Here is a 115,343-nt window from a genome sequence, read left to right as displayed (position 1 = left end):
GATGCCCAGCCACTTCAGCGCGTCGAGCAGCTGGTGGTAGCTTTCCTCGCTGTCGCGTGCCGCGTCCGTGTCCTCGATCCGGAAGACCAGCGTGCCCTTGGTGTGGCGCGCGTAGGCCCAGTTGAACAGCGCCGTCCGGATCAGTCCGACGTGCGGGGTGCCCGTCGGCGACGGGCAGAAACGGACCCGGACGGGAGTTTCGGCGGTGACGGGCGGGATGGAGGCGGCAGGTGACGAAGAAGCGATACTCATAGTGGCTTCAACTTTACCCGCCCCGCCGGGCCCCGATTTCCGCCCTCGGGCAGGGTGCTAGCGGCGGACGATCGGGTTGGACAGCCGGCCGATGCCCTCGATTTCCACCTCGAAGCGGTCGCCCTCCTTGACCAGCCCCACGCCGGCCGGCGTGCCGGTCATGATCACGTCGCCGGGCAGCAGGGTGAAGGCCTGCGACACTACGGAGACCAGTTCCCGCACGCCACGGATCATCTGGCTGGTGCTGCCGTCCTGGCGCACCTCGCCGTTGAGCCGGCCCTGGATCTGCAGGTCCTCCGTGTCCAGGTCGGTCTCGATCCAGGGACCCAGCGGGGCGGAGGTGTCGAAGCCCTTGGCGCGGGTCCACTGCAGGTCGGTTTTCTGCACGTCACGGGCAGTGAGGTCGTTGCCGCAGGTGTAGCCGAAGATGACGTCGTCCACGCGGTCTTCCGGCACATCCTTGCAGATGCGGCCGATCACCACGCACAGCTCAGCTTCGAAGGAGACTTCCTCGGAGAACTCCGGCAGCACTACGGGATCATTGGGACCAACGACTGCGGTGTTCGGCTTCAGGAACAGCAACGGCTGGGCAGGTACCTCATTGCCGAGCTCATGGGCGTGCTCCACGAAGTTCCGGCCCACGCCGATCACCTTGCTGCGCGGAATGATGGGTGCAAGCAGCCGGACGTCCTCCAGCTTGTGGCGCACGGACGTGCGCTCCACACCGTTGAAGAAGGGGTCGCCGTGGATGACAGTGATTTCCTCACTGCCTGGCTCACCTTCCACAACGCCGTACAGGGGATCGGAATCGACGACAAACCTGGCAATACGCATGGCTCCTACCCTACCGTCCCCGCAGGGCGGGCTGCCCTTCGCTTCCGCCGCCGCGCAGGTAGGAAAGCTGCGCTGCCACGGACAGTTCGGCCGCACGCCGGACGGAAGGGCCGACGTCGGCATAGACGGCGTCAGCCACCTCCCCTATGGACGCGTCCCGGCCCAGCCGGTCAAGCACGGCACGGATCTGCGCCAGCCGCTCCTCCCGGTGCGCCCGATAGCCGCGGGCCGCAGACTCCAGGGACGCCAGCACCGGGCCGTGCGCAGGAAGTACCGTGGCAGGCCCCAGGGACTCCAGCAGTTCCAGGGAGGCGAGGTAATCGCCCAGCGTCCCGTCCGGATAGTCCAGCACGGTGGTCCCCCGGCCAAGGATGGTGTCTCCCGTGAGCACCGACCCGTGCTGCCCGTCCGCCGGCAGGTGGAAACAGGCGGAGTCCGAGGTGTGGCCCGGCGTGGCTGCCACCAATATCTCCAGCCCTGCCGCCCGGATAACTTCCCCCGACGCCAGGGGTTCTCCCCCGCCATGGCAGTGGTTGGCATCCATTGCGCGGACTGGTGCGCCGGTGAGCCCGTGCAGACGCGCGGACCCCGCGGTGTGGTCCGCATGCCGGTGAGTGACCAGGACCAATTCGACGACGCCGGCACCGGCCAGTGCCTGCAGGTGCGGTTCATCGTCGGGTCCTGGGTCAACCACCACGACGGCGGACTGGCCGGGGGCGCGCAGGAGATAGGAGTTGGTGCCGTCCAAACTCATGGGGCCCGGATTGGGGGCAAGGAAGAATTGCGTAAGCGCGCTGCTCCGCTGCAGGACCGGGCCGGGATGGAAAGTCACTGACCCATCCTTGCATCAACGGCTGGTCCTCCCCAGCCCCTCACATCCCCGGCAGCGGAATAGAACGGCACGAGCTTCGGGTTGGCACCAAGGACAGCACCACGATCCCCAGCAGGAAGCCGGACACCACCCATGAGCACAGCATCACTGACAGACCTTCTCGCCCAGGCGGACGCCGACGGCCACGACCATTCGGTCACCGAAAAGGCCACGGGGCTGCTGCACATCCACAACCACGCCACGGGCAGCATCATCTGGTTCCCCACATGGAAGAAGTTCCGGGAAACCCGGGACTGGACCGATGCCGTCAGCAGCGTCGCCGCGGAACTGGCCGATGCCTCCGCTCCCGCGGACCAGGCCGGCTCGGCGCTGCTGGCGGCGGATCTGGAGACGCTGCTTGAAGAGGCTTCCCGGTCCAGCGATGCCAGCGCGTTCGTGCAGGAGAACCTCACCAGCCACCTGACCCGGACCTGGGCCATTGGCGACGCCGTCGCCAATGCCAACGGGAAGGACCTGTTTAACGGCGGCACCACTCCCTCCGTGTACGCCGGCTACCCCTACGACGTCTACGCCCAGGACGGCGGCGTCTTCGCCACCACGCTCTGGAACGACCTCATCGACGCCCGGCGCAACAGGGCCTTGGCGGAAGAGGCGGCCCGGAAGGCACTCAAGCCCGTGTCCCGCAAAGCCATGAAGAACGCTGCGCGGAAAGCCGCGCGCCGCTGACATCCTGCCGCCGGCAGGAACACGAAACGGCGCCTGCCGGACCAAAGTCCGGCAGGCGCCGTCGTGCGTTGAAGCTTGAAACTAGGCCAGCCGGGTGAGCCAGCCGTGGGTATCCGGCTCTGCGCCGGTCTGGATGCCCAGGAGCTTTCCGCGGATGGCCATGGTGACCTCGCCGGCCCTGGCGTCCTCGGAACCGATGAACTCGGTGGCGTCCTTCAGGACCCCGATGGGGGTGATCACCGCGGCCGTGCCGCAGGCGAAGACCTCGGTGATGTCCCCGGAGGCCACGCCGTCGCGCCATTCGTCCAGGGTGATCTTCCGCTCAGCCACCTCGCGGCCCATGTCCTTGGCCACCTGGATCACTGACATCCGGGTAACGCCTTCGAGGATGGTGCCGGTGAGGGCGGGCGTGGCCAGGGAGCCGTCCTTCATGACGAAGAACACATTCATGCCGCCCAGCTCTTCCACGGCGTTGTCGTTGGCCTGGTCCAGGAACAGCACCTGCTTGCAGCCGTTGGCCTCCGCCTCCTGCTGGGCGATCAGCGAGGCCGCGTAGTTGCCGCCGCACTTGGCGTCGCCGGTGCCGCCGCGGCCTGCACGGGCGTATTGGCGCGAGATCCAGATGGAGACGGGCTTGAGCTCGCCGCCGAAGTAGTTGCCGGCCGGCGAGGCGATCACCCGGAAGGACACTTCACGGGCGGCCCGGACCCCCAGGAAGGCCTCGGTGGCGATCATGAAGGGCCGCAGGTACAGGGCTTCGCCGTCACCGGAGGGCACCCATTCCTTGTCCACGGCAACCAGTTCACGGATGGCGCCAAGGAAGTATTCGGCCGGCAGTTCGGGCAGGGCAAGGCGGCGGGCAGACTTGTTCAGCCGCGCCGCGTTGGCCTCGGGGCGGAAGGTCCAGACGGAGCCGTCGGCGTGCCGGTAGGCCTTGAGTCCTTCGAAGATCTCCTGGCCGTAGTGGAATACGGCAGCCGAAGGGTCGAGGACGATCGGGCCGTACGGTTCGATCCGGGCATCGTGCCAGCCGCCGTTGCCGTCCGCGTCCACGCTGTAGTCGACGATGGCGGTGTGGTCGGTGAAGTAGTTGCCGAATCCCGGGTTTGCCAGGATGGCTGCACGCTCTTCGGCGGACTTCGGGTTCTCCGAGGGCTGCCGGGTGAATTCGACGCCATGGGCGGTCTGAGTCATGGTTCCTCCACGATCGGCCGCCCCGGGGTTCAGCGCTGAACGGCGAGGCGGCATTTGGTGATTCGAGTAAAGCTTACGCCCGAAGCCGGGGCCCCCGGCGTGGGCTAGAGTCCCGCGGCGATGGCGTCGCCGACGGCGCTGGTGCTGCGGGCCGTGCCATCGCGCTTTTCGACGTCCTGAACCACAGCGGCTTCGATCCGGCGTGCGGCTTCTGCGTACCCCAGGTGGTCCAGCAGGAGTGCCGCGGAGAGGATCGCGGCCGTGGGGTCGGCCTTGCCCTGGCCGGCGATGTCCGGCGCCGAACCGTGGACCGGCTCGAACATGGACGGCGCGGTCCGGTCCATGTTGATGTTGCCGGAGGCCGCCAGGCCGATGCCGCCGGTGATGGCGGCAGCGAGGTCCGTGATGATGTCGCCGAACAGGTTGTCGGTGACGATGACGTCGAAGCGGGACGGGTCCGTGACCATGAAGATGGTGGCGGCATCCACGTGGAGGTAGTCGTGGGTGACCTCAGGGAATTCCTGGGCCACGGCTTCGACGGTGCGCTTCCACAGGTGCCCTGCGAAGACCAGGACGTTGTGCTTGTGCACCAGGGTGACGTGCTTGCGTTCCCGCAGGCTGGCACGGCGGAACGCGTCGCGGACCACGCGCTCCACGCCGTGGGCGGTGTTCAAGGAAACTTCCGTGGCTACTTCATGCGGGGTGCCCGCCCGGAGCGTGCCGCCGTTGCCCACGTACGGCCCTTCGGTTCCTTCGCGGACCACGATGAAGTCGATGGTGCCGGGGTTGGCCAGGGGGCTGCCGACGGTTCCGTAAAGCCGGGAAGGCCTCAGGTTGACGTAGTGGTCCAGGCTGAACCGGAGCTTGAGGAGCAGTTCGCGCTCGATGATGCCGGACGGAATGCGGGTATCGCCGGGGGCGGCACCCACCGCGCCGAAGAGGATGGCATCGCGTGTCCTAAGGTCTGCGAGGACCCCGTCCGGCAGGGTCTCGCCCGTGGCAAGCCAGTGCTCGGCGCCGAGTTCGTAGTGGGTCGGCTGGAGCTCCACGCCCTCCGCCGCCACAGCCTTTTCCAGGACTTTGAGGGCCTCGGCGATGACTTCGGGGCCGATGCCGTCGCCGGGAATAACTGCAAGATCGATGGAGGATTTGCTCATATTTTCAGGGTAGCCAAGTCATCCATATGGTGGGCAAACCGTCCCACATTTCGGACACCTCGTCCGGAGTCGCCGGTGGAACGCAGCAGACGGAGCGAGATCAGCCCCAGGTATGAGGCACCCGCCACCGCAACAGCATAGAGTTCCGGGGTGGAATTACGGCACAAGGTTTATCACTGGCTCCGGGTTAACACTTTTCGGGTGGACTTGGTCTTCATGCTGGCGCTCCTGCTTTTCTGCGGCCCGGTATACCTCATGGCAGACCGCCCCTGGCACTTCGTGCTGTCCAGCGCCCTGGTGGTGCCGCTGGCATGGCGGCGCACCAGGCCGGTGCCTGCAGCCGGCGCCACTTTACTGGCATCCCTGGCGTTGTGGGCAACCGGGCTGGAGCCCCTGGCGGGATTGGTGGCTGTTCCGCTGATCATCTATGCCGTTGCCGCCTATGGTCCTGCCTGGGCCAGCCGGTCGGTCCTGGTCCTGGGCTTGCTGGGCGGGGTCCTGCTGACCAGTCGAAACCTCAGCAGCACAGCCCAGACCGGCGTGCTGGGCCTCACCATCAGCGCCGTGTACACCGTCCTGATCTGGATGCTGGTCCTGTTCAGCTGGACCCTGGGGGACCTGACACGCGTCCGCCGCCAGCAACTGCAGACCCTCGCGGACCGTGCCCGCCGGCTCGAAATCGAACAACAGCAGGAACGCTCCCTGGCCGCCGCCGATGAACGCGCCCACATCGCCCGTGAAATGCACGACATCGTGGCGCATTCCCTGTCCGTAATCATCACCCAGTCCGACGGTGCACGGTACGCCGCGGCGGCCAACCCGGCCGTGGCCACGAAAACGCTGGCCACCGTCGCTGCCACGGCACGGACATCGCTGGCGGAAATGCGCCGTTTGCTGGGCGTGTTGCGGCACGGCGATGAATCCACCACCCGCCCATTGCCCGGGCTTGCGGACCTTGATGACCTGTTCCAGGGGTTCCGCGCGGCCGGACTGCCGCTGGACATCGAACAGCTGGGATCGCCGCGGCGCACCCTGCCGGCGGGCGCCGAACTCACGGCGTACCGGGTCCTCCAGGAATCCCTGACCAACGTCCTCAAACATGCAGGCCCGCTGGCCCGGGCCCGGGTTTCGGTCCGGTGGCAGCAGCGGGGGCTCCAGATCGACGTGCACGACGACGGCCGGGGCGCATCTGCCGATCCCGCGGCAAGTGCCGGGGACGACGGAGGTAACGGGCTGCGGGGCATGCGGGAGCGCATCAACCTTTACGATGGTTCCTTGGTGGCCCGCCCGGCCGCTGGCGGGGGCTTTCAGGTTTCGGCCTTCCTCCCCTACACAGAGGCTTGAGCATGACTTTGACAGTAGAACGCGACGCTGCGTCCCCGATCCGGGTGGCGCTGGTCGATGACCAGCAACTCGTGCGCTCGGGATTGGGCATGCTGATCAATTCCCAGCCGGACCTTGACGTCGTGGCCGAGGCGGGCAACGGCCTCGAAGCACTCCAAGCCCTCGGCGCGGCAGCCGCCGACGTTGTCCTGATGGATGTGCGCATGCCGGGGATGGATGGCATTGAAGCCACCCGCCAGCTCATGGAACGCGCTGCTGCCGCTCCTGCCGGGTCCGCCAGGGCTGACCTTCGCGTTGTCGTCCTGACAACGTTCGACCTGGACGAGTATGCGCTGGCTGCCATCCAGGCCGGAGCCAGCGGCTTCCTGCTCAAGGACGCTCCGCCGGAGGAACTGCTGGACGCCATCCGGACGGTGCACCGCGGCGACGCCGTCATCGCGCCCTCCACCACCCGCCGGCTCCTGGACCACGTCGCGCCGCTGCTGCGCGCCCAGGGCAACGAACGCCCCGAAGACTACGCGGCCGTCGCACGGCTCACGGCCCGCGAGCGCGAAGTGTTCACCCTCATGGCACACGGGCGTTCCAATCCTGAGATCGCGGCAGGCCTGTTCGTCTCCGAAGCGACCGTCAAAACCCACGTGGGGCATATCCTGGCCAAACTGGGGGCGCGGGACCGGGTCCAGGCTGTCGTGATCGCCTACGAGACCGGCGTGGTCACCCCTGGAGGGTAGTTCCCGCAGCACCAAGGTCAGACCTGGGTATGAGCCTGCCGCCGGCAGGACCAGACCACCGGGCGATCCCCCGGCACGGAGGCCCGCCATAGCGTGGAACCATGACAACTTCCATGCATGCCCACCCTGCTTTGAACAGGGGAAACGCCGCTTCCTCCCCCGCCGTCCAGGCGCTGTCCCTCACCAGGAACTACGGCCGCGGCGCTACCCGGGTCAGCGCCCTGCGCGAGGTCAGCGTCAACTTCGACGCAGGCCGCTTCACCGCCATCATGGGACCCTCCGGCTCAGGCAAGTCGACCCTGATGCACTGCCTCGCCGGCCTGGACACCGCCGACTCCGGCCAGATCCTGGTGGGTGGGACGGACATCACGGCCTTGAATGACAAGCAGCTCACCACGCTTCGCCGCGACCGGATCGGTTTCGTCTTCCAGGCCTTCAACCTCGTGCCCACCCTGACCGCTGAACAAAACATCACCCTGCCGCTGGCACTGGCAAGCAAGGCCACCGATGCCGCCTGGTTCGACACGGTGGTTGCCACGCTTGGCCTTAGGGACAGGCTCCGGCACCGGCCGCACGAGCTTTCCGGCGGCCAGCAGCAGCGGGTGGCCGTGGCCCGGGCCCTGCTGACCCGGCCCGACGTCGTGTTTGGGGATGAACCCACCGGCAACCTTGATTCAACGGCTGGTGGCGAGGTCCTGGCACTGCTGCGCCGCAGCAGCCGGGAAATGGGCCAGACGATCATCATGGTCACCCACGATCCGGTGGCGGCCAGCTACGCCGACCGGGTGGTCCTGATGAGTGACGGCGGCCTGGTAGGCGAGATCGCCGAGCCCACAGCCGGGTCCGTCCTCGCTGCGCTCGGCAAGCTGGGAGGCTGAGCATGCTGCGCGTTGCCCTCTCGCAATTCCAGTCCCACAGCCGCCGGTTCATTGCCGTCGGCCTGGCAGTGATGCTGTCAGTGGCTTTCCTGTCCACCACCCTGATGGTTGGGGCCAGCACCCGGGCGTCGCTGGGCGCCAGCCTCGGCGAGGCCTACAGCAAGGCAGGCCTCGTCGCGCTCCCGGACACGGGGACCTTCGATGATGCCGCCCTGGCAGCGGTCCGTGCCGTGCCTGGCGTGACGGAGGCCTACGGCCGGCTGCAGGCCTACGCGGAGTTCACCGCCGGCGGCCAGGAGGTGTCCGCCCAGGCCCGGAACCTTGCGCCTGCGGCCCTGGAAACCGCCGCCGTGACCGACGGCGTCCTTCCGGAACGTGCTGACGGCGTCGCCGTGGACGGGGCCACGGCCGCCCGCTACGGGCTGCAGGTCGGCGACCCACTGCTCCTCAGGGGGCCGGACGGCGCCGTAACGGTGGCGATGACCGTCACCGGGATCCTGCGCGGCAGCAACGACCCCTTCGCCTCTGCCCTCCCCCAGGTCCTCGCGGGGACACCGGCCGTCAGCGCACTGGCAGCGGGGACACCGGGCCCGGGAGCCGGGACGGGCGATGCCGCCGGATACGGGAGCATCCAGCTCGCCCTGGCCCCGGGTGCGGACGCCGCCGAAGCCGGCCGGAACGTACTGGCAGCCCTTGCGGTCTCCGGCACCGGCGCCCGGGTCAAAACCGCGGACGAGCAGGTTACCGCCCAGGTGGCGATGATGACCGGAGGCCAGGACGAACTGACAATCATCCTGCTGGCTTTCGCGGGCGTGGCCCTGCTGGTCTCCGGCCTGGTGGTGTCCAACACCTTCGCGGTGCTGGTGGCGCAGCGCACCAGGGAACTGGCGCTGCTCAGGTGCCTGGGCGCGGGCCGGAGCCAGGTGCGCAGCTCGGTCCTGGCCGAAGCCCTGGTGGTGGGCCTGGTGTCGTCCGCGGCGGGCGTGCTCGCCGCGGTTGGCCTGATGGCAGCCCTGATCGGCTGGGCCGGGACGCAGCCGGACATGGCCTTCGCCACCATGGCCGTCCCGCCGTCGTCCGTCATCGCGGGGCTGGCAGTGGGTACTTTGCTGACCGTGGGCGCCGCCTTGGTTCCGGCGAAGGCGGCCACGGCCGTGGCTCCGCTTGCTGCACTCCGGCCGGCTGACGATGCCGGAATCGGGAACCGGCGCGGCCGCGTGCGGCTGGTCCTGGGCCTTGGCGCCCTGGCCCTCGGCGTCCCGCTGCTGGCGTTCGGCGCCGCGGCAGTGATGCTGGTGGTGGCTTTTGCCGGCGGCGTGCTGTCGTTCGTCGGAGTCCTGCTCTGCGCCACCCTGTTCGTGCCCCAACTGGTGGGCCTCGCGGGACGGCTGGCTGCCCCTGCAGGCGTACCCGGGAAGCTGGCAGCGCTCAATGCCGTCCGCAACCCGGCCCGGACCTCCGTCACTGCTGCCGCCCTGCTGATCGGCGTCACGCTCGTGTCCCTGATGATGACCGGGGCCGCCACGGCCCGCCAGGCATTTGACGACGCCCTCGCCGAGACTTACCCCGTGGATATGGCCCTTACCGGGGATGCACTGACAGACGCTGGGCGTGACGCAGCAGCACGGGTGGACGGCGTCGCAGCTGCAGCCCTGCTGCCGGCAGCAGGCACCATGCGCGCCGGGGACATGGAAGGTCCCGTCTACGCCCTTGACGCGGCGGAGGCCGGCCAGTTGCTCCGTGACACGACGATCACCCTGGAGCCGGGCAGGATCTACCTGCCGGAAGGCTCCCCGGCCGGCTCCGTTGAGGTCAACGGCACTGCCGGAACGGTCACTTTGGAAGCCGTGGTGCTGCGGACCCGCAACATCCCGGCCCTGGTGTCCACCGACACCGCCCGCCGGTTTGGCCCGCTGCGGGGAGTTTCCTCAGCAGACACCGCAGGAACCGATGTCACCGGACCGGCGGCAAGCGCCATCTGGCTGCGCCTTGCGGACGCTCCGGCCAACGGGCCGCTGTCCGCGGACCGGATCAGGGACATCCAGTCCGCTGTTGCCGGGGCAGCAGGCGTGTCTGTCGGAGCCGTCAGTGGTGCCGCCATAGAACGCGTCACCTTCAATGAAGTCATCGACGTACTGCTCCTGGTGGTGACCGGCCTGCTGGGGGTGGCGGTGCTGATCGCGCTGATCGGGGTGGCAAACACCCTGTCGCTGTCCGTGCTCGAACGGACCAGGGAGAACTCCCTGCTCCGGGCGCTGGGCCTTACCAAAGGCCAGTTGCGGGGGATGCTTGCCCTTGAAGCGGCCCTGGTGGCCGGCGTCGCGGCGCTGCTCGGCGCTGCGCTGGGAACCCTGTACGGGTGGCTGGGCGCCAGGTCTGCCCTCGGCAGCCTGGCCGAGGTCACGCCTTCCGTCCCCTGGCTGCAACTGCTGGGCGTGCTGGCGGTGGCCGTCGTCGCCGGCCTGCTCGCGTCGGTCATTCCTGCCCGGCGGGCGGCACGGCTGTCACCCGTCCAGGGGATCGCCGCCGCCTAGCGGCCTCGGCGCCCAAGGCTCCCGGAACGGAAAAGGGGCAGGTGCCGCGGAAACCCGCGGCACCTGCCCCTCTGCGCGCGCCGAAACCTCAGGCTTCGGCAGGTTCCTCGAACTTCGGGAAGACGGGGGCGGGGGCGGGCAGTGCGGTGCCGGGCTCGATGGGGGTGGCGATTGCCGCGAACTGCCTGGACCCGCCGTCGGCCTGGCCCAGCGCGTCCAGCAGCTTGGCGGATGCGCCGGGCATGACCGGCTGCGCCAGGATGGCCACGATCCGCAGGACCTCCAGCGTCACGTAGAGCACGGTGTTCATGCGCTCGACGTCGGTCTTCCGCAGCACCCAGGGCGCCTGCTCGGCGAAGTAGGCGTTGGTGTGGTGCAGTACGCCCCAGATTGCCTCCAGGGCCCGGCTGAACTCCTGCTTGTCGAAGGCGGCGCGGGCGGCGTCCAGCAGGCCGTTGGCCTGGTCAAGGATTGCCTGGTCTGCAGCCGTGAGCTCCCCGGGGGTGGGTACCGCGGCGTCACAGTTCTTCGCCACCATGGACAGGGACCGCTGGGCCAGGTTGCCGAAGTTGTTCGCGAGGTCCGCGTTCATCCGGCCCACGATGGCCTCGTGGTTGTAGCTGCCGTCCGCGCCGAACGGGACCTCGCGCAGGAAGAAGAACCGCACCTGGTCCAGGCCGTAGCGGGCCACGAAGTCCGCCGGCGCCACCACGTTGCCCAGGGACTTGGACATCTTGACCCCGTTGTTGTGCAGGAAGCCGTGAATCATGACCCGCCTGGGCAGTTCCAGCCCGGCGCTCATCAGGAAGGCGGGCCAGTAGATGGCGTGGAACCGGGAGATGTCCTTGCCGATGATGTGGACATCGGCGGGCCAGTACTTCCGGAACTTCTCCGAGTCCACATCGGGGTAGCCGACGCCGGTGAGGTAGTTGGTCAGCGCATCCACCCAGACATACATGACGTGCTTGTCGTTGCCGGGCACGGGAACGCCCCAGTCGAACGTGGTGCGGCTGATGGACAGGTCCTCCAGGCCGCGCTTGACGAAGCTGATGACCTCGTTGAACCGGTACTGGGGTGCGCCGAACTCCGGGTGGGATTCATACAGTGCCAGCAGCTTGTCCTGGTAGGCGGAGAGCCGGAAGAAGTAGCTCTCCTCGGCCGTCCACGTCACCTCGGTGTCCGTCTCTTTCGAGTAGCGCACGCCGTCGTCCTTCACCACCGTCTCATCCTCGGCGTAGAAGGCCTCGTCCCGGACGGAGTACCAGCCCTCGTACTTGTCGAGGTAGATGTCGCCGTTGGCTTCCATCTTCTTCCAGATGGCCTGCGAGGCCGCGTAGTGGTCTTCGTCGGTGGTGCGGATGAAGCGGTCGTAGCTGATGCCCAGGTCGGAATGCGCAGCCTTGTAGACCTCTGCGTTCCGGTCCACCAGTTCCTTGGGCGTGATGCCTTCCTTCTCCGCGGTCTGGGCAATTTTCATGCCGTGCTCGTCGGTGCCGGTCAGGAACATCACGTCATAGCCGTCCAGCCGCTTGAAGCGCGCCATGGCGTCGGTGGCAATGTACTCGTAGGCGTGCCCGATGTGCGGTACGCCGTTGGGGTAGGTGATGGCCGTGGTGATGTAGAACGGCGTTTTCTCTGGAGCAGTCACGGTGCGGACGGTTACCTTCGGTGCGGGGTGGGCGGACTAGATCAGTTCTGTCAGGGTATCGCTCAGGCGGACCAGCTCGTGGTCGTGCGAGGCCACCAGGACGGCGATGCCGTCGGAGGTGGTGTCCTTCAGGATGCTGATGATGCGGTTGGCGGAGGCACGGTCCAGGGAAGCGGTGGGCTCATCCACCACCAGGACCCGGGTGCCGAGGATCAGGGCCCGGGCAATGGCCACGCGCTGCCGCTCACCGCCGGAGAGCTGTGCGGGACGGTGCCGCATGCGGCGGCCCAGGCCCACCAGGTCCAGCAGGTCCTTGGCCATGTCGCGGCGCTGGTCCACCTCGCCGTCGGGAACGGCAGGCAGGAGGACGTTCTCCAGGGCGCTCATGCCGTCGATCAGGGCACCGCCCTGGTCGACGTAACCGATCAGGGCACGACGGCGGTCGGCGATTTCGTCGTCGCCCATGCTTTCGAGGGAATCGCCTTCCCAGAAGACGCGGCCCGACGTCGGCAAGGTAAGGCCCGCGCCGACGGTCAGGATGCTGGTCTTGCCGGAACCGCTTCGGCCGGCGACGCAGTGCATCTCGCCGGCGTGCAGGGTCAGGTCGAAGCCTTCCACCACGCTCACGGCTTCGGCGCCGCCCTTGCCGCCGCCATAGCGGATGGTGATGTCGCGCATCTCCAGCGGGGTGGCGTGGTCAGCCGACTTGACGATGGTGTTGGCCCGGGTCTGCAGGGGGACCTCGTTGGAGCCGCTCCTGCGGCTGCGCTGGACGTTCGTCGGGTTTGTCATTGGACCACTTTCGTTGCAATCGGTATCCAGCAAATTACAGCCACCAGCCCGGCTATTGCAGCCCAGATGGCTGCGTAGGGGGCCAGCAGCAGGCCGATGCCCAGGGCGCCCAGCACGCCCAGCGGCAGGGCCACGGTTCCCACCAGCGCGTTCTCGAACAACCGAACCTGGCGGAGCATGTCCGGGTTCCAGCCCATGGCCTGGAGGATGCCCAGGTACTGGCGTTTGGCGTTGAGCTCGAACCGGCCCGTCACCAGGGTCAGGACCAGCCCCACTGCCACGCCGGAAAGTGCCAGCAGGATGCTTGGGAGCGTCACGCTGGCGGCGGCCAGGCCGCTCAATGCGCTGGCACCGGCGGCGCGGGGAATATCGATCAGCAGGGCAATCAGGCCGCCCACTGCCGCGCCGAAGACACCGACCGCGACGGCGAGCGACAAGGTGTTGAACTTGTTGGTGCTCAGCTGCCGGTTGGCGAAGGTGAGCGGGGAATCGACGGGGATGAGGCGTTCGTCGTGCTGCGGTTCCTGGTCGATCACGTCGCGGTGGCGCAGCTGCCGGGCGGCGAACAGCGCTGCAGCGCAGTAGAGCACCAGGACGGCGGCGCACACCAGTGCGGTGGCCAGGCTCCAGCTCAGCAGGCTCAGCACGATGCCCGCGGCGGCAAGCAGCACGGCCCCGACGCCGAATTCCTCGAGTACCCAGCTTCGGATCCGGCGCTGGGTCCAGCCCATGGCCCGCAGGGTTCCAGCCTCACTGCGGCGTTTGCGGATGTAGCTCACAGTCGAGGCGCCGGTGAGGAGTGCCGCCCCGCACAGCGTCAGGAACAGGAGGGTGATGTTGGTTCCCGAAAGTGCCCCTGCCACGGCCTCCGCGGCATTCTGGCGGACCCAGGACTGCTGGACCGTGCCGAGAGCCGATTCCTTTCCTGCGCCGTCCTTGGAGTAGCCGGGAACGAAGATGCTGGTGTCTTCACGGGCGGAACCCGCCACCACGGTGGCGTCAAGGCCCATGTCCCGGATCTGCGCGGCGAGCTTCTCCACCTCAGGCTGGGCGTCCTTCCAGCTGCCCGGCGCCTTGGCGCGGACGCGGACGGCATCGATGACGGCGGCGTTCTGCTTGTAGCCGCGCGCGGCGGCGAGTCCGTAGAAGTCCGTGATGGCACCGGCGGACTGGCTGGCCAGTCCGGTGGCGCTGAGCGACGGCTTCAGCTCCGCGGCTGGAACGTCCTTGCCGGAGGCGTCCTTTGTCAGGGTAAACGGGGTGGGATCGTAGCCGCCCAGCGGCAGCTTGTTGACGTCGCCGGAGGCGGCCTCCACCGCGGCGGGGTCGAACGTACCGTAGACCATGGGCAGCGGCTGCGCAGACTGCTGCTGGCCGGTGGGCAGGTTGTCGCGGTAGGACCGCTCGTCAACCGGATTGCGCTGGGTCTGGTCGACCGGCGCGCCGTTGGACGCCTTGTCGGGAAGTCGGTTGACGGTGACCCAATCCCCGGGAACTGCCGTCTTGTCCACGGCACCGTTGGACGCGGTGTCTCCGTCTGTGTACTTGGGGGCGCCAGCGAAATTGGTGCTCCACTTGGCCGGAGTGTACAGGCCCGGGTTGAAGTTGCCGGTGGCGCCCAGCAGCGAGGAGTGGTCGGTCGAACCCGGCCAGGACAACACGAAGGGGTCCTTGGAAACAAACGGCAGGTAATCCTTGCCCAGGGATTTCGAGACGGTGCCGACGTCCTTGACGACCTTGCCGGCGTCGTCAATTTCCTCGATCTTGACGTTGTACTTCAGGTCCAGCGAGGTGCCGGAGCGCACGATCAGCGGTACCGCCTGCGAACCGGTGGTCAGCTGGCCGTTGCGCTTGGCCTGCTGGTACTGGGTCATCAGGGGCGCCCAGTACTTGAGCTTAACGCCCAGGAAGTCGGGGCCTTCCTTGAGCTGGTCCATGCTGATGCCGCTCGTGAAGAGGCCTTCCAGGTAGCGGCCCACGGCGCCGGCGTCGCGGGCATCAGCCGGCGGCGCCTTCTCCAGCGGAGCCAGGAAGTCGCCGGCGGAACCGAGGAGCGCCCGCTCGGCGGCAGGGTCCACGGCCACGACGGATTCGGTGACCTCGGGGGCCATCGGGAGTGCCACGGAGAGGTTGAAGAGGTTGTGCTCGGACCCGCCGGCGGGCGCAGGGAACTTGATGCCCGTCTCCCCTGCCGGCGCGGCGATGCGGATGCTGCTGCCGCCGGCGGCCTTCTCCTCGACGAGCTTCGCCTTGCCCAGCGTGCCCTCGGCCGTGGTCTTGAACAGGGTTTGCTCGGAGTTCCCGTCGGAGCTCACGGCGCTGGCGGTGAGGCGGTACTTCTTGGCGGCATCGGTCAGGACGGACTCCGCTGCCGGCCACTTGTCCGGGGCGGTGGCGCCGGCGGCCTGGTCCGCCGTGGCGGTGCCGGCCAGTCCGGCGTTGTAGCCCAGGTAATCCATGGCGTCGAGGCGGGGCGTCTCCAGGTTCTGGGTGACGCGCGAGACCAGGCTGATGGGGGCAGCCACGGACGTGCCGGACAGCTTCCGGATGGAGTCCAGCTGGTCGAAGCCGATGCCGCCCGCGCCGTTGGCGATTTCGGGCTGCAGAAGCGCCCCGGAGGGCGCCTTGGCCTGGACCAGGATGTCGTAGAGCCCCCTCGAGTTTTCATCGACCGTCCGGTTGAGCGCAGCCTGTGACTGGCTTTGGACGACGACCGACAAGCACATGGCTGCGATCAAGATGGCCGCGGTCAACAGCAGCACCCTGCTTCTGATGAACCTCTGGACGGCGTTCATGGAACTCCCTGAAACCTGGATTGCGTGCGCGCACTTCCGTCCCCCGGGCAGGCGTGGGCAATGACGGACGGATGTGCAAAAGGTATTGGCCGGCCTGCCGGCTACGGTCCTGAATAAGGACCCAGCCATTGTAAGCAGACCGGCCAATCATACGTGGATCCGCCGGGTCATACCCCCGCGGAGGAGCGGCTACGGCGTTTCGGCCGGTGTGTCGCGCTAGTCTTCCAGGTCCACTTCCCGGACCATCTCGGCGCCGATACCTGCCTTGATGGCGTCCAGCACCTGCTGCGGAACGGAGCTGTCGATGGTCAGCAGGGCGAGGACCTTGCCGCCCTCATCGGAGCGCGCAACCTGCATGCCGGCGATGTTGATGTTGTTCATGCCCAGGATGTGGCCGATGGTTCCGATCACGCCCGGCCGGTCGGTGTAGGCAACCACCACGAGGTGCTCGCTGATGGGGATTTCCACCTCGAACCCGTTGATGCCCACCAGCTTCTCGATCTGCTTGGGGCCGGTCAGGGTGCCCGCCACGGAGATCTGGCTGCCGTCGCTGAGGGCGCCGCGCAGGGTCAGGACGTTGCGGTACGACTCAGTGTCGGGGGTGGTGATGAGGCGGACATTGATGCCGCGCTGCTCGGCGATGACGGGTGCGTTGACGTAGGAGACCTGCTCGGTCACCACATCGGCGAAGATGCCCTTCAGCGCGGCGAGTTCAAGCACCTTGACGTCGAGCGAGGAGATTTCGCCGGCCACTTCGACGTCGAACTGGGTCAGGGAGGCGTGGGTCAGGGCGGTGAAGATGCGGCCCAGCTTCTCGATCAGCGGGATGCCCGGGCGGACGTCGGGGGCGATGACGCCGCCGGCGACGTTGACGGCGTCCGGCACGAGCTCGCCCGCGAGGGCCAGGCGGACGGACTTGGCCACGGAGACGCCGGCCTTTTCCTGTGCTTCGTCCGTGGAGGCGCCCAGGTGGGGGGTGACCACGACGTTGTCGAGCTTGAAGAACGGCAGGTCGGTGCTGGGTTCCTTGGCGAAGACGTCCACGCCGGCGCCGGCGATTTCGCCGTCCTGCAGGGCCGTGAAGAGTGCTTCTTCATCAACGAGGCCGCCACGGGCGACGTTGACCACGTAGGCGGTCGACTTCATCTTCTTGAACGCGTCCGCGCCCAGCATGCCCACGGTCTCGGGGGTCTTGGGCATGTGGATGGTGATGAAGTCGGACTGTGCCAGGAGTTCGTCCAGGGTGACCAGCTGCACGCCGAGCTGCGCGGCACGGGCGGAGGTGATGTAGGGATCGTAGGCAAGAATCTTGGTGTCGAAGCCCTTGAGGCGGGCCGCCACCAGGGCGCCGATGCGGCCCAGGCCGATGATGCCGATCTTCTTTTCGAACAGTTCGATGCCGGTGTACTTGGAGCGCTTCCATTCGCCGTCTTTGAGGGCGGCGCTGGCCTGCGGGATGTGGCGGGCCAGGCTGAGGATGTGGCCCACGGTGAGTTCGGCGGCGGACACGATGTTGGACGTGGGGGCGTTGACCACCATCACGCCTGCCTGGGTTGCGGCCTTGATGTCCACATTGTCCAGGCCCACCCCGGCGCGCGCGATGACCTTCAGGTTCTTGGCCGCGGCGATCGCTTCGGCGTCCACCTGGGTGGCGGAGCGGACCAGGATGGCGTCTACGTCGCTGATCGCCGAGAGCAGCTGGGAACGGTCTGCGCCGTCGGTCTGTCGGATTTCAAAGTCCGGGCCAAGGGCCTCGACGGTGGCGGGGGAAAGTTCTTCGGCGAGCAGTACTACGGGTTTTGACACGGCTGATCCTCTGCGTTGCAGTCCTGGGGATGGAAACAAGTCTAGGCGGACGGAAAGGCCGGGCTCACATTGTTAAGTGTGAACCCGGCCTCACCATTGGGTAAAAGCGGTGGCGCGGCAGCCTTAGCGGGCCGCGGAGCCTTCCACGTAGTCCACGTCCTGCTGCTGCCAGGAGAACAGGGAGCGCAGCTCGCGGCCAACGGCCTCGATGGGGTGCTGCTCGGCCTTGGCGCGCAGTTCCTTGAACTCGACGGCGCCGTTGTCCTGGTCCTCGATGAAGCGCTTGGCAAACGCACCGGACTGGATATCGGCCAGGACGGCCTTCATGTTTTCCTTCACCTCGGGGGTGATGACGCGCGGGCCGGAGACGTAGTCGCCGTATTCTGCCGTGTCGGAGACGCTCCAGCGCTGCTTGGCGATGCCGCCTTCCCACATGAGGTCGACGATGAGCTTGAGCTCGTGCAGTACCTCGAAGTAGGCGATCTGCGGCTGGTAGCCGGCTTCGGTGAGGGTCTCGAAACCGTACTGGACCAGCTGGGAAACACCGCCGCACAGTACGGCCTGCTCACCGAAGAGGTCCGTTTCGGTCTCTTCGGTGAAGGTGGTCTTGATGACGCCGGCGCGGGTGCCGCCGATGGCCTTGGCGTACGACTTGGCCAGCTCCCAGGCGTTGCCGGATGCGTCCTGCTCCACGGCGATGATGTCCGGGATGCCGCGGCCGGCTTCGAACTCGCGGCGCACGGTGTGGCCCGGAGCCTTCGGGGCGATCAGGATGACGTCGACGCCCTCCGGAGCCTGGATGTAGCCGAAGCGGATGTTGAAGCCGTGGGCGAAGGCCAGTGCCTTGCCGGGGGTCAGCTTGTCCTTGATGGAGTCGTTGTAGATGGCGCGCTGGTGCTGGTCCGGTGCCAGGATCATGATGACGTCGGCCCATTCGGCGGCGTCGGCGACGTTCTTGACCGTGAAGCCGGCGTCCTCGGCCTTGGCGGTCGACTTGGAGCCGTCCTTCAGCGCGATGACGACCTCGACGCCGGAATCGCGCAGGTTGAGCGCGTGGGCGTGGCCCTGGGAACCGTAGCCAACGATGGCAACCTTGCGGCCCTGGATGATCGACAGGTCGGCGTCATCGTCGTAAAACATTTCAGTCACTTGCGTAACTCCTCTTGAGTGGTTGTAGATAGTGGTCTTGCGGTGCTGCGGTTACGGGCGCGTGGACCCGCCTGGAGGCAGTGCCTAGGCGGAGCGGAGCGCCCGGTCACTCATGGAGCGGGATCCCCGTCCAACGGCCAGGGTGCCGGACTGCACAATTTCGCGGATGCCGAAGGGCTCCAGCACTGAGAGCAGGGCCGTGAGCTTTTCGGGATGGCCGGTGGCCTCGATGACGACGGAGTCGGTGGATACGTCGACCACTGAGGCGCGGAACAGGTCTGCGGCCTGGGTTACCTGCAGGCGAGTTGCGGCATCCGCACGTACCTTGACCAGGATGTGGTCGCGCTGTACGGAAGATTCGGGGGTGAGCTCAACGATCTTGATGACGTTCACCAGCTTGTTGAGCTGCTTGGTGACCTGTTCGATCAGGTCGCCGTCGGCGTCGACCACCACCGTCATGCGGGACACGCCCGGCACTTCGGTGGGGCCAACAGCCAGGGAGTTGATGTTGAAGGCGCGCCGGGCAAAGAGGCTGGCCACGCGGGTCAGGACGCCGGGCTTGTCCTCAACCAGGACGGAAAGTGTGTGGCGGGTCATGCTCAGTCTTCCTCTTCCCATTCCGGGGTCATGTTGCGGGCAACCTGGATCTGGTCGTTGCTCACGCCGGCGGGCACCATTGGCCACACCATGGAGTTGGGGCTCACCACGAAGTCGATGACCACGGGGCGGTCGTTGATTTCGAGGGCCTTCTGGATGGTGGCATCGATATCTTCCTCGCGTTCAACCCGGAACGACGCGCAGCCATAGGCCTCCCCCAGCTTGACGAAATCCGGGATGCGGACCGTGTCATGGCCGGTATTGAGGTCGGTGTTGGAGTAGCGGCCCTCGTAGAAGAGGGTCTGCCACTGCCGCACCATGCCCAGCGAGGAGTTGTTGATAACAGCCACCTTGATGGGGATTTTGTTGATGGCGCACGTGGCCAGCTCCTGGTTGGTCATCTGGAAGCAGCCGTCACCGTCGATGGCCCAGACCACGCGGTCCGGGTTGCCCACCTTCGCGCCCATGGCCGCCGGGACGGCGTATCCCATGGTGCCGGCGCCGCCCGAGTTCAGCCAGGCGTGCGGGCGTTCGTACTTGATGAACTGGGCGGCCCACATCTGGTGCTGGCCGACGCCTGCCACGTACACGCCGTCGGGGCCGGTCAGCTCACCGATCCGCTTGATGACCTTCTGCGGTGCGATCAATCCGTCGTCCGGTTCCGTCCAGCCCAGCGGGTAGGTTTCCTTGAGGTTGTTCAGGAAAGCCCACCAGGTGGTGAGGTCCGGGGTTCCGGAAGCCTCGAACTGGCTGCGCACGGCCTCGGTCAGTTCCGGGATGATCTCCTTGACGGACCCAACGATGGGAACGTCAGCGGTGCGGTTCTTGGAAATTTCCGCAGGATCGATGTCGGCGTGGATGACCTTGGCGTTGGGCGCGAAGGTCTTCAGCACTCCGGTAACGCGGTCATCGAAGCGCGCGCCGAGCGTGATGAGGAGGTCGGACTGCTGCAGGGCCGTGACGGCGGAAACGCTGCCGTGCATGCCGGGCATGCCGACGTGCTGCGGGTGGGAGTCCGGGAACGCGCCCTTGGCCATCAGGGTGGTCACCACCGGCGCGCCGGTGGCTTCGGCGAGGGCGAGCAACTCGGCCGAGGCGTGCGCCTTGACCACGCCGCCGCCCACGTACAGGACAGGCTTGGCGGAGGCGGCAATGAGTTTGGCCGCTTCGCGGACCTGCTTGTTGTGGCCGCGGGTCACCGGCCGGTAGCCCGGCAGGTCGATTTTCGGGGGCCAGGAGAAAGTCATCTGGCCCACCTGGGCATCCTTGGCAACGTCCACCAGCACGGGACCGGGGCGGCCGGTGGAGGCCAGGTGGAAGGCCTCTGCCATAACGTGCGGGATGTCGTTGGGGTCTGTTACCAGGAAGGAATGCTTGGTAATGGGCATCGTGATACCCACGATGTCGGCTTCCTGGAAGGCATCGGTGCCGATCACGCCGCTGGAAACCTGGCCGGTGATGGCCACCAGGGGCACGGAGTCCATGTGGGCATCCATGATGGCGGTAACGAGGTTGGTGGCCCCGGGGCCCGAGGTGGCGATGCAGACGCCAACCCGCCCGGTGACCATGGCGTAGCCTTGCGCGGCGTGGCCGGCTCCCTGTTCGTGACGGACCAGCACGTGGTTCATGGTGGAGGCCATCAGGGGGTCGTAGGTGGGCAGGATCGCGCCACCAGGCAAACCGAAAATGTCGTCGACGCCGAGTTCTTCGAGCGAGCGGACGATTGCTTGCGAGCCGGTCATCACCGTCGGGGGTACGACGTTGTTCGGCCCAAGGACAGGAGAGGCGGCAGCAAGGTCGGCGACGACGGCGGCGTGGTCAGCCGTCCGGTCGGCGCGTTCCGGAGCCTTGGGGGCTCCAGCGGACTTGGTGGCCATCAGCGAGGGGCTGATGGGCGATCCTTTGCTCATCGGACTCTTCCTTGTGGATCTTCTCTGGTTTTGGAACTGGTTTGGAACGGTGGGAATAAAAAAACCCCTCGGCCTGGCGGCTTGGTGAGGGGTTTGCGCGTGACTGTTTCGTTACCAGGGGCTAATGTGCCACGCGCTTGGTAAGGACGACGACGATGCCGGCGGTAACGAAAGTCATGCGTTCAGTTTTCCCTCTTGGCGAGACGGGTGTCAACGAGCGGCCACCCCATCTCACCATGTGGACGTCATTGTCCACTCTTTGATCCTATCGCAGCAGCATAGGATCAAAGCCCAACCGCACAGGCGGCAGGCGGAAGCTCCTTCCCCAAGCGTACGGCGCGGACGCCGAACGCTTGGGTCCCCTCGGAGCTTCCTTATTAAGCCAAGCCACTAAGCGTAGGGCTTGCTAGCCGGTCCAGGCGCCCTGGCTGGCGCTGTGGACCAGCTTGGCGTACTTGGCGAGCACACCCTTGGTGTACCTGGCCGGCAGCGGCTCCCAGCCCACCTTGCGGGCCTCGAGCTCGGCCTCATCCACCAGCAGGTCAAAGGTGCGCGCGGCGATGTCCACCCGGATCCTGTCGCCGTCCCGCACGAAGGCGATGGGGCCGCCGTCGACCGCTTCCGGTGCCACGTGGCCGATGCACAGGCCGGTGGTGCCGCCGGAGAAGCGGCCGTCGGTGAGGAGCAGGACGTCCTTGCCGAGTCCCGCGCCCTTGATGGCACCGGTGATGGCGAGCATTTCGCGCATGCCGGGCCCGCCCTTGGGACCTTCGTAGCGGATGACGACGACGGCGCCGGCCTTGATCCCGCCGTTGTCGAGGGCATCCAGGGCGCCCTGCTCCCGTTCGAAAACACGGGCGGTCCCCTCGAAGACGTCGGCGTCGAAGCCTGCACTCTTGACCACGGCGCCTTCCGGGGCCATGGAGCCGTGCAGGATGGTGATGCCGCCGGTTTTATGGATCGGGTTGTCCAGGGCGCGCAGGATCTTGCCGTCAACGTCCGGCGGGTTGATCGCGTCGAGGTTTTCGGCGACGGTCTTGCCCGTGACGGTGAGGCAGTCGCCGTGCAGCAGGCCGGCGTCGAGCAGGGCCTTCATGATGACGGGCACGCCGCCGATCCTGTCGACATCGGTCATGACGTAGCGGCCGAAGGGCTTGAGGTCGCCCAGGTGCGGGATCCTGTCGCCGATGCGGTTGAAGTCGTCGAGGCTCAGTTCGACCTCGGCTTCGCGTGCGATGGCCAGCAGGTGGAGGACGGCGTTGGTGGAGCCGCCGAACGCCATGGTGACGGCGATGGCATTTTCGAAGGCCTTCCTGGTCATGATGTCCCGGGCGGTGATGCCCAGGCGCAGCAGGTTGACCACAGCCTCACCGGACTTGCGGGCAAATTCATCACGACGGCGGTCTGCCGAGGGCGGGGCGGCCGAGCCGGGCAGGGACATGCCCAGGGCCTCGCCGATGCAGGCCATGGTGTTGGCCGTGTACATCCCGCCGCAGGCGCCTTCGCCGGGGCAGATGGCCTTTTCGATGCGGGTGAGGTCCTCCATGCTCATCTTGCCGGCCGCGCAGGCGCCCACCGCTTCGAAAGCGTCAATGAGGGTGACTTCCTTTTCCGAGCCGTCCTCCAGCTTGACCCAGCCGGGCATGATGGACCCGGCGTAGAGGAACACGCTTGCAAGGTCAAGCCGCGCCGCTGCCATGAGCATGCCGGGCAAGGACTTGTCGCAGCCGGCCAGCAGGACGGAGCCGTCGATCCGCTCGGCCTGCAGGACGGTCTCGACGGAGTCGGCGATGACTTCGCGGGATACCAGGGAGAAGTGCATGCCCTCGTGGCCCATGGAGATCCCGTCAGACACCGATATGGTGCCGAATTGCATCGGGAAGCCGCCGCCCGCGTGGACACCCTCCTTGGCGCCCTGGGCCAACCGGTTCAGCGAGAGGTTGCAGGGGGTGATCTCGTTCCAGGAACTGGCCACGCCCACCTGCGGTTTCACGAAGTCGTCATCACCCATCCCAACGGCCCGGAACATGCCGCGGGCGGGGGCCGCATGGATGCCATCGGTGACGACGCGGCTGCGGGGCTTGATGTCCGGTTTGTTCCCGGCTGTGGTCTGGGCGTCAGTCATAGGGGAAAGTCTAGGACCCGATCGGTGGCTGGAACGACCCTCCGGCGCCCCAAGGTTCGGAAACTCCTGAAATTCCCGCCAAATAACTGGACAGGCATCCCCATCAGTGGGTTTACGGCTGCCTCATGGCGCGCGGATGCCTCCCCGTCCTGTTTCCAGCGGGTCCTCCCCCATGCGCCGCGGCATCTCTGGACAGCAGTGGCCACCCCACGTAGCGTCGGGGAAAGGACACCCATCCACCTGTATCGAAGGGCCTGCCATGGATATTGTTTTCTGGATCATCCTCATCGTCGTCATCGTCGCCGTCGTGTGGTGGCTGCTCAGACGCAACAAGTCCTCCACCGCTCCAGGAGGCCCGGCAGCCGGCGCAAGGACTGACGCTCCCCGTGCCGACGGAGCCCTGGAAGGGGGGAGCGCTGCAGCCTCCGCCGCTGCTGCGGGGACCACCGGCATCCCCACAGCGGCCGGGTTCGGCAGAGCCGCAGAGCCGGCCGCACCCGTTACTGCGGAAGAACCCGCGGAATCCTCCGCCTCGGCCGCGGCCGAGGCACCGGTTTCCGCCCCAACCCAGGATGTGTCATCCAGCTCTGTCGCCGCGGAGGACTCCCGCGTTTCCCGGACGGGCACTTCAGCCGGCACCGGCGCACACGGTGACCGCCGGGATGGGGACCAACCCGCCGACCAGGCTGAATGGGAAACCCAGTGGTCCGAAGCCGGCAACGCGGGCTCCCGGTCCGGATCGTCAATTTCCGGTGCACCGGCCGCTGCGCAGCACGAACCGTCGGAGCCGGGCGCCGGAACTGAAGCGGTGTCCGGACAGGCCGCGGCAGGTGCCCGGCCGGTCCACCATGACGAGTACACGGCAGCACACGCCCCCACGCTTCCCGGCGCAGAAACGGCGGCCGTGGAGGGCGTGGAAGATGCCGGGACGGCCGAAACCCTGGACCGGGCCCAGTCCTCCGCGCTGGTGGAAAACGGGGCGGACCACCACCAGCAGCCTTCCGGGCCGGGACAGGACTTCGCCCAGGCACAGGGCACAGTGGCCGTCGAGCCTGGCGGACACCTGGCGGCCGATGAGCCTTATGGAGAAGGATCAGCCGCACCGGGCCCCGACGGAAGTGGACCTGCGGACTACACGGTCAAGGGCGACGCTACCGCGATGGTGTACTACGAAGAAGGACATCCGGACTATGAGCAGACCCGGGCGGAAGTCTGGTTTGAATCTGCCGCGCATGCGGAGGCCGCGGGCTTCCGCGCTCCACGGCGCAAACGGCTCTGACAGGGTGAAGGCCTGCCGCATAGCGGCGGGCCTTTCCTGTCTGTCCGCGTGCCTGGTGCTGGCCGGCTGCACGGGCGCACCGCAGCCGCCCGCTCCGGGCACGGAGTCGGCGGCCGGCATGACAACCCCGGGAGCCGCCGTCGCCAGCCCTGCTCCCCCGGCCACGCAATCAGCCGGAACAACTCCCGTCCCTGCCGCGCCCGTGGTGCAGGAACGGTTGGAACTGCAGTTGGACACGCCCTGGGCAGCGGTGTTCCTCCCGGACGGCACCGCCGTCATTTCCGAGCGCGGGACCGCCCTCCTGAAAACTGTCCGTGATGGCCGGGCGGCAACCCTCGGGAAAGTGCCTGGCGTGGCACCCGCAGGAGAGGGAGGCCTGCTGGGGCTTGCACTGTCCCCGCAGTTCGACGCCGACCACTACCTCTTCGCCTACCTGACCACGCAGGATGACAACCGGGTGGTCCGGTTCACCCTCGATGCCGGCGCGGGCGGTTCCCTGTCAATGGGGCTCCCCCAAACCGTGTTTTCCGGAATTCCAAAAGCCGGCACCCACAACGGAGGAAGGATCCGGTTCGGCCCGGACGGTTTCCTCTACGTGGGCACCGGAGACGGGCAGCGACGCGAGCGGGCCCAGGACCCCACGGCCCTTGGCGGCAAGATCCTCCGACTCCGTGCTGACGGCAGCCCTGCGCCCGGCAACCCGTTCGGAAACGCGGTATACAGCCTGGGCCACCGAAATGTGCAGGGCCTGGCGTGGGACGACGCAGGCAGGCTGTGGGCCAGCGAGTTCGGCCCGGATGTGGATGATGAGCTCAACCTGATCCTTCCGGGGGCCAACTACGGCTGGCCGGAAGTCACCGGGGCACCGCACCGCGCCGGGTTCCAGGACGCGAAAGTCGTCTGGCCCTCCACGCGCGATTCCTCGCCCAGCGGGCTGGAGATAACCGGCGGAATTGCCTACCTGGGTGCGCTCCGGGGCGAACGGCTCTGGGCTGTGCCGCTCCAGGCGGAGGAAGCCGGGAATCCTGTGGCCTATTTCACAGGAGAGTACGGCAGGATCAGGGACGTCATCCGGGCACCCAGCGGGAGCCTGTGGCTGCTCACGAACGGTGAAAACCCCGATTTCGCGCTGGTTTTGCGGCCCCTGCACTGAACCAGGAACCTTCGGAACGGCCGATTTCACTTGCACCGAAAGTTCGTGTAGAGTTTCATGTCGTTGCGGAGATCAACGGGAAAGAAAAAGCCCGGGGATGGAAGCAAAAAGATGCACCTCTAGCTCAATTGGCAGAGCAATTGACTCTTAATCAATGGGTTCCGGGTTCAAGTCCCGGGGGGTGCACCACTGGGAAAACAGCCTCCGGCTTTGTGGAAACACAAGCCGGGGGCTGTTTTGTTTTCTGCCCCATTATCGGGATCATCGGGCGCGGGGCACAAAAAAGCGCGGCGCCGGCTTTCGGGAAGCCAGGCCGCGCTTTTCTTATGCGGGCTGCCGCGTGAACGATTACTTGGCGGCGTTGTCCATCAGGGCGCCGGCATTGCTGGGAGTCGTGGAGAACTGGCTGGCCAGTTCCCGGACTACTGCCTTCAGCTCCTGGCGCAGCAGATCAGGGTCAATAGAGGAGGATGCGAGGACGGAGCGCTCCATCTCCACGGCCTGGGCAACGGCTTCCTTGCCCTGCTCGGTCAGGGAAACCACGTGGCTCCTGCGGTCCGAGGTGCTGCGGACCCGGGCGATGTGGCCGTGGGACTCAAGCCGGCTGAGGGTCTTCCCCATGGTCTGGGCCTGCACGCGCACGTACTGGGCAAGCTGGGCCTGGGTCATGGGCCCTTGCGCGGCAAGGACCTCGATGGCGATAACACCGGCATGGGTGAGGCCGATGGCGCCAAGTTTTTCGTTCCAGGAGTGCTCAACGAGTCGCGCAGCAGTGGACAGAAGGCGCCCTGTGGGCCAGTGATCCATATCAGGCATAGCAGCTAGTATAGCCAAATGCCGATTAGCACTCGCCCCACCTGCTTACTAGGCTGTTGTGTCCCGCCCGCAACAAGGAGAAAAACAATGGCTGAAAGACTCGTTACCGGCGACAAGGCCCCCGCTTTCACCCTGCAGGATTCCACCGGCAAGGGCGTCAGCCTGGCTCCCCGCCCCGGCCGCTCCACCATCGTCTATTTCTACCCCGCGGCCTCCACCCCGGGCTGCACCAAGGAAGCCTGCGATTTCCGGGACAGCCTGTCATCCCTGCAGGCCGCCGGCTACGACGTCCTTGGCATCTCCCCCGACCCGGTCGAAAAACTGGCAAAGTTCGCCGCACATGAGTCGCTGACCTTCCCACTGCTCTCCGACGCTGACCACGCCGTGGCGGAGGCCTACGGCGCCTGGGGCGAAAAGAAGAACTACGGCAAGACCTACGAAGGCCTGATCCGCTCCACCATCGTGGTGGACCCGAACGGCAACGTGGCGCTGGCCCAATACAACGTCCGGGCCACCGGCCACGTGGCCAAACTCAGGCGGGACCTCAGCCTGGACTCCTGACCCGGCCACGGCCCGCCGGAGAGCCCGCCCGACGCAACGCTACAATGGACTCTGGCATCCGCCGTCGAACGCTTCGCGTTCAGCCGGCAAGCCTTGCGCGAGTGGTGAAATTGGCAGACACGCAGGATTTAGGTTCCTGTGCCTTCGGGCGTGGGGGTTCAAGTCCCCCCTTGCGCACACTGGGAATCCCCCGGCTCCGGCCGGGGGATTCCTGCGTTAAAGGACGAACGTTTGCTGCCGCCCCATTCGTGCCCCGAATAGAAAAATCCATGGATCACCCATCCGCCGCGGCCCACCCGGCGAATAGCCATTGAGACACCAGCCAAGGGCAGGTGCTTACCCCCATAGTCAGACTGCAAGCCGCGGACACGCTCCAAGGGCAGCAGGCTCAACGATCCAAGGAGTACTGAAATGCAGACCTTCAAGCGCACCACTTTCACCGTCGCAGGCGTTGCAGCGGCCGCTCTGCTCAGCCTCACCGCCTGCGGCGGCTCCGGCAGCACTTCCGGGTCGTCGGCGTCCTCGGCGCCGATGTCATCCGCCCCCAGCTCCAGCATGGCGTCCCCGTCCAGCTCCAGCATGGCTTCGCCGTCCGCAGGTTCCTCGATGGGCGCCATGAACCCGGCAGCAAACCTGGTTGGCCCCGGCTGCGCCGCCTACGCCAAGCAGGTACCCACCGGCGCAGGCTCGGTAGAGGGCATGGCGCTGGATCCGGTGGCCGTGGCAGCCTCCAACAACCCCATCCTCACCACGCTCACCGCGGCGGTGTCCGGCAAGTTGAACCCCAAGGTGAACCTGGTTGACACGCTCAACGGTGGCGAATTCACCGTCTTCGCGCCCGTGGACGACGCCTTCAAGAAGATCGACCCCGCCACCATTGAAACCCTGAAGACAGACGACGCCCTGCTGAGCAAGATCCTCACCTACCACGTGGTTCCCGGCCAGATCACCCCTGACAAGATCGCCGGTACGCACGCCACGGTAGAGGGCGGCTCCGTCACGGTCACCGGCAGCGGCGACAACCTCAAGGTGGACAACGCCAACGTGGTCTGCGGTGGCGTCAAGACCAAGAATGCCACCGTCTACCTGGTCGACTCGGTCCTCATGCCCAAGTAGGCCCCACCAGACCCCCACACAGGGCCGGGCCCGCCACGTCAACCGGCGGGCCCGGCCCTGGCGCGTCACAGGCTGGCCTGGGGCCGGCCACGGGCGCCGTCCCCTAGACTGGATTCCGGCCCGCATGCGGCGGAGCCGGCAGCATCCAGAGGTGATAAACGAGTGCCCAGCAATACATCGCGGCGGACGGTCATCAAGGCCGGCGCCGTCCTCATGGCGCTGGGCGTTACGTCGTGCACAGGGCTGCCGTCCCCCTCCCCCACCTCCGGCACTCCCAGTTCCCCGCCGGCTGAGCCGCAGGCCACCTTCAATTTCGGCACCGCGGCGCAGCCCCTGGGGCTGGACCCGGCCCTGTCCAACGATGTGGAGTCCCAGCGGATCACCCGGCAGATCCTCGAAGGCCTGGTGGGGGTTGACCAGACTACCGGCAAGCCCACTCCGCTGCTGGCGACGGAATGGAACGAATCCAACGAGGGCCGCACCTACACCTTCAAGCTCCGCACCGGGGTCACCTTCCAGGACGGCACCCCTTTCAACGCCGACGCCGTCTGCACCAACTTCAACCGTTGGTTCGCTTTCCCTGCCGAGCTGCGGAAACAGGCACCGGGCAGCTCCTTCAAGGGCGTATTCAAGGCACACTCCGACGAGCCCGGGCTGTCGATCTTCAAGAGCTGCACCGCGTTGGCCCCGGACACGGTCCAGATCGACCTCACGCAGCGATTCACCGCCTTCCTGCCGGCACTGACCCTTCCGGCCTTTGCCATGGCCTCCCCGGCAGCCCTCGCCTCCGGCAAAGCGGACGTCCTGGACCAGAACCGGGGCGGCCAGGCCATGTCAGCCTTCGCCACGAACCCCGTCGGCACCGGCCCCTTCTCCCTTGCCGCCTGGGGCACCGACAACGTCACCCTGGCCAGCAACCCGGCCTACTGGGGTGACCGCGGCCAGATCGCCACCATCAACTTCCTGGCCTACAACCACCCCCAGACCCGCCTGCAGGCACTGCTGGACGGCAAGATTGATGGCTACGACGCCGTGACCGTGGGGAACTTCGACCAGCTGGTCAAGCGCGGCAAGCAGATTGTGCAGCGCGACCCCTTCTCGGTGATGTACGTGGGCTTGAACCAGGACATCCCGATCCTCCAGAACCAGAAGATCCGGCAGGCGGTGGAGCTTGCGATCGACAAGGAGACGTTGATCCGGAAGTTCTTTATCGACAACACCGCCAAGGCCACACAGTTTGTTCCGCCCAAGATCAGCGGGTTCAACAACGACGCACCTGAACTCGGGCACGATCCTGCCAAGGCAAAGGACTACCTGAAGGAGGGCGGCTACGCCGGGGAAGAACTGAAGTTCTATTACCCCCTCAACGTCACCCGCCCGTACCTGCCCACGCCCGAAAAGGTGTACGCCGAACTCAGCCGGCAGCTCACCGCCGTCGGCTTCAACATCAGGCCCGTGCCCGTTGACTGGTCCAACGGCTACCTCCAGAAGGTCCAGTCTGCCGGCGACCATGCCCTCCACATCCTTGGCTGGAACGGGTCCTATTCGGACGCGGACAACTTCGTCGGGCCACTCTTCGGGGAGAAGAACGGCGAGTTCGGGTACCAGGATCCCCAGGTCTTCTCGAAGATCAACCGGGCACGCGGGCTTCCTGAAGGGAAGGAGCGGGATGACCTTTATCACACCATCAACACCCAGATCGCCGCGACGGTGCCGGCTGTTCCCATCGCCTTCCCCATCTCCGCACTTGCACTCTCGGACCGCGTGCTCAGCTACCCGGCGTCGCCTGTCTTAAATGAAGTTTTCACGAAGGTGCAGCTAAAGCCTTGACGGCCCGGGCCAATTTCAGTAAGAGGGCCGGGCGGGGATATTCTGTGACAGCCAGAGCCGCTGCAATCGGAGACTGATCGTGACCTTCATTTCCAAGACCCCACACGCCGACGTTGTCCTGATAGGCGGCGGCATCATGAGCGCCACGCTGGGGGCATTCCTCAAGCAGTTGGAGCCGGACTGGACCATCTCCCTGTTCGAGCGGCTGGACCAGCCCGGCCTGGAAAGCTCGGACCCCTGGAACAACGCAGGAACGGGCCACGCCGCCCTCTGCGAACTGAACTACTCGCCCGCGGCCAAAGACGGCTCGGTCAGCCCCGCCAAGGCGCTGCTCATCAACGAACAGTTCCAGCTTTCCCGCCAGTTCTGGTCCCACCTGGTGGACAACAGCCTGATTGGTTCGCCCAAGGGCTTCATCAACACCGTCCCGCACATGAGCTTCGTGATCGGCGAAGACCACACCCGCTTCCTGAAGACCCGGTACGAGGCACTGAAGCCCCACCCGTTGTTCCGGAGCATGGAGTACTCAGAGGACCACGCCCAGATCGCCAAATGGGCACCGCTGATCGTCAAGGGCCGCGACCCCCAGCAGCGCATTGCGGCCACCCGCGCGGCCGAGGGCACCGACGTCGACTTCGGCGCACTGACCCGTGAACTGACCACGTACCTTGGTAACAACGGCGTCGAAATCAACTACGGCCACGACGTTACCGGGATCTCCCGCGCGTCCGACGGCGGCTGGGACCTGGCGCTGAAGTACCCCAAGTCGGGCGAGCACGGCAAGATCCACGCCAAATTCGTCTTTGTCGGCGCCGGCGGCGGCGCCCTGCACCTGCTTCAGGCCTCCGGCATCCCCGAAAGCAAGGGCTACGGCGGGTTTCCCGTCTCCGGCCAGTTCTTCCGCTGCACGGACGAGACCATCGCCGCCCAGCACAGCGCCAAGGTCTACGGCCAGGCCTCCGTGGGTGCGCCGCCCATGTCCGTTCCGCACCTGGATACCCGCTACGTCAACGGGAAGCGCTCGCTCCTGTTCGGCCCGTATGCAGGCTTCTCCACCAACTTCCTGAAGAACGGCTCGTACCTGGACCTGCCCCTGTCCATCCGCCCCGGCAACATCATTCCGATGCTCGCCGTTGCCAAGGACAACATGGACCTCACCGCCTACCTGGTCAAGGAAGTGGTCAAGCGCCACGACCAGAAGGTGGAGGCACTGCGCGAGTACTACCCGGAGGCAAAGGGCAGCGACTGGGAACTCATCACCGCCGGCCAGCGTGTACAGATCATCAAGAAAGACCCGCAAAAGGGCGGCATCCTCCAGTTCGGCACTGAAGTGATTGCCGGCCGCGACGGCTCCATCGGTGCGCTCCTGGGCGCTTCGCCGGGGGCGTCCACCGCTGTCCCCATCATGATCGAGCTGCTCCAGAAGACGTTCCCCAAGAACTTCAAGGGCTGGCAGTCCAAGCTCAAGGACATGATGCCCGGCTATGGGGTGAAGCTGGATGAGAATCCGGACCTCGCCGCGGAACTGGAACGGGCCACGGCCAAGTCCCTCCAGCTGGAGAGCGTTTCCGCCAGCCGCTGACCCTGCCGGGGCCAGCGGCTGGCACCCCCAGGGCATGTACCAGTCACTTAGACCCCAGGAGACCACCCATGTTCCGGTTGGCGCACCTTTCCCTGGCGAACCGGGCCCTGATCGCGCTGATCACCGTCTTCGCCTCGGTGTTCGGCGTGATCACCATGTCGTCGCTGAAGCAGGAGCTCATCCCTTCGATCGAGTTCCCGCAGATCACCGTGCTCAGTTCCATGCCGGGGGCATCCCCCGAAGTGGTGGACAAACAGGTCAGCGGCCCCCTGGAAAAGGCGCTGAACGGCGTGGAGGGGCTGGAATCCACCTCCTCCACGTCGCGGACCGGCGTCAGCCAGATCACCATGGTGTTCACCTACGGATCGAACCTGGACCGGGCCCGGAACCAGATCGACCGGGCCATCTCCAACGCCAAACGGACCCTGCCCAGCGACGTCCAGCCGCAGGCCATCGCCGGCAGCATCAGCGACTTCCCCATTGTTTTCCTCGCCGTCTCGTCGGACAAGCCGCTCAGTGAACTGAACGCGGACCTGCAGCGCCTCAGCGTTCCCAGGCTGCAGAAGATCGACGGCGTCCGGAGCGCCGACGTCACGGGCGGCGCCTCCCAGCACATCGAGATCCTCCCCCGCACCGACGCCATGGCAGCGGCGGGGGTAGGCGTCACCGCCATCCGCGACGCCCTGTCCAACAACGGCGCCCTGGTTCCGGCCGGAACACTCCAGGACCAGGGCAAGACCCTCTCGCTGCAGATCGGCAGCCCGGTGGATTCACTCGACGCCATCAAGGCCCTGCCGCTGGCAGGAGCAAAGAACGCAGCGACCATCGGCTCCGTTGCCGACGTCTCCCTCAAGGACGATGAGCGCACCTCCATCACCCGGACCAACGGCGCCGAGACGCTCGCCGTCTCCGTGACCAAGAAGCCCGAGGGCGACACGGTAGGGATCTCGCACGCGGTCCGGGACTCGCTGAACAACCTGGAGGCAGAGCTGGGATCGAACGCAAAGTTCACGCCCGTCTTCGACCAGGCCCCGTTCATCGAAAAGTCCATCAAGGACCTCACCACCGAAGGCCTCCTGGGACTGGGATTCGCCGTCGCCATCATCCTGCTCTTCCTGATGTCGGCACGGTCCACGCTGGTCACGGCCATCTCGATTCCGTTGTCCCTGCTCATCACCTTCATCGGCCTGTCGGCCACCGGCTACTCGCTGAACATCCTGACGCTGGGCGCCCTCACCATCGCGATCGGGCGCGTGGTGGACGACTCGATCGTGGTCATTGAGAACATCAAGCGGCACCTCAGTTACGGCGAGGAAAAGTCGACGGCGATCCTCACCGCCATCAGGGAAGTTGCCGGGGCCATCACCGCCTCGACCCTGACCACGGTGGCGGTGTTCCTGCCCATCGCCTTCGTGGGCGAACTGGCAGGCGAACTGTTCCGGCCGTTCGCCCTGACGGTCACCATGGCGCTGCTGGCATCGCTGCTGGTCTCGCTGACCATCGTCCCGGTGCTGGCCTACTGGTTCCTGAAGAACCCCAAGGGCGGCCCCGCCGGCGCGGCCGCAGGATCCCCCGAGGCGCGGCGCATTGCCGACGAGGCCAAGGCAAGGGCCCACGACGCCGAGCAGCGCAGCCGGCTGCAGCGCGGCTACCTGCCCATCCTCCGGTCCACGCAGAAGCACCCCGTCATCACCCTGGTGGCGGCTGTCCTGGTGCTCGGAGCCACCGGTGCCATGACCCCGCTGCTGGCCACCAACCTCCTGGGAAATTCCGGGCAAAACAGCCTGACCGTGCGCCAGGTACTGCCGGCCGGAACCAGCCTGGCCGACACCAGCGCGGCGGCCATCCGCCTCGAAGGCGTGCTGCGGGGCCTCGACGGCATCAAGGATGTCCAGGTCACGTCCGGCAATGCCCAGGCCGGCTTCGCCGCACTGACCTCCACCGGCTCCTCCAACTCGACGTTCACGGTGGTGACCGACGAAAAGGCCAACCAGGAAAGGCTCCAGGACACCGTGCGGACCGAGCTGGCCAAGGTGCCTGATTCCGGAAAGATCTCCGTGGGAACCCAGCAGGGCGGCTTCGGCACCTCGTCCAGCGTGGACATTACGCTGAAGGCTGCCACCAGCGCGGACCTGCAGTCGGCCAGCGACACCATGGTTGCTGCCATGACTGGGGTGCCCGGCACCAGCGAGGTGGCCAGCAACCTGGCTGCCAGCAACCCGGTGGTGCAGGTCAAGGTGGACCGGGCCAAGGCCGCGGCGGCCGGCCTGAACGAGGAGCAGGTGGCCGGCGTGCTGGCCTCCACGATCAGCCCCATCCCGGCAGGCACGGTCCGGATCGACACCAATGACTTCCCCGTCCGCATTGGCCAGGGCACCAAGTTCACCAGCATCGACGCCGTCCGGAATATCCCGCTTCCGGCGGCCGGCCGGCCGGTCACGCTGGGAAGCATCGCCGCCGTCGAGCAGGTGGACGTCCCCGTCTCCATCACCGCCAGCAATGGCGAGCGTACCGCCAAGGTGTCCATCACGCCGTCGGGCTCCAACCTGGGCGCCGTGAACACCGAAGTCCAAAAGCGCCTCGCTGACGTCCAGCTTCCGCCGGGGGTCACTGCCACTATCGGTGGTGCCACCACCCAGCAGGCCGAATCCTTCCGGCAACTTGGCCTGGCCCTGCTGGCGGCCATCGCCATCGTGTATGTGATCATGGTGGCCACCTTCAAGTCCCTCGTGCAGCCGTTGATCCTGCTGGTCTCGGTTCCGTTCGCGGCCACCGGTGCCGTGGCCCTGCTGCTGCTCACCGGGGTTCCGCTGGGACTGCCGTCACTGATCGGCATGCTGATGCTGGTGGGAATCGTGGTTACCAACGCGATCGTGCTGATCGACCTGATCAACCAGTACCGGCAGCCCCGCGACGGCCGGCCCGGCATGAACGTGGCGGATGCCATCACGAACGGCGCCCGGCAGCGCCTCCGGCCCATCCTCATGACGGCACTGGCAACGGTCTTCGCCCTGACCCCCATGGCACTGGGCCTCACGGGCGGCGGCGGGTTCATTTCCCAGCCGTTGGCGGTGGTGGTGATTGGCGGCCTGGTGTCTTCCACGGCCCTGACCCTGGTCCTGGTTCCCGTGCTCTACCGGCTGGTGGAAGGCCGGCGGGAAAAGAAGGCGCTTCTGCGGGACCTGCAGGCCCGCCCTGAGGGTGGACCCGGTTCGGACATCGACGCCGAGTTCAGGGACTGGACCACCGGCCAGGTTCCCAAGGTCAGCGGGCGCCGGGCGGCCCCCGGCGGTGCCGAATAGGGCCTGCGTTCCTGCGATGCCCGCACCACCCCGTGGTGCGGGCATCGCTGCGTCCGGGCACGCGTTCCCCGAGATGGAATAATCCCCGGGGCGGGGTGTTACAGAAGGCAATAGATGCAAATGCATCTAAATTGGTCTACACTGGAACCAAGCCCAGCAAGTCCAGGAACGGAAAGGCACGTCATGCAGATCGGTGTTTTCAGCGTCAGCGACATCACCACGGACCCCACCACAGGCCGTACCCCCACCGAGCACGAGCGCATCAAGGCCTCGGTGGCCATCGCCAAAAAAGTCGAGGAAATCGGCATGGATGTCTACGCGATCGGCGAGCACCACAACCGGCCGTTCTTTTCCTCCTCCCCCACCACCACGCTGGCCTACATCGCGGCGCAGACCGAACGCATCATCCTCTCCACGGCCACCACGCTGATCACCACCAATGACCCGGTGAAGATCGCCGAGGACTTCGCCATGCTCCAGCACCTGGCTGACGGCCGCGTCGACCTGGTCCTGGGCCGCGGCAACACCGCGCCGGTCTACCCGTGGTTCGGCAAGAACATCCAGGACGGCGTGGAGCTGGCCATCGAGAACTACAGCCTCCTGCGCAAGCTGTGGGACGAGGACACCGTGAACTGGTCCGGCAAGTTCCGCACACCGCTGCAGAACTTCACCTCCACCCCCCGTCCGCTGGACGGCGTGGCTCCCTTCGTCTGGCACGGTTCCATCCGCACGCCGCAGATCGCCGAGGTGGCCGCGTACTTTGGTGACGGCTTCTTCGCCAACAACATCTTCTGGCCCAAGGAGCACTACCAGCAGCTGATCGGCCTCTACCGGGAGCGGTACGAGCACTACGGCCACGGCAAGGCCGACCAGGCAATTGTGGGACTCGGCGGACAGTTCTTCATGCGCAAGAACTCCCAGGATGCGGTGAAGGAATTCCGCCCCTACTTTGACAACGCCCCGGTCTACGGCCATGGCCCGTCGCTGGAGGACTTCACCTCGCAGACACCGCTGACCGTGGGCAGCCCGCAGGAAGTCATCGAGAAGACCCTGGCCTTCCGCGAGTACTTCGGTGACTACCAGCGCCAGCTGTTCCTTATTGACCACGCCGGCCTGCCGCTCAAGACCGTCCTGGAGCAGCTGGACCTGTTCGGCGAGGAAGTGCTGCCGGTCCTCCGGAAGGAGTACGCAGCGCTGAAGCCTGCGCACGTTCCGGAACCGCCCACCCACGCAGGCCGCGTGGCCGCCCTGCTGGCGTCGCAGGATGCCGGCACTTCAACCCCGGTGGCGTAATGGCTGCCGGAGGACAGGAATCGCCGGTGCGGCTGGCGGCGGAGACCTGGGAATCGCTGTTCCGGGCGCAGGTAGCCGTCATGCGGAAGCTGCAGTCAGGGCCCGCATTCCGGAAGCTTGCGGTGAACGAGTACGACGTCCTGTTCACGCTTTCCCGCTGCCCGTCCGGCTGGCTGCGGCTCAACGAGCTCAACGATAACGTCCTGTTGAGCCAGTCCAGCCTGAGCCGGCTGGTGGAGCGGCTCGAGAAGCGCGGCCTCGTGGCCCGGATGCCGGCGCCGGAGGACGGCCGCGGCGTGCTGCTCAAGCTGACGGACGAGGGCCGCGAACTCCAGAAGGAAATTGGCCGCGAGCATGTCCGGGACATCTCGGCACTGGTGGGACCGGCACTGACGGCCGCCGAGCAGAAAGAGCTCATGCGGCTTACCGACAAGCTGCGGAACTCGCTGGGGAAGCGCTAGCCCAGCTGCACCAGCCGGGCGGGGTCCTCAGCCGGAAGGTCCCCGTCCACCACTGCGGTCACGCGCAGCTGGTTCAAAACCAGGCTTCCGCCCACCGTGGAAAGGAAAGCCGTATCCGACGAATCACGGCCGGCAGTAATGCGCAGCATCGACTCCCGCGGGGCAAGCCCCGTGGGGTCGATGACGTGCCACGCACCCTCCACATGGGCTTCCGCCACGGCGTGGAAATCCATGGGACTCAGGCCGGGGGCGTAGACAGCCGCGAGGCGGGCCGGGATGTCCTTGGACCGCAGCAGGGCGATGGCCAGGTGCGCGAAGTCCCGGCAAACGCCCCGCCTGCTCAGGAGCGTCTCCACCGCGCCATCCGTGCCACGGGAGGAGCCGCTGATGTACCGCAGCTCGCCGTTGACCCAGTCGCGGACGGCATGCACCAGGTCCGCCCCGTGGACTCCGCCGAATTCCGCATAGGCCGTCGGCAGCAGCCTGTCAGACTCTGCATACCGGCTGGGGCGTACATAGCGGATGCGGTCGGCCAGGTCCGCTTCTTCGGGCACGGCGCGGCCGGCCACCGTGGCCGAATATTCCACCGTGACTTCGGTGGGTTCGGCGAATTCCATGTAGTGGAACCGGCCCCCGTGGTGGTCCGATATCTCCTTGAGGGGAACCTCCGCTCCCCCCGCCGTCACGGACAGGGACTCCGCAAAGGATGAGTAGCCGCTGTTCCTCGCCACGGCGACGGCCATGGCCACCTTGGTGTTGGCGATGGTCCTGAAGGCGAGGCGGGCGGAAACAGAGCGTTCCATGAATCTCCGGGGGTGTTGGGGGGTGGAAGGCAAGTCGGCGCCCCGTCACCTGGTGGGCCGCGGGCAGCGCGACTAGTTTTTGACCTTCAGCGACATTAGCATCCGCTGCACATTGGCGAAGTCAGGGCTCCCGTTGACGTACTGGGCCGCCTGGCCCAGGGTGTCGAACGCCTTTGCCGGGGCCACCTTTTCATCCGGAGCAAAGGCTTTGAGGGCCACGAGGTCCCCAAACGAGTAGTCGCCCTTCCCGGCCGGCCCACGCACCACGTTGCGCAGCTCGCACGCCTTCCCGTCGGTGCCACCCACCAGGTTGGTGATGCCGTAGGAACCGAAATAGCGGTAACCCTGGATCACCCGGAAGACCATGCGGGGCGGGATGGTTCCCTCCCCGTCCTGCGCGGCGAGGTCGAAGGGCACGCTGCTGATCACGGTGTACGGGTGCTGTGCGGCGTCCGGGCAGTCAACGGACGACGACGGCAGTCCCGTCCGGAGCGAAGCCATGAAGGTCCCGTCGGGCCTCTTCACGTCAACCTTCAGTCCGCCGGGAAGGACGCCTTCCTCCGTGGCCACGGACTGGGCGATCCAGTCCACCGGGAGGTCGAAGCTGACGGTTCCTGCGGGGTCGGAGAAGGTCTTCCAAGACGTTGCAGTGGGCACCGGCTGCGGCTCGCCGGAGGCGGTCGGAGACGGTGACGTGGCCCCGGCCGGCGGGGCTGTTCCGGACGTGGCTGTTCCGGATACCGGCACCGCAGAAGGGTCCGGCTGAGCCGTCCATCCTGGGCCGGCTGCCTGCGGCCCGGAACACGCTGCCAGCAGGACCGCTGCAGCCGCGAGGGAGATACCGGAAAGAACAGACTTCAGTGGCGCACCTGTCATGACGCCAGCCTAACGGCGCCTTTCCTCTCTTTCCCGCCTGCCGTGGCGGTGTTTCCGGCACCTGACGCCGTCCCCCGGCCGGACCGTCCCCCTGCCGCCGGCCGCGGTGCGGGCGCAGGCGTGTCGCCGTCGGGCATTTGCCACTCCGGGCTGGGACTAGGCTGGAGGTTATGTCGCAAGAGCAGCACGGCGCAGCCGAAGAGAACCCCGCGGACATTTCGGCCCTGGACATCGTCGATTGGCGGCTGCGGACCTTTGCGCTTTACGACAACGTCCGCCGGATCTCCGCGGATAACCCGTCCGAGGCCCACTCTTACTGGCGCCACCAGCGGGACCTGATGTTCGCCACTCATCCGGCTTCGGCGCTGACCGCAGCGGACAAGGCCCGCTTTTCCGGCCTGAAGACCGCGGACTATGACCCCATCTACCGGTTCCACGTCCCGCTCACCAAGGAAGGCGCGGGCCGGGAGCTGAGCGTGGACACCGGGACCGACGGCGTGGTGAACCTCGTGCGGCTTGGCACCTTCGACCTTCCCGAGATGGGCCAGCTGGGGGTGTGGAAAATCCACGGATACGGGGGCGGAATCTTCGTTCCGTTCCGCGATGCCACGGCGGGCCAGCCGGGCGGCAGCTACGGGGCGGGGCGCTACCTGCTGGACACGATCAAGGGCGCATTCCAAGGGGTCCAAGGGTCCGGGCCGGATGCCATGTTCGTCCTGGACTTCAACTTCGCCTACAACCCCTCCTGCGCCTATAACGAGGCATGGGCCTGTCCGCTGCCCGGGCCATCCAACCGGCTTGCAGTGGACATCCCCGTGGGCGAGCTGTATTAATGCCGGCCGTTACCGGTAATACCGCGTGAGGGAAGGCCTGTCCGCTCCCGCCGTCACGGAAACAGCGTCCCGGCAATTTCCCGCCACCAAGCACTACCGTGGTGTGCTGCGCTTTCCGGTCATCCGGCAGTTGCTGCGTTTTTCCGGCGTCGGGGTCATCTGCACCGCGGCGTCCCTGGGGCTTTACGCGCTGCTGCGCCCGTGGCTCGGCGCCCAGCTGGCCAACGCCGTGGCACTGGTCCTGACGTCGCTGCTGAACACCGCACTGAACCGCCGGCTGACGTTCAAGATCACCGGCGAACAACGCCGTTTCCGCGACCACCTCAACGGCGTCGTGGTGATTGCCGTGGCCTTGGTGATTACCGGCAGCAGCCTCGGAGTGCTGCACTGGTTCAACCCGGACGCCAGCGTGGGTGACGAACTGGTTGCCACCACGCTCTCCGGTTTCCTGGCCACCGCGGTGCGCTTCAGCATGCTGCGGCACTGGATCTTCCGCCGGGCACGGCACCGCTAGGGCACCGGACCTGGGGACTCCGGACGGCGGGAGGGCTACCGGCCCTGGCCGGCGCCCAGGTTCCTGATGCCGGCGACAGCCGCCTGGACGGCAGCTGCGGCGGCGTCGAGGTCCTCCCGCGTGACGGCAGCGTCGAAGCTGAAGCGGACCGCCGTCTGGGCCACCTCGGCCGGAACACCCATGGCTGTGAGCACGGCCGACGGCGCGTCTGAGCCGGCGGCGCATGCCGAGCCGCTGGAGCAGACCACGCCGCGGCGTTCGAGCTCCAAAAGCACCGATTCGCCGCTGGTTCCGGGGAAGCAAAACGAGGCCACTGACGGCAGCCGTTCGGACGGGTGCCCGGTGAGGACGGCGTCCGGCACTCCTGCCAGCACGGCAGCAATGAACCGGTCCCGCAGCGCGGCAACCCTTGCCTGCTCCCCTGCCTGGCGGTCCCGGGCAAGCGTAAGGGCGGTGGCCAGCCCCACCGCGCCGGCAACGTTTTCGGTCCCGGACCGGCGACCCCGCTCCTGGCCGCCGCCATGGATGACCGGTTCCAGGCGCGTACGGCTCCGGACAAACAGCAGGCCGCAGCCCTTGGGCGCCCCCAGCTTGTGCCCCGAGATGCTCATCGCATCCACCCCCAGCGGGCGGGTGTCGAGCGGCAGCCAGCCGGCGGCCTGGACGGCGTCGGTGTGGAAAGGGATGCCGTGGGCGCGGGCCGCGTCGGCCAGAGCGGCGATGGGCTGGATGGTGCCGACCTCGTTGTTGGCGTACATGATGCTCACCAGCGCCGTTTCCGGGCGAAGCGCCCCGGCGAGTGCTTCGGGCGTCACCCGCCCGGTTGAATCCACGGGCACCACGTCAACGGAGAAGCCGTGGAAGCGTTCCAGGTACCGGGCGGATTCCTCCACTGCCGGGTGTTCGACGGCGCTGATCACCACCCGGTCCAGCAGCGGGTTTGCGGCCTGCCGGGCCAAGGCTACGCCTTTGACGGCGAGGTTGTCCGCTTCGGTTCCGCCGGAGGTGAACACCACTTCTCCGGGCCGGCAGCCAAGGACGTCTGCTACCGTCCTCCGCGCCTGTGCCAGGGCCGCAGCCGCCGCTTCACCGAGGGTGTGGTGGCTGGAGGGGTTGCCGAAGCCACCGGTGAGGTAGGGCCACATGGCGTCCAGCACTTCACGGCGGACCGGGGTGGTGGCGGCGGCGTCAAGGAAGATCATGGCAGGGTCACCGGGCGGCCAGTTCGACGTCAAGGCCCAGATCCAGCGCGGCCACGGAGTGGGTGAGTGCGCCCACGGAGATGACGTCCACACCGGTGGCCGCAATGGCCGCGACCGTTCCGGAGTTCACGTTCCCGCTTGCCTCCACCCGGGCCCGGCCGGCGACGAGGGCCACCCCGGCCTTGAGTTCGTCGATGCTGAAGTTGTCCAGCATGATGGTGTCCACGCCGGCTGCCAGCACGGGTTCGATCTGGTCCATGCGGTCCACTTCGACTTCGAAGTGGGTGGTGTGTCCCAGCTGCGCCTTGGCGGCCAGAAGGAGGGCCGTGAGCTTGGCCGGGTCCCCGCCTGTCATCACGGCGAGGTGGTTGTCCTTGGCCAGCACGGCATCGGAGAGGCTGTACCGGTGGTTTGCACCGCCGCCGCATCGGACTGCGAACCGTTCCAGGATGCGCAGGCCGGGGGTGGTCTTGCGCGTATCCGTGATGCGGGCCCGGGTACCTTCGGCGAGCCGCACGAATTCGGCGGTCTTCGTGGCGATGGCGGACATCCGCTGGACCAGGTTCAGCGCCACGCGTTCCGCCAGCAGCACCGAGCGGGCGGTGCCGGTGACCCGCGCGAGGTGCGTGCCGGCGTCGAACGTTTCCCCATCCGCCACCAGCAGATCCACCTGCGTAGCGGGGTCCACCAGCTGCATGGCGTCGCGGAAGACGGTGGCTCCGCTCAGGACGCCCGCCACGCGGGCGTTCAGGACGGCGGTGGCGCGGGCGCCGGCGGGGATGAGCAGCTGCGAGGTGATGTCGCCGGAAGGGGCGTCCTCGGCGAAGGCCCGCTCCAGGATGTCCCTGACGGGGGCGGGCGGCAGGGTCAGGTCCAACGCGGGGCGCAGGGGCTTTGCCTGGTCGATCACGGCGGGGTCAGTCATGGAGCAGGCTCGCTTTCGGGCGGTGGGAAGACAGGTGGGCAGTTTCGACGGGTTCATCGCTGCGGTAATGCGCCCCCAGGGATTCGGTCCGGTTCAGGGCGGCGCTGACCAGCAGCTGCGCGGCCAACAGGAGGTTCCGGTCCTCGCAGGCAACAGGGTCAGCAGCGCCTTCCAGATCAGGACGGACGACGGCGGCCCACCGGTCAAGAGTGGAAGCAGCCTCAGCCAACAATTCGCCGGACCGCAGGACCCCGGCGTGCGAGGTCATGAGGCGGCGAAGAGCGTCCCGGGAGAAGGCAGTATCCAGACCCCCATCTCCACCGAAGCTGGACAGCCGACTCCCGCGGGTTATGTCCAGTCCGTCCGTCGCGCCGTCAGGCGAGCCCCAAGCAGGAGTACCTAAGAGGAAGTCTTCAACAGCGCGGCGGCCGAAGACGAGCCCCTCAAGGAGGGAATTGCTGGCCAGCCGGTTAGCCCCTTGGACACCGGTGCACGCAACCTCGCCGGCCGCGTAGAGGCCGGGGACGCTGGTGCGGGCGTTGAGGTCCGTGGTTACCCCGCCCATCCAGTAGTGCGCAGCCGGGGCAACGGGGACCAGTTCGCGGGTCCAGTCGATGCCGGCGTCGAGGGTTTTGCGGGTGAGGGTGGGAAACCTCTGGTGAAGGAAACCCTTGCCACGGGCCCGCTCAAGGCCCCGGGCGTCGAGGTAGACGTGCCCGGTGGGATCACCCAGCTTGGCCAGGTGGAGGGCGATGCTGCGGGAGACCACGTCCCGTGGCGCCAGTTCGGCATCGGGATGGTAGGCCTGCATGAAGCGGCGTCCGCCGGAGTCCAGTAGGACGGCGCCTTCGCCGCGGACGGCTTCGGAGATCAGCAGTGGTCCGTCCAGCCGGGCCGGATGTGCTGTGGCGGAGCTGACCAGGCAGGTGGGGTGGAACTGGAAGAACTCAAGGTCTGCCACTGCCGCTCCGGCGCGGACGGCGAGCGCGAGTCCGTCGGCGGTGGCAACGGCGGGGTTGGTGGTCTGGGAAAACAGTTGGCCTGCTCCCCCGGTGGCGAGCAGGACGGCATCCGCGTCCAGCTGCGCTGGCCGGCCGTCCTGGAGGTACCTGACTCCGGCCACCTGCCCGTCCCGGGCCACCAGGGCGGTGACCAGGGTGTGCGTGAGGATGGTGAGCTTTCCCGCGTCCCTGCGGGAAAGGACGGCCTGGATCAGCGCGCCGGCGACGCGGGCACCCGTGGCGTCTCCTCCTGCGTGCAGGATCCGCGGGGCACTGTGGGCTGCTTCGAGCCCAAGGGCCGGGCCGCCGGCGTCGTACGTGGCCCCAGCCGTTCCCTCCCCGGCCTGCCCCCCATCGAAGGCAACGCCGTAGCGCTGCAGGCCGGCGATGTCCCGCCGCGCCTCCGTGCACATCAGCCGGACCGCGGCCTCGTTGCAGTGCCCGGCCCCGGCACGCAGGGTGTCGGCGATGTGCGCGTCAACGGTATCTCCCGGGGCAGGTTCGGCGAGGACGGCGGAGATGCCGCCCTGCGCGTACCAGGTGTTGCTCTGGTCCAGCGCGCCTTTGGTCAGCAGCACCACGTCCGCGCCGGCATCGGTGGCAAGCAGGGCAGCGTAAAGGCCCGCGATGCCGCTTCCGACGACGGCCAGCCGGCGCGCCATTACGGCCTCGCGGCGAGCATGCGCTCGAGCGCCGTCCTGGCGTTGGCCTGCACGTTGTGGTCCACAGTGATGCGGTTGACCACGCGGCCGGCCACCAGTTCCTCCAGGACCCAGGCGAGGTAGCCGGGGTGGATGCGGTACATGGTGGAGCAGGGGCAGATCACCGGGTCCAGGCAGAAGATGGTGTGCTGCGGGTACTCGGCGGCAAGCCGGTTGACCATGTTGATTTCCGTACCGATGGCGAACGTGGTGGGCCCGGTGGCGGCGGCGATGGCCTTCTTGATGAAGTCGGTGGAGCCGGCGGAATCCGCTGCATCCACCACCTCCATGGGGCATTCGGGGTGCACGATGACCTGCACGCCGGGGAAGTCGGCCCGGGCCTTTTCGATCTGCGCCACGCTGAAGCGTTTGTGGACGGAGCAGAACCCGTGCCAGAGGATCACGCGGGAGTCCAGGAGCGCCTGCTCGTCATTGCCGCCCAGGTCCTTCCGCGGGTTCCACATGGGCATCTGGTCCAGGGACACGCCCAGGGCCTTGGCCGTGTTGCGTCCCAGGTGCTGGTCGGGGAAGAACAGGACCCGCTGGCCGCGCTGGAACGCCCACTCCAGGACCGTCCTGGCATTCGAGGAGGTGCAGACGATGCCGCCGTGTTCACCGCAGAACGCCTTCAGGGCTGCGGAGGAGTTCATGTAGGTGACGGGAATGACCGGGACCCGGCCCCCGGCGTCGGGCTCGGTGCCGAAGATCTCCTCGAGCTGTTCCCAGCACTCCTCCACGGAATCCGCGTCGGCCATGTCGGCCATGGAGCATCCGGCGGCCAGGTTCGGCAGGATGACTGCCTGCTCCGGGGTGGAAAGGATGTCAGCGGTTTCGGCCATGAAATGGACGCCGCAGAAGATGATGGCTTCCGCTTCCGGCCTGGTGAGCGCGGCGTTGGCGAGCTGGAAGGAGTCCCCGACGAAGTCCGCGTACTGGATGACCTCGTCGCGCTGGTAGAAATGCCCAAGGATGACGGCGCGGCCGCCCAGGGTTGCCTTGGCCGCCTTGATCCGTTCGCCGAGTTCGGCGTCACTGGCCAGCTTGTACTCATCGGGCAGCTGGCCCTGGCGCGGGGTGGACGCCGGGGCGGGGTCCGCGCTGGAGGCGCCCGGGCCGTAGGCGGGAACACCGGCGAGTGCCTCGGCCAGGTCGTAGTCCCACGGGCCCTTGGCCAGCGCCGGGCTGCAGGTGCTGCCTTTAGCGGCGGCGCCCTTCTCGGCCTGTTCGCGCGTGATCAGCTGGATTGCCGTGTTGACGCTGCTCATGGTGTGCTCCTGTTGTCTGGGTCAAGGCCGGGCCGGCCGGTGTAGCGGTAGAGGCGTGGCGGGCGGTGCTTGCCGCCCTGGAGGTATTCCCCGGTTTCTTCGATTTCCGGAGTCGATTTGAGCTGCCGGCGGAAGTTGGCCGGGTCCAGTTGCCGGTCCAGGACGGCTTCGTAGACTTCGCGGACCTGGGCCAGCGTGAAGTACTCGCCCAGCAGGTGGTAGGCCACCGAGCCGTAGGCCAGCTTGTTCCGCAGGCGTCCCAGGGCGTAGTCCACGATTGCGTTGTGGTCGAAGGCGAGCTCGCCCAGGCGGTCGGCCCGGAACCACCTCACGTTTTCGGATTCGTCGGCGAGCGCAGCTTCCGTGGGCTGGACCAGCGCCCAGTAGACGATCGACACCACCCGCTGGGTGGGTGAGCGGTGCAGGCCGCCGAAGGCATACAGCTGTTCCAGGTAGCGGGGCGCGAGGCCGGTGGTCTCCTGCAGGTTCCTGGCCGCGGCGCTTTGGAGCGACTCGTCGTGGCGGAGAGGTCCGCCCGGCAGGGCCCACAGTCCCTTAAAGGGCTCCCGGATGCGGCGTACCAGGGGAAGCCACAACGTGGGCCGGCCTGAGGACTCGCTGGGCCGGAGTGCGAATATCACCGTGGAAATGGCCAGCGACGGCGGCGCCGCCTGGCGCTCGGAGACGTTCGCCGAACTGTAGTACACCCGGTTCACCGCCTTCCGTCACCGTCGACCGCCCCCCGGGCGCCCTCTTCGCTTAGTTATGGTCATCTTGACCAAAACTAATTCTAAGACCCCGCACACCCGAAATGGAAATATTTCTGCGGCCTCCGCCTGTTGCCACGGGCGGCGCGAAAGGAAACGGTTTTGCCGGCGTTCCACCCCCTTCCTTCCTGCCGTCGTTTCCGGGCGCGTTCCGGAGGCGGTAAATTCAAAAGGTCCCACGAGGACCCCGGCCCCCCCCCCAGCGGGCCGCCCCACCCACCAGCCCCCAGAAGGTGCATTGCCCCCATGACGACGAAGTCTGGCCGGACCACGTCCGCCGCCATCCCCACGAACGCCGCAGCCGGCCACAGCATGAAGCCGCGCCAGCTCACCATGATGGGGTTGGGCAGCGCCATCGGCGCGGGGCTGTTCCTGGGGTCCGGCGCCGGTGTCCAGGCAGCTGGACCTGCGGTACTCGTCTCCTATCTCGTAGCCGGAACACTGATCATCCTGGTGATGTGGGCGCTGGGCGAGATGGCCGCTGCCAACCCGGCCAGCGGCGCTTTCTCGGTATACGCCGAGCGGGCCCTGGGCCGGACGGCGGGGGCCACCATCGGATGGCTGTGGTGGCTGCAGCTAGTGGTGGTCATTGCCGCTGAGGCCCTGGGCGCCGCGGGACTGCTGTTCTCCGTCTGGCCCGTGGTGCCGGTCTGGGCGCTGACACTGCTTTTCATGGTGGTCTTTACCGGCATCAATCTGGCCGGCGTCCGGAATTTCGGTGAGTTCGAGTTCTGGTTCGCCATCCTCAAAGTGGCCGTCATCGTCCTGTTCCTGGCCGTCGGCGCCGCCCTGCTCCTGGGCCTGCTGCCCGGCGTCGACTCCCCCGGCGCGGCAAACCTCACGGGCAACTTTGCCCCGCAGGGCCCTGGTGGTGTCGCGGCAGCCCTGTTCGTGGTGATTTTCGCATTCGGCGGCACGGAAATCGTCTCGGTGGCAGCAGCTGAAACCGAGGACCCCCAACGCAGTGTCGGCCAAGCCATCCGGACCGTGGTGTGGCGCATCCTGGTGTTCTACATTGGTTCCGTTTTCGTCATTGCCGCCGTCCTGCCGGCCACGTCCAAAGGCCTCGCTTCGCCCTTCGCCGGCGTCCTGGACGCTGCCAGGATCCCCGGCGCCTCGACCGCCATCACCCTCGTGGCCGTCGTCGCACTCCTCTCGGCCCTGAACGCGAACCTCTACGGCGCGTCGCGCATGGTGTATTCGCTCTCGCAACGGGGAGAGGCGCCCCGGGTCCTCACCCGGCTCAACAGTGCCGGCGTGCCGCTGCTCGCCGTTGCCGTCTCGGTGGCGTTCGGCTTCATCGCCACCGTCCTGGAGCTCCTGTTCCCGGGACGGATCCTGCCTGCCCTCTTCCAGCTGGTGGGATCCACGTGCCTGGTGGTGTGGGGCAGCGCGCTGGTCTCCCAGCTGATCCTGCGCCGGCAGGCGGACCGCGACGGCACACCGCTTCCCCTGCGGATGAAGGGCTTCCCCGGCCTGACCATCACGGGCCTGGTCCTGCTGGGACTCATTTTCGCCGTCGGCTTCAGCGCCGAGGACAGCCGCGTCCAGCTCTTCAGCACCTTCGCCCTGATCGCCGGCATCGCGCTGGCCTGTGCCGCCGGGGCCCGTTTGGCCGGCCGTAACCGGTTGGCCAACAGGTAGAGTGGCGGGTACCTTTCAAAGGAAGACGCACCGACGCGCCGGGCCCGCCCAGGCGCCGTACCTGATTGGGGAACTGACACGATGAGCGGCAGGCACACCGGACAGCAGCAGGGGCATACCGTTGAAGGGACCGACCCGCAGCTGTACGTCGCGGTCCATGAACCCGCCTCCGACGCCGGACTGCGGCCGGTCCTGCTGCTCCACGGCTTTTCCTCATCCTCCAAGCTCAACTGGGAGGACACCGGCTGGGTGTCGGCCCTGCTTGAGGCCGGTCGCAGGATCATCACCGTCGACCTGCCGGGCCACGGCCGCAGCGGCGCGCCGGAGGACCGCGATTCGTACTCCCCCAGCAAAATCAGGGCGGACCTGCTGCAGGCAGTTTTCGACGCCGGCGCGCGCCCCCTGCATGACGGTGATCCTTCCAGCGGGCTGGACGTGGTGGGTTATTCGCTGGGCTCCCGGCTCGCCTGGGAATTCGCCGCAACCCAGCCCGAGCTGGTGCACCGACTGGTGCTTGGCGGACCCAACGATTCGGATCCGCTCGCCGCGTTCGACCTCCGGGCCGCCCAGGACTACCTGGCAGACGGAACGCCCATCAGTGACGAGTCCACTGCCCAGCTGCTCAAAATGGCCCTGCTCCTGCCGAGCAACAACATCTTCGCGCTGCTGTCACTGGTGGAGGCCATCAAGGCTGAACCGTACGACCCCGCCGAAGCAGTCCCCCATGTTCCGATGCTGCTGGTGGTCGGCGACAAGGACGAGCGGGCCCACACCCTGCCCAGGCTTGCCGAACTGGCCCGCAGCGCCGGGTCCATGGCGGAGCAACTGGTCCTGCCCGGCCGGAACCATACCAATGCCATCACCAGCCGGGCATTCAAGCAGGCCGCCATTTCGTTCCTGGCGGTCTAGGCTTCACGGACGTCCCGGGCAGCCCGGATCGATTTGGGCCCAGGGTCAGAACTGCCCCGCACGCACCAGCAGCCCGGACCTCGCGGTCCGGGCTGCTGGTGTTGTGGGTCCGCGCCCGGCCAGGACGCGGACGGGACCGTGGGATCAGTGGTGGCTGCTGACGCCGAGCGGGCGGCCCTTCGTCTCCTTGGCCAGCACCACACCGACGGCGGAAATCACGCACAGGACCATGATGTAAATGCCGATCGAGCCGGTCCATTTGGTGGACTGGAGCAGGGATTCGGCGATGGTCGCTGCGAAGGCACCACCCAGGATGGCGCCGAAGGCGTATCCGATGGAGATGCCGGAGTACCGCACTTCGGCCGGGAACATCTCTGCGTACATGGCGGACATGGGTCCGTAGGACAGGCCCAGGCCGATCGTCAGGACGAACAGGGCGACGCCGTAGAGCATGATGTCCTTGGTATCGATCAGGGCAAACATCGGGATCATCCAGGCGAAGACGATGGCGTAGCCGATCAGGAACGTCTTGACTCGGCCAATGCGGTCGGACAGCCAGCCGCCCACCAGGGTGAAGATCAGCCAGCCGAAGGACGCCAGCGTGGTGGCCAGGAGGATCTGCGGCGTGGGCATCTTCAGGGTCTTGGTGGCGTAGGAGATGAAGAACGCAATCAGCAGGTAGCCTGCCGCATTGTTTCCGATGAAGATCAGCGTGGAGTACAGGACCGGAAGCTTGTGGTTCCTGACCAGCTCACCCAGCGGTGCCTTGCTCTCCTTCTTCCGCTGGGCCATCTCCTGGAACACCGGGCTTTCGGCAACGGCGCGGCGGATGAGGTAGCCCACCACGATCAGGACGATGGACAGCAGGAACGGCACACGCCAGCCCCAGGCCGCGAAGTCTTCCTTGGACATGCCGGTGTTGAGGAAGAACAGCAGGCCGGTGGCAAGGATCATGCCCACGGGCACGCCGATCTGCGGGTAGGCGCCGAAGAGTCCGCGGCGGTTGACCGGTGCGTGCTCGACGGCCATCAGGGCAGCGCCGCCCCATTCACCACCGGCCGAGAAGCCCTGGATAACCCGCAGCAGGATCAGCAGTACCGGGGCCCATGCACCGATCTGCGCGTACGTGGGCAGCATGCCGATGAGTGCAGTGGCCGCGCCCATCATCACCAGGGTGAAGACCAGCATTGCCTTCCGCCCCAGGCGGTCGCCCAGGTGCCCGGCGATGACTGCGCCGAGGGGGCGGAACAGGAAGCTGATGCCAATGAGGGCAAAGGAAAGGATCTGCGCCAGGCCCGGGTTGGACTCGTTCAGCGGTGCCAGGAACAGCGGTGACAGCAGCGTTGCGGTCAGCTGGGCAAAGATGAAGAAGTCGTACCATTCGATGGTGGTGCCGACGAGGGTTCCGGCGAGGACCTTGCGTTCCTCACGCCGGGTGCTGGGACCGGCGAGTGTATCCACCTTGGAAGGTGTGGTCATTGAAACTCCATTGTTTATCGGGCAGCAAGGCTGCCCGTACGCCTTCAGGATTACCGACAGAACGGTCAGTTAGTTAGTAGGGTACTACGGAAATTGTGATACGGGACACGGCGTGGTCGATTTTTGCGGTGAACGGCGAACCAGCGGTTCAGTTCGATATTTGAACTGAACGTTCCATAAAGGACACAGCAAACAGGTCCGCGCATCTAGGATGGACTCCATGACTCCCACCGCAGCCGCAGCCCCGGCAGGACCGGCGGTCCAGGCTTCGCCCTCCCAGACTCTCTCGCGCGGCATTCGCGCCCTTGAGATCATGGCAGCTGCGCCCGGTCCCATGACCATCGCGGAACTCGCCGACGCCATGGGCGTCCACCGTTCAGTGGCGTACCGGATCCTGCGAACTCTTGAAGACCATTCGCTGCTGGTGCGCGACGACGCCGGGCGGGTCCAGCCCGGGCCGGGCCTGGCCGTCCTGGCACGGGGAGTCTCACGCAACCTGCAGAGCGCCGCCTTGCCGGAGCTCACCCAGCTGGCAAACTCACTGGACATGACAGCGTTTATCGCGGTTTGGGACCACCACGACTGCATCACCCTCGTCACTGTCGAGCCCAGGCACTCGGGGGCAACCGTCGCGCAGCATCCCGGCACCCGCCACCCCATCAACGCCGGCGCACCCGGCATTGCCATCCAGTCCGCCCTTTCGGAGGAGGAGTGGGACAGGCTTTCGACAGGGACGCCCTACCGTCCGGAAGCGGCGGAGGCACGGCGGAAGGGCTACTCGGCCAGCCATGACGAAGTGATCGCCGGCGTCTCGTCGCTGGCAGCACCCATCCGCGTCCCCGGAGGGCGTCCGGCCGCCCTGGCGGTGGTCTATATCCGGTCCGCCCATGATCCGGAAACCGTGGGCGCAGCCATCGCGGAGAGCGCGGCCAGGATCGAGCGCCAACTGGCGTAACGGCGCGAAATGCTCCGCGGCCACCGCGCGGAACGGGTCAGGTCCGCCGGCGAAGGACGACGGCGGTTCCCGCGCCGAGCAGCGCCAGGGCCACCGCCGCGAACAGCGGGACCAGGAATGCGCCGGCAGCCCCGTGGAGTTGGGCCAGCTGTCCCCCCCATGGAGGAGCCGACGGCGGTCCCGGCAACGATGCCGCTGGCCAGGGCAGTCATCACTGTGCCAAGCCTGCCGGCCGGTGCCACCTTCCCGCCCACGGCGAAAACGGTGACCATGACCGGTCCCACCGGGAGGCCAAGGACCAGCAGGACCAGCGCCATCATGGGCAGCGACGACGGTACCAGCAGCAGGACCGCCAGTCCCGCCATCAGGACGGCACACGACACCCATCGCAGCCCCAGGCCTGCCCGGCGCGGCCAGTAAGCAACCGACAGGGCCGCCGCCGCGGAACTGAGGCCCATGACGGCATACAGCAGGCCCGCGATTTCAGGTCCGGCAAGCCCGGCGGAGAAGGCGCTCAACGCAGCCTGGGTGGATCCAAAAAAGGTGCCCATGCAGGCCATGGCGAGGACCGGCAGGGCCACGGCGGCCGGCAGCTTCGCCGCAGGCACGTGCTTGCCGCCTGCCGGGCCCCGGCGGGCCGGCACGGACCGGTGGGTGGGATGCACAGCGAAGACGGGCACCAGGGTGATGGTCATGGCCGCCGCCAAAACCAACGGAAGCCAGGGCGACACGAAGCTGGCCAGGATTCCCACCAACGCCGGCCCAAGGACAAAAGTCACCTCATCCGCGGTGCTCTCGTAGGACAGCGCCGTGTCAAGGTCGCGGGCGGCAGCATTTGGCGGCGCCGTTGGACCTCCCGCATTGGCAGTAAGCGCCATCCACCTGACCCGGGCCAGGGGCCCCACCTGGGGGCAGGTGGCACCGGCCGCGAAGGCGGCGGCGAGGACCGGCGGCGCGAACCCGTCCAAGACCGCAGCGCTACCGGCGGCAAAGACCAGGGCAAGCACGGCCACTGTATTGAGAACTGCCGCCAGCAAAAGGACCGGCCGCTGTCCCTTCCGGTCGGCAAGGGATCCCAGCACAGGTGCCCCCAGGGCGGAGCCGATGCCCACAGCGCCCGCAGCGGTGCCCCCGGCGGCAAAGGAACCGCTGGCGGACGTGACCAGGGTGAGGGTGCCCACGGCCAGCATGGCCAGCGGAAGCCGGGCAAAGAGGCCCAAAGGCAGGAAACCTGCACCGGCAAGTTGCGGAAGTCGCGAAAAGCGGCCGCGCTTTGGCGCTTCCGGCGCTTCAGGGGTTTCCTGGCGTGGGGAGGCCTGGACAGGGACGGTACCGGTGGGTGGCGGGGTAATGTGTGGTGTCACTTCTGGGCTCGTTCAATACGTGCGCATCGTCCCTCCTCCCGATGCGCGCAACCCGGTAACACCGACAAGTATATCGGCCCGGTCAGGGGACGGTCAGAGAAGTGCGTCCAGGCTTTCGGAGATCCGCAGCGTGGAGCCGTTCCGGTTCTTGACTACCTGCAGCTGGGTGCTGATCCGCTGCTTCATCTCGGCGACGTGGCTGACCAGTCCCACCACCCTACCGCCGTCGCGAAGCCCTTCAAGGGCATCCATGACCTGCTCCAGGGATTGGTCGTCCAGGCTGCCGAAGCCCTCGTCAACGAACAGGGTTTCGATTTCCACGCCTCCGGATTCCTGCTGGACCACGTCTGCAAGGCCCAGGGCCAGCGAGAGCGAGGCCATGAAGGACTCGCCTCCGGACAGCGTGGAGGTGTCCCGGCGAAAGCCCGTCCACTGGTCCACCACTTCCAGCCCCAGCCCCGACTTTGCTCCACGGGCGGCCTTGGCATCTGTGTGCTGGAGCAGGTATCGGCCGTCGCTCATCGCCACCAGGCGTTCGGATGCGGCCAGGGCCACCTGTTCCAGCCGCGCGGCCAGGACATAACTGTTCAGGCTCATGCGGTACGTGTTCTCGCCCCGGCCGGCCGCGGCGTCGGCCAACCCGGCAAGCATCCGGGCCCGCTCCGCCGGCTCGCGTGACGAACCGGCCAGCGCTTCATAATCCGCTGCAATGGCCTTCAACGAATCCAGGCAGCGTGCGGCCAGGCCGGCAGCCAGGTCAGCCTCCCGCGCCCGGTCCCGGGCAGCCGCAGCGTCCAGGCGCAGCGAGGCCAGCCGTTCCTCGTCCGGGATAAAGCCGGCCGCCGCTTCCTCCTGCGCGAGCATGATGTCATCTGACTCGAACAGCCCGGCCACGCGGGCAGCTTCATCCTGGGCGGCACGGATGGCGGCCTCAACGGCTGCCAGGTCAGCGGCATCAAGGAGCTGGCTGCGGACCTCGTCAGCAGTGGCAAAACCGGCACCGGGCAGTGCCTGTTCCAGGGCGTCCTGCGCTTCGGCGGCCTGCAGCCGCGCGTGATCCAGGCGCACTTGCGCTTCGACCGCTTTATCCAGGACCGCCACCGCATCCTCAAGTTCCCGCAGCCGGGTGCCCAGGCTTCGGTGGTTGCCCCGGAGGCCTGAAAGAGCAGTGTCCAGTGCGGCAACCTGTTCGGCCAGATTGGCAAGGGCCGCGGTGGCCTGGGACATCCCGGCTTCCGTTTCGGACAGTGTGGCCCGGGCCTGGCTGAGGCTGTCATCCACAACCTCCAGCCGCTGCCGCCTGTCCTGCAGCTGCTCGGCCGCCTCCTCGGCATCCACTGCCGCAGCGAGTGCATCAGCTGCACCCGAGCGTGCAGCATCCATCGGAGTGCTCCCGCCCTGGCCGGCGAGGACAGCCACTGCTTGCCCGGCCTCGGCCAGATCAGCGGCAACCCGGGCGTTGGCAGCCTCCGCGGCCTCGTACACGCCGTGGGCCTGTTCCTCCTCCTGGGCCAGGGACGGCCCTCCGGTTCCCGCATCTGCCGGCCCGGGGTGGTCTCCACTTCCGCAGACAGGGCACGGTTCCCCGGCAACCAGCCCGGCAGCCAGTTCGGATGCGGCGTTCGCCAGCCGCTCTTCCCGCAGGTCCAGCCAGCGGCGTTTGGCCTCCAGGAGCTTCTCCCGGGAATCGTCATGGCGGCTCTTGGCGAGATCCCTGCGCTGGGCCGCTTCCCCGTACCGGCTGACCACGTCCAGCAGCTCCGCCGCAGCGGCCGCCTCCTTGCGCCGCAAAGAGGCCTCCACAGCGCGCGCTTCCAGCTGGTCCAGGCCCTCCAACAGCTGTTCCCGTTCGGCCACCAGGTGCTTGGCGCGCTGGCCCAGTGTCTCCGCGGCGAGCTCCAGCCCACCCAGCCGGCCGGTTAAGCCATGGTGCCGCTTCCGCAGCTCCTTGAGCCTTTCTTCGTCAGGCAGTCGTGCCTCGACGACGGCCAGCAGCGAACGCAGGCGGCCCAGTTCCTCCACAGCCCCGGGCAAGCTGTCCGAGCCATCCCGTGGGGAACCCAAGTTCGACTGTGGACTCCCTGATGTTCCGGCGCCGAGCTGGGCCAACTCGCCGCCGTCCCCGGCGGCGAGCCGCAGCAGGGTCACGGCCGATTCGGCGGCCGCGGCGGCGCCGCGGACCTTCCCGGCAGCAGCGTCGACCGCCAGCAGCTGCCCCTGGAGAACCTCTGCCTGCCGGTGCCTCACCAGCCGGGAAGAATGCTCCTCCTGCACTGCGGCCCCGTCCTCCACGGCCTTTTTCCGGGCGGCAGCTGCGGCGAGTTTCCGGTGCCGTTCGTGGCGCGCGGCCTCCGTTTCCGCCTCTGCGCGGCGGCCCTGGTTGACCTCCTCGGCGGCCGCAGCCTGCCCCGCGAGCTCGTTCCGGCGCAGGGCGGCAGCAGCCTGCAGCCAGGCCAGGCGGCGGGGAATATCGTCTGTTGGCGGCGCTCCCTCGCCGGGAAGGTTCAGGGGGGCGGCCTCGGTTTCGGCGCGTGAGGCAAGGAGGGCGAGTTGCCCTGACAGGACCGCCACGTCCTCCCTGGCGGCAGCAGCCTGCCGGGACAGCTCCTGTTCCAGGGCTTCAAACCTCTGGGTGCCGAAAAGCTTCTGCAACAGGTCCAGCCGGTCAGCAGCCTTTGAGCGCAGGAAAGCGGCGAAATCACCCTGCGGCAGCATCACCACCCGGGTGAACTGTTCACGGTCCATGCCCAGCAGGGCCATGATCTCCGCGCCCGCTTCATCGTTGCGGGCGGACTTCTCCACCCAGTCCCCACCCACGCGCTCCCGAAGCAGTGTCTTGGCCTGCTGGACCGTGAAGCCGTTCTTCCCGCGGGCGCTCGGCTTCTCCCAGGCCGGGGAGCGCGTCACCTCGAAGCGGCGGCCCTGCGCGGAGAACTCACACGTGACGGCGGGTTCCTGCCCGGGCTCCGCATGGTCGCTGCGCAACCGTTTCCCGTCCTGCCGGGCACCGGGTACAGACCCGTAGAGCGCAAAGCAGATGGCATCCAGCACGCTGGTCTTGCCGGCACCGGTGGGCCCGTTCAGCAGGAACAGTCCGTGCGCGCTCAGGCGGTCAAAGTCGATGTCCTCGGTCCCGGCGAAGGGCCCAAACGCGGAAATCCTCAGCTTGTGGATCCTCACCGCGACACCTCCGAGAGCCTGACGTTTTCCAGCGCGGCCGCGAGCACAGCCCTTTCGGCGGGGTCGGCGTCCCGTCCCCGCACGTGGTCCAGGAACCCGCAGCAGACGGCCAGGTCATCCGGTGCGCCGGCGAGCCTGCTGCTGTAGCTTGCCTCGGCAGTGGCAGCGGCGCCCTGCGGATCGAAGGCCAGGACCAGGGTATCCGGGAACCTGGCGCGCAGCCGTTCCATGGCGCGTGCGGGACGCTGGGCATCGGTCAGGGTGACCTGGCAATAGGCGGTTTCCGCCCATGCATGGGCGGGATCCGCCAGCAGCTCCTCCAGCGGTCCGCGGAGTACGGCGAGTGGGCGCGGCGCCTCCCAGAGGACTTCCGCCACCGACGCCACGCCTTCCGGACCAACATCCACCAGCCAGGCACCCTTTTGGTGGGCGGCCTCGGAGAAGGAATAAGCCAGTGGTGATCCGGAGTACCTGACGGATTCGGACAGCTTTTGCCGGCCGTGCAGGTGGCCCAGCGCGGTGTAGCTGAAACCGTCGAAGAGGTCCAGGGGAACAGCTCCCACTCCGCCGATGCTGAGGTCACGCTCGCTGTCCGAACTGATGCCGCCGCTGGCGAAAGTGTGCGCCAGGACCACCGAGTGGACGGTGGCGGAGGCGGCGCGCCGGGCAATGTCCGCCCGGACCAGGCCTGTTGCGGCGCGGGTGACCTCGAAGTGGCTTGCCGTGTCCACGCCCAGTTGGTCGGCCACCATCCTGGGTTCGAGCCAAGGGATGCCGTACAGCGCCAAGGTGGCGTCTTCGCCTGCAGCGTCCGTTCCCAGCGGGATCAGCAGCGGCTGGTCGAGGTCCTCCACCCTGGTGCGCAGGTGCACTCCCCCGCGTTCCAGCAGGCGGGACGCGAACCCCAGGCGGATGGCGGAATCGTGGTTGCCGCTGGTGAGGACCACCTGCGCGCCTGCGGCAGTGAGCCGGACCAGTGCGTCATCGAGGAGATGCACAACGTCCACGCCGGGAAGTGCGCGGTCGTAGACGTCGCCCGCGATCAGGACGATGTCCACGCTTTCCCGCTCAACCGCCGCCACCAACTGGTCCACGAAGGAGCGCTGGGCGTCGAGCATCCCAACGCCGTGGAAGGAACGGCCCAGGTGCCAGTCCGAGGTGTGAAGTAACCGCATGATCCTAAGTTATCGGCAGCCACTGACAGTGCAGAAAACGCCGCGGCAAAAGGCGCTCAGGACCTTTTTCCGTCGAAGAACTCCTGGACCTCGCTGACGCCGCGGGCTTTCTCCTCGCGGGCAGCCCCGGCAGGGACAGGCTCAGTCACGGCAGCAGCGTCGGCATCATCATCGTCGTCAGCGTCGGTGCCCTCCCCGGCAGACTCCACGTCCACAACGGGCGCAGGGGAACCGGTCACGTCGCCGATCCGGAACACCAGCCCCGCGATGGCAGCACCAGCCAGCGGCGCCACCAGGAAGACCCACAGCTGCTCCACAGCCCAGCCGGAACTGAAGACGGCGGAAGCAACGGCACGGGCAGGGTTGAACGGCAGGTTTCCCACCGCCTGGCCCACCTGCAGCAGTGCCGCAAAGGACAGGCCGACGGCGACGGGCGCCACCGTGCGGGCACCCCCTTCACGGCCGGCGGCTCCCAGGAAAACAGCCACGATGATGGCGGCACCCAGCAGCTCGAGGAGGACGACGGCCGCGAGGGGGGCCTGGATGATGGAGTGCTCACCGAAGCCCGCGGCAACGGTGTCGAAAGCCGTGCGGCTGTCCGGGATGCTGGGCAGTGTGCGCAGGATGCCGAACAGGGCCAGGGCGCCCACCAGGGCTCCGACGAGCTGGGCGGCAGCGTAGGCGGCGGCCGCACCGGCCCGGATCCGGCCGGCCAGAAGGTGCCCCAGGGTGATGGCCGGGTTGAAGTGACCGCCGGAGATATGCCCGAAGGCCAGCATGGCGGCGGTGACGGCGAGGCCTGCCGCCAGGGCTGAGGGGACCGGGCTGGACTGCGGAATGCTGAACAGGGGCACGCCCAGGCCGGCCACTGCCAGGAAGAGGCTGCCAAACGCCTCGGCCGCCAGGCGGGGCAGCAGGCCGGTGGGCGCGGAAACAGTGCCGCCGGGCTGCGGTGCGTCGCGGGCTGGGACAGGGGTGCTCATGGTGGGGACCTTTGCTTGTTGGGGGTCTGGGTTCGGGCTGTTTTGTGGTTCCGGTGCTGCTGCCGGGCGTCCGTGCCGGCGCGGGGCAACCCGAGCAGTATCCCAGCCGCGGCTGTGCGTTTGCTGGACAGCAGCTGTCCGGGTGGGGGTAGCCCCGCGTGGAGCGCGGGACCACGTGGCGACGGTAAATTTACCCCATGAGCTTTGACCACGGTATCCCCGCACCCACCCTTCCGTCCCGCATCCGCGGTTCCCTGCTGGGCGGAGCCCTGGGCGACGCGCTGGGGTACGCCGTGCAATCCGATTCCATTGCCGGGATACGGGAGCGGTTCGGGGCGCGGGGCCTCACCGGGTTCGAGGACCTGGAGGGCCCAGGGCATTTCTCTGACGACACGCAGCTGACCCTGTACACGGTGGATGGGCTGGTGGAGGCGCTGGAGTGGGCCAACTCCGGCGTGGGCGCGGACGTGAACGCGTGCGTTTGGCTGGCCTACCTGCGCTGGCTTGCCGCCCAGGGTGAGGATGCAGGACCCTCCGCGCCGGCACCCCAGCCGCGCTGGATCGACGGCAATGGGGTGCTCAGGCAGCGCAGGCGTCCCGACAAGGACTGCCTCAGCGGTCTGGCCACCGGTGAGATGGGAACCGCCATGCGCCCGGTGAACCCCGACGCCAGGGGCACCGGCACGGTGATGCGTTCGGCTCCGTTCGGGCTGGTGCCACACATCACGCCCGACGCCGTCTATAAGCTAAGTGCAAACGCCGCCGCCCTGACGCACGGGCATCCTGCCGCCCGGCAGGGTTCGGGCATCTTCAGCCTCCTGATCCACCGGTTGGTGTCCGGTGAGGCCCTGCGGGACGCCGCTGCCGGTGTTACCGCGCACGCCGGCACCGTTGTGAACGTTGCCCCGGAACTGCCGGAGCGCCTTGCGGCCGCCCTGCGGCTCGCGGAGAAGGGACTCGTCGGCCCCGAGGAACTGCAACGCGAGCTCGGCGGGGGCCGGACAGCGGAGGAAGCACTCGCCGTCGCGCTGTATTCCGTCATCGCCACTGCCCCGGCCGACGGGGCGGACACGCAGCCCGTTGAGCATTTCCGCAACGCCATGCTGGTGGCCGTGAACCACAGCGGCGCCAGCGACACCACGGGGGCGCTCGCGGGAAACATCCTGGGGGCCCTTTACGGGGAGGCCTGCCTGCCCGCCACCTGGCTTGAAGCCCTGGAAGCGGCGGAGGTCATCCGCCGAATGGCCGATCAGTTGGTGAAGGTTACGACCGGCGAAGGCTGATGTTGTTGCAGGCCTCGCAGACGTCCTCCGGGATCACGCCACGGCGCTGCAAAAACCCGAAGATGGTGCACCCCAGGCAGAATCCCGCGAAGGCTTCAAGCGACGCAGCTATCACCAGGATGCCCAGGAGCGTCCAGGCTGCCGGCGCCGCACCGGCGGCGAAGAGGAGCAGGGCACCGGTGGACACTGCCGCACCGATTCCCTGGGCGAAACGCTTGGGCGGCCCGGCAACCAGCTTTACCTTTCCGAGCCGGGGCGTGATCACCTTGACCGAAAGCAGTGCCAGGGGTGAAATCCGCGGGCCGAAGAGCAGCCGCAGCCAGAATCCGGTGGCGATCGCTGCCAGCCCCCAGCCTGAATTTGCCACAGCGGTGGCGACGGCGAGCAGCACCACGAGCGCTGCCGTGGTGCGGGCGGCGTACTCATTGACGGGGTTGGGGAATTCGAACAGGGAGGCCATCCCGCAAGGGTAGGAGGCAGCCGCAGGAGCAGCCAAGCTTTGTTGCGCCGCATGACCGCGGGCCCCGCCGCAGGATGGATCAGGCGCCGGCGGCTGTGGCACCGGCCCAGGCTGCCCCGGCGCCGACAGGAAGTTCCCGGGCGTCTTCTGCACCGCCCACCATCTGCAGGAACTCGCCTTCGGACAGCACTTCAATGGCCTGGCCGCGCTCGTGGAGCTCCAGGACACGCCGGGCCTTGCCCGTGAGCCTGCCCGAACGCAGGTCCGAGGCCACGAACCCGTCCCCCACCACCAGGACGGTAGTCCGCGCGGTGACCCGGCTCTCGGTCCGCGCGCCGCACCTGGCCGAGCGAAGTTTGGCGTCCGGACGATTGATGGAGAGCTGCCCGGTGAACACCACGGTCTGGGCGTACAGCGGATGCCCGGGCTCGGCGTCCAGGTTGGGCTCCGGGTTCAGTCCTTCCTCCGGCCAGCCGGACTGGAACGGGCGGACCAGGGCCGCCCCGTTGCCGGAGTTCCCTGCCAGCGCCGTGAGGCTGGCCTTTGACAGGTCGCCGGTAGCGGGGTCGAAGGCCTCCTGCCGCGGCATGGCCAGGCCCAGGGACAGGTAGAGTTCGGCGATGCTGTTGGCACCGTTGCGGGCGGCGATGTCGATGAGGATCCCGGCGCAGGCACGGGCATCTTCCGCGGCGTCGTGGTGGTTAACCAGCGGAACACCTGCTTCCTCGGCGGCAAACGGGAGGGAGTTGGACACTAGCGAGTAGCAGCGCCGGGACAGCATGACGGTGCAGACGTAGTCGTAGGCCGGGCCTGGCAGGCCGGAGACTTCCAGCGCCGAGCGGATCACGCCAAGGTCGAAGGCAGCATTGTGCGCGACGATCACGTCATCGCCGATGAACGCCCCTATTTCGGGAAACAGCTCCCCAAAGCGCGGCGAGCCGGCAACATCAGCCGGTGTGATGCCGTGGATCCTGACGTTGTGGTGGTCGAAGATGTCGTATCCCGCCGGCGGACGCATCAGCCAGGAGGCTTCCGCGACGATCCTGCCGCCTCTCACCTTCGTCAGTCCCACGGAGCACGGGGAGCCCCTGAAGCCGTTGGCCGTTTCGAAGTCGATCGCCGTAAAGTCCAAACCCACGGCCCCTACCTTACCGCCGCGGACCTCCAGCCCCGGGGAGCCCATGCCCGTCAAGTACCCTTGAAAGGTGAACTTCCCTGTGATGAATGAGCTCGCTGTGTCCATGCTGGGCGGTGCGGGACCGGTCCAGCCAAAAATGGCGTCCTTCCTGCCCGATTGGCTGAACCCCCAGGTCTTCCTGGCCGATCCTGCGCTCGCCCCTTGGGTGGTGCTGCTGGTATGCGGAATCATCTTCGCCGAAACCGGCTTGTTGGTCGGTTTCTTCCTGCCGGGCGATTCCATGCTGTTCACCGCCGGCCTGCTGGTCGCCACCGGCACCATCAAGTTCAACATCTGGCTCCTGGCCCTGCTGATCGTGGTTTCCGCCATCATCGGCAACCAGACAGGCTACCTGATCGGTTCCAAAGCGGGCCCTGCGCTCTTCAACAAGCCCGACTCCAAACTGTTCAAACGCGAGAACGTCGAGAGCGCGCACGCGTTCTTTGAGAAGCACGGCGGCAAGGCGCTTATCCTGGCCCGTTTCGTTCCCATCATCCGGACCTTTGTCCCCGTGATCGTCGGCGTGGCGCAGATGAGCAAGCGCAAGTTCTTCATCTACAACGTCGTCGGCGCGGTGCTCTGGGGCGGCGGCGTGACCCTGCTCGGGTTCCTGCTGGGCGACACGGTGCCCTGGGTCCGGGACAACCTGGACATCATCTTCATCGCCATCGTGCTGGTCTCGGTGGTGCCGATCGGCATAGAAATCCTGCGCGGCATGTCAGCGAAGCGCCAGGCGCAGGCCTACGGCACAGACACCGTTGACGAATTCATCGAGGAGCACGAACCGGAGGCGGAGCAGAAGACTCCCCGCAACATCCAGGGCCAGCGGCCGGAGTAGCGGTCCGCCAACGTCCACCACCGCCAAAAAGGTGCGCACCCACGGGGGTGCGCACCTTTTTTGGAAAGCCGCCCTGCCGCAGGCTTTTAGCCTGCCGATTCAAGTGCCGCCACGATGGACGGCAGCAGTGCCCGGAAGGCTTTGCCGCGGTGGCTGATGGCGTTCTTTTCCTCGGCGGACAGCTCGGCGCAGCTACGGTTCTCGCCGGCAGGCCGCAGCACCGGATCGTAGCCAAAGCCGCCGGCGCCCCGCGGTTCACGGAGCAGGACGCCTTCCAGCTGCCCGTACTCCACCACCTCGCGCCCGGGCCCCTCCGCGTCCGCGGGCATGGCAAGGGCGGCGGCGCACACGAACGCGGCACCGCGGTGTTCGTCGGGAACGTCGGACAGCTGGTTCAGCAGCAGTTCGAGGTTGGCGGCGTCATCACCGTGGCGTCCCGCCCAGCGGGCGGAGAAAATGCCGGGGGCCCCACCCATGACGTCCACGGCCAGGCCGGAGTCGTCGGCGATGGCAACCAGTCCGGTGGCGCCGGCCACCGCCCGCGCCTTCAGCAGGGAGTTCTCGGCGAACGTCACGCCGCTCTCGACGACGTCCGGGGCACCCGCCGCGGCGGCGTCCACCACCTGGGTATCGACGTCGAGCCCCGGGACCTGTCCGCGCAGCAGTTCACGGAGTTCGCGCAGCTTGCCCTTGTTGTGCGTTGCCAGCACCAGCCGGGGAGCCGCACCGCTCACAGGGTGTCCGCCAGGGTCTCGCGCTGGATGGCAGCCAGCTGGGCCGTGCCCAGGAGAGCCAGGTCCAGGAGCTGGTTCAGCTCGTCCCGGTCGAACGGGGCACCCTCAGCCGTCCCCTGCACTTCAACGAACTTGCCGGAGCCGGTGACCACCACGTTCATGTCGGTCTCGGCCCGCACGTCCTCCACGTAGGGCAGGTCCAGCATGGGAACCCCGTCGATGATGCCCACGGATACCGCCGCAATCGTGTCGATGAGCGGCTGGGCGTTCTTGGCGATGAGCTTGGTGTCGCGGGCGAACCGGATGGCGTCGGCAAGAGCCACGTAGGCGCCGGTGATGGCTGCGGTCCGGGTCCCGCCGTCGGCCTGGAGGACGTCGCAGTCCAACACGATGGTGTTCTCGCCCAGGGCCTTGGTGTCGATGATGGAGCGCAGCGAACGTCCGATCAGGCGTGAAATCTCGTGCGTGCGGCCCCCGATCTTTCCCTTCACGGATTCCCGGTCCGAACGGGTGTTGGTGGCGCGCGGCAGCATGGCGTACTCGGCCGTGACCCAGCCGCGGCCCTCGCCCTTGAGCCAGCGCGGCACACCGGCGGTCAGCGATGCCGTGCAGAGCACCCTGGTGTTGCCGAATTCGATCAGCGCCGATCCCTCAGCCTGGTTGGACCATCCGCGGGTGATGCTGATGGGCCGGAGCTGGTCGGGGGCACGGCCGTCGGCGCGCACTACGGGCACTGCTGTTGCTTCAGATGTCATGCCTTTAGCTTATCGAGTGCCCGCGCGGCAGGCAGGCGCCATGGACCCAGGCGCCGGGATCCGGCGTCGCTAGATGGTGTAGTGGACGCCCGCCACTGCGACCGCCACGTCGCCGGGAAACACCGGGCGGGCTTCGGCCATCACGGTGGTCTGCGACGTCCACACCGGGATGTGGGTCAGCAGCAGGCGCCGTGCACCGGCGGCCGCTGCCGCCTCGCCGGCACGCTTGCCCGTGAGGTGGACGTCGTTGATGCCGTCGTCGCGGCCCTCTTCGAAGGCCGCCTCGCACAGGAACAGGTCCGCGTCCTTGGCAGCTTCCTCCAGTCCGGCGCAGGAGTCAGTATCACCGGAATAAGTCAGGACACGGGACACCGGAACGCCGTCCCTGCCGGGCTCCACCACTTCCACACGGAGGGCGTAGGCCTCTTCGATGGGGTGGTTCACGGCGAACGGGGTGATGGTGAACGGCCCCACGGTCACGGGTTCGCGTTCTGTCCAGTTGGTGAAATCGAACTCTTCGTGCATACCGGGATCCAGGGGCAGGCCGTAGGCGGTGGCCATCCGGTCTGCCGTGGCGGCGGGGCCCCACACGGGGATCCTGCCCCGGCCCCAGCCACCGGGCTTCCAGCGGATGGCAACATGCAGCCCGCACAGGTCCATGCAGTGGTCAGGATGCAGGTGGGTGAGGAAGATCGCGTCGATGTCCTCCAGGTCGGTGTAGCGCTGGATGGCACCCAAGGCTCCGCTGCCGAGGTCCATCACCACCTTCCAGGTCCGCTCGCCGTCGGTGGCGGTCAAGAGGTAGCACGACGCCGGGGAGCCGGGTCCGGGGAATGAGCCCGTGCATCCCACGATGGTCAGCTTCACTGGGCGGACCCTCCACCGCGGCGCGCTCCGGCGAGCCCGCCGCCCACGAAGTTTGAGATCCTGGGGCGGTTGCGTGCGCTTTGCGCGGCGGCGATCATCTCCGGAGTAATGCGCGCCAGGCTCCCCGTGGGGTACTGCGCAGCCACGTGGTCCACGTGCCGGACTGAAAGGACTTCCGGGCCCAGGAACCGGCGGGCGAGCGCCTCGAACTGCCCGGCGTCACCGGTGGCTACGAAGTGGTGCTCGGGCGGGGCCTCCGAGGTGCGCTGCAGGTTGTGGGTGGCAAGGGCACGGTAGACGTCTTTGGCGGTCTCCTCGGCGCTGGAGACCAGGGTGACGTCGGCGCCCATGACGTAGGAGATGACGCCGGTCAGCAGCGGGTAGTGGGTGCAGCCCAGCACCACGGTGTCCACCCCGGCGGCCTTCAGCGGCGCGAGGTATTCTTCGGCAACGGCGAGCAGGGCCGGGCCGGTGGTGATGCCGGCTTCCACGTAGCTGACGAACTCCGGGCACGCCACGGAGGTGATGTCCAGGTCGGGCGCTGCGGCGAAGGTGTCCTCGTAAGCGCGGGACCCGATGGTCGCGGATGTGCCGATAACGCCCACCTTTCCGGTGCGGGTGGCAGCGACGGCGCGGCGGACCGCGGGCTGGATCACCTCGATGACGGGGATGCCGTACTTGGCCGTGTACCGTTCACGGGCGTCCCGCAGGACAGCGGCCGACGCCGAGTTGCAGGCGATGGTGAGCAGCTTGACTCCGGAGTCCACGAGTTCGTCCATCACGCCCAGGGCGTTCGCACGCACCTCGGCGATGGGCAGGGGCCCATACGGGCCGTGGGCTGTGTCTCCCACGTAGAGGATCGATTCGTTGGGAAGCTGGTCGATGATGGAGCGGGCCACGGTGAGTCCCCCCACACCGGAGTCGAAGACACCGATGGGCCGGGCTTCCGGGGCGGCCGCCGGCACGTCGCTTGCGGCCGCGGGCTGTGTTTCCGCCGACGGTTCCGCGCTCGAGGCTGTTGTCATGGTTATTCGAGGATAGGTGGTCCCGGAAGCGTCAGTCATCATCTTGTGTCCAGCGACTCGTGTCTCCTGTGTCACAGGAACGGCCTCCCCCTGGCCGCCATGGCTCACCGGTGGGATTCCATGGACTGCAGCATGGCCTGGACCAGGGATTCCTGCAGCCAGGTGGTGAAGTTGTATACCAGCGCCAGGTAGCTCTCCACATCCTCGGCCTGGGACCAGTCCTGCATGCGGTGGACGTGCTCGGCGTCGGCCTCGTCCCTGATGTCCAGCCGCTCCGCCAGCACAAGGCGGACGTCGTTCAGCGCCATGGACCAGTGCTTTGCCCCTTCGGGCGTCAGCACGATCTCGTCTTTGTCCAGGTCCAGGGCCGCAGCGCGCAACGCACCGATCTTTGTTTCCCGCAGTGACCGCTCGGTGAGCTGGCGGAACTCAAGGGACGCGGCGCCGTCGTCCTTCGCCACGTTGGGCAGCAGCCGCCGGACGGCACGGTCGGTGGGCTCGGCCACGTCCATGTCCAGGCCAATGAGGGCTGCCAGCGGGTCCTGCCCGGTGCGGTCCTCCGGCTGGAGCATGGAGATGACGTCATCGATGAGGCTGCGCAGCAGGTCCCGTTCGGCAGGTTCCAGGAAACCGGTGATGCCTTTGAGCCCGTATTTGAATGCCTTAGCCACGTTTCCCCTTACCCTGGCCCGGACCGCCGGACTTGCCGGACTTGCCACCGGTTCCGCCGCTGGCTTTTTCCACGGTTGCCCAGAGCCCAAACCCGTGCATGGCCACGGCGTGGCGCTCCACCTGTTCCTTGCTGCCGGAGGCAACGATGGACCGGCCCTTCTTGTGGACCTCCATCATGAGCTTGTTGGCTTTGCTTTCCGAATAGCCAAAGTAGCTTTGGAAGATGTAGCTGACGTAGCTCATCAAATTGACGGGATCGTTCCAGATCACCAGGTTCCAGGGGATGTCCGGCGCGGTCAGGGAGTCGGTGGACTCTGCTGTGCCGGTCCGGATGCCCTCCTGTGTATCAGGGCCGGGCGCAACGCTTATGGTCATCTGTCCATTCTATGTGGGGGTTGGGGCCCACGACGGCGAGGGACCCACGGCGAAGCGAAGCGAGACGCGGGAGCCGTCGGGTGGGCCCACGACGGCGAGGGACCCACGGCGAAGCGAAGCGAGACGCGGGAGCCGTCGGGGACTAGAGTGACTTTCGTGAGCACCTCAGCCGGCTGGGACCATCCCCGCACGTCCTTTTACACCGACCACTACGAGCTGACCATGCTGCAGGCGTCCCTCCATTCCGGGGCGGCCCACCGCAGGTCCGTGTTCGAGGCGTTTGCGCGGCGCCTGCCGGACGGCCGGCGCTACGGCATCGTGGCCGGCACCGGTCGCCTGCTGGAAGGCATCGCGAATTTCCGTTTCGGCGAGGCGGAACTGGAGTTCCTGGAACGCACCAACGTGGTCAACCGGGAGACCCTGGAGTACCTGGCCAACTACAGGTTTTCCGGCGATATCTGGGGCTACGCCGAGGGCGACGCGTACTTCCCCAACTCCCCCATCCTGGTGGTGGAGGCCTCGTTCGCCGAAGCCTGCATGCTGGAGACCTACCTGCTGTCAGTGCTCAACCACGACACCGCCATCGCCTCCGCCGCCTCCCGGATGGTCACCGCTGCGGGCGGCCGCCCCTGTATCGAGATGGGCTCCCGGCGCACGCATGAAGAAGCGGCCACCGCCTCAGCGCGCGCGGCGATCATTGCCGGTTTTGACAGCACCTCCAACCTGGAAGCGGGCATCCGCTATGGCGTGAAGACGGTAGGCACCGCCGCCCATTCCTTCACGCTGCTGCACGATACCGAACGGGAGGCCTTCGAGGCCCAGATTGCCTCCCTGGGCGCAGGCACGTCCCTCCTGGTGGATACCTACGACGTCGAGAAGGCCGTCCGCACGGCCGTCGAGCTGGCAGGGCCCAGCCTGGGCGGCGTCCGGCTGGACTCAGGTGACCTGGTGGCGCAGGCACAGTGGGTGCGCCGGCTCCTGGACGACCTCGGCAACGAGCACACCAAGATCGTGGTGACCTCGGACCTGGACGAATACGCCATCGCAGCCCTGCAGTCGGCCCCCGTGGACTCCTACGGCGTGGGCACGTCGCTGGTCACAGGTTCCGGCGCCCCCACCGCCAGCATGGTCTACAAGCTGGTCAGCCGCGCCGACGACGACGGAAACTTCGTCTCCGTGGCGAAGGCGGCCAAGAACAAAGCCAGCGTGGGCGGCCGCAAATATGCCCTCCGGAAGCTGGACGAACGCGGCCGGGCCACCGCCGAGGTGGTGGGCGTGGGCCACCGGCCGGAGGATGACGGCAATGACCGTCCGCTGCTGCAGCAGTTCATGAAGAACGGCGAACTGCTCCCGGGCTGGACCGGCCACGAAGGTGTACTGCGCGCACGGCAGCGGCACGCAGACACCATGGCGGAGCTGCCCCCGGTGGTCAACCGCCTGCAGCGCGGCGAGGCCGCGATTCCCACCATTTACGAGGAGCACTGATGTCCCGCGCCCTGATCATCGTGGACGTGCAGAACGATTTCTGCGAGGGCGGTTCACTCGCCGTTCCCGGCGGTGCCGCGGTTGCCGGTGCCATCAGCGAATACCTGGACGCCCACCACACCGAATTCGACCACGTGGTGGCGACCCAGGACTGGCACATCGATCCGGGCAGCCACTTTTCCGACACGCCCGACTACCGGGACAGCTGGCCCCGGCACTGCGTGGCGGGCACCCGCGGCGCCGACCTCCACCCGGACCTGGACACCGAATACGTGGACGCCTACTTCCGGAAAGGACAGTTCGCGGCCGCCTACTCGGGCTTCGAGGGCCTGCTGGCACCGGAGGACGCAGTTCCCACCGGCGAACGCCAGGCAGGCGGCCTGCCCGGCGCCGCGGCAGCACTGGAAACTGACGAGGACGCCATTGGCCTCGACGACTGGCTGCAAAGCCACGACGTGGAGGACGTGGTGGTGGTGGGCATCGCCACCGACTACTGCGTGAAGGCCACCGCCCTCGATGCCGTCCAGGCCGGCTACGGCGTCACCGTGGTGCGGTCGCTCACCGCCGGCATCGCCGAGGACCTGGAGGACGCCGTCGCCGAAATGGAGCTCGGCGGGGCGGACATCGCCTGATTCCTGCGAGTGCGGCCGCTACTTGCGGCCCACGAACCAGTCCTGGAGCTTGCGCAGCCGCGACTTCAGCTGCTCCTCGTTGGCCTGGGCCACCGGGGGTCCGCCGCAGACAGTGCGGAGCTTGGTGTGCACCACTCCGTGCGGGGTCCCGGTCCGGGCAGACCAGGCGGCCACATTCTTGGCCAGTTCGTTGCGCAGGTCCATCAGCATCCGGTGGTCAGGGACGGCCGGAACCTGCTGGGCTGCCGGGGCCTTCCGGTTCTTCCGGTTCAGCTGCTCGTGCTGGCGCTGGCGCAGCAGCGTCCCCACCTGCTCAGCGTCGAGGAGGCCCGGGATCCCCAGGAAGTCCAGCTCGTCGTCGGACCCCACTTCACCGCCGGTGCCGAACTCGCCGCCGTCGAACAACACGCGGTCAAAGGACGCCTGGGAGTCCAGCGCCTCGAACTTGCCCTTGGTCAGGCTGTCCGAGGCCTTGTCCTCACGGTTGGCCTCGGCCATCAGCGAGTCCTCGGGGTTGAAGAGGCCGTCGCCGTCTTCCTTCTCGGGCCGGTCCAGCGCGTGGTCCCGTTCCATCTCCATGGAGTTGGCCAGCGCCATCAGCTGCGGTACGGACGGCAGGAAGACCGACGCCGTTTCGCCCCTTTTGCGGGCACGCACGAAGCGCCCCACGGCCTGGGCAAAGAACAGCGGCGTGGATGTTGAGGTGGCGTAGACACCCACGGAAAGCCGGGGCACGTCAACGCCTTCGGACACCATGCGGACCGCAACCATCCAGCGCTTGTCGCCGGCCGAAAAGTCCTCGATCTTGCTGGACGCCTTGGCATCGTCGGAGAGGATGACGGTGGGCGATTCGCCGGTGATCCTCTTCAGCTGCCCGGCATAGGCACGCGCGTCCTCATGGTCCGTGGCGATGACCAGGCCACCGGCATCCGGTACGGTGCGCCGGACTTCGCTGAGCCGCTTGTCCGCACCGGCCAGGACGGCGGGAATCCACTCCCCCGCCGGGTTCAACGCAGTCCGCCACGCGTGGCTGGTGATGTCCTTGGTGACGGCGGCCTCACCCAGGGAGGCAGCCATTTCCTCACCCGCGCTGGTACGCCAGCGCATCCGGCCGGAGTAGGCCATGAACATCACGGGCCGCACCACGTGGTCCCGGAGGGCGTTGCCGTAGCCATAGGTGTAGTCGGCCTTGGAGCGCCGGATGCCGTCACGGTCCTCGGCGTACTCCACGAACGGGATGGGCGAGGTGTCCGATCGGAACGGCGTACCGGTCAGGGACAGCCGGCGCACCGCGGGGTCGAACGCCTCGCGCAGGCCATCGCCCCAGGACAGTGCCTCGCCGCCGTGGTGGATTTCATCCAGGATCACCAAGGTTCGGGCGGCCTCGGTCTTGGCACGGTGCAGCAGGGGTTTGCTGGCCACCTGGGCATAGGTGACGGCGACCCCGATGAAGCCGCGGCCGTGCTGGCCGTCGGAGTTCTTGAAGTTGGGGTCGATGGCGATCCCCACCTTGGCGGCCGCATCGGCCCACTGGCGCTTCAGGTGGTCCGTGGGTGCCACGATGGTCACCCGGTTAACGGCACCGGAATCGATCAGGGTGGAGGCGATCCGCAGCGCGAACGTCGTCTTGCCTGCACCCGGGGTGGCCACGGCGAGGAAGTCGCGGGGGCTGTTCTGCAGGTAGAGGTCAAGGGCTTCCTGCTGCCAGGCACGGAGTTTCGGGGCGGTTCCCCAGGCTGCACGTTCCGGGTATGCCGGAGGCAGGGTGGGGCCGCCAAAGAGCGTCTCCGTCACTACTTGTTGTTGCCCGAGTCTCCCGGACCCTTCCCGCCGTCGTTGCCCGGCCGGAGGCCCTCATAGACTTCCTTGCACTCCGGGCAGACCGGGAACTTCTGCGGGTCCCTGCCCGGCGTCCAGACCTTGCCGCACAGGGCGATGACGGGTTCGCCGGTCATCGCGGACTCCATGATCTTTTCCTTGCGCACATAGTGGGCAAAGCGCTCCCGGTCGCCCGGCTCCACCTCCTGGCGCAGTTCCTCGCGCTCAATGGTGGCCGTGGACGTTCCAGCCCCGGAAAGCTCGCGCATCGGGTCGTTTTCGAGAGGGTCCGTCATGCTAGTCATGGCATCCATCTTAGCCTTTCCGCCGGCCGGGCGTTCGACGGCGGCACGCCCGCGCCGGGGTCCGGAACCGGCCGTCGTCGTACTTTTTTACAGCCGGCCGGTGCCCCGCAGGACAAGCTACAGACCCTGCCAGGCCGGCTTGTTCTCATACGTATGGCGGTAGAAATCAGCGAGTTTCAGCGCCGAGGCGGCCGCTTCGTCCAGCAGGATGGTGGCGTGCGGGTGGAATTGCAGCACCGAGGCGGGACAGATGGCGGCCACCGGCCCCTCCACCAAATCGCGGACGGCCTGGGCCTTTTGCGCGCCCGTGGCGAGGAGGATCACGTGGCGCGCCGCCATAATAGTGCCCAGTCCCTGGGTGATGACGTGGTGCGGCACCCCACCCAGGTTGTCGAAGAACCTGGCGTTGTCCCGGCGTGTCTGTTCGATCAGGCTCTTGATCCGGGTCCGTGACGCGAAGGACGAGCACGGTTCGTTGAACCCGATATGGCCGTCGGTGCCAACGCCCAGCAGCTGCAGGTCGATGCCGCCGGCAGCGGCCATGGCCTCTTCGTAGGCGGCGCAGGCAGCAGGGATGTCTGCGGCAGTCCCGTCAGGCACGTGGACGTTCTCCGGAGCGATGTTCACGCGGTTGGTGAACTCCCGGCGGACCACCTCGCGGTAGGACGCCGGGTGGCCGGCGGGGAGGCCTACATATTCATCCAGCGCGAATGCCGATGCCTGGCTGAAATCCAGGCCCTGCCCGTGCCGGGCCGCCAGTTCGTCATACACCGGCAGGGGCGAGGAACCGGTGGCCAGGCCAAGGACAGCGTCCGGCTTGCGGCGGACCAGCTGTTCGACGGCGTCGGCCGCAAGCCTTCCAATCTGCCGGCTGCCGCCGAGGATCACGACTTCCATGCTGTTCCCTTCCTGGAACTGTCAGCGGTTGACGGTTACCTGTGCCAGGAGCTCGGGTCCGCGGGCATCAAGCCACCTGCCGCCAAGCCGGACACCGGACAGGAAAAGGACCAGGCCCAGCAGGGTTCCCACCGCCAGATTGAGCCAGCCGAACAGGGCGTTTCCCGTGACTGCCTGTGCCACCAGCAGCGCAGCCTCCGGCAGGACCAGGACCATCAGCACCAGCATTCCCACGAACTGCACGGCCAAAGTCTGCCCCACATTGCCCGGGGGCTTCTTGAACGGGCTGTCGCCCGGCAAGGGGACGGTGACCGTGTACCGGGCCGACACCACCGAGGACAGCCCCAGGCCGGTAAAGAGAATCCCCAGGCTGAACCCCAACTGGCCGGGCAGCCCCGTCCAGTTGCGGGCAAAGGCGGCATACCCCACCGAGAACACCAGCACGACGGGCAGCGCGAAGGTCATGCACGCCAGTGCCCGGCCCAACCGGTCCGCCACCCCCCGGACGCCCGTGGCCAGGTGCAGTGCGAAGGCGGTGTTGTCATAGGAGACATCTGCGGAGATGGACCAGGCCAGGATGAAGGCGGACACCGGGGCCAGGAACGCCAGGCTGCCGTAGCTGCCGGTCTGGGCCCCCTGGAACGCCAGCACCACCGGAAGCAGCGGGATGACCACCAGGGAGCCCGAGTACCGGGGGTCCCGGAACCAGTAAGTCAGGGACCTTGCCATGACGGCGCCGGCGGGGGTGGCCGGCAGCACGCCGAACAGACCAAGCCTGCCGCCCCTCCGCTTCCCGGCGCCGGCGTAGGGCGGGGTGACAAGTGCCCGCTCGAGCAGCAGCTTCCAGCACCAGGCCAGGGCCCCGAGGACGGCCACCGACACCACCAGCTTCACTGCGGCCTCGGCGGGCCGGCCCGACGCGATGTCGCCGGCCAGCGACCAGGGCGCCCCAAGCGGCGTCCAGGACAGGGCACGGGCGAAGTCCGGCAGGAACCCCGTGGACCCGGAGATGCCGCGGCCAACCCCCGCCACGATGGGACCCAGCAGGACCAGCGGAACCATGAACGCGAGGGCGCTGATGTCCTTGAAGCGCCTGGACGCGGCCAGGCTCGCTGTTGCCGTGGTGACCACCTTGGCCAGCACAATGCACGTCATGACGCCCAGGCACGCGCCGGCGAGGGCTGCGAGCGCCGGAAGCGCGCCGCGGGACCAGGTCACCACGGTGGCCAGTGACACCACCGTGGTGGCCAGGCCGGGGATGCCAATCAGTCCGCCGAGGGCCAGTCCGGCGAGCATCTGCTTCATGGGGATGGCGAAGGTGGTAAAGCGGGCCGGGTCGAGGGTCATGTCCGTGGCCGATGCCACCACCGGAACCACTGCCCAGCCCAGGACGGCGGCTGAGCCGCCCAGGACTACCGCGGTGTGTGCGGTGACCGGCCCGGCGGTGCGCAGCAGGACCAGGGCCATGACCAGCGTCGCCACCACCCCCAGCGCATAGAGTCCGGCGATGGCCATGCCCACCAGCTGCCAGGGGCTGCGACGGAGTCCGTTCCGGAGCAGCGTGAGCTTGAGCCTTAAAAGGTGCGCAACCATTCCAGCCCTTCCGTGTGGCTGTGGCCGCCGACCAGCTGTACGAAGCGGTCCTCGAGCGAGGCGCCGGCGCGCACCTCATCCACGGTGCCTGCTGCCAGCAGCCGGCCTTTGGCCACCACCGCGACGTGGTCGCACATCCGCTGGACCAGGTCCATCACGTGGCTGGATACGATGACCGTGCCGCCGGAGTCCACGTACCGGTCCAGGATGGAACGGATGTTCGCCGCAGAGACGGGATCGACCGCTTCGAAGGGCTCGTCCAGGACCAGGAGGCGCGGGGCGTGGATCAGGGCGGAGGCCAGGGCAATTTTCTTGGTCATGCCCGCCGAGTAGTCCACCACCAGCGTGCCCGCATCCTGGCTGAGGTCCATGGCGGCCAACAGCTCCCCCACCCTCGCTGCCACGACGGCCTTATCCATGCCGCGCAGCAGGCCGGCATACGTAATCAGCTGCTCGCCCGTCAGCCGGTCGAAGAGCCGCACGCCGTCGGGCAGGATTCCCATGAGCCGCTTGGCTTCAAGGGGGTGCTGCCAGACGTCGACGCCGTGCACCACGGCAGTGCCGAAGTCCGGCCGCAACAGGCCGGTGGCCATGGACAGCGTGGTGGTCTTGCCCGCACCGTTGGGGCCCACGATGCCAAAGAACGAACCGGCCGGGACGTCCAGGCTGATGCCGTCCACCGCGATCTTGCCGCCAAACCGCTTAGCCAACCCGCGGATGGAAAGGGCCGGTACGGGGCCGGAAGACGGCGGCTGTTCAGGGATCGGGGCAGTCATGATGCCAGCCTAGCCCGCGGACCGGCGCAGCGGGGGTGGGAGACTATCGTCATGGACATCGCGTTGGGCCTGCTGGTAATCGTTGCGGTGGTGTGTGCCGGCAGTGCGGTGGGACGGAAGCTCAATCTCCCGGTTCCCCTGCTTTTGGTCCTGGCCGGGGTGGCGGGTTCGTTCCTGCCGTTCATTCCGCCGGTTGAACTCAATCCCGAACTGGTCCTGGTTGGCCTGCTGCCTCCGCTGCTCTACGCCGCCGCGTTCCGGACCTCGCTCTTTGACTTCACGTCGAACCGGCGCTCCATCGGGCTCCTGTCCGTGGGCTACGTCATTTTCGGCACCTTGGGGGTCGGGCTGGTGGTGTGGTGGCTGTTTCCGGAAATCCCGCTGCCCGCCGCCATTGCGCTGGGCGCGGTGGTGGCTCCCCCGGACGCCGTGGCGGCCACCGCAATCGCGCGGCGGGTGGGCATGCCCCGCAGGATCGTGAACATCCTTGAGGGCGAATCGTTGGTCAATGACGCAACGGCGCTGGTGTGCCTGCGGGCTGCCGTGGCCGCGATCGCCGGCTCCGTGTCCGCGCTGGACGTGGCCGGCGGCTTCGTGCTGGCGGCCGGCGGCGGGCTCGTGGTGGGCCTTGCCGCGGCCTACATCCTGACCGAAATCCGGAAACGGATCAGCAACGTGGCCATCAACACCTCAACATCGCTGATGGCCCCCTTCGTGGCCTTCCTCCCGGCCGAGGCCATCCACGCATCCGGCGTGCTCGCCGTCGTCGTCACCGGCCTGGTGATGGGCACCAAGGCGCCGTCCATGCCCAACGGCGCCGCGCGGCAAAGCGCCCGGAGCAACTGGGACACCGTCCAGTTCCTGCTGGAGAACGCCGTGTTCCTCCTGATCGGCCTGCAGGTGCGGACCATCGTCGACAGCGTCCAGGATGACTCGCTGGGGGCCGGCCGGGTGTGGCTCGGCTGCGCGGTGATCCTGCTGGCCGTGCTGGTGCTGCGCCCGCTCTGGGTGTTTCCCTCGACCTACCTCCCCCGCCTGATTCCCGCTGTGCAGCGGAAGGACCCCGCGCCGCCCTGGCAGTTTCCTGCCATCGTGTCCTGGGCAGGCATGCGCGGGGTGGTTACTCTTGCCGCCGTCCTGACGCTGCCCGGTGACCTGGAGCACCGGAATGTGCTGGTGCTGGCCGCCATGGTGGTGGTGGGCGGCACCCTGGTGCTGCAGGGCTTTACGTTGCCGGCCCTGGTGCGCGCCCTGGGTCTGCCCGGGCCGGACAGGCGCGAGGATGCGCTCAACCAGGCTTCCCTCATGCAGCTGGCCACCGCTGCGGGAATGGAGCGGCTGGAGCAGCTCCGGCGTGACAGCGATCCGCCCGAAGTGATGGACATGCTGCGGCGGCGGACCCAGGAGCGGGGACTGGCTGCCTGGGAGCGGCTGGGCCGGCCCGCGGCCGAGGCAGCGACCCCCAGCCAGCGCTACGCCCAGTTGCGGATGGCCATGCTGGAAGCCGAACGGGACAAGGTACTGGAGCTGCGGCGCGGCGGGGACTATGCCCACGAGGTCCTCAGCGAAGTCCTTGAACGGCTGGACGTTGAGGAATCCATGCTCGACGCTTCCCTCAATGAACTGGACTCAGCCGCCGCCGGGGGCGGCGAGGGGCTGTCCCAGCCGGGCGGAGCCTGCGACCACTTGACCGCAGCCATGCCCTCACCGCGTCCCGACAACCCGGCGTGTGCAGGCTGCGAGCGGGAGGGCACAACACCGGTGCATCTGCGCATGTGCCTGGCGTGCGGACACGTCGGCTGTTGTGACTCCTCCGCGGGACGGCACGCCAGCCGCCACTTCAAGGAAACCGGCCACCCCGTCATGCGCAGCATCGAACCCGGCGAAGAATGGCGCTGGTGCTACGTCGATGACCTGCTCGGCTGACCACACGGCTTCACAGCGCCTTCCGAATGCGGATCGGCCCCTTTGCCGTGGCAGGATCCACCACGGACCCTCCCTGCGTGATGTGGACCTGGCCCGCGTCAACCAGGCGCCGAGCGGCTTCCCGGGCCGGGTCCATGAGCCGCCGCCAGTCCTCGCCGCCCACGGCCCTGGCAGCATCGGACGGGCAGATGGTGGACGTTGCCGCCCGGGCGGCCAGCAGTTCGAGGATTTTCGCCTCCAACTGCCGGTCAACCGGGGTGTGCGGGTCGTTCCCGCCAGTGTGCGCCACGCCTAGGCTCCGTTCCCAGAAGATCCGGCTCAGAACGTTCGCCGCGGGATGGCCCGCTCGTACTGGGGCGGCCAGGCCAAGTCGTGCCCCAGTTCGAACGCGGCCCGGAGCCACCAGTGCGGATCGCGGAGCGCGGCCCGGGCAATGAAGACGCCGTCGGCCTGCCCGGTGGCAATGGCATGCTCCGCCTGTCCGGGGGTGGTCACCAGGCCAACCGTGCCGGTGGCGATTCCTGCCTCCCGGCGGATGGCGGCGGAGAACCCGGTCTGGTAGCCCAGGCCCGGCTTGATCTGCTGGTGGGCCACCGCCCCGCCGCTGGAGACATCCACCAGGTCCACCCCGTGCGCTGCCGCCTCGCGGGCCAGCCGGACCGACGCAGCCGGGTCCACTCCGCCCGCCGCCCAGTCGGTGGCCGAGATCCGAAGCAGCAGCGGCATGGAATCTGGAATCACGGCGCGGACGGCATCGACAACGGCCAGCATCAGCCGGTTGCGGCCGGCCTCGTCCCCGCCCCATTCATCGTCGCGCTGGTTGATCAGGGGGCTCTGGAACTGGTGCAGGAGGTACCCGTGTGCCCCGTGGATCTCCATGGTGTCAAAGCCAGCGTTAACGGCCCGCTCCGCGGCGGCAGCAAAATCGGCGATGACGCCGTGGATCTGTTCCACAGTCATGGCGGCAGGAGCCGCGTAGCCCTCGAAGGATGTGGTGGAAGGCCCCACCGTGTCCCACCCGCCATCGGAGGCGGGTACGCTGCCGTGCTTGCCGGAAAACGGCCAGTAGGTGGAGGCCTTCCGGCCGGCGTGCGCCAACTGGACACCGATTTTGGTGCCGGCGGTACCGTTGCGGTGGACGAAGGAGATGATCCGCTGCCAGGCAGCTGCCTGCTCATCGCTGTACAGGCCCGCGTCGCGGGGGCTGATCCGGCCCTCGGCGTTCACCGCCGCGGCCTCCGTGAGGATCATCGCGGCGCCGCCCACGGCGAAGCCGCCCAGATGCACCAGGTGCCAGTCGTTGGGGACCCCTGGGGCGTCGTCGGGATCACAGCTGTACTGGCACATGGGCGAAACCCAACCCCGGTGCTGCAGCTCCAGGGACCTCAGCGCCAGCGGCTGGAACAGGGCCGGCACTAGAACAGCACCCGGGCCAGCGCCTGGCGTGCCTTGGCCACGCGTTCGTCGCCGGCGCCTACTACCTCGAAGAGTTCCAGCAGCCGGACGCGTGCAGTTTCACGCTCCGGGCCGAAGTTCCGGCCGATGAAGGACACCAGCCGGTTCAGCGCATCCTCCACATGGCCGCCGGCCACGTCCAGGTCCGCCACGCCAAGCTGCGCGCCCAGGTTGTCCGGCTCCTCCGCCGCCAGGGTACGCAGCGCTTCGCTGTCCTGGGCCGAGACGGACTGCAGCCGGTCCATCAGCTCCACCTGGGCCAGCCCTGCCTTGGCTTCATGGTCGGACGGCATTTCCTTGAGCGCCTGGCGGTAGGCTTCGGCGGCGCCCGCGTAGTTGCCGGCTTCGATGGCGTCGTAGGCTGCCTGGTGCAGCGGCGGCAGCGGTGCGGGCTCCTGGTCGGCGGGTCCGCCGGCGTCGAGGCTGCCGGTGACCCCGTTGGCGGCAGCCACCTTAAGGAGTTCGTCGAAGAGGCTGCGTACCTGCTGCTCCTCCACTGCCCCCTGGAACAGCGGCACGGGCTGCCCTTTGAGGACCGCGACCGCAGTGGGGACGGCCTGCACCTGGAAGGCCTGGGCAAGCTGCGGAAAGGCTTCGATGTCGGCTGCACCCAGGACCAGGCGGCCGCCGTAGCTGGCCACGACGCGGTCCAGGGTGTCCACCATTTTTCTGGACTCCGGCGAGTAGGGCGCCCACAGGGCGAAGATCACCGGAACCTGCGCGGACAGTTCCACCAGCTGCTGGAAATTGGCTTCGGTGACGTCGACCTTGAGTTCGGGTCCGCCTGCCGGTCCGCCCTGCTGGCCGTCCTGGGCTGGGGCCGCAGGCCCGGACGGCGCGTTTCCCTGGGCAGGCGGGCCGGCAGGGGCAGCGGGACGCTTCAGAGCGGAAAGGTCGACGGCGCCGCGCAGGTTAAGCAGGTTGGCAGCGGCAGGAGGGACTGGGCGGGAAGCTGGCGAACTCATGTTTCCCACTCTAGCCACTCCGGCCGCTGCCGGGGGTACTGCAGCCGGGCGCTACTTGAAGCTGGCGCCGACCAGGCCGCGGGTGGCGGCAACGAGCTTCATCGGGTCCGTCGATCCCGCCGGGGGAACGTACACGGCCATCGATTCGGCAAAGTTCAACACCATGCCGGTAGTGGTTTCCTTGCCGCCGGCCAGGGCTGCGGCGTCGTCACCGATGCTGAGCTTGTCACCGGCAGCCTTCGGAGTGCCTTCGAAGCCGAAGTTGATCCGGCCCAGGACCAGCGCACCGCCGTCGGACGTCCGGAAGACCACGGTGCTCTCGGGGACCACCTTGTGGGTGAAGGAGAAGTTGCCGTTTTCGCCGGCCTTGACCACCTCTGCCTGGTAGGAAAGGGTGTCGGCGATGTACGGGGAGGATTCGCCCTCTGTGAGCTTGTCCTTGAACGGCGAGTCCGCGGACGTGAGCCGGTCGGCGAGGCCTGACATGGCTTCCTCACCGCTGTAGAGCAGCCCGGACTTGTCCGAGGCGGCCAGGGTTTCGGTGCCCCCGCGGCTGATGTTGGGGAAGGTGGTGCCCGGTTGAAGGGGCGTGGTTTCCATGAGCTTGTAGTTCTCACGCGGAGACTGCTGGACCAGCGTCAGGATTTGGGGCACAACATTGCCGTCGCCCTGGGTCACGGCCAGCACCGAACGCGGCCAGTCACGGCCGCTGGTGACCACCGTCGTCAGAAGCTTGGTGGAGCGGACGGGCATGCGGGGCTCATAGGATGCCACCTGGGAGCGGATCTTGTAGTTCTGGGTGCGGACTTCCAGTTCCGGGCCGGCAACCCGGTCCGTGAGCTTGGCGGCGTCCTTGGCCGCGTCACCGGCGTCGGTGGCGCTGGAGACCTGCTCGAGGATCCGGCGGAACTGGGCGTCCAGCAGGACCGGTGAGCCGGATGCTTCCTTGGCCGGCGATGAGGCACTGCCCGAGGGCTGCGGGCTGGGGCTGGCCGCCTGGGCGGCGGCGCCGGATCCGGCCAGCACGGCTGCCGCCACACCAGCGGCCACCATGGTGACCCTGGAGGAAGAGGACGACGACGGGGCCTGGCCTTGGGCCTTCCGGGCCCGGGCACGGCGGGCGAAACCGGAGTCGCCGCCTTCGCCGTCCTTCCGGCGGCCAGAAAGCAGCGCCAGGACGATTCCGCCCAGGATCAGGATGCTGCCGATGACCATCAGCGGAACAGCCCACGGGGTGGACGTGTCATTGGGGAAGGTCATGGAGATGTTGGCCGGCGCCGGTTTGGTGCCGTCGGCCGCCAGGAGGAGGCTCCAGTCGCCGTCCGCGGGCGGCGTCCAGGTGTACTCCAGCTCGCCGCTGGCGTTTTCGCTCGATACCCAAAGGTCCGAGCCCGCGGGGTTGGGGGCAGTGCCTTCGCCGTCGGCGTGCTCAACCGAGAGGGACTTCCCGTCCTCGGAAACCCCGTTAATGGTGTTATGGGCTGTCTTGCCCACCCAGGCGTCGACGTCGTCCGGCCGGCCGGAGGCCAGCAGGAAGTTCCCGTCACCCTGGATGTTGATCTTGACCGTGCCGCCGTGCAGGGTGCGCAGCTTCTGGTCGATCACTGTCAGCGGCGCCGCGGCGGCGCCGGCCGGCGCGGAAGCCGTAAACGTCTCGGAGGGAGCCCAGATGGTTCTCTGGCCGATACCGGCCAAAAGTGTCAGGAGGCCGAGCAGCACAAGTGCGGCTGCAGTCTTTAAACGCAAGGGAAACACCTATCATCAGCGGGGGTTTACCTTCAATAGTAACCTTTCTGTTATCAGGGAGCCCTTTTAGGCCTGCGTCCGCCCGGCACCGCCGGTGCCCGGGAGGCGCCTTCGGCTCGCGGTGGCAAGCCTGCTGATAGTGTTTGCGATGATCATCACACCGGCCCGCGCAGGCGGTGCCACGCACGGAACAGGCCCCCAAAACCATTGACTGACAAGACGGACCCGTCCTCGGCTGCAGCCGGAAATCCAGGGGATCCCAGGGGCCCTGTCCCTGCCGCCGTTCCTCCGCTGGGCATGGCCGCACGCCGTGGTGGCTCAGCCGCTGCAGCCCTTGGCCACGTGGTCCGCAGGCTCCGGCAGCCGCTGCCCGGCGCGCAGCCCCGGCTGCGGTTTGAAATGCCGCCGGAATATACCGGACAGGTTCCGGAGGAGGACCACGACGGCGGCGAGGAGCCGCAGTTCGGCCATCCGGGACCCCGGATGTCACCCCAGCACCCGCTGTATATGGGGTTCATGGGTACCGTGGGCGTGGGCCTGGCGCTGTTGGTCTACTGGATCGGTTCCCACACGACGCAGCTGCTGCTGTGGATCGTGGCTGCGCTGTTCATAGCACTGGGCCTGGAGCCGGTGGTTGGCTGGCTCGAAGGCCGGAAGATCCCCCGGCCGGCCGGAATCCTGGTCTCGGTGGCGGTCCTGATGGGCGCCGTCGTCGGTTTCTTCGCCACCCTCATTCCCACCATCGTGGAACAGGTCTCCGAGATTGTGCGGCAGGCGCCGGACTGGGTACGCAACTTCATGGATTCCGACCTCTTCCGCAGCCTTGACGACCAGTTCGGCGTACGCGACCGCATCACCGAGGAACTGAACAAGTTCGTCAACGACCCCGCAGCGATGGGTGGTATTTTCGGCGGGGTGCTGGGCTTCGGTTCCACCGTGGCCAACAGCCTCTTCGGGGCCCTGATCGTCCTGGTGCTGAGCCTGTACTTCCTGGCCGCCCTGCCGGCGATGAAGAAGTGGGGCTACCGCCTGGCTCCGCGGTCCCGGCGGAAGCGGGTGGCCGCCCTGTCCGAGGAGATCACCCGGTCGGTGGGAAACTACGTGATCGGCCAGGCCTGCGTTGCCCTGCTCAACGCCACCTTCGCCTTCGTGGTGATGTCCATCGTGGGCATTCCATTCGCCCTGCTCCTGGCGTTCGTGGTCGTCCTCCTGGCTTTCATCCCTCTCGTGGGCGGGATGATCGCAGGCATCGTGGTGACCCTCGTGTCCCTCACCGAGGGCTGGCAGGTGGCGGCCATATATGCTGTCTGCTACTTCGCCTACCTGCAGTTCGAGGCCTACTTCATCTCACCGCGCATCATGCAGAAGGCCGTGGCAGTCCCCGGCGCCGTGGCGGTCATTTCCGTTATCGCCGGCGGCAGCCTGCTGGGCGTGCTCGGCGCCCTGATCGCCATCCCCACCGCGGCCGCCGTGCTGCTGCTGGTCCGCGAGATCTACATCGTCCGGCAGGACCAGCACTAGGCCCGGGACGTCACGCGCCGGCGGTTGCCGCCGGTCCGTCCCATTCGTGCGGCAGTCCTGTTCCGGCGTGACCCGGTACCACCTGGGCCACGATGTCGTTCAGGACCCGGGCCGCGTACTTCTCCCCCACCCAGAGGTGCTTGGCCCCGGCCACCCCCTCCACGCGGGCCTGCGGGACCAGGCGGAAGCGTTCGGCGGCTTCGGCCGGCTGGAGGAAATCGTCATGCTCGGGGACCAGGACGGTGAGGGGCTTGCCGGACTCCGCCCAGAGCTGCAGGTGCTTGTCCGTGGCGCGGTGCAGCGGGGGCGACAGCAGTATGGCGCCTTCGATCTGGCCGGCTACCGGCTCCACGGCCCCGTACATCAGGGCCAGTTCGGTCCCAAAGGACCAACCCACCAGCCAGCGGTTGGGCAGGCCCCGTTCGACGGCGAAGCGGACGGCGGCCTCCACGTCATGGCGCTCCCCCACCCCTTCCTCGAAGGTGCCGGTGCTGGTGCCGCGGGGCGAGGCGGTGCCCCTGGTGTTGAAGCGCAGCACAGCAACGCCCGCCAGCGCCGGCAGCCGGTAGGAGGCCTTGCGGTACACATGGGAATCCATGAAGCCGCCGTGGGTGGGCAGGGGGTGGAGTGTGATCAGCGTGGCCCTGACCGGGCCCGATTCCGGCAGCGCCAGCTCCCCCACGAGCGTGTGGCCATCCTCCGTCTGCAGCTCGATGTTCTCGCGCCGGGCAGGCAGGACCGTGGAGGCACGGATGGGCGCGGGCCCTTGGGTTTGGGTGAACTGGTACGACGCCGGATCAAAAGTCATGCCTGCCAGCTTAGCGACAGCGGAGCCCGTCCAGCCCCGCGCGGGTCAGCGGTAGCGGTAGCTGCGCGTCATCCAGCAGTTGGTGTGCCAGTGCCGCCGTTCCGCCAGGCCGGCAGCCGCCCCAAAGAGGTGGTCGTCCTTCCACACCACCAGGTGCGCAACACCGGGCAGGACGGCCGTGGAGCATTCCGGGCAGATGTAGGTCTTCTCGGCGTTCTTGGCGGTCATGGTCCGGACCATCCACTCGCCGTCGGGGGCGCTTTCACGCCGGGCGATGCCGGCGCGTGCGCGTTCAAGGTCCAGCTCGGGAACGTCCGCATTCCCCTTCCGCCCTGCACCGCGGCCCGAAACGGGGCCCTTGCCGGAAGCAGGACGGCGGGGACGGTTGGAACGCGGCATATATCCATTCTGCCCCAGCGGATCCCCCGCCCACGCCGCGCCGCAGGTCCCCCGCCGCACCACCAGGCCGTCCGCCGTCGGGCACGGCCCGCCTGGTCCACGCGATAGTCTGTACGGCGTGCGACTCGTCATAGCCCATTGCTCCGTTGATTACGTTGGCCGGCTCAAGGCCCATCTCCCCCTGGCCACCCGGCTCCTGCTGGTGAAGGCGGACGGGTCCGTGCTGGTGCATTCCGACGGCGGCTCCTACAAGCCGCTGAACTGGATGAGCCCGCCGGCGACGCTGCGCGTCTCGTCCCCCGACGAAGTGGACCTGGAACTGGGCGTGGTGGAGCAGTGGACCGTGCAGTCCGCCAAGACCGACGACCGGCTGATCATCAACATCCACGAGAAGGTCAGCGAGTCCTCCCACGACCTCGGCGTTGACCCCGGGCTGATCAAGGACGGCGTGGAAGCGGACCTGCAGCGGCTGCTGGCCGAACAGATTGAAACGCTGGGCCAGGGCTACTCCCTGATCAGGCGCGAGTACTTTACGGCGATCGGCCCCGTGGACATCCTGGCCCGGGACGCAGACGGCGCCACCGTTGCCATCGAACTCAAGCGCCGCGGCGACATCGACGGCGTGGAGCAGCTGACCCGGTACCTGGAACTGCTCAACCGCGACCCCCTGCTGGCACCTGTCCGCGGAATCTTCGCCGCGCAGCAGATCAAGCCACAGGCAAAGGTCCTTGCCAACGACCGGGGGATCGACTGCATCACCCTGGACTATGACGCCATGCGCGGGGTGGACGACAGCGAATCCAGGCTCTTCTAGGAATTCACCTTTGTTGCTTTGGGCACCTAATTGGCGCTTGTATGAAGGTATCTTCCGTGTCACCTGCTTTTTACCCAAATTTTCTCCTTTTTACCGGCCGGGCCGTTGACCTGCGGGAACGGGCATGAAATTCTTGTCTCAGTCTTTGTGTAGGTGTTTTTCATGCTCGCAAGACATGTTGCGAGCGCGAAGCTCCTGCAACGCCGGATCCTTCCCGGAAAAGGCAAACCAGGATTCTTCTCGCGGAGTGACCAAGGCCGGCACGCGGTGTGTTGGTCTTAAAAAGTTCCACAATGAGGAGAAATAAATGGCACAGGGAACCGTCAAGTGGTTCAACGCTGAAAAGGGCTTCGGCTTCATCACCCCGGACGACTCCGATGGCGATGTCTTCGTTCACTACTCCGAGATCCAGACCGGCGGCTTCAAGACCCTCGACGAGAACCAGCGCGTTCAGTTCGAAATCGGCCAGGGCGCCAAGGGTCCCCAGGCTACCGGCGTGACGCTGGTCTAGCAGCCGCCGGCCGCACATTTGCGGCCGAAAGCTTCAACAAATGATCCCCGGGAAATTTCCCGGGGATCATTTGTTTGTCTGTAAATAGGCACAGCAAATGCAGATTAATCGCTTTGGGCCTTAAGGCCTTCACGGCCCGTGGAGCCGCTCAGGTAACCAGCTTGCGGACCAGCCGGGCGCCCTGCGCCAGGGAAAGCCCCGGCAGGTAGGCACGGGTCAGCGCCCTCCCGATCGCCGGCAGATGGAGTGGGTCCTGGTAGTACAGGTAGAGTGCCCGGTACTCAGGCTTGAACCGGGACTTGAACGCTGCCAGGGAACGGAAGCCGTAGACCGGCTCCAGCGCGTGGCCCACCAGGTCGAGGATCCGTACCAGGTTCTGCGCGCCCTCGTCGGTGGCGGTCCCGTCCTCCGTTCCGGCATCATCCCCTGTCCCCTCTGCCTCCGGCTCCCCGGCCCGGGTGTGCTGGGCCTCCGGACGGCTGGCAAGGGGCGAGCCGGACAGCGAAATCATGTCCACCGAATCGCGCAACTCCAGGACTGCGGAGGCGATCAGGAATTCCATCACTCCCGGGAAGCCCTCGCTGCCCCGGCGCATAACGTCCAGCGTCCTGCTGACCAGCCGGCCGCCGTCGTACACCGGAAGCCAACTGGTTACCCCGTGAACCGCACCGTTGCCGTCCACGGCGAGGCAGCAGAGCACTTCCTCGTCATCGAGTTCGTCCACTCCCCCGAGGGTGAACCCCATTTCCGGCACGGACTTGCTGGCTGCCCATTCTTCCGACACTTCGTTCAGCCGCGACCGCAGTGCCGCCGGCAGCGAATGGTAGGAGCCCCACACTGCATGCACGCCCAGTTTGGTGGCACGGTTCAGCGCCGTCCTGACGTTCTGCCACTCCTTGCCCTTGAACTCCAGTTCGTTCAGCGCCAGCCGGGTCTCCTGTGCCACCGCCACGCGCGAGAAGCCCCGTTCCTTGAGTGCCGGCCACAGCGTGTCGTCGCAGGAATACAGGGCCGGGACCAGCGCCTGGCTGCGGCAGTAATCCAGGAACCCCTCCGTGACCCGCTGTTCCGCCTTGCGGTCACCAAAGGCACCGCCCAGGGTCAGGGCCACCGTCCCGTGCTGCTGGAAGGCAACGGCCCCAGCACCGTCCGGGCTGAACCAGTATGTGTTGGGTTCCCACAACGCCATCCAGGACAGGGGGCCACCGCCCTGGTGCAGCAGTTGGCGGGCACGGTCCTTGTCCTGCCGTCCGAAGTTCAGCCCGTGGTGCCGGCCGACGAGCACCCACCAGACGGCGATCAGCGCCACCAGCCAGAACACGGGACCGGAGTAGGCAAACAGGATGGCTTCTGCGCTGTCCCGCTCCGGGAACGCCCTGCGGAAGTGCTGCGGGATGGGCACCGGGACGTATTGCCGGGCCAACTCTGCGAAGAGGCCCAGCAGCCCGCCGTCGCGGGCCAGGCCGCCGGACCAGAACCAGGCAACGGTGTAGGAGCCCGCCAGGACGAGCCACGTTCCACAGACGACGGCCCCGAGGGTACGGCGGGCGCCCGGGCGCGTCTGCACGCGGAACTGGCGGCGGTTCAGCCACAGGGCCACTGCCAGCAGCAAGGGGACAACCACCAGGGGAAGCACATGGGCAAAGGCCGAAGCCAGCGGGGTCGCATGGGTCCCCTGGAGGCGCGAGGGAACGAGGGCGAAGAGGGCAAGGTAGACGGCTGCCAGGGCCGTGACCGCCAGCTGGATGGCCAGGGCTATGCTGAGCGCCAGGCGCCGTCCCCGCCGCATGCCGTCCGCGCAGATCAGCAACAGGATCACCGGCACCACGGCCAGGGCCAGTCCGAACGGCCCGGCAAACCCTGCCCTCCCCGTCTCCAGGCATGAAGCATCAACGGTGGCGCCGCAGTTGAACACCAGTTGGCTGAGCGTGGGCATCGGACTGAGCACCACATCCCGCAGCAGCGCCAGCGGTCCGGTGGGCGCGCGCGTGATTCCCGTCAGGATGGGGCCCACTGCGAAGACCGCGACCGTGAGGGCCAGCAGGTTCCTGGTCTCGCGGCCGGTGGACCGGTGGCGGTGGAGCCGGCCCTGGTCGCCCTGGATCCACCAGCCCGCCAGGAGGCCCAGCAGGGCACCGATAAGGCCTATCACCGTTTCGGCGTGACCGACATACAGGACCAACAGGATCGAGATGGACAGCACCGCGGTGCGGAGCCGGCGCTGCCACAGCAGCGTGATCCGGGCACTCGCCGCCAGGCCCGCCGTCAGTACCGGAGCGTAGGGTCCGATCAGGCTGTCATCGACCATCTTGTCCAGCCAGCCGTCGCCCACGTACACCGCCAGCTGCGTCACCAGGAGGAACACAGTCACGGCAACAAACTGGCCGCCGAAGAAGAGTCCGACGGCGGCGCGGCGCCCCAGCTTGCGCTCGGCGAGTCCGAGCAGCAGCACGATCATCAGTGACGCGCTGAGGTAGGCCAGCGGATTCGTGGCAAAGAAGAGGCTGGTGAACAGGGACCACCATTTGCCGTCCCGCAGGCCGGGTCCGCTGACTGAGGCGAGCCCCAGCAGCCGCTCCGGCGGACCGTCCAGGAAGCTCCCGGTCAAGGCAGCGGCGGCCAGGAAGGCGACCACCACGCCCAGCGTGAAGGGCATGGATTTCAGCGTGCCAAACACCTGCTGGACTGCCGGACGGCCGACGGCGGCCCACATCAGCACCATCGTGCGGTCCGGTTTCCTGGTGCTCACCACTGCAGGCCCCACTGGCCGCCGAGGAACTGCAGCGCGTCAGCAAAGCGCTTGGACGATGTGTCCCAGGAGTGGCCGGTATGTTCCACCTCGTGGGCCTGCACGGTGAAGCCCGCGTTCCCGGCGGCTGCGGCCAGGGTGTGGAGGTTCCCCACGAACTCCGGATCGTTCTGGCCTGCAGTGAGGTACATGCCGCTGGACTCGAAGCGTTGGTGTTTCATGATCTCCAGAGGAGTCTGCTTGATGAATTCACCGGGGTTTCCGGGAAAGGCTGCGTCGATGGTCTTCTGCCGTTCCTTGGCAATGGCGGGTTCGGCTTCACTGGAAAATGCCAGCACGTCGGCGTAGATATCCGGATGCCGCGTCCCCATCTGAACAGCGCACGTGCCGCCGAAGGAAAACCCGCCCACGGCCCAGTGGCGGTGGTTGGTGTCCACCGCGAGGGTGGAACTAATCCAGCGTGGCACGTCCTGTGACAGGTACGTGTCCGCGTTGGCAATCCGGCTGTCCATGCACATGGTGTTGGCGGACTGTGATCCATTGGGGTCCGGGATGACCACCACCGGGGCCACTCCCCCGTGTGCGGCGGCGAAGGAATCCATGTGGCCGCGGAGTGCGCCCCCCGTAAGCCAGTCGGCAGGGCCGCCCGGCTGCCCGGCCACCAGGACCAATACCGGCAGCGCCGGCCGGTTGGCGGCAAAGTAGGCCGGCGGAAAGTAGATAAAAGCATCACGGGTCGTCATCCCGGAAGCCGGGCCGGGGATGGCGGTCTTCCGCAACTCGCCGCCGGCCGGCAAGTCCCCCTCCGGCTTCCAGCCTTGAAGCGGGGCACCGTCTGGTTCGCCGGCGTGCCGCATCAAATCCTGCTCGAGCACCGGGATGCGGGCCAGTGCCGTCCCCATCAGGTCACTGACCGTCCTGTTCAGGCCAAAATAGGCGTTGATCTGGATCGTTGAGAGAAGCACCACCAGGACTGCGGCCAGGAAACCTGTTCCGTAATGCAGCCAGCTGGTCCTCGGCATTCTCAGGATGCCCAGGATGACAGCGGAAACACCCGGCACGAACCAAAGGAGAACGGGACCGGGGATGTCCTCCGGGAAGACGGTGAGCACGTTGATCATGACCCAGTGGACTGTTGCCACCAGCACGAACGCCGCGGCTACTGCACTGAAGACACGGATTGCCCAGGCCCTGGTGCGCATGGCGGCATCTTCGGAGGCGCGCCAGGGCGGCACCAGAAGGTAGGCTGCGCCGCCAACTCCCAATACCAGGACGGTTCCATAGAGTGGACCGTCCGTAAGCCGGATGTCTGAAAACCAGTCCACGTTGGCTAGCGCCAGGTCCCCACGCCGATGACCGGGCCTGCTTCCAGCCAGGACGAAAGACCCGTATAGGCGTCGAATTTCATGGCGAAGTGCAGGTCCTGCCCCTCGTAGCGGAGTTCGACGATCACCACGTCGGGCTGGACTTTGACAGCCTCGGCTTCGGTCGGTTTCCTGCGTCCCAGCAGCTCGAGGGAACTGCGCTTGAACGTGTATTTGGGCCGGACGCTCAGGGAGATGAGCCTGAACCACTCAAGGTCATTGTCCTGATAACGACAAACCCCCATCTGCCAGCTGTTCCCAGCTACGCAAATGGAGGCGTCCACCGTGCCGAGGGCACGCCGCAGGTTGAAGCGGCGCACCCCCGAAAGGCACAGTGCAAATATCAGCAATCCGAAAACGATTGCCAGTGCGATGAACGAAATACCCGGTGCGTCCATCAAGGTCGTGCTAGCGGATCCCAGCGGTAGCCGAGCCGCCCAGCTGGGCGTTGTCAGCAACGATCACCACGCGGTTGTTGTCAACGGAGAAGAACCCGCCGTCCACATCCACCGCAATACGGTCCCCGGATACCGGCTGGATTGCCAGTTCACCTTCGGCCAGGATCGCCAGCAGGGGCGAGTGGCCGGGCAGGATTCCGATTTCACCATCGCTGGTGCGGGCCTTGACCATCTTGGCCGCTCCGGACCACACGAAGTGGTCCGCTGCGACAATCTCAACCTCAAGCTCAGCCATATTACTTGGTCTGTTCCTGGATCTTGGCCCACTGGCGCTCAACGTCATCGAGGCCGCCGACGTTGAAGAACGCCTGCTCCGCGATGTGGTCCAGCTCGCCGTCGCAGATGGCTGCGAAGCCCTCCACGGTGTCCTTGATGGAAACCGTGGAGCCCTCGACGCCGGTGAACTGCTTGGCTGTGTAGGTGTTCTGCGACAGGAACTGCTGGATGCGGCGTGCACGCGACACCACGATCTTGTCTTCTTCGGAGAGTTCGTCGACACCTAGGATGGCGATGATGTCCTGGAGTTCCTTGTTCTTCTGCAGGATCTGCTTCACGCGGACAGCCGTGTTGTAGTGGTCCTTGCCGATGTACTGGGGATCCAGGATACGGGACGTGGACGTCAGGGGGTCCACGGCCGGGTACAGGCCACGGGAGGCGATTTCACGGGAAAGTTCCGTGGTCGCATCCAGGTGCGCGAAGGTGGTGGCCGGGGCCGGGTCGGTGTAGTCATCTGCGGGAACGTAGATGGCCTGCATCGAGGTGATGGAGTGGCCCTTGGTGGAGGTGATGCGCTCCTGCAGGAGGCCCATCTCATCGGCCAGGTTGGGCTGGTAGCCCACGGCCGAAGGCATGCGGCCCAGCAGGGTGGAAACCTCGGAACCTGCCTGGGTGAACCGGAAGATGTTGTCGATGAAGAGCAGCACGTCCTGGTTCTGCACATCGCGGAAGTACTCCGCCATGGTCAGCGCGGACAGGGCCACGCGGAGGCGCGTTCCCGGCGGCTCGTCCATCTGGCCGAACACAAGGGCGGTGTCCTTGAGGACGCCTGCCTCTTCCATTTCCACCCAGAGGTCGTTGCCCTCACGGGTACGCTCGCCAACACCGGCGAACACGGAAGTACCACCGAAGTTGCGGGCAACACGGGTGATCATTTCCTGGATCAGAACGGTCTTGCCCACGCCGGCGCCGCCGAAGAGGCCGATCTTTCCACCCTTGATGTAGGGGGTCAGGAGGTCGATGACCTTGATGCCGGTCTCGAGCATCTCGGTGGAGCCTTCGAGCGAAGCGAAGCTGGGGGCCTTGCGGTGGATGGGCCAGCGTTCGCTGACGTCCAGCTCAGACTCGGCAACGTCCAGGGGCTGGCCCAGCACGTTGAAGATGTGGCCCTTGACGCCGTCGCCTACGGGAACGGAGATCGGGGCACCGGTGTCAATGACGCCGGTCCCGCGGACCAGGCCGTCGGTCGCCTGCAGCGAGATGGCACGGATAAGGTTGTCGCCGAGGTGCAGCGCAACTTCGAAGGTGATGGTCTTGGTCTCACCGTTGAGAGTGATCTCGGTGGTGAGGGCATTGTAGATCGACGGGATTGCGTCAGCCGGGAATTCGACGTCGACAACCGGGCCGATTACGCGCGCAATACGGCCGGTTGCACCGGACGTTGCGGCTACGTGTTCGGTAGCAGTGGCAGTCATCTCTCTCACTTCATTCAGTAGATGGCGTGGGGTTAAGTCTATCTGTGGTGGTGCTGGTTACGCGGAACCGAGGGGCCGGAGGCTAGGACGCGAGAGCGTCGGCACCTGCAACAATCTCAGAAAGCTCCTGAGTAATTTCGGCCTGGCGGGCCGTGTTGCGCAGGCGCGTGTACTTCTTGATCAGGTCCGTTGCGTTGTCGCCTGCGGACTTCATCGCCCGCTGGCGGGCGGCAAGCTCGGACGCCGCCGCCTGCAGCATGGCTGCGAAGATACGGGATTCGATGTAACGCGGGAGCAGGGCGTCAAGGACACGCTCAGTTTCCGGCTCGAACTCGTACAGCGGCAGGAGATCCGATTCGGAAGCAGCCTGTTCTTCCACTACTTCCAGCGGAAGCAGGCGGATGACCGTCGGCTCCTGCGTAACCATGGACTTGAAGCGGGTGTAGACAACATGGATTTCGTCCACGCCGCCCTCTTCGAAGTCGGTTGCGAAGTCTGCCAGCAGCGCTTCGCCGATTTCACGGGCGGTGGCGAACTCTGGAGCGTCGGTTCCTCCGGTCCAGACCCGCGAGTACTCGCGGTTCCGGAAATCGAAGTACGCCTGGGCCTTGCGGCCCACGAGGTAGGTTTTGACTTCCTTGCCTTCGTCGTGGAGCAGCTCGAAGAGACCTTCCGCCTGCTTGAGCACACTCGCGGAGTAGGAACCTGCCAGGCCACGGTCCGAGGTGATTACCAGGACGGCGGCACGGCGGATCTGCTCCGGCTCAGTGGTCAGCGGGTGGTCGATTTCGCTTTGGCTGGCGACAGCAGAAACGGCGCGCGTGATCGCGTTCGCGTAAGGCAGTGAAGCTGCTACGCGCGCACGGGCCTTCCCGATGCGCGAGGTAGCGATCAGTTCCATCGCTTTGAAGATCTTGCGCATCGACGTGGTCGAGCTGATCTTCTGGCGGTAGACCCGGATCTGGGCTCCCATACTTATCCTTTCCTAACATTCCGTAGCCGGGTGTGCCGGACCCTGGGTCCCGGCACACCCGGCGATGCGGAACTAGCGCTTCTGCTTGACGATCTTTTCCTGGTCGACTTCGCCCTCGGAGATAGCGTCATGCTCCTCGTGGCCGGCGCCTACCAGGTGGTTGTCACCCTCGCCGAAGAAGCCCTTCTTGAAGTCCACGATGGAGGACTTGAGGGCAGCAACGGTGTCGTCGTCCAGCACGTTGGTCTGGGCCAGCGTGGTCAGGATCGAGGACTTGTGGCGCAGGTGCTCCAGGAACTCAGCCTCGAAGCGGCTGATGTCCTCGACGGGAACGTCATCCAGGTAGCCGTTGGTGCCGGCCCAGATGGAGACGACCTGGTCCTCGACCGGGAACGGCGAGTACTGGCCCTGCTTGAGCAGTTCCATCAGGCGGGCGCCACGGGTCAGCTGCTGGCGGGATGCTGCGTCCAGGTCGGACGCGAACATCGCGAACGCCTGCATGTCGCGGTACTGGGCCAGGTCCAGCTTCAAAGTACCGGAGACCTTCTTCATGGACTTGACCTGGGCGGCACCGCCAACGCGGGACACCGAGACACCCACGTCAACAGCGGGGCGCTGGTTGGCGTTGAAGAGGTCCGACTGCAGAAAGATCTGGCCATCGGTGATGGAGATGACGTTGGTCGGGATGTAGGCGGACACGTCGTTCGCCTTGGTCTCGATCAGCGGCAGGCCCGTCATGGAACCCGCACCGAGCTCGTCGGAGAGCTTGGCACAACGCTCCAGCAGGCGGGAGTGCAGGTAGAAGACGTCGCCCGGGTAGGCTTCGCGTCCCGGCGGGCGGCGGAGCAGCAGCGACACAGCACGGTATGCCTCGGCCTGCTTGGACAGGTCATCAAACACGATCAGGACGTGCTTGCCGCCGTACATCCAGTGCTGGCCGATAGCCGAGCCTGCATACGGTGCCAGGTACTTGAAGCCTGCGGGGTCGGACGCAGGAGAGGCCACGATGGTGGTGTACTCCAGCGCGCCGTTGTCCTCGAGGGTCTGGCGGATGGCGGCGATGGTGGACGCCTTCTGGCCAATGGCAACGTAGATGCAGCGCACCTGCTTGGTGACATCGCCTGAAGCCCAGTTGGCCTTCTGGTTGATGATGGTGTCGATCGCAATTGCCGACTTGCCGGTCTGGCGGTCGCCAATGATCAGCTGGCGCTGGCCGCGGCCGATCGGGATCATCGCGTCAATGGCCTTGAGGCCGGTCTGCATCGGCTCGTGCACCGACTTGCGCTGGGTCACGCCCGGAGCCTGCAGCTCCAGCGCGCGGGTGGTCTCCGCCTTGATTTCGCCAAGGTCGTCCATGGGCTGGCCCAAGGGGTCAACTACACGGCCAAGGAAGGCGTCGCCAACCGGAACGGACAAAACCTGACCGGTCCGGTGCACTTCCTGGCCTTCTTCGATGCCCTGGAAGTCACCGAGGATAATGACACCGATCTCGCGGACGTCAAGGTTCTGGGCCAGGCCCAGCGTGCCGTCTTCGAAGCGAAGAAGCTCATTCGCCATGACCGAGGGAAGGCCCTCAACACGGGCGATGCCGTCACCTGCGGTCGTTACACGGCCAACCTCTACGCGCTCTGCGTTTCCGGGTTCGTAGGACGCCGCGAACTCGTTCAACGCATTACGGACGTCGTCGGCGTTGATGGTCAATTCGGCCATCTGCAGTCCCTGCTCTCCTGTTTGTGATCACCGCAAACGGTGACCGGGGTTTCTATCAGTTTGGTTGTGCTTGTCCGGCTAGCCGGCCAGCTGGCGTTGCAGCTCACCCAGCCGGGTAAGGACGGAAGCGTCGAGCACTTCGTCACCCACCTGGACACGGATTCCGCCAATGAGCGCGGGGTCAACGTTGATGTTGACCTTCAGTTCCCGCCCGTACAGTGCATTCAGGCCTGCCTGGAGGCGTTCCAGCTGCGTCTGCGACAAAGGACGGGTTACGCTGACCGTTGCAATCCAGCGCTGCTGCCGCTTGGCCGCCAGCTCGGCGAACCGCTCCACAAGCCTGGTGGGCTTGATACCGCGGGGCTGGCTGACTGCCTGGCTGATGAGGACTTTTGCTTCCTCGCTCACACCGGGTACCAGTTTCCCGGCAAGGGCAGCCTTCGCTGCGGCACTTGCCTGCGGTTCGGACAGAGCACGTTGTACCTCGTGGCTGGAGGCAACAGCCTGGTTGAAGGAAAACAGATCGTTTTCCAGCTCTTCCAGGCCAGTGATTCCGGAGGCAGAAACGGCCGACTTGTTTTCGGCAACGGAAATGACCACCGTTGCGGCAAGAGTCTCGAGTGCATCGCCGATGTCACGCGCCGATGCCCAGCGTGAGCTGGCCAGTCCGCCCGCGATCTCAGCAGCATCAGCGGAGACTTTTCCGCTAACCAGCTGCCTCACCAGCGCCGACTTTTCGTCACCGCTGCGGGAGGGGTCAGTCAGGGCACGGCGCAAGCCAGCCGAGCTGTCCACCATTCCCAGAATTCCGAAGAGTTCCTTTGCCAGCTGCAGCGACGCCGTAGGAAGCTTGGCTTCCAAAGCGGCAAGGGCTGTTGCCAGCGATTCGCTCGATACGCCTGCCATTACTTAGCTGCACCTGCGTTCTGGGACTCCAGATCTGCCAGGAAGCGGTCCACGACCCGTGCTGCGCGTGCGTCGTCGTCGAGGGACTCGCCCACGATGCGGCCGGCAAGGGTGGTGGCCAGGGTGCCAACCTCGGAGCGCAGTGACACAACGGCCGCCTGGCGCTCGGATTCGATCTGTGCGTGGGCCTGCGCGGTGATGCGGGCAGACTCTGCGGCTGCCTTTTCCTTGAGATCCGCGAGGATCTGGGCACCTTCGGCGCGGGCTTCCTCACGGATGCGGTTGGCTTCGGTGCGGGCGTCGGTCAGCTGCTGCTTGTACTCTTCGAGTGCAGCAGACGCCTCAGCCTGGGCCTTTTCAGCCTTGGCGATGCCGCCTTCGATGGCCTCGGCACGCTCTGCGAAGGTCTTCTCGAACATCGGGACAACATACTTGACCACGATGAAGAAGAGGATGGCAAAGCCCACGAAGACAACCAGCATTTCCCAGCCATTGGGAACAAGGGGGTTGACGTCGCCTTCAGCGGCGGCTGAGATGATCAGCTGATGCATATTTCACCCGTCCTTATCTACTAGGTTCTGAATGTTCGCTGAAGTTCTGAAGGGTTTACTTGAGAACGAAAGCGAAGACCAGGCCCAGGATGGCGAGTGCTTCGGTCAGGGCCAGGCCGAGGAATGCGATCGGCTGCAGGACGCGCTGGGCTTCCGGCTGGCGCGCAACGCCGTTGATGTAGGCAGCGAACACGAGACCCACACCGATACCACCGCCGATAGCCGAGAGGCCATAGCCGATGAGGTTGAGGGAGCCGTTGATGGAGCCTTCCATTTTTTTTCCTTTCAAGATGCCACTCTGTGTGGCAGGTTGTTTGGGTTGCTTCATCCCCGCAAGGGGAAGACTGTGGTGTGCGGCCGGAGCGTGCTGCCCCGGCAGCGTGCCTAGTGGCTGTCGGCGTGCAGTGCACCTTCGATGTAGATCGCGGTCAGCAGCGTGAAGACATAAGCCTGCAGGACCATGATCAGGGCTTCAAGCATGTACATGGCGATGGCACCGGCAAGGACCAGGACCGAGGTGCCCTTCAGCAGGAAGTTCTCCTGCATGATCAGGTACTCGATGCCGGAACCGGCGATCATCACGATCAGGTGGCCGGCGAGCATGGTCGCGAACAGACGGAGGCTGTGCGTGACGGGCCGGACAACGAAGTTGGAGATGATTTCGATCGGGATAACGATCGGCAGGATGTACCACGGCACGCCCGAGGGAACGGTGGCCAGCTTGAAGTAGCGGATGCCGTTCTTCTTGACGCCGATGGCGATCCAGGTGATGTACACCAGGCCGGCCAGCACGTACGCTCCACCCACGTGCGAGAACGTGGGGAGCTGGAACACCGGAATGGCGCCGTAGATGTTGTTGACCAGGATGAAGAAGAACAGGCTGAACAGCAGGGGGACGTACTTGATGAAGTCCCGGCCGCCGATGATGTCCTTGGCGATGCCGTTGCGGACGAAGCCGTAGGCGGCTTCGCCGGCGAACTGGAGCTTGCCGGGTACCAGCTGCTGCTTGCGTGCTGCGAGCACGAAGAAGACGGCGATAAAGACGACAGAGAGGAGGACCAGCAGCATCTGCTTGGAGAATCCTTCTGCGGCACCCCACGGCAGGATTGCCGGCAAATGCATTTCGTTAATACCAGGAGGAGTGAACTCTCCTGAATCTTGGGCCGGGAGCGCAAGCGCGATCAACGCGTTTCCTCTCTGCAGTGTCCATCATTGGGCGTTGGGCGGGGTCCGGCAGCCTGACAGCCTGCTGTTCCCCCTGTGAAATTATTTGGCATTATCTTCTCCGTCCTGGGACGGTGCGCTGGGAGCATGGCGCCCATCAGCATTTTTGCGGGAACTGGTGAGGCCATGCATGTGGGAAAGGTAGAAACCTCCGACGGCTCCAAGCAGAGCGCCTGCGAGCACAATCCAGCGCGTTCCCCACAGATAATCCAGTCCCCACCCTATCAAACTCCAGACGATGATTCCGCCAATGATGTAGCTGAATACAGCCATTCCAGCGTTGTAGCCGCCATCGGTGGATGCGTCGGAAGAAACCTCTGCGGAGCCGTGTGGGCCGCGCTTGCCATGTGCGGCGCGTGCGGTTTTTTTCGGATCACGCATCGGATGCTCCCTTGTCTTCTGGATCGTTGTAGATCTGGAGGCGTGCCCTGCTGAAGCCATGGATCTCCGCGGCCTGCCACAAGACGACAGCCACAACGGCGCCGATGATGAACCACCGGCCATGAAGCCACTCCGGAGCACCTATAACGAACAGGACGACGGCAAAACCGACGACCTTGATGAAGTAGGTGGCTACGAACATCCCGATTGCACCGGAGGGGTTGCGGCGTCCCACGAAGTGCCCCACCAGCAGGCTGATGCCGAAGAAGAGCATCACCAGCAGGCCGCCCAGGAAACTGGACACCGCCCCGGTTGCCCCGTTGAGGATGCCGGCCGGAACTGCGCAGAGCACAAGCCCTGCCGTGGCGGCAATCGAGCTGCGCTTGAGCAGGTTCAGCCAGAGCGAACGGGTGGGACCGGACGTACCAACGGGTCCATTGCCGGAGGCAGATCCGGACTCGGCGTTGGAGGTCATGCGATCCCATCGTCGGCACCACATGGCAGATCGCCAGGAGGCAGTGGGTGGAGTGGCAGCTTGGGCTGCCCCTAAATTCTACACGAGATAGAAATAATTCAGAACCGCCGTTACGCCGTGGTTTCGCTACTGCCGCGGGACAGGTAGGGCCAGGCGGTCACCAGTCCCATGACCAGCGTGGCAAAGATGTCCACGGCAAGCACAATGTGCCAGGGGAAGACGGCGAACGCCAGGCCGCCGAAGGAGAGCACGCCGGTCCAGAGGTACATCAGGATCACGGCAGTGCGGTGGGAATAGCCGATGTCCAGCAGTTTGTGGTGCAGGTGTCCGCGGTCTGCGGACCAGGGCGACCGGCCGCGGGCCGTCCGGCGAACGACGGCCAGTCCAAGGTCCAGCAGCGGGAGGAACAGGACAGCGAAGGGAAGCAGAATGGGAATGACGGTGGAAATACCGTTGGCGCGGTCATAGAGCCCGGAGGTAATCTGCCCCGTCGACACAACGCCGGCCGACGCCATGAGGAGCCCGATCAGCATGGCACCGGAGTCGCCCATGAAGATCTTCGAGGGAAAGAAGTTGTGCGGCAGGAAGCCCAGGCACCCGCCCACGAGGACCGCGGTTATGAGGGTTGCCAGGTCCGAATAATCCAGCAGCACCGCGTTGCGGTGGACCCAGTATGCGGTGATGAAGAAAGCCGTGCCGCCAATGATGGCAACGCCCGCGGCCAGGCCGTCCAGCCCGTCGATGAAGTTGAAGGCGTTCATGGTGGTGACGATCAGCCCGGCGGTCAGCACTATCCGCAGCGTTCCGTCCTGGAGGTAGATTGGCTCCGGCACCCACGGGACGATGGTCATCTGGACGCCCCAGATCGCCACCGTGAGGCCCGCAGCACTTTGGCCGATCAGCTTCACCCACCAGCGGATGTCCAGCAGGTCGTCAGCCACACCGACCAGGACGATCACGGCCGCCCCTGCCAGCACGCCCCACGGCGAAAAGTTGTTCCGGTAAATGTCCTTGACGAAGAAGGACTGGCTGGCAACAACCAGCGCCACCATGACGCCCAGGAAAATGGCCAGGCCGCCCAGCCTGGACACGGGCGTTGAGTGCATGTCCCGGCTGCGGATGGGCAGGTGCAGCTCGAGCCTGTGCCCCACGACGCGGGCGCCCCACGTGGCCGCGTAGGAGACGATGGCGGCGGTGAGGCCCATGAGCAGGTACATGATCATGGGATGGCTACCGCTCCGGGAGTGGTGGTGCCAGAACCGCTCAGCTGCGGCGGCAGCCGGTTGGGGGTGGGAGGGCTCACGGGCCGGGAATCTGTTCGTCGATAAATGAAACTTCTCCGTCGCCGAGCGCGCAGCAGGCATTGCGCACAGACATACGCGCAGCGCCTTACAGGGCTGTATTACAGTGGACTCTAGTCAAAGATACTAGTGCCACCGGCACCATGGCTCCGCGCCACACGGGCGCACTACCGGCGGGGAACTCCCTGGCAGCCATGCTGAAAGGACCCCCATGACCCCCCGCATTGCGGTTGCCGCCGTGACGTTCGACCGGCCCAAGGAACTGTCCGTCCTGCTGGACGCGATCAACGCCCAGAGCCGTCACGTCGACACGATCTGCCTGGTGGACAGCGGCACCACCCCGGCCGCGGATGTGGCGGCGGCCCATCCCAACGTGGACTATGTCCGCTCTGAAGCCAACCTGGGCGGCGCCGGCGGGTTCGCGCTGGCCGCCCTCAAGGCAGTGGCCAGCGGTGCCCGCTGGATCTGGATGATGGACGACGACGCCGAGCCGGTAGATCCGGAATGCCTCGCTACGCTGCTTCGAGAGGCTGAAGCACGCGACCTGGAGGCCGTGGTCCCCTTGGTCACGGCGCCCGGCCACCCGGACCGGCTGTCCTTCTTCTTCCGCCTTGACGGCAAGGTCACGCACGACCGGGCGGAGGTGGAGAAACTCGGATTCCTGCCGGACGACGGGCACTTCTTCAACGGTGCACTGATCCGCTCGGACGTCTTCTTCAAGGTGGGCCTGCCGGACATGCGGCTCTTCATCCGCGGCGATGAAGTTGATTTCACCATCCGGCTGCGGAAGGCCGGGATCCGCTTCGGCACCGTCACCACCACCGCCATCACACACCCGCACGCCTTCGGGGAAACGCAGCATGTCTACGGCGCACGCTGGCACGTGATCGTCCCGGACTCCGCCTTCAAGCGCTTCTACTACTACCGGAACCGCGGCTACCTCATCCGCCGCTACTTCAGGGTGCGCTCCTTCGTGGCCGACGTGGGCGGCTACCTGGGCTACTTCCTGCAGCACCGGGACCTACCGGGCTTCCTGGGGTGGGCGCGGTCGTTCACCACCGGGCTGCGCGGCAAGGGCTTCGCCCCGCTCGAAGAGCAAAAGTTCTAGGAAAAGCCCGCCGGCGCTGCCTCCGGGGCCCGCTTACCTGTCCAGTCCGGACTTCCTGAGCCTGCGGCCAACCAGGAGCCACAGCAGGACCCAAGGCTCTCCCAGCACGCGGTACGCGACCCGGCGCGGATGCAGGAGCAGGCGCCATGCCCATTCCAGCCCCATGCGGCCCAGCCACCGCGGGGCCAGCTTCTGGACCCCCGCAAGCTGCTCGATGGCACCGCCCACTGCGCAGTACACAGCAGGGGGCATGTCAGCGAGCCGCCGCTGCATCACTTCCTCCTGGAGCGGCATGCCCAGTCCCAGCAGGACCAGCTGCGGTTGTTCACGGTGCAGCCAGGCAACGGCTGCGTCTTCCAGGCCAGGGCCCCATCCTTCACCGGGGAATCCGGACACGCGTGCGCCGGGAACGATGTCCTGGAGCCGGCTGACTGCCCCCGCATTCGCCTCAACGCCGGCGCCGATCACGGCAATCCGTTCCAGTCCCTGAACCTGGTCCAGGGACGGCAGCCAGTCGGTGGACCCCAGCCGGTAGTCCATGACGGGCCCGTCGGCGTTGCCGGTCCTCCCCCACAGCCACAGCACCGGTGCCCCGTCCAGGAGCACCACGTCGCTTTCCTCGTAGAGCCTGCGGAAGCCGTCGTCGGACAAGGCCAGCGTGACGCTGTGCAGGTTGTGGCCCAGGACCGTGCGGGTGGCTCCCTCCGCTATGAAGCTGCCCAGTTCCGCCACCAGCTCGGGGACCCGCAACGGAGTGGCATGCACGCCCAGGACCGGGACCTGCTGGCGCTCCAGCGTCATCACGGCTGCTGGTCCCCGGCAGGGGCGGTGGATTCGGTGTCCGGCGCCGTCACGGCGGACGAGCCGGCTTCCGACGCCGGGACGTCGCCGTCCTGCGCATCGCCTGCCGGCGCGGCGCCTGCATCTCCGGCAGGAGTAGGGTCCTCCCCCAGGCCAAGGACTCCGGGGACGTGCTCGCGGAGCTGGTCAAGGCTCACTGCTCCGTCGCGCACCACGCGCAGGACGGGTCCGGTGGCGTCCACGATGGTGGACGGCACGCCGGGCTCGCCCTCCAGGGGACGCGGGCCACCTTCCAGGTACACCTCCACGGAATCGGCCAGCTGCTCGCGGGCAGCGGCGGCAGTCTGGGCCGGAGCCTGGCCGGTGCGGTTGGCTGAAGACACGGCGAGGGGGCCGGTCAAGGTCAGCAGTTCGAGGGCAACGTCGTCGGCGGGCATCCGCAGTGCCACGGTCCCCTTGGTTTCGCCCAGGTCCCAGTCGAGGGACGGCTGAGCGTGCAGGATCAGTGTCAGGCCACCGGGCCAGAAGGCCTCAGCCAGCTTGCGCGCTTCCGCGGACACCTCGGTGGCCAGGCCGTCCAGCGCGTTGATGCGCGGGATCAGGACGGGCGGCGGCATGGTGCGGCTCCGCCCTTTGGATACCAGCAGCATGGTCACGGCCTGCGGCGAGAACGCGTCCGCGCCGATCCCGTACACGGTGTCCGTAGGGAGCACGACGCACTTCTTTTCGCCGATGGCGCGCTGGGCGTCCTCGAGGCCGCGGGCGCGCTCGTCTTCAATGGTGCAGTCATAAGTTGTGGTCACTGGCCCATTCTTTCATTCCGTGTGGCCTGGTCCGCGAGGAAGGCGCTGGTGGCGCGGTCCTTGCCGTTGAGGTCCAGGTGCGTCGTGATGTCCGTCCAGGCTCCGGTCCTGGCAAGCATTGCGGCAATCCAGCCGGACTGCACTTCGGCGTGTTCCATAACGAAGTAACCCCCTGGCCGCAGCAGCCTGGCAGCGGACTTTGCCGCCGCCGTCGGAAGTTCCATGCCGTCCGCTCCCCCGCCATACAAGGCCTCGGGCGGATCGTGCAGCGCTACTTCGGGTTCGTTGGGGATGGCTTCCGCCGGGATGTATGGCGGGTTGGATACTACGACGTCGACGCTTCCGTTGAGTTCCTGAAAGGCGTCGCGCAGGTCCCCCAGGACAAGGTCCACGCCGAGCGGCACCAGGTTTTTCGCGGCCCAGGCGTGCGCAAAGGGGCTGAATTCGACCGCGTGCACCTCGGCACCGGGAACCTCCGAAGCGAGCGAACCCGCAATGGCGCCTGAGCCCGTACCGAGGTCCACGATCCGGGGAGCCTGCATCCCCTTGACGTGGTCGATGGCCAACTGCACCACCGATTCTGTCTCCGGACGCGGGATGAACACGCCAGGACCCACGGCCAGCTCCAGGTAGCGGAAATGCGCCACCCCGGTGATGTGCTGGAGCGGCACCCGCCCGGCCCGTTCGGCCACCAGCTCCGAATAGCCGACGGGAGCCGGCGTGTCGCCCAGCATCAGCGCGCGGAGCCGGCCGAGGCCCACGTTCAGCAGGTGGTCGGCCAGGAGCTCGGCGTCCACCCTGGGGCTGGGCACGCCGGCGTCGCGGAGGACGGCCGTGGCTGCGCTAACGGCCTCGGCGAGGGTCTGGCCCGCGTTCATACCGGGAGGACTAGTCGCCGATGGCGTCCAGGCGTGCCTGTTCGTCCATCTCGATCGCGGACTGGATCACCGGTTCCAGGTCGCCGTTCATGACCTGGTCAAGGTTGTACGCCTTGTAGCCGGTGCGGTGGTCCGCGATCCGGTTTTCCGGGTAGTTGTAGGTGCGGATCCGCTCGGAGCGGTCCATGGTGCGGATCTGCGACTTGCGCTGGGCCGAGTTCTCGGCGTCGATCTGCTCCTGCTGGTGGGCCAGGATGCGGGCGCGGAGCACGCGCATGCCGGCCTCGCGGTTCTGGAGCTGGGACTTCTCGTTCTGCATCGCGACGACGATGCCGGTGGGAAGGTGCGTGATGCGGACGGCCGAGTCCGTGGTGTTGACGGACTGGCCGCCGGGGCCGGAGGAACGGTAGACGTCGATTTTGAGGTCATTCTGGTTGATTTCGAGCTCTTCGGGCTCGTCCACTTCGGGCAGGACCAGCACGCCGGCCGCGGAGGTGTGGATGCGGCCCTGGGACTCAGTGACGGGCACGCGCTGGACGCGGTGCACACCGCCTTCGAACTTGAGCCGGGCGTACACGCCTTCGGCGGGGTCGTTGGAGTTGCCCTTGACGGCCACCTGGACGTCCTTGTACCCGCCCAGGTCCGACTCCGTGGCGGAGATGATTTCGGTCTTCCAGCCACGGGACTCCGCATAGCGGGTGTACATGCGCAGCAGATCGCCGGCGAACAGGGCAGCCTCGTCGCCGCCTTCGCCGCCCTTGACCTCGAGGATCACGTTGCGGGCGTCGTCGGGATCGCGGGGAATCAGCAGGCGCCGCAGCTTGGCCGCGGCAGTTTCCAGGGCAGCCTCCAATTCAGGGACCTCGGCAGCGAACTCGGGATCCTCGGACGCCATTTCCTTGGCCGCGGCAAGGTCATCCCGGATGCCTTCCCACTTGTGGTAAGCCTCAACAATGCCATTGAGCTGAGCCGACCGCCGCCCCAGCTTCCGGGCAAGCCGCTGGTCAGCATAAACAGCAGGATCCCCCAGCTGCGCCTGGATGGAGTCATGCTCATCAAGCAGGCCCTGTACGGACTCAAACATTTAAAACCTCTTTCGACTTGTACAAGTCTAGTGACAAACGGGACGTGGCCGCGGCGGTGAGTCCGCGCCCACGCACGGCAGGCGACCCTGCTGAGGAGGCGTTCGGTTTTGCCGCCCCGGGAGTGGCATCGGGCCTGCCGGAGCTGGGCGGCAAACGATCGAAGATCGTGAAGCCGCCCAGCGAAGGGGCGGGGGCGGCAAAACTGAACGACGAAGGCGGGGGCGGCAAAATCCGAACGACAAAGGCGGGGCCGGCAAAATGCGTCGGCCCCGCCTCTGGTGAAGCTACTTGTCGTTATCCGACTTAGCACCAAGCGTCGTCTTCTGGACCTGCATGAGGAACTCGACGTTGCTCTGGGTTTCCCGGATCTTGTTGGTGAGCAGCTCAAGGCTCTGCTGGGTTTCGAGTCCGGAGAGGACGCGGCGCAGCTTCCACATGATCTTGACTTCTTCGGGCGAGAGCAGGTTCTCTTCGCGGCGGGTGCCGGATGCGTTGACATCCACGGCCGGGAAGATGCGCTTGTCGGCCAGCTGGCGGGACAGGCGGAGTTCCATATTGCCGGTGCCCTTGAACTCTTCGAAGATGACCTCGTCCATCTTGGAACCAGTCTCGACGAGGGCGGTGGCCAGGATGGTGAGCGATCCGCCGTTTTCGATGTTGCGGGCGGCACCGAAGAAGCGCTTGGGCGGGTAGAGGGCTGCGGAGTCCACGCCACCGGACAGGATGCGGCCGGAGGCCGGTGCTGCCAGGTTGTAGGCGCGGCCCAGGCGGGTCATGGAGTCCAGCAGGACCACCACGTCCATGCCCATTTCCACCAGGCGCTTGGCGCGTTCGATGGAGAGTTCGGCCACGGTGGTGTGGTCGTCGGCGGGACGGTCGAAGGTGGAGGCGATGACCTCACCCTTGACGGTGCGCTGCATGTCCGTGACTTCTTCTGGCCGTTCGTCGACCAGCACCATCATGAGGTGGACCTCAGGGTTGTTGGTGGTGATGGCGTTGGCGATGGACTGCAGGATGAGCGTCTTGCCGGCCTTGGGCGGGGAGACGATCAGGCCGCGCTGGCCCTTTCCGATCGGGGCCACGAGGTCGATGACGCGGGGACCGATCTTCTTGGGGTCGGTCTCGAGGCGCAGGCGCTCCGACGGGTAGAGCGGAACCAGCTTGGCGAACTCGACGCGGTCCTTGAGTTCTTCGGGCGTCTTTCCGTTGACGGACGTAACGCGCACCAGGGCGTTGAATTTCTGGCGGTTGGACTGCTGGCTGCGGTCTTCGCCTTCGCGGGGTGCACGGATGGCACCCACCACGGCGTCGCCCTTGCGCAGGTTGTACTTCTTGACCTGGGCCAGGGAGACGTAGACGTCGTTGGGGCCGGGCAGGTAGCCGGAGGTGCGGATAAACGCGTAGTTCTCGAGAACGTCGAGGATGCCGGCAACCGGCAGCAGGACGTCGTCGTCGGTAACCTCAACGTCGTCCACGTCCGGTCCCTGGTTGCGGCCGCGGCGGCGGTCGTTGCGGTCGCGGAAGCGGTCGTTGCGGGAGTTGTCCCGGTCCTGGCCGCCGGAGCGGTCGTTGCGGTCATTCCGGTCGCGGCGGTTGCGGCGGTTGCGGCGGCTTCCGCCGTCGGAGTCGTCGTTGTCCCGGTTGTCCCGGCCGCCGTCGCGCTGGCCGGCGTCGCGGCTGCCGCTGTTGTCGCGGCCGCCGTCGGAATCGCGGGTGTTGTCGCGGCCGCGTGTCCGGCCGCCATCGCGGCGTTCGGTGCGCTGCCCGGCGTCCCCTGCTTCTGCGGGGGCTTCGGTGCGCTGTTCACCTGCACGCTGCTCGCCTGCACGCTGTTCCGTTGCCGGCTGTTCTGCCGGGGTTTCCACCGGCGCTTCCTGGATGGAGGCGGCAGCGGCTTCGCTGCGGCGGCGGTTGCGGGTGCGGGGCTGGCGGCGCTCGGGGGCGCCTTCGGATGCCTCGGTGCTTTCCGCGGGGGCGGCCGACGGCGCCTCAACGGCCGCGGTGGCAGGCGCCGCAGCGGTTTCCACGGCGGGAGCTTCGGCTGCCGGGGCTACCACGCCGTCGCTGACGGCGCGGCGGCTGCGGCCGCGTCCGCGGGCACGGGTGCCTTCAGCGGCGGGAGCTTCTGCGGTGGCTGCTTCCGGAGCGGCTGCAGCCGGAGCCACGGTGCTTTCCGAAGCCTTGTCCGCTGCCTTGGCAGGGGTCTTGACGGTCAGGTTGCCTGCGCGGTGGGCGGAGATGGCCGAGACCAGGTCCCCCTTGCGCATGCGGGAGCCGCCGGAGATACCGAGCTGGCTGGCGAGGGCCTGCAGCTGGGCGAGCTTAAGGCCGGCAAGGCCGCTGCTCTTGGCGGGTGCTGCCGATGATTCGGCAGCAGAAGTTGTGTGTTCCACAGCTGGCGACAGCTCAGTGGTTTCGGTCACGAAGGATCCTTCCCCCTCGACGGCGTCCAGACTGGGAGCTGGACGCGATGATTTGATCTGGGCTGCAGTTCAGATCTGCAGCCGGATTTCAGCCTTGCCGGTTGGATTTCGGCCAGCAGGGCCGGATACTGATTCACCTTGCGCTGCGCCCACGGCGCAACGCCTGACTGACGCTTCAGGGGCAGTTGGATGCTGCAGATTCCTGCGACAGACCAAGCAGGTGGCACCGGAATACATTCACAGTGGTAGATCAAACAGCAACTGAATGCAGGAGCAGATCAGATAGGCGGAATTACCGCCGGTGCACGTCCACCTTAGCACCTTCAACGTCCACTGCGAGCTTCAGCACGCGCCAGCCGATGTCCGGCGTGTTCTCCGCCGTAAAGGCTTCGATGAAGGCCACGGCGTCCGTGCCCTGCGCTTCCCCGTTGGCCAGCACCAGGACGGTGGGCCCTGCACCGGAAACCACTGCGGCATAGCCTGCCTTGCGGAGGGCGCCGATCAGTGCCGCACTGGGCCGCATGGCCTCCGCGCGGTAGCTCTGGTGCAGGTAGTCCTCGGTGCCCGGCACCAGGAATTCCGGCTTTTGCGTGAGCGCGTGGATCAGCAGCGCTGCCCTGCCGGAATTCATGGCGGCGGCGTGGTGTCCCACAGAGGCCGGGAGCAGGGCGCGGGCAGCTTCGGTGGAGAGTTCGAAATCGGGCACCGCCACGACGGGGATCACGGATCCGGCAACTGTGGCACTGGTGCTGCTGTACTGCTCACTGTCCTGCCATGACAGCGCCAGTCCGCCGAAAATCGCGGGTGCGACGTTGTCCGGGTGGCCTTCCATCTCGCTGGTGAGCTGGAGGATCCAGTCCTTTCCGCGGCGGCTTTCGGCCGGAACCATGGCATTGGCAGCCGAGACTGCGGCCACCACGGCTGATGCGGAGGAGCCCAGCCCACGGCCGTGCGGGTTGACGTTGCGGGCCGTCACCTTCAGGCCTCCGTGCCGGTAGCCAAGCCGCTCAAACGCTGCGTCCATGGCCCTGATTACCAGGTGGCTGGCATCCCGCGGAAGGGTGTCTGCGCCCTCGCCGCTGAGCTCGAAGACGAGTTCGTCCGTGTCCAGGCTTTCCACGGTCAGGGTGTCGTGCAGCGCCAGGGCCAGTCCCAGGCTGTCGTATCCGGGGCCCAGGTTGGCCGTCGTGGCCGGGACGCGGACGGTAACGCACTGGCCCGGCTCGATCAGTTGCAGTCCAACGGCGGCCTGCGAGGTGGTGTCCAAGGCTATTTTTCTTCCAGTCCCAGCTCAGCGGCCACAGTGACAACGTCATTCGGAACCTTGACCGGTTGGACGTCGTTGCCGTCTTCGGTGCGAAGGGCCCACTGCGGGTCCTTGAGGCCATGGCCGGTGACGGTAATGACGATGGTCTTTCCGCTGGGGACCTCGCCGGCGGCGTGCTTCTTGAGCAGGCCCGCCACGCCGGCCGCGGATCCGGGCTCTACGAAGACGCCCTCCTTGGCTGACAGCCAGCGGTGGGCGTTCAGGATCTCCTCGTCGGTGACGGCTTCGATGAGCCCACCGGATTCGTCACGGGCGCCTACGGCACCATCCCAGGACGCCGGGTTTCCGATGCGGATGGCGGTGGCGATGGTGTCTGGTTCCGTGATCGGGTGGCCTGCGACAAACGGGGCGGCACCGGCGGCCTGGAAGCCCCACATTGCTGGCGTCTTGGTGGATACAGCGGGAAGCGTGCCGGCGGTATCCGATTCGAAGGGAGCGCAGTACTCCTTGTAGCCCTTCCAGTAGGCCGTGATGTTGCCGGCGTTGCCCACGGGCAGAACGTGGATGTCCGGTGCATCACCCAGGGAATCGACCACTTCGAAGGCGCCGGTCTTCTGGCCCTGGATGCGGGCGGGGTTGACCGAGTTGACCAGGAAGACGGGGTAGGACTCCCCCAGCTTGCGGGCGATGTCCAGGCAGTTGTCGAAGTTGCCGTCCACCTGCAGCAAGGTGGCACCGTGCGCGATCGCCTGGCTGAGCTTGCCCATCGAGATCTTGCCCTCGGGCACCAGGACGGCGCATTTGAGGCCGGCGGCCGTGGCGTAGGCTGCGGCGGACGCGGAGGTGTTGCCGGTGGAAGCGCAGACCACGGCCTTGGCGCCGGAGGCCACCGCGGCAGTCATGGCCATGGTCATGCCCCGGTCCTTGAAGGAGCCGGTGGGGTTCATGCCCTCCACCTTCAGGTAGACCTCGGACCCGGTGAGTTCTGAGAGCTTCTGCGCGTGAACCAGCGGGGTGCCGCCCTCGCCCAGGGTGATCACCCTGGTGGACTCCGTCACGGGCAGACGGTCAGCGTATTCGCGGATGACGCCGCGCCATTGGTGAGCCACTTAGACTCCTTCTACCCGCAGAACGGATGTAACTGAATTGATGACGTCCAGGCCCTTTACGGCCTGGACGGTGGCTGCAAGGGCAGCCTCTGATGCGCGGTGGGTGACAATCCGCAGTTCGGCCGACTCCACGTTGGATTCCGCATCCCGGTGGATGGTCTGCCGCATGATTTCGATCGAGACACCGTGCTCGGCGAACAGCTGGGCAATCCGGGCCAGCACACCGGGCTGGTCTGCAACGTCCAGGCCGATGTAGTAGCTGGTAGTGGCCGCTTCGATGGGCAGCGCCGGGACGTGGCCGGTGGTGGTTTCCGTGCGCTGGGGTCCGCCCAGGACCAGGCGGCGGGCGGCCGACACGAGATCGCCCATAACGGCAGACGCCGTGGGGGTTCCGCCGGCGCCCTGGCCGTAGAACATCAGCTCTCCGGCGTTCTCGGCTTCGATGAACACGGCGTTGAAGGCACCACGGACCGCGGCCAGCGGGTGTTCGCGCGGAAGGAGGGTGGGGTGGACACGGACGGACACGCCTTCCTTGCCGTCAACGTCGGTCAGTTTCTCCGCGATGGCCAGCAGCTTGATGACGAAGCCGGCGTCTTTCGCCGCGGCGATGTCGGCAGCGCTGACGTTTGAGATTCCCTCGCAGTGGACGTTCTCCAGGGCGAAGCGGGTGTGGAAGGAGAGCGAGGCCAGGATCGCGGCCTTGGCGGCGGCGTCGTGGCCTTCGACGTCGGCCGTGGGATCGGCTTCCGCGTAGCCAAGGCGCTGGGCCTCGGCGAGGGCGTCCGCGAACTGGGCGCCGGTGGTGTCCATCTGGTCGAGGATGAAATTGGTGGTGCCGTTGACGATGCCCAGCACGCGGGTGATCCGGTCGCCCGAGAGGCTGTCGCGGATGGGGCGCAGGATCGGGATGGCTCCGGCGACGGCGGCCTCGTAGGACAGCTGGACGCCGGCTCGGTCCGCCTCTTCGTAGAGCGTGGGGCCATCCTGCGCCAGAAGTGCCTTGTTTCCGGTCACCACGCAGGCGCCGTTCTGCAGCGCGGAGAGGATCAGCGTGCGGGCGGGCTCGATGCCGCCCATCAACTCGATGACAAGGTCGGTGTCCTTGACCAGCGTTTCGGCGTCGGTGGTGAAAAGGTCCTGCGGCAGGTCCACGTCGCGGGGGGCGTTGACGTTGCGCACGGCGATGCCGCTGAGCTGCAGGCGGGCACCGGCGCGGGCAGCGAGGGCGTCCGCGTCCTCAATGAGGATCCGCGCAACCTGGGCTCCAACGTTGCCACAGCCCAGCAGGGCTACTTTCAGCGTTCGCATTTCCGTCATTCAGGCTCCCATGTCGCGGTTCAGCAGGTCTTCTTCGGTTTCCCCGCGGACAATCAGCCGGGAAGATCCGTCGCGCACCGCGACAACGCCCGGCCGGGCCAGATAGTTGTAGTTGCTCGAGAGGGCCCAGCAGTAGGCGCCGGTTCCCGGTACAGCAAGCAGATCACCGGCTGCCACGTCCTCGGGCAGATATACATCTCTAACAACTATGTCGCCGCTCTCGCAATGTTTGCCCACCACGCGGGACAGCTGCGGGGCGGCGCCGGACGTCCGCGAGGCCAGGACGGCCGAATAATCCGCGTCGTACAGCACCGGGCGGGCGTTGTCGCTCATGCCGCCGTCCACCGAAACATACCGGCGGGGATACGTAACGTTGTTGCCCGCGTCACCGTCGCCGGAGGTGCCGGGTACGTCCACGCGGACCGTCTTCAGCGTGCCCACTTCGTACAGCGTGAAGGTGGTGCTGCCCACGATGGCGCGTCCCGGTTCGATGGAGATGCGCGGCGCGTCGATGCCCAGCTCGGCGCAGGTGGAACGCACGACGGCGGCCATCGCGTTGGCGATCTCCGCGGCGGGGCGGGGGGTGTCCACCGGCGTGTAGGCGATCCCGTAGCCGCCGCCAAGGTCCAGTTCCGGCAGGGTGATGGAGTACTTTTCCTGCATGGCGGCCAGGAAGCGCAGCAGTTTCTCGGCGGCCAGCGCAAACCCGTCCGGCTCGAAGATCTGGGAGCCGATGTGGCAGTGCAGGCCCAGCAGCTCGATGCCAGGATGCGCTGATGCGGCTGCCACCGCTTCCTCGGCAGCGGAGATCCCGGCTTGATCGGTGGTATCGGCAGCCATCGAGAGGCCGAACTTCTGGTCCTCGTGGGCGGTGGCGATGAATTCGTGCGTGTGGGCATGCACGCCGGGGGTGAGCCGCAGCATGACCTTCGCCTGCTCCCCGCGCCCCTGCGCGATCGCGCCGACCCGCACGAGCTCATCAAGGCTGTCCACCACGATCCGCCCCAGGCCCATGTCAAGCGCCCGGTGGATCTCGCCGTCGGACTTGTTGTTGCCGTGCAGGGCGACGTCCGCGCCGGGAATTCCGGCCCGGTAGGCCACGGCGAGTTCGCCGCCCGAGGCCGTGTCCAGCCGCAGCCCTTCTTCCTCCACCCAGCGCACCACCGCGGTGCAGAGGAATGACTTGCCGGCGTAGTAGACATCCACTCCCCCGCAGATATCCGCGAAGGCGTCATTGAAGGCGTCGCTGAATGCCCTGGCGCGGGCACGGAAGTCGTTCTCGCTCATCACGAAAAGCGGGGTCCCGTATTGCCGCTGCAACTCGCTGACGGGGATGCCGCCGATGCTGAGTTCACCGTCCCCGTTGCGTGCTGCGTCGCCGGCCCACATCGGTTCGTGGAGGGCATTGAGGTCATCCGGAACGGTAAGCCATTCCGGGGCAAGCGGAGATCCCTGTGCTGCTGCGTGCGTCATGGGTCCTACATCCGTTCCGGCGCGGAAACGCCCAGGAGGTCAAGGCCGTTCGCCAGTACCTGGCTGGTGGCGTCATTCAGCCAGAGCCTGGTGCGGTTGAGGTCCGTGACGGGTTCTTCACCCATGGGCGCAATGCGGCAGGCGTCGTACCAGCGGTGGTAGGCCCCGGCGATGGCCTCGAGGTGGCGCGCCACCCGGTGCGGTTCGCGCAGTTCCGCGGCCTTGGCCACGATGGACGGGTAGCTGCCCAGGTAGGAGAGCAGCTCGTTTTCCGTGGCGTGGTCCAGGAGCGAGGCGTCGAAGCTGTCCTGGCCGTCCACCTGGCGTTCGACGCCGGCAGCCACCGCGTTGCGCGCGGCGCCGCGGGAACGGGCGTGGGCGTACTGGACGTAGAACACTGGGTTCTCGTTGCTGTGCTTCTTCAGCAGCTCCGGATCGAGCGTCAACGGCGAGTCGGCGGGGAACCGGGCCAGGGAGTAGCGGACGGCATCCTTGCCCAGCCACTCAATCAGGTCCTTGAGCTCGATGATGTTGCCCGCGCGCTTGGACAGCTTGGCTCCATTTACCGAAACCAGCTGGCCAATCAGCACCTCGATGTTGACTTCTGGATCATCCCCGGCCGCGGCCGAAATGGCCTTGAGCCGGTTGATGTAGCCGTGGTGGTCGGCGCCCAGGAGGTAGATCTTTTCCGTGAAGCCGCGGTCCTTCTTGGACAGGTAGTAGGCGGCGTCCGCGGCGAAGTAGGTGGGCTCGCCGTTGGCGCGGATCATCACGCGGTCCTTGTCGTCGCCAAAGTCCGTGGTCCGCAGCCAGACCGCACCGCCGTCGTCGAACACGTGGCCCTGCTCGCGAAGGCGCGCCACGGCGCTCTCGATCGCCCCGGCGTCGTGCAGTTCCTGCTCGGAGAAGAAGACGTCGAACTCGACGCCGAACTCTGCCAGGGTGGCCTTGATGTCCTTCATCTGGGCTTCATAGGCCGCGGCCCGGATGACGGGCAGGGCCGCAACTTCGGTGAGCTCGCGGATGTCGGGGTGGGCGGTGAGCACTTCGTGGCCAAGGTCCGCGATGTACTGCCCGGGGTAGCCGCCGTCGGGCACGGGAAGGCCGTGCAGCCGGTTGTAGACGGAGGTGGCGAAGGTGTTCATCTGCGAGCCGGCGTCGTTGATGTAGTACTCCGCAGTGACGTCGGCGCCGGAGGCGCGCAACACCCGGGCAATCGAGTCACCCAGGGCTGCCCAGCGGGTGTGTCCGATGTGCAGCGGCCCGGTGGGATTGGCGGACACGAACTCCATGTTGACCGTGCGGCCGGCGAGCGCCGTATTGGTGCCGTAGCTCCGGCCGGCCTCAACGATGACCTTGGCCAGGGCACCGGCTGCCGCGGCGTCAACGGTGATGTTCAGGAAACCCGGGCCGGCGATGTCCACGGCGGAAACACCATTGATGGACTTCAGCCGGGCACTGAGGATGGCAGCGAATTCACGCGGGTTGGTCCCTGCCGGCTTGGCGAGCTGGAGGGCGATGTTGGTGGCCCAGTCGCCGTGGTCCCTGTTCTTGGGTCGCTCCACGCGCACCTCAGCAGGAATTGCTGATTCCGCAAGGGCGATTTCGCCGGCGGCGACGGCGTCCTTGAGGCAGGCGGATATGGCGAGGGAAAGTTCTTCGGGAGTCACCCCCCTAGCCTACCGGGGGCCAGTGACAGCAAAGAATTTAACGCCGGCCGAAGCCCCGGGGTGAACCTTTCGGGCAGATCCGGCGTTATGCAGAGCGTAGCCACTGCCGCACGGCATGACCTCAGAGTGAAACGAGAGCCTTCATGAGACCCTCCACCCGCAAAAGCCCGTCCATATCCGCAGGCTCCCCGGCAGCGGGCGGCGCCCTCCGCCGGACCCTCTACGCCGGAATCGCCGGCTTGTCACTGGCCGGAACCGTGGCGGGCTGTGCACCCTCGGCGGCCGAGGCCCCGTCGGCCACCAACGGCGCCCCCGGAAACTCCTCCGCCGCGCCGTCGGGCGGCTCCACCGCCCTGGCCGGCAGCGGTGGCAGCTACAAGGACGGCACCTACAGCGCGGACGGCAACTACGTTTCCCCCAACGGCACGGAGACGGTCGGCGTGCAGTTGACCCTCGCCGCGGGAAGAGTCACCGATGTGCAGATCACCCAGCACCCGTCCAACCCGAATACCCGCAAGTTCCAGGGTGAGTTCGCCGGCGGCATCGCGGCGCAGGTGGTGGGCAAGAACCTCGACGAGCTCAACGTTTCCAAGGTTGCCGGCTCCTCCCTGACCAGCGGAGGCTTCAACCAGGCCGTGGGCAAGATCAAGTCGGAGGCGCAGTAGGCGGTGTCCGGCACGGACTGGGAGGGCTTTGCGTTCCAGGGGATCGGCACCGACTGGGAGATCTCCACACCCCTGCCCTTGACGGCGGCGTTGCGGGAGAGCCTCCTGGACCACATTGAAAGGTTCGACGCCGCGTGGTCCCGGTTCAGGGCCGACTCGCTGGTGGCGGCGATGGCCCGCGCACCGGGACGCTACCGGTTTCCCGACGAGGCCGCAGCGCTCGGCCCGCTGTATTCCACCTTGTACGGTTTGACCGACGGCGCCATGACGCCGCTGATCGGCAGCAGCCTGGAACGGCTGGGGTACGATCCCGCCTACTCGCTCCGGCCGGCAGGTCCGCCACTCCCGGCGCCCCCTTGGGAGTCGGTCCTCAGCTGGTCCGGGACCAGCCTGACGGCCAGTGAGCCGGTGGTGCTGGACATCGGCGCCGCCGGCAAGGGTTTGTTGGTGGACCTGCTGGCCGCCGAACTGGAGGGCGCCGGCACCGGATCCTTCATCATTGATGCCAGCGGCGACCTGCTGGTCCGCGGCCCGGACCCCGTCAGTGTTGCCCTCGAACACCCCTACAACCCGGCACAGGCCATCGGCGTCGTGGAGCTGGACGGGCGGGCCCTGTGTGCTTCCGCGGCCAACCGGCGGGCTTGGGGCGACGGACTGCACCACGTCCTGGACGGAACCACCGGGCAGCCGGTGCGGACCGCCGTCGCCGCCTGGGCGCTGGCGGAAACAGCCATGGTCGCCGATGCCCTCGCCACCGCCCTCTTCTTCGTTCCGGGCGCCCTGCTCGCGGACACGTTCGATTTTTCCTGGCTGACAGTCTTTTCCGACGGCAGTGCGACCTACTCAGCCGAATTCGAAGGGAAGCTGTTCTCATGAGTTCCGTGGACACACCCCAAACCGGCCCGGTTCCCTCCCTCAGCGGACGAATAGGGTCAGCCGTGGGCAGGTTCACCATGTACCGGCTTATCCTCCTGGTCCTGGCCGCCCTTGCCGCCTACAGCCTGCTCCTTGACGTGCTGGGCTGGCTGACGTTCGGCATCCCCGAAATGCTGGGACACCTGGCACTGTGCCTGGGACTGACCTGGGCCACCAACCGGGCGCTTGCGGCGCTCTTCCGGGTTAATCCCCACACCGAGTCCTCCCTGATCACAGGACTGCTGCTCTACTTCCTGTTCTGGCCCTCCCTGCAGCCGATGGACCTGGCGGGGGTGGCGCTGGCGTGCGTCCTGGCGTCGGCGTCGAAATACGCATTGGCGTGGCGCGGACGGCACATCTTCAATCCTGCCGCGGCCGGCGCCTTCGCCACCGGCCTGACCGGGCTGAACGTCGCCACCTGGTGGGCGGCCACTCCGGCCATGCTCTGGCTGCTGGTGCCGGGCGTGCTGCTGGTCCTGCACCGCACGCGCAAGCTGTTGATGGCAGCCGTGTTCACAATAGTCGCAACCGCCATCATCAACGTTGAGCTGCTTCGCTCCGGCATGACCGCCGGGATGGGCCTCTGGCAGGCCCTCGCGCAGCGTCCGGTGCTCTTCTTCGTGGGTTTCATGCTGACCGAGCCCCTCACACTGCCGCCGCGGCGACGCCAGCAGCTGGTCCTTGCCGGCGTGGTGGGAGTGCTCTTCGCGCTCCCGTGGAACCTGGGTCCTGTGGCGAACTCCCCCGAGGCGGCGCTGCTTGCGGGCAACCTGCTGGCCTTCCTGTCCGGCCAGCGCGGGGCCGTGAAGCTCCGGTTTGCTGGAAACCGCCCGCTGACGCCCACCACTGCCGAGTTCTCTTTCGAGGCCGCCAGGCCGGTGCGTTTCCTCCCCGGACAATACATGGAGCTGGACCTCCCGCACGCCAGGCCGGATGGGAAAGGCCGGCGCCGCGTGTTCAGCCTGACCGGTTCCCCTGGCGGGCGCCTGGTGTCCTTTGGCGTCCGCACGGCCGGTCCGGTGTCTGCGGCAAAGGAGGCGCTCCTGGCACTGCGGCCCGGCGACCCTGTGACGGCCACGGCGGTGGGCGGCGACTTTGTCCTGCCGCGGGATCCCCGCCGGCCGGTACTGCTCATCGCCGCAGGCATCGGCATCACGCCATTCGTGTCCCAACTGTCCTCCGGCGCCTTGCGGGAGCGGGATGCCATCCTCCTGCTCCTGGCCAGGAGCGCTGACGAAGTGCCCTACACAGACGAACTCCGGTCATCCGGCCTCCCGGTGATGGTGATGCTGGCAGACGGCTCCCGGCCGCCGTCGGGCCTGGCCTCAGCTTCACCCGGGGCGCGCGGCGAGCCCGGCGCTCCCGGCCGGCTGGATGGAAAGGCGCTTGCAGCGCTTGTCCCGGACATTGCCCGCCGGGAGGTCTACGTCTCCGGCTCCCCGGCAAGCGTCGCATCCCTGCGCCGGGCAGCGCGGCGCGCAGGTGCGCGCAGGGTCAGAACCGACTCTTTCGCCGGCTACTGAGGCCTGGCCGGCAGCCGCCGCGGACAAGACCCTGCGCCTGTTTTCCCTTGCGGGCCACCTTCCTGCTAAGCTCTAGGACGTCCCGCCGGGAACGGCAGGAATCCGGAAAATTGCCCTCGTAGCTCAGGGGATAGAGCGTCTGCCTCCGGAGCAGAAGGCCGTAGGTTCGAATCCTACCGAGGGCACATGGAAACCCCCGCCGCTTCTTGAAGCGGCGGGGGTTTTTCGTTCCCCGGGGTCCCCCCGCCCTGCGCCGATCACCCCCGGAACAGGGTCAGAAATTCAGTGCCGGCTCATCAAGGGTTGCCAGGGTCAGCACGGCTTCTTCAACCGTTGCGTGGTCCTCCAGCTCCCGCTCGATCCTGCGCAGGGCCACTGCCACCTCATGCTCCGGATGGTCCCCCTCCAGGTCCACCGCCGCCACCAGGTACAGCTTGCGCGGACCAACGAATTCCAGGTGCAGGTAGGTGAGCCGGGCGATGTCGCGGTGCTCCAGCACCCGCCGCGCCATGGAACGCTCAATATCGGGCGTGACGCCCTGGCCCACCAGGAAGCGCCGGTTCCGGTCGATCAGGACCACGGCGACGACGGCGAGCAACACGCCCACGGCGATCGAACCAATCGCATCGGGCAGCGGCGACCCGGTGACCTGGTGCAGGAACACGCCCACGAACGCTATGACAAGGCCGATCAGCGCCGCGGCATCCTCGGCAAAGACGGCGCGCAGCGTGGGATCAGAGCTGATGAGGACCTGTTCGAGGGTGTGCCGTTCCAGTTCGTGCGCCGCTTTCCGGGTTTGGCGGAACGCCTGGACGAAGGAGATCCCTTCGAAGACGAAAGCCACCGCCAGGACGATGTAGGCCACCATGAAGTCGGCGGCCGGCTCAGGGGAAACTATCTCCTGGATGCCGTGCATGATGGACACCACCGCACCTGCCGTAAAGAGGCCGAACGCGGCGAACATTGACCAGACGTAGGCTTCGCGGCCGTATCCCATGGGATGTCCCTTGTCCCGGGGCCGGGCTGACCGCCGTTCCGCGAAAAACAGGAACACCTGGTTGCCCGTGTCCGCCCAGGAGTGCGCCGCCTCCGCCGCCATCGAAGCCGAGCCGGAGAGGACGGCCGCCACCGATTTTGCCGCCGCCACCAGCACATTCGCCACGAAGGCGATGATGACCGTCAGCAGGGTGGAACTGGACTTGGTTCGCTTTTCGGATTCAGCCATGCGCCTACCGTACCCAGCGCTGGCTGCTGCAGCCCGTTGCAGGCTGCCGAATTCCTGGCGGTGGCGTCCCTCCCAATGTCGGAGCCTGCTCATAGGCTGGTTCCACCTAGATGTATTGACCTGAGAGGTTGATGACGCGGCTGGCCGGTGTCTTACCTTTGAGTGCAGTGTGGGCTCGATGGTGATTG

Annotated in this window: 100 protein-coding genes, 3 tRNA genes and 1 pseudogene (1 of these 104 running past the window's edge); 34 read left to right on the top strand and 70 right to left on the bottom strand. The window is 67.0% G+C overall.

Going from position 1 to position 115,343, the window contains the following annotated elements:
• The 3 genes in view from gltX to PV772_RS08125 are tightly spaced (at most 57 nt apart) and all read right to left on the bottom strand, a layout consistent with a single transcriptional unit that may run on beyond the window.
• Positions 1-252: the 5' end (the start) of a glutamate--tRNA ligase gene (gltX, locus tag PV772_RS08135; protein ID WP_347885832.1), read on the bottom strand. 1,263 nt of this gene lie to the left of the window's left edge; 252 of the gene's 1,515 nt are visible here — the first part of the coding sequence; it begins with the start codon at positions 250-252; its stop codon lies off the left edge, out of view.
• Between the two features lie 57 nt (positions 253-309).
• Complete coding sequence (locus tag PV772_RS08130) at positions 310-1,086, bottom strand: fumarylacetoacetate hydrolase family protein (protein WP_056335278.1); 777 nt, start codon at positions 1,084-1,086, stop codon at positions 310-312.
• Between the two features lie 10 nt (positions 1,087-1,096).
• A complete protein-coding gene (locus PV772_RS08125) occupies positions 1,097-1,918 on the bottom strand; it encodes an MBL fold metallo-hydrolase (RefSeq protein ID WP_347885831.1) in 822 nt (273 codons plus the stop codon).
• A gap of 132 nt (positions 1,919-2,050) precedes the next feature.
• Between PV772_RS08125 and PV772_RS08120 the strand changes: the two genes are divergently transcribed.
• The gene (locus tag PV772_RS08120) at positions 2,051-2,644 is read left to right on the top strand and encodes a hypothetical protein (RefSeq protein ID WP_347885830.1); all 594 of its coding nucleotides are present in this window, start codon (positions 2,051-2,053) and stop codon (positions 2,642-2,644) included.
• Positions 2,645-2,725: 81 nt separating this feature from the next.
• Here the strand turns inward: PV772_RS08120 and PV772_RS08115 are convergent, their stop codons facing one another.
• On the bottom strand, positions 2,726-3,838 hold the full coding sequence (locus tag PV772_RS08115) for a branched-chain amino acid aminotransferase (RefSeq protein WP_347885829.1): 1,113 nt from the start codon (positions 3,836-3,838) through the stop codon (positions 2,726-2,728).
• A 104-nt stretch (positions 3,839-3,942) separates the two neighbouring features.
• On the bottom strand, positions 3,943-4,995 hold the full coding sequence (locus PV772_RS08110) for a 3-isopropylmalate dehydrogenase (protein ID WP_141181790.1): 1,053 nt from the start codon (positions 4,993-4,995) through the stop codon (positions 3,943-3,945).
• 150 nt (positions 4,996-5,145) lie between these two features.
• On the opposite strand from PV772_RS08110, the gene PV772_RS08105 reads away from it, so the two are divergent.
• From PV772_RS08105 to PV772_RS08090, 4 genes are all read left to right on the top strand, one after another.
• Positions 5,146-6,339 (top strand): histidine kinase, encoded by a 1,194-nt coding sequence (locus tag PV772_RS08105; RefSeq protein WP_141181791.1) that lies wholly within the window; start codon positions 5,146-5,148, stop codon positions 6,337-6,339.
• Positions 6,340-6,341: 2 nt separating this feature from the next.
• On the top strand, positions 6,342-7,070 hold the full coding sequence (locus tag PV772_RS08100; protein WP_210411216.1) for a response regulator transcription factor: 729 nt from the start codon (positions 6,342-6,344) through the stop codon (positions 7,068-7,070).
• A 101-nt stretch (positions 7,071-7,171) separates the two neighbouring features.
• Positions 7,172-7,948 (top strand): ABC transporter ATP-binding protein, encoded by a 777-nt coding sequence (locus PV772_RS08095; RefSeq protein ID WP_141160117.1) that lies wholly within the window; start codon positions 7,172-7,174, stop codon positions 7,946-7,948.
• 2 nt (positions 7,949-7,950) lie between these two features.
• Positions 7,951-10,482 (top strand): ABC transporter permease, encoded by a 2,532-nt coding sequence (locus PV772_RS08090; RefSeq protein WP_347885828.1) that lies wholly within the window; start codon positions 7,951-7,953, stop codon positions 10,480-10,482.
• 88 nt (positions 10,483-10,570) lie between these two features.
• Here PV772_RS08090 and metG read toward each other — a convergent pair whose 3' ends face one another.
• The 8 genes from metG to ilvD form a co-directional block, all read right to left on the bottom strand.
• Positions 10,571-12,130 (bottom strand): methionine--tRNA ligase, encoded by a 1,560-nt coding sequence (gene metG, locus PV772_RS08085; RefSeq protein ID WP_347885827.1) that lies wholly within the window; start codon positions 12,128-12,130, stop codon positions 10,571-10,573.
• Between the two features lie 36 nt (positions 12,131-12,166).
• Positions 12,167-12,922 (bottom strand): ATP-binding cassette domain-containing protein, encoded by a 756-nt coding sequence (locus tag PV772_RS08080; RefSeq protein ID WP_141160114.1) that lies wholly within the window; start codon positions 12,920-12,922, stop codon positions 12,167-12,169.
• Entirely contained in the window at positions 12,919-15,717 is a 2,799-nt protein-coding gene (locus tag PV772_RS08075; RefSeq protein WP_347885826.1) for an FtsX-like permease family protein, read from the bottom strand. The genes PV772_RS08080 and PV772_RS08075 overlap by 4 nt, the downstream gene beginning before the upstream one ends.
• Before the next feature lie 216 nt (positions 15,718-15,933).
• Complete coding sequence (gene serA / locus PV772_RS08070; protein WP_141160112.1) at positions 15,934-17,523, bottom strand: phosphoglycerate dehydrogenase; 1,590 nt, start codon at positions 17,521-17,523, stop codon at positions 15,934-15,936.
• A 123-nt stretch (positions 17,524-17,646) separates the two neighbouring features.
• Positions 17,647-18,672 (bottom strand): ketol-acid reductoisomerase, encoded by a 1,026-nt coding sequence (gene ilvC, locus PV772_RS08065; protein WP_141160111.1) that lies wholly within the window; start codon positions 18,670-18,672, stop codon positions 17,647-17,649.
• Between the two features lie 84 nt (positions 18,673-18,756).
• Positions 18,757-19,269, bottom strand: a complete 513-nt coding sequence (gene ilvN / locus PV772_RS08060; RefSeq protein ID WP_141160110.1) for an acetolactate synthase small subunit — start codon at positions 19,267-19,269, stop codon at positions 18,757-18,759.
• Between the two features lie 2 nt (positions 19,270-19,271).
• A complete protein-coding gene (locus tag PV772_RS08055; RefSeq protein ID WP_347885825.1) occupies positions 19,272-21,179 on the bottom strand; it encodes an acetolactate synthase large subunit in 1,908 nt (635 codons plus the stop codon).
• Between the two features lie 406 nt (positions 21,180-21,585).
• A complete protein-coding gene (gene ilvD / locus PV772_RS08050) occupies positions 21,586-23,304 on the bottom strand; it encodes a dihydroxy-acid dehydratase (protein ID WP_347885824.1) in 1,719 nt (572 codons plus the stop codon).
• A 259-nt stretch (positions 23,305-23,563) separates the two neighbouring features.
• Here ilvD and PV772_RS08045 point away from each other — a divergent pair, with 259 nt between their 5' ends.
• The 3 genes from PV772_RS08045 (at position 23,564) to PV772_RS08035 (ending at position 25,925) form a co-directional block, all read left to right on the top strand.
• A complete protein-coding gene (locus PV772_RS08045) occupies positions 23,564-24,583 on the top strand; it encodes a hypothetical protein (RefSeq protein ID WP_347885823.1) in 1,020 nt (339 codons plus the stop codon).
• Positions 24,584-24,701: 118 nt separating this feature from the next.
• Positions 24,702-25,736 (top strand): PQQ-dependent sugar dehydrogenase, encoded by a 1,035-nt coding sequence (locus PV772_RS08040; protein WP_347885822.1) that lies wholly within the window; start codon positions 24,702-24,704, stop codon positions 25,734-25,736.
• A gap of 113 nt (positions 25,737-25,849) precedes the next feature.
• Positions 25,850-25,925, top strand: a tRNA-Lys gene (locus PV772_RS08035).
• Positions 25,926-26,084: 159 nt separating this feature from the next.
• Here PV772_RS08035 and PV772_RS08030 read toward each other — a convergent pair.
• Positions 26,085-26,543, bottom strand: coding sequence for a MarR family transcriptional regulator (locus PV772_RS08030; protein WP_141161545.1), 459 nt, complete (start codon positions 26,541-26,543; stop codon positions 26,085-26,087).
• A 96-nt stretch (positions 26,544-26,639) separates the two neighbouring features.
• Between PV772_RS08030 and bcp the strand changes: the two genes are divergently transcribed.
• The 8 genes from bcp to PV772_RS07990 all read left to right on the top strand — a co-directional run bounded on the left by bcp (position 26,640) and on the right by PV772_RS07990 (position 36,697).
• On the top strand, positions 26,640-27,113 hold the full coding sequence (gene bcp, locus PV772_RS08025; RefSeq protein ID WP_347885821.1) for a thioredoxin-dependent thiol peroxidase: 474 nt from the start codon (positions 26,640-26,642) through the stop codon (positions 27,111-27,113).
• Between the two features lie 95 nt (positions 27,114-27,208).
• Positions 27,209-27,290: transfer RNA gene (locus PV772_RS08020), tRNA-Leu, on the top strand.
• A gap of 234 nt (positions 27,291-27,524) precedes the next feature.
• Positions 27,525-28,229 carry a fasciclin domain-containing protein gene (locus PV772_RS08015; RefSeq protein ID WP_141160104.1) on the top strand — a complete coding sequence of 235 codons (705 nt, stop codon included), beginning with the start codon at positions 27,525-27,527 and terminating at the stop codon, positions 28,227-28,229.
• Positions 28,230-28,391: 162 nt separating this feature from the next.
• Complete coding sequence (locus PV772_RS08010) at positions 28,392-30,059, top strand: ABC transporter substrate-binding protein (protein ID WP_347885820.1); 1,668 nt, start codon at positions 28,392-28,394, stop codon at positions 30,057-30,059.
• Between the two features lie 79 nt (positions 30,060-30,138).
• Positions 30,139-31,641 carry a malate:quinone oxidoreductase gene (locus PV772_RS08005; protein WP_141160103.1) on the top strand — a complete coding sequence of 501 codons (1,503 nt, stop codon included), beginning with the start codon at positions 30,139-30,141 and terminating at the stop codon, positions 31,639-31,641.
• A 68-nt stretch (positions 31,642-31,709) separates the two neighbouring features.
• Entirely contained in the window at positions 31,710-34,943 is a 3,234-nt protein-coding gene (locus tag PV772_RS08000; RefSeq protein ID WP_347885819.1) for an efflux RND transporter permease subunit, read from the top strand.
• Between the two features lie 183 nt (positions 34,944-35,126).
• A complete protein-coding gene (locus PV772_RS07995; protein ID WP_141160101.1) occupies positions 35,127-36,236 on the top strand; it encodes an LLM class flavin-dependent oxidoreductase in 1,110 nt (369 codons plus the stop codon).
• A complete protein-coding gene (locus PV772_RS07990; protein ID WP_141181801.1) occupies positions 36,236-36,697 on the top strand; it encodes a MarR family transcriptional regulator in 462 nt (153 codons plus the stop codon). Before PV772_RS07995 ends, PV772_RS07990 begins: the two co-directional genes overlap by 1 nt.
• Here PV772_RS07990 and PV772_RS07985 read toward each other — a convergent pair.
• Both PV772_RS07985 and PV772_RS07980 read right to left on the bottom strand, forming a co-directional pair.
• Positions 36,694-37,500, bottom strand: a complete 807-nt coding sequence (locus PV772_RS07985) for a transglutaminase family protein (protein WP_141160099.1) — start codon at positions 37,498-37,500, stop codon at positions 36,694-36,696. The two genes, PV772_RS07990 and PV772_RS07985, sit on opposite strands and share 4 nt — an antisense overlap.
• Before the next feature lie 72 nt (positions 37,501-37,572).
• Positions 37,573-38,376 carry a hypothetical protein gene (locus PV772_RS07980; protein ID WP_246857456.1) on the bottom strand — a complete coding sequence of 268 codons (804 nt, stop codon included), beginning with the start codon at positions 38,374-38,376 and terminating at the stop codon, positions 37,573-37,575.
• A 170-nt stretch (positions 38,377-38,546) separates the two neighbouring features.
• Between PV772_RS07980 and PV772_RS07975 the strand changes: the two genes are divergently transcribed.
• Together PV772_RS07975 and PV772_RS07970 are read left to right on the top strand one after the other, a co-directional pair.
• Positions 38,547-39,209: a DUF1684 domain-containing protein gene (locus tag PV772_RS07975; protein WP_141160098.1), complete on the top strand. Its 663-nt coding sequence runs from the start codon at positions 38,547-38,549 to the stop codon at positions 39,207-39,209.
• Positions 39,210-39,234: 25 nt separating this feature from the next.
• A complete protein-coding gene (locus PV772_RS07970; protein ID WP_141160097.1) occupies positions 39,235-39,723 on the top strand; it encodes a GtrA family protein in 489 nt (162 codons plus the stop codon).
• A 35-nt stretch (positions 39,724-39,758) separates the two neighbouring features.
• Here PV772_RS07970 and PV772_RS07965 read toward each other — a convergent pair whose 3' ends face one another.
• Genes PV772_RS07965 through PV772_RS07945 form a run of 5 tightly spaced genes read right to left on the bottom strand, consistent with a single transcriptional unit; the run spans position 39,759 to position 45,533 of the window.
• Complete coding sequence (locus PV772_RS07965) at positions 39,759-40,925, bottom strand: cysteine desulfurase family protein (protein WP_141183383.1); 1,167 nt, start codon at positions 40,923-40,925, stop codon at positions 39,759-39,761.
• Positions 40,926-40,932: 7 nt separating this feature from the next.
• Positions 40,933-41,850, bottom strand: coding sequence for a carboxylating nicotinate-nucleotide diphosphorylase (nadC, locus tag PV772_RS07960; RefSeq protein WP_141160096.1), 918 nt, complete (start codon positions 41,848-41,850; stop codon positions 40,933-40,935).
• Positions 41,843-43,513, bottom strand: coding sequence for an L-aspartate oxidase (nadB, locus tag PV772_RS07955; protein ID WP_141181802.1), 1,671 nt, complete (start codon positions 43,511-43,513; stop codon positions 41,843-41,845). Before nadB ends, nadC begins: the two co-directional genes overlap by 8 nt.
• Positions 43,513-44,817: a quinolinate synthase NadA gene (gene nadA, locus PV772_RS07950; RefSeq protein ID WP_347885818.1), complete on the bottom strand. Its 1,305-nt coding sequence runs from the start codon at positions 44,815-44,817 to the stop codon at positions 43,513-43,515. Before nadA ends, nadB begins: the two co-directional genes overlap by 1 nt.
• Positions 44,814-45,533 carry an NUDIX domain-containing protein gene (locus PV772_RS07945; protein WP_141160093.1) on the bottom strand — a complete coding sequence of 240 codons (720 nt, stop codon included), beginning with the start codon at positions 45,531-45,533 and terminating at the stop codon, positions 44,814-44,816. Before PV772_RS07945 ends, nadA begins: the two co-directional genes overlap by 4 nt.
• Positions 45,534-45,830: 297 nt before the next feature.
• Between PV772_RS07945 and PV772_RS07940 the strand changes: the two genes are divergently transcribed.
• Both PV772_RS07940 and PV772_RS07935 read left to right on the top strand, forming a co-directional pair.
• The gene (locus tag PV772_RS07940; RefSeq protein WP_347885817.1) at positions 45,831-47,228 is read left to right on the top strand and encodes an amino acid permease; all 1,398 of its coding nucleotides are present in this window, start codon (positions 45,831-45,833) and stop codon (positions 47,226-47,228) included.
• 81 nt (positions 47,229-47,309) lie between these two features.
• Positions 47,310-48,137 (top strand): alpha/beta fold hydrolase, encoded by an 828-nt coding sequence (locus PV772_RS07935; protein ID WP_141160091.1) that lies wholly within the window; start codon positions 47,310-47,312, stop codon positions 48,135-48,137.
• A gap of 144 nt (positions 48,138-48,281) precedes the next feature.
• Here PV772_RS07935 and PV772_RS07930 read toward each other — a convergent pair whose 3' ends face one another.
• The gene (locus PV772_RS07930; protein ID WP_141160090.1) at positions 48,282-49,616 is read right to left on the bottom strand and encodes an MFS transporter; all 1,335 of its coding nucleotides are present in this window, start codon (positions 49,614-49,616) and stop codon (positions 48,282-48,284) included.
• A 220-nt stretch (positions 49,617-49,836) separates the two neighbouring features.
• On the opposite strand from PV772_RS07930, the gene PV772_RS07925 reads away from it, so the two are divergent.
• The gene (locus PV772_RS07925; RefSeq protein WP_141181805.1) at positions 49,837-50,571 is read left to right on the top strand and encodes an IclR family transcriptional regulator; all 735 of its coding nucleotides are present in this window, start codon (positions 49,837-49,839) and stop codon (positions 50,569-50,571) included.
• A gap of 37 nt (positions 50,572-50,608) precedes the next feature.
• Here the strand turns inward: PV772_RS07925 and PV772_RS07920 are convergent.
• The 4 genes and pseudogenes from PV772_RS07920 to PV772_RS07905 form a co-directional block, all read right to left on the bottom strand.
• A pseudogene (locus tag PV772_RS07920) lies at positions 50,609-51,797 on the bottom strand (MFS transporter).
• A 231-nt stretch (positions 51,798-52,028) separates the two neighbouring features.
• On the bottom strand, positions 52,029-55,115 hold the full coding sequence (locus PV772_RS07915) for an SMC family ATPase (RefSeq protein WP_347885816.1): 3,087 nt from the start codon (positions 55,113-55,115) through the stop codon (positions 52,029-52,031).
• Entirely contained in the window at positions 55,112-56,290 is a 1,179-nt protein-coding gene (locus PV772_RS07910; RefSeq protein WP_347885815.1) for an exonuclease SbcCD subunit D, read from the bottom strand. Before PV772_RS07910 ends, PV772_RS07915 begins: the two co-directional genes overlap by 4 nt.
• Before the next feature lie 56 nt (positions 56,291-56,346).
• The gene (locus PV772_RS07905) at positions 56,347-57,273 is read right to left on the bottom strand and encodes an aquaporin (protein ID WP_347885814.1); all 927 of its coding nucleotides are present in this window, start codon (positions 57,271-57,273) and stop codon (positions 56,347-56,349) included.
• A 197-nt stretch (positions 57,274-57,470) separates the two neighbouring features.
• On the opposite strand from PV772_RS07905, the gene PV772_RS07900 reads away from it, so the two are divergent.
• Positions 57,471-58,556, top strand: coding sequence for an ADP-ribosylglycohydrolase family protein (locus tag PV772_RS07900; RefSeq protein ID WP_347885813.1), 1,086 nt, complete (start codon positions 57,471-57,473; stop codon positions 58,554-58,556).
• On the opposite strand, the gene PV772_RS07895 is transcribed toward PV772_RS07900, so the two are convergent.
• Complete coding sequence (locus PV772_RS07895) at positions 58,537-59,016, bottom strand: DUF4395 domain-containing protein (RefSeq protein WP_141181809.1); 480 nt, start codon at positions 59,014-59,016, stop codon at positions 58,537-58,539. The two genes, PV772_RS07900 and PV772_RS07895, sit on opposite strands and share 20 nt — an antisense overlap.
• Before the next feature lie 79 nt (positions 59,017-59,095).
• Positions 59,096-60,154 carry an exonuclease domain-containing protein gene (locus tag PV772_RS07890; protein WP_347885812.1) on the bottom strand — a complete coding sequence of 353 codons (1,059 nt, stop codon included), beginning with the start codon at positions 60,152-60,154 and terminating at the stop codon, positions 59,096-59,098.
• An 82-nt stretch (positions 60,155-60,236) separates the two neighbouring features.
• Here PV772_RS07890 and PV772_RS07885 point away from each other — a divergent pair, with 82 nt between their 5' ends.
• Positions 60,237-61,031 carry a VTT domain-containing protein gene (locus tag PV772_RS07885; protein WP_347885811.1) on the top strand — a complete coding sequence of 265 codons (795 nt, stop codon included), beginning with the start codon at positions 60,237-60,239 and terminating at the stop codon, positions 61,029-61,031.
• Between the two features lie 86 nt (positions 61,032-61,117).
• Here the strand turns inward: PV772_RS07885 and rdgB are convergent, their stop codons facing one another.
• The 6 genes from rdgB to clpS all read right to left on the bottom strand — a co-directional run bounded on the left by rdgB (position 61,118) and on the right by clpS (position 65,459).
• The gene (gene rdgB / locus PV772_RS07880) at positions 61,118-61,765 is read right to left on the bottom strand and encodes an RdgB/HAM1 family non-canonical purine NTP pyrophosphatase (protein ID WP_141181811.1); all 648 of its coding nucleotides are present in this window, start codon (positions 61,763-61,765) and stop codon (positions 61,118-61,120) included.
• Complete coding sequence (gene rph, locus PV772_RS07875; RefSeq protein WP_141181812.1) at positions 61,762-62,520, bottom strand: ribonuclease PH; 759 nt, start codon at positions 62,518-62,520, stop codon at positions 61,762-61,764. The genes rdgB and rph overlap by 4 nt, the downstream gene beginning before the upstream one ends.
• Before the next feature lie 69 nt (positions 62,521-62,589).
• Complete coding sequence (locus tag PV772_RS07870) at positions 62,590-63,387, bottom strand: MBL fold metallo-hydrolase (RefSeq protein WP_141160080.1); 798 nt, start codon at positions 63,385-63,387, stop codon at positions 62,590-62,592.
• Positions 63,384-64,412: a glutamate racemase gene (gene murI / locus PV772_RS07865; protein WP_141160079.1), complete on the bottom strand. Its 1,029-nt coding sequence runs from the start codon at positions 64,410-64,412 to the stop codon at positions 63,384-63,386. The genes PV772_RS07870 and murI overlap by 4 nt, the downstream gene beginning before the upstream one ends.
• 104 nt (positions 64,413-64,516) lie before the next feature.
• Positions 64,517-65,083 (bottom strand): DUF2017 domain-containing protein, encoded by a 567-nt coding sequence (locus PV772_RS07860; protein ID WP_141160078.1) that lies wholly within the window; start codon positions 65,081-65,083, stop codon positions 64,517-64,519.
• Entirely contained in the window at positions 65,076-65,459 is a 384-nt protein-coding gene (gene clpS, locus PV772_RS07855; RefSeq protein WP_141160077.1) for an ATP-dependent Clp protease adapter ClpS, read from the bottom strand. The genes PV772_RS07860 and clpS overlap by 8 nt, the downstream gene beginning before the upstream one ends.
• A gap of 156 nt (positions 65,460-65,615) precedes the next feature.
• Here clpS and PV772_RS07850 point away from each other — a divergent pair, with 156 nt between their 5' ends.
• Positions 65,616-66,944 (top strand): nicotinate phosphoribosyltransferase, encoded by a 1,329-nt coding sequence (locus PV772_RS07850; RefSeq protein WP_307357627.1) that lies wholly within the window; start codon positions 65,616-65,618, stop codon positions 66,942-66,944.
• Entirely contained in the window at positions 66,944-67,576 is a 633-nt protein-coding gene (locus PV772_RS07845; protein WP_141160075.1) for an isochorismatase family protein, read from the top strand. The genes PV772_RS07850 and PV772_RS07845 overlap by 1 nt, the downstream gene beginning before the upstream one ends.
• A gap of 18 nt (positions 67,577-67,594) precedes the next feature.
• Here the strand turns inward: PV772_RS07845 and PV772_RS07840 are convergent, their stop codons facing one another.
• The 5 genes from PV772_RS07840 to PV772_RS07820 all read right to left on the bottom strand — a co-directional run bounded on the left by PV772_RS07840 (position 67,595) and on the right by PV772_RS07820 (position 72,965).
• Positions 67,595-69,370: a DEAD/DEAH box helicase gene (locus tag PV772_RS07840; RefSeq protein WP_347885810.1), complete on the bottom strand. Its 1,776-nt coding sequence runs from the start codon at positions 69,368-69,370 to the stop codon at positions 67,595-67,597.
• A complete protein-coding gene (locus PV772_RS07835) occupies positions 69,370-69,708 on the bottom strand; it encodes a DUF3039 domain-containing protein (RefSeq protein WP_110541018.1) in 339 nt (112 codons plus the stop codon). Before PV772_RS07835 ends, PV772_RS07840 begins: the two co-directional genes overlap by 1 nt.
• A 108-nt stretch (positions 69,709-69,816) precedes the next feature.
• Positions 69,817-70,596, bottom strand: a complete 780-nt coding sequence (nagB, locus tag PV772_RS07830; protein ID WP_141160073.1) for a glucosamine-6-phosphate deaminase — start codon at positions 70,594-70,596, stop codon at positions 69,817-69,819.
• A 21-nt stretch (positions 70,597-70,617) separates the two neighbouring features.
• Positions 70,618-72,189 carry a transporter gene (locus tag PV772_RS07825; protein WP_307357622.1) on the bottom strand — a complete coding sequence of 524 codons (1,572 nt, stop codon included), beginning with the start codon at positions 72,187-72,189 and terminating at the stop codon, positions 70,618-70,620.
• A complete protein-coding gene (locus PV772_RS07820; protein ID WP_347885809.1) occupies positions 72,171-72,965 on the bottom strand; it encodes an ABC transporter ATP-binding protein in 795 nt (264 codons plus the stop codon). The genes PV772_RS07825 and PV772_RS07820 overlap by 19 nt, the downstream gene beginning before the upstream one ends.
• Positions 72,966-73,016: 51 nt before the next feature.
• Here PV772_RS07820 and PV772_RS07815 point away from each other — a divergent pair, with 51 nt between their 5' ends.
• Complete coding sequence (locus PV772_RS07815) at positions 73,017-74,891, top strand: Na+/H+ antiporter (protein ID WP_141181819.1); 1,875 nt, start codon at positions 73,017-73,019, stop codon at positions 74,889-74,891.
• 10 nt (positions 74,892-74,901) lie between these two features.
• Here the strand turns inward: PV772_RS07815 and PV772_RS07810 are convergent, their stop codons facing one another.
• The 4 genes from PV772_RS07810 to PV772_RS07795 are packed head-to-tail and all read right to left on the bottom strand — an operon-like array spanning position 74,902 to position 79,030.
• Positions 74,902-75,180, bottom strand: coding sequence for a DUF3253 domain-containing protein (locus tag PV772_RS07810; RefSeq protein WP_307357615.1), 279 nt, complete (start codon positions 75,178-75,180; stop codon positions 74,902-74,904).
• Between the two features lie 29 nt (positions 75,181-75,209).
• Positions 75,210-76,307: an NADH:flavin oxidoreductase/NADH oxidase gene (locus tag PV772_RS07805; RefSeq protein ID WP_141181820.1), complete on the bottom strand. Its 1,098-nt coding sequence runs from the start codon at positions 76,305-76,307 to the stop codon at positions 75,210-75,212.
• On the bottom strand, positions 76,307-77,311 hold the full coding sequence (locus PV772_RS07800) for a tetratricopeptide repeat protein (RefSeq protein WP_347885808.1): 1,005 nt from the start codon (positions 77,309-77,311) through the stop codon (positions 76,307-76,309). Before PV772_RS07800 ends, PV772_RS07805 begins: the two co-directional genes overlap by 1 nt.
• Positions 77,312-77,362: 51 nt before the next feature.
• Entirely contained in the window at positions 77,363-79,030 is a 1,668-nt protein-coding gene (locus PV772_RS07795) for a hypothetical protein (RefSeq protein WP_347885851.1), read from the bottom strand.
• Between the two features lie 234 nt (positions 79,031-79,264).
• On the opposite strand from PV772_RS07795, the gene PV772_RS07790 reads away from it, so the two are divergent.
• Positions 79,265-80,578, top strand: coding sequence for an AI-2E family transporter (locus tag PV772_RS07790; protein ID WP_141160066.1), 1,314 nt, complete (start codon positions 79,265-79,267; stop codon positions 80,576-80,578).
• 10 nt (positions 80,579-80,588) lie between these two features.
• Here PV772_RS07790 and PV772_RS07785 read toward each other — a convergent pair whose 3' ends face one another.
• Together PV772_RS07785 and PV772_RS07780 are read right to left on the bottom strand one after the other, a co-directional pair.
• On the bottom strand, positions 80,589-81,386 hold the full coding sequence (locus tag PV772_RS07785; RefSeq protein WP_347885807.1) for an alpha/beta fold hydrolase: 798 nt from the start codon (positions 81,384-81,386) through the stop codon (positions 80,589-80,591).
• A 45-nt stretch (positions 81,387-81,431) separates the two neighbouring features.
• Complete coding sequence (locus tag PV772_RS07780) at positions 81,432-81,785, bottom strand: ATP/GTP-binding protein (RefSeq protein WP_141181823.1); 354 nt, start codon at positions 81,783-81,785, stop codon at positions 81,432-81,434.
• A 118-nt stretch (positions 81,786-81,903) separates the two neighbouring features.
• Between PV772_RS07780 and nucS the strand changes: the two genes are divergently transcribed.
• Both nucS and PV772_RS07770 read left to right on the top strand, forming a co-directional pair.
• Positions 81,904-82,599 carry an endonuclease NucS gene (gene nucS, locus PV772_RS07775; RefSeq protein WP_141160063.1) on the top strand — a complete coding sequence of 232 codons (696 nt, stop codon included), beginning with the start codon at positions 81,904-81,906 and terminating at the stop codon, positions 82,597-82,599.
• 307 nt (positions 82,600-82,906) lie between these two features.
• Positions 82,907-83,110, top strand: coding sequence for a cold-shock protein (locus PV772_RS07770; protein ID WP_011692441.1), 204 nt, complete (start codon positions 82,907-82,909; stop codon positions 83,108-83,110).
• Between the two features lie 148 nt (positions 83,111-83,258).
• Here PV772_RS07770 and PV772_RS07765 read toward each other — a convergent pair whose 3' ends face one another.
• From PV772_RS07765 to PV772_RS07700, 14 genes are all read right to left on the bottom strand, one after another.
• Positions 83,259-85,832, bottom strand: a complete 2,574-nt coding sequence (locus PV772_RS07765) for a phosphatidylglycerol lysyltransferase domain-containing protein (RefSeq protein ID WP_347885850.1) — start codon at positions 85,830-85,832, stop codon at positions 83,259-83,261.
• Between the two features lie 23 nt (positions 85,833-85,855).
• Positions 85,856-87,184 carry an alpha/beta hydrolase-fold protein gene (locus PV772_RS07760; protein WP_347885806.1) on the bottom strand — a complete coding sequence of 443 codons (1,329 nt, stop codon included), beginning with the start codon at positions 87,182-87,184 and terminating at the stop codon, positions 85,856-85,858.
• A gap of 5 nt (positions 87,185-87,189) precedes the next feature.
• Positions 87,190-87,621, bottom strand: coding sequence for a DUF2550 domain-containing protein (locus PV772_RS07755; protein ID WP_141160061.1), 432 nt, complete (start codon positions 87,619-87,621; stop codon positions 87,190-87,192).
• Between the two features lie 10 nt (positions 87,622-87,631).
• On the bottom strand, positions 87,632-87,916 hold the full coding sequence (locus PV772_RS07750) for a F0F1 ATP synthase subunit epsilon (protein ID WP_018760117.1): 285 nt from the start codon (positions 87,914-87,916) through the stop codon (positions 87,632-87,634).
• Position 87,917: 1 nt separating this feature from the next.
• A complete protein-coding gene (gene atpD, locus PV772_RS07745; protein WP_110541032.1) occupies positions 87,918-89,372 on the bottom strand; it encodes a F0F1 ATP synthase subunit beta in 1,455 nt (484 codons plus the stop codon).
• An 82-nt stretch (positions 89,373-89,454) separates the two neighbouring features.
• On the bottom strand, positions 89,455-90,345 hold the full coding sequence (locus PV772_RS07740; RefSeq protein WP_141160060.1) for a F0F1 ATP synthase subunit gamma: 891 nt from the start codon (positions 90,343-90,345) through the stop codon (positions 89,455-89,457).
• A gap of 72 nt (positions 90,346-90,417) precedes the next feature.
• Positions 90,418-92,055: a F0F1 ATP synthase subunit alpha gene (gene atpA, locus PV772_RS07735; RefSeq protein ID WP_141160059.1), complete on the bottom strand. Its 1,638-nt coding sequence runs from the start codon at positions 92,053-92,055 to the stop codon at positions 90,418-90,420.
• Between the two features lie 78 nt (positions 92,056-92,133).
• On the bottom strand, positions 92,134-92,961 hold the full coding sequence (locus PV772_RS07730) for a F0F1 ATP synthase subunit delta (protein ID WP_141160058.1): 828 nt from the start codon (positions 92,959-92,961) through the stop codon (positions 92,134-92,136).
• Positions 92,961-93,512 (bottom strand): F0F1 ATP synthase subunit B, encoded by a 552-nt coding sequence (locus PV772_RS07725; protein ID WP_141160057.1) that lies wholly within the window; start codon positions 93,510-93,512, stop codon positions 92,961-92,963. The genes PV772_RS07730 and PV772_RS07725 overlap by 1 nt, the downstream gene beginning before the upstream one ends.
• A 55-nt stretch (positions 93,513-93,567) precedes the next feature.
• Positions 93,568-93,786 carry an ATP synthase F0 subunit C gene (gene atpE / locus PV772_RS07720; protein WP_003804776.1) on the bottom strand — a complete coding sequence of 73 codons (219 nt, stop codon included), beginning with the start codon at positions 93,784-93,786 and terminating at the stop codon, positions 93,568-93,570.
• A gap of 110 nt (positions 93,787-93,896) precedes the next feature.
• Complete coding sequence (gene atpB / locus PV772_RS07715; RefSeq protein WP_141160056.1) at positions 93,897-94,697, bottom strand: F0F1 ATP synthase subunit A; 801 nt, start codon at positions 94,695-94,697, stop codon at positions 93,897-93,899.
• 81 nt (positions 94,698-94,778) lie between these two features.
• Complete coding sequence (locus PV772_RS07710; protein ID WP_141160055.1) at positions 94,779-95,117, bottom strand: AtpZ/AtpI family protein; 339 nt, start codon at positions 95,115-95,117, stop codon at positions 94,779-94,781.
• On the bottom strand, positions 95,110-95,592 hold the full coding sequence (locus PV772_RS07705; RefSeq protein WP_141160054.1) for a hypothetical protein: 483 nt from the start codon (positions 95,590-95,592) through the stop codon (positions 95,110-95,112). The genes PV772_RS07710 and PV772_RS07705 overlap by 8 nt, the downstream gene beginning before the upstream one ends.
• Positions 95,593-95,702: 110 nt before the next feature.
• Positions 95,703-96,815 carry an MraY family glycosyltransferase gene (locus PV772_RS07700; RefSeq protein ID WP_347885805.1) on the bottom strand — a complete coding sequence of 371 codons (1,113 nt, stop codon included), beginning with the start codon at positions 96,813-96,815 and terminating at the stop codon, positions 95,703-95,705.
• Between the two features lie 289 nt (positions 96,816-97,104).
• Between PV772_RS07700 and PV772_RS07695 the strand changes: the two genes are divergently transcribed.
• Positions 97,105-98,001 carry a glycosyltransferase gene (locus PV772_RS07695; RefSeq protein WP_141160052.1) on the top strand — a complete coding sequence of 299 codons (897 nt, stop codon included), beginning with the start codon at positions 97,105-97,107 and terminating at the stop codon, positions 97,999-98,001.
• Between the two features lie 33 nt (positions 98,002-98,034).
• Here the strand turns inward: PV772_RS07695 and PV772_RS07690 are convergent, their stop codons facing one another.
• The 10 genes from PV772_RS07690 to argS form a co-directional block, all read right to left on the bottom strand.
• The gene (locus PV772_RS07690) at positions 98,035-98,802 is read right to left on the bottom strand and encodes a WecB/TagA/CpsF family glycosyltransferase (protein WP_141160051.1); all 768 of its coding nucleotides are present in this window, start codon (positions 98,800-98,802) and stop codon (positions 98,035-98,037) included.
• On the bottom strand, positions 98,802-99,605 hold the full coding sequence (locus PV772_RS07685; RefSeq protein WP_347885804.1) for an L-threonylcarbamoyladenylate synthase: 804 nt from the start codon (positions 99,603-99,605) through the stop codon (positions 98,802-98,804). The genes PV772_RS07690 and PV772_RS07685 overlap by 1 nt, the downstream gene beginning before the upstream one ends.
• Positions 99,602-100,483 (bottom strand): peptide chain release factor N(5)-glutamine methyltransferase, encoded by an 882-nt coding sequence (gene prmC / locus PV772_RS07680; protein ID WP_141160049.1) that lies wholly within the window; start codon positions 100,481-100,483, stop codon positions 99,602-99,604. The genes PV772_RS07685 and prmC overlap by 4 nt, the downstream gene beginning before the upstream one ends.
• A 10-nt stretch (positions 100,484-100,493) precedes the next feature.
• Complete coding sequence (gene prfA / locus PV772_RS07675; RefSeq protein WP_141160048.1) at positions 100,494-101,567, bottom strand: peptide chain release factor 1; 1,074 nt, start codon at positions 101,565-101,567, stop codon at positions 100,494-100,496.
• 285 nt (positions 101,568-101,852) lie between these two features.
• Entirely contained in the window at positions 101,853-103,991 is a 2,139-nt protein-coding gene (gene rho, locus PV772_RS07670; protein WP_141160047.1) for a transcription termination factor Rho, read from the bottom strand.
• Positions 103,992-104,283: 292 nt separating this feature from the next.
• Positions 104,284-105,258 carry a homoserine kinase gene (gene thrB / locus PV772_RS07665; RefSeq protein ID WP_141160046.1) on the bottom strand — a complete coding sequence of 325 codons (975 nt, stop codon included), beginning with the start codon at positions 105,256-105,258 and terminating at the stop codon, positions 104,284-104,286.
• A 2-nt stretch (positions 105,259-105,260) separates the two neighbouring features.
• Entirely contained in the window at positions 105,261-106,367 is a 1,107-nt protein-coding gene (gene thrC / locus PV772_RS07660) for a threonine synthase (protein WP_141160045.1), read from the bottom strand.
• Positions 106,368-107,684, bottom strand: coding sequence for a homoserine dehydrogenase (locus PV772_RS07655; protein ID WP_141160044.1), 1,317 nt, complete (start codon positions 107,682-107,684; stop codon positions 106,368-106,370).
• Positions 107,685-109,157 carry a diaminopimelate decarboxylase gene (gene lysA / locus PV772_RS07650; protein ID WP_141160043.1) on the bottom strand — a complete coding sequence of 491 codons (1,473 nt, stop codon included), beginning with the start codon at positions 109,155-109,157 and terminating at the stop codon, positions 107,685-107,687.
• Positions 109,158-109,162: 5 nt separating this feature from the next.
• Entirely contained in the window at positions 109,163-110,827 is a 1,665-nt protein-coding gene (gene argS, locus PV772_RS07645) for an arginine--tRNA ligase (protein WP_141160042.1), read from the bottom strand.
• Positions 110,828-110,970: 143 nt separating this feature from the next.
• Between argS and PV772_RS07640 the strand changes: the two genes are divergently transcribed.
• The 4 genes from PV772_RS07640 to PV772_RS07625 all read left to right on the top strand — a co-directional run bounded on the left by PV772_RS07640 (position 110,971) and on the right by PV772_RS07625 (position 114,115).
• Complete coding sequence (locus PV772_RS07640) at positions 110,971-111,492, top strand: hypothetical protein (RefSeq protein WP_307357582.1); 522 nt, start codon at positions 110,971-110,973, stop codon at positions 111,490-111,492.
• 3 nt (positions 111,493-111,495) lie between these two features.
• A complete protein-coding gene (locus tag PV772_RS07635) occupies positions 111,496-112,368 on the top strand; it encodes an FAD:protein FMN transferase (protein ID WP_141160041.1) in 873 nt (290 codons plus the stop codon).
• The gene (locus PV772_RS07630) at positions 112,365-113,930 is read left to right on the top strand and encodes an FAD-dependent oxidoreductase (RefSeq protein WP_141160040.1); all 1,566 of its coding nucleotides are present in this window, start codon (positions 112,365-112,367) and stop codon (positions 113,928-113,930) included. Before PV772_RS07635 ends, PV772_RS07630 begins: the two co-directional genes overlap by 4 nt.
• A 112-nt stretch (positions 113,931-114,042) precedes the next feature.
• Positions 114,043-114,115 (top strand) — tRNA-Arg (locus PV772_RS07625).
• An 89-nt stretch (positions 114,116-114,204) separates the two neighbouring features.
• Here the strand turns inward: PV772_RS07625 and PV772_RS07620 are convergent.
• The gene (locus PV772_RS07620) at positions 114,205-115,155 is read right to left on the bottom strand and encodes a cation transporter (RefSeq protein WP_141160039.1); all 951 of its coding nucleotides are present in this window, start codon (positions 115,153-115,155) and stop codon (positions 114,205-114,207) included.
• Positions 115,156-115,343: the final 188 nt, after the last annotated feature.

This window comes from Pseudarthrobacter sp. CC12 (genome assembly GCF_039907755.1).
GTDB classification, from domain to species: Bacteria; Actinomycetota; Actinomycetes; order Actinomycetales; family Micrococcaceae; genus Arthrobacter; species Arthrobacter niigatensis.
The sequence above is the reverse complement of the archived record's forward strand: the minus strand, read 5'-3'. Positions and strand labels throughout refer to the sequence as shown.

Bases quoted from the DNA above. Each gene is read 5' to 3' on its own strand.
- PV772_RS08130 (WP_056335278.1), bottom strand. From the start codon at position 1,086: ATGCGTATTGCCAGGTTTGTCGTCGATTCCGATCCCCTGTACGGCGTT.
- PV772_RS08120 (WP_347885830.1), top strand. From the start codon at position 2,051: ATGAGCACAGCATCACTGACAGACCTTCTCGCCCAGGCGGACGCCGAC.
- PV772_RS08115 (WP_347885829.1), bottom strand. From the start codon at position 3,838: ATGACTCAGACCGCCCATGGCGTCGAATTCACCCGGCAGCCCTCGGAG.
- PV772_RS08110 (WP_141181790.1), bottom strand. From the start codon at position 4,995: ATGAGCAAATCCTCCATCGATCTTGCAGTTATTCCCGGCGACGGCATC.
- PV772_RS08100 (WP_210411216.1), top strand. From the start codon at position 6,342: ATGACTTTGACAGTAGAACGCGACGCTGCGTCCCCGATCCGGGTGGCG.
- PV772_RS08095 (WP_141160117.1), top strand. From the start codon at position 7,172: ATGACAACTTCCATGCATGCCCACCCTGCTTTGAACAGGGGAAACGCC.
- PV772_RS08090 (WP_347885828.1), top strand. From the start codon at position 7,951: ATGCTGCGCGTTGCCCTCTCGCAATTCCAGTCCCACAGCCGCCGGTTC.
- PV772_RS08080 (WP_141160114.1), bottom strand. From the start codon at position 12,922: ATGACAAACCCGACGAACGTCCAGCGCAGCCGCAGGAGCGGCTCCAAC.
- PV772_RS08075 (WP_347885826.1), bottom strand. From the start codon at position 15,717: ATGAACGCCGTCCAGAGGTTCATCAGAAGCAGGGTGCTGCTGTTGACC.
- ilvN (WP_141160110.1), bottom strand. From the start codon at position 19,269: ATGACCCGCCACACACTTTCCGTCCTGGTTGAGGACAAGCCCGGCGTC.
- PV772_RS08055 (WP_347885825.1), bottom strand. From the start codon at position 21,179: ATGAGCAAAGGATCGCCCATCAGCCCCTCGCTGATGGCCACCAAGTCC.
- ilvD (WP_347885824.1), bottom strand. From the start codon at position 23,304: ATGACTGACGCCCAGACCACAGCCGGGAACAAACCGGACATCAAGCCC.
- PV772_RS08045 (WP_347885823.1), top strand. From the start codon at position 23,564: ATGGATATTGTTTTCTGGATCATCCTCATCGTCGTCATCGTCGCCGTC.
- PV772_RS08040 (WP_347885822.1), top strand. From the start codon at position 24,702: ATGACAACCCCGGGAGCCGCCGTCGCCAGCCCTGCTCCCCCGGCCACG.
- PV772_RS08030 (WP_141161545.1), bottom strand. From the start codon at position 26,543: ATGGATCACTGGCCCACAGGGCGCCTTCTGTCCACTGCTGCGCGACTC.
- bcp (WP_347885821.1), top strand. From the start codon at position 26,640: ATGGCTGAAAGACTCGTTACCGGCGACAAGGCCCCCGCTTTCACCCTG.
- PV772_RS08015 (WP_141160104.1), top strand. From the start codon at position 27,525: ATGCAGACCTTCAAGCGCACCACTTTCACCGTCGCAGGCGTTGCAGCG.
- PV772_RS08000 (WP_347885819.1), top strand. From the start codon at position 31,710: ATGTTCCGGTTGGCGCACCTTTCCCTGGCGAACCGGGCCCTGATCGCG.
- PV772_RS07995 (WP_141160101.1), top strand. From the start codon at position 35,127: ATGCAGATCGGTGTTTTCAGCGTCAGCGACATCACCACGGACCCCACC.
- PV772_RS07990 (WP_141181801.1), top strand. From the start codon at position 36,236: ATGGCTGCCGGAGGACAGGAATCGCCGGTGCGGCTGGCGGCGGAGACC.
- PV772_RS07985 (WP_141160099.1), bottom strand. From the start codon at position 37,500: ATGGAACGCTCTGTTTCCGCCCGCCTCGCCTTCAGGACCATCGCCAAC.
- PV772_RS07980 (WP_246857456.1), bottom strand. From the start codon at position 38,376: ATGACAGGTGCGCCACTGAAGTCTGTTCTTTCCGGTATCTCCCTCGCG.
- PV772_RS07975 (WP_141160098.1), top strand. From the start codon at position 38,547: ATGTCGCAAGAGCAGCACGGCGCAGCCGAAGAGAACCCCGCGGACATT.
- PV772_RS07965 (WP_141183383.1), bottom strand. From the start codon at position 40,925: ATGATCTTCCTTGACGCCGCCGCCACCACCCCGGTCCGCCGTGAAGTG.
- nadC (WP_141160096.1), bottom strand. From the start codon at position 41,850: ATGACTGACCCCGCCGTGATCGACCAGGCAAAGCCCCTGCGCCCCGCG.
- nadB (WP_141181802.1), bottom strand. From the start codon at position 43,513: ATGGCGCGCCGGCTGGCCGTCGTCGGAAGCGGCATCGCGGGCCTTTAC.
- nadA (WP_347885818.1), bottom strand. From the start codon at position 44,817: ATGAGCAGCGTCAACACGGCAATCCAGCTGATCACGCGCGAACAGGCC.
- PV772_RS07940 (WP_347885817.1), top strand. From the start codon at position 45,831: ATGACGACGAAGTCTGGCCGGACCACGTCCGCCGCCATCCCCACGAAC.
- PV772_RS07935 (WP_141160091.1), top strand. From the start codon at position 47,310: ATGAGCGGCAGGCACACCGGACAGCAGCAGGGGCATACCGTTGAAGGG.
- PV772_RS07930 (WP_141160090.1), bottom strand. From the start codon at position 49,616: ATGACCACACCTTCCAAGGTGGATACACTCGCCGGTCCCAGCACCCGG.
- PV772_RS07925 (WP_141181805.1), top strand. From the start codon at position 49,837: ATGACTCCCACCGCAGCCGCAGCCCCGGCAGGACCGGCGGTCCAGGCT.
- PV772_RS07910 (WP_347885815.1), bottom strand. From the start codon at position 56,290: ATGCGGTTACTTCACACCTCGGACTGGCACCTGGGCCGTTCCTTCCAC.
- PV772_RS07905 (WP_347885814.1), bottom strand. From the start codon at position 57,273: ATGAGCACCCCTGTCCCAGCCCGCGACGCACCGCAGCCCGGCGGCACT.
- PV772_RS07900 (WP_347885813.1), top strand. From the start codon at position 57,471: ATGAGCTTTGACCACGGTATCCCCGCACCCACCCTTCCGTCCCGCATC.
- PV772_RS07895 (WP_141181809.1), bottom strand. From the start codon at position 59,016: ATGGCCTCCCTGTTCGAATTCCCCAACCCCGTCAATGAGTACGCCGCC.
- PV772_RS07885 (WP_347885811.1), top strand. From the start codon at position 60,237: ATGAATGAGCTCGCTGTGTCCATGCTGGGCGGTGCGGGACCGGTCCAG.
- rph (WP_141181812.1), bottom strand. From the start codon at position 62,520: ATGACATCTGAAGCAACAGCAGTGCCCGTAGTGCGCGCCGACGGCCGT.
- murI (WP_141160079.1), bottom strand. From the start codon at position 64,412: ATGACAACAGCCTCGAGCGCGGAACCGTCGGCGGAAACACAGCCCGCG.
- clpS (WP_141160077.1), bottom strand. From the start codon at position 65,459: ATGACCATAAGCGTTGCGCCCGGCCCTGATACACAGGAGGGCATCCGG.
- PV772_RS07845 (WP_141160075.1), top strand. From the start codon at position 66,944: ATGTCCCGCGCCCTGATCATCGTGGACGTGCAGAACGATTTCTGCGAG.
- PV772_RS07835 (WP_110541018.1), bottom strand. From the start codon at position 69,708: ATGGATGCCATGACTAGCATGACGGACCCTCTCGAAAACGACCCGATG.
- nagB (WP_141160073.1), bottom strand. From the start codon at position 70,596: ATGGAAGTCGTGATCCTCGGCGGCAGCCGGCAGATTGGAAGGCTTGCG.
- PV772_RS07825 (WP_307357622.1), bottom strand. From the start codon at position 72,189: ATGGTTGCGCACCTTTTAAGGCTCAAGCTCACGCTGCTCCGGAACGGA.
- PV772_RS07820 (WP_347885809.1), bottom strand. From the start codon at position 72,965: ATGACTGCCCCGATCCCTGAACAGCCGCCGTCTTCCGGCCCCGTACCG.
- PV772_RS07815 (WP_141181819.1), top strand. From the start codon at position 73,017: ATGGACATCGCGTTGGGCCTGCTGGTAATCGTTGCGGTGGTGTGTGCC.
- PV772_RS07800 (WP_347885808.1), bottom strand. From the start codon at position 77,311: ATGAGTTCGCCAGCTTCCCGCCCAGTCCCTCCTGCCGCTGCCAACCTG.
- PV772_RS07785 (WP_347885807.1), bottom strand. From the start codon at position 81,386: ATGACTTTTGATCCGGCGTCGTACCAGTTCACCCAAACCCAAGGGCCC.
- PV772_RS07780 (WP_141181823.1), bottom strand. From the start codon at position 81,785: ATGCCGCGTTCCAACCGTCCCCGCCGTCCTGCTTCCGGCAAGGGCCCC.
- PV772_RS07770 (WP_011692441.1), top strand. From the start codon at position 82,907: ATGGCACAGGGAACCGTCAAGTGGTTCAACGCTGAAAAGGGCTTCGGC.
- PV772_RS07765 (WP_347885850.1), bottom strand. From the start codon at position 85,832: ATGGTGCTGATGTGGGCCGCCGTCGGCCGTCCGGCAGTCCAGCAGGTG.
- PV772_RS07755 (WP_141160061.1), bottom strand. From the start codon at position 87,621: ATGGACGCACCGGGTATTTCGTTCATCGCACTGGCAATCGTTTTCGGA.
- PV772_RS07750 (WP_018760117.1), bottom strand. From the start codon at position 87,916: ATGGCTGAGCTTGAGGTTGAGATTGTCGCAGCGGACCACTTCGTGTGG.
- atpD (WP_110541032.1), bottom strand. From the start codon at position 89,372: ATGACTGCCACTGCTACCGAACACGTAGCCGCAACGTCCGGTGCAACC.
- PV772_RS07740 (WP_141160060.1), bottom strand. From the start codon at position 90,345: ATGGGAGCCCAGATCCGGGTCTACCGCCAGAAGATCAGCTCGACCACG.
- atpA (WP_141160059.1), bottom strand. From the start codon at position 92,055: ATGGCCGAATTGACCATCAACGCCGACGACGTCCGTAATGCGTTGAAC.
- PV772_RS07730 (WP_141160058.1), bottom strand. From the start codon at position 92,961: ATGGCAGGCGTATCGAGCGAATCGCTGGCAACAGCCCTTGCCGCTTTG.
- PV772_RS07725 (WP_141160057.1), bottom strand. From the start codon at position 93,512: ATGCATCAGCTGATCATCTCAGCCGCCGCTGAAGGCGACGTCAACCCC.
- atpE (WP_003804776.1), bottom strand. From the start codon at position 93,786: ATGGAAGGCTCCATCAACGGCTCCCTCAACCTCATCGGCTATGGCCTC.
- PV772_RS07710 (WP_141160055.1), bottom strand. From the start codon at position 95,117: ATGCGTGATCCGAAAAAAACCGCACGCGCCGCACATGGCAAGCGCGGC.
- PV772_RS07705 (WP_141160054.1), bottom strand. From the start codon at position 95,592: ATGACCTCCAACGCCGAGTCCGGATCTGCCTCCGGCAATGGACCCGTT.
- PV772_RS07700 (WP_347885805.1), bottom strand. From the start codon at position 96,815: ATGATCATGTACCTGCTCATGGGCCTCACCGCCGCCATCGTCTCCTAC.
- PV772_RS07695 (WP_141160052.1), top strand. From the start codon at position 97,105: ATGACCCCCCGCATTGCGGTTGCCGCCGTGACGTTCGACCGGCCCAAG.
- PV772_RS07690 (WP_141160051.1), bottom strand. From the start codon at position 98,802: ATGACGCTGGAGCGCCAGCAGGTCCCGGTCCTGGGCGTGCATGCCACT.
- prmC (WP_141160049.1), bottom strand. From the start codon at position 100,483: ATGAACGCGGGCCAGACCCTCGCCGAGGCCGTTAGCGCAGCCACGGCC.
- prfA (WP_141160048.1), bottom strand. From the start codon at position 101,567: ATGTTTGAGTCCGTACAGGGCCTGCTTGATGAGCATGACTCCATCCAG.
- PV772_RS07655 (WP_141160044.1), bottom strand. From the start codon at position 107,684: ATGACGGAAATGCGAACGCTGAAAGTAGCCCTGCTGGGCTGTGGCAAC.
- lysA (WP_141160043.1), bottom strand. From the start codon at position 109,157: ATGACGCACGCAGCAGCACAGGGATCTCCGCTTGCCCCGGAATGGCTT.
- PV772_RS07640 (WP_307357582.1), top strand. From the start codon at position 110,971: ATGAGACCCTCCACCCGCAAAAGCCCGTCCATATCCGCAGGCTCCCCG.
- PV772_RS07630 (WP_141160040.1), top strand. From the start codon at position 112,365: ATGAGTTCCGTGGACACACCCCAAACCGGCCCGGTTCCCTCCCTCAGC.
- PV772_RS07620 (WP_141160039.1), bottom strand. From the start codon at position 115,155: ATGGCTGAATCCGAAAAGCGAACCAAGTCCAGTTCCACCCTGCTGACG.